Annotated in this window: 112 protein-coding genes, 1 tRNA gene, 1 pseudogene and 1 other annotated feature (1 of these 115 running past the window's edge); of the genes and pseudogenes, 90 read left to right on the top strand and 24 right to left on the bottom strand. The window is 48.7% G+C overall.

Annotated features, from left to right (window positions below; translation table 11 throughout):
• From CHK_RS04135 to deoC (CHK_RS04115), 5 genes are all read left to right on the top strand, one after another.
• Positions 1-868, top strand: partial view of an O-acetylhomoserine aminocarboxypropyltransferase/cysteine synthase family protein gene (locus tag CHK_RS04135; RefSeq protein WP_046442762.1) — the 3' portion only. 392 nt of this gene lie to the left of the window's left edge; only the last 868 of its 1260 coding nucleotides appear in the window; the start codon falls outside the window, past its left edge; its stop codon occupies positions 866-868.
• 136 nt (positions 869-1004) lie between these two features.
• On the top strand, positions 1005-2189 hold the full coding sequence (locus tag CHK_RS04130; protein WP_046442761.1) for an ROK family transcriptional regulator: 1185 nt from the start codon (positions 1005-1007) through the stop codon (positions 2187-2189).
• 187 nt (positions 2190-2376) lie between these two features.
• Positions 2377-3345, top strand: a complete 969-nt coding sequence (locus tag CHK_RS15560) for a uroporphyrinogen decarboxylase family protein (protein WP_052740291.1) — start codon at positions 2377-2379, stop codon at positions 3343-3345.
• A gap of 19 nt (positions 3346-3364) precedes the next feature.
• Positions 3365-4330, top strand: a complete 966-nt coding sequence (locus CHK_RS04120) for an ROK family protein (RefSeq protein ID WP_052740289.1) — start codon at positions 3365-3367, stop codon at positions 4328-4330.
• A gap of 21 nt (positions 4331-4351) precedes the next feature.
• On the top strand, positions 4352-5134 hold the full coding sequence (gene deoC / locus CHK_RS04115; RefSeq protein ID WP_082103379.1) for a deoxyribose-phosphate aldolase: 783 nt from the start codon (positions 4352-4354) through the stop codon (positions 5132-5134).
• Positions 5135-5198: 64 nt separating this feature from the next.
• Here deoC (CHK_RS04115) and deoC (CHK_RS04110) read toward each other — a convergent pair whose 3' ends face one another.
• Complete coding sequence (gene deoC / locus CHK_RS04110) at positions 5199-5903, bottom strand: deoxyribose-phosphate aldolase (protein ID WP_052740287.1); 705 nt, start codon at positions 5901-5903, stop codon at positions 5199-5201.
• Between the two features lie 138 nt (positions 5904-6041).
• Here deoC (CHK_RS04110) and CHK_RS04105 point away from each other — a divergent pair, with 138 nt between their 5' ends.
• Entirely contained in the window at positions 6042-6446 is a 405-nt protein-coding gene (locus CHK_RS04105) for a PaaI family thioesterase (RefSeq protein ID WP_046442759.1), read from the top strand.
• Between the two features lie 129 nt (positions 6447-6575).
• On the opposite strand, the gene CHK_RS04100 is transcribed toward CHK_RS04105, so the two are convergent.
• The gene (locus tag CHK_RS04100) at positions 6576-7784 is read right to left on the bottom strand and encodes an OFA family MFS transporter (protein ID WP_046442758.1); all 1209 of its coding nucleotides are present in this window, start codon (positions 7782-7784) and stop codon (positions 6576-6578) included.
• 223 nt (positions 7785-8007) lie between these two features.
• Between CHK_RS04100 and araD the strand changes: the two genes are divergently transcribed.
• The 21 genes and pseudogenes from araD (at position 8008) to CHK_RS04000 (ending at position 28005) form a co-directional block, all read left to right on the top strand.
• Complete coding sequence (araD, locus tag CHK_RS04095) at positions 8008-8685, top strand: L-ribulose-5-phosphate 4-epimerase AraD (RefSeq protein ID WP_046442757.1); 678 nt, start codon at positions 8008-8010, stop codon at positions 8683-8685.
• Complete coding sequence (locus CHK_RS04090) at positions 8675-9661, top strand: helix-turn-helix transcriptional regulator (RefSeq protein ID WP_046442756.1); 987 nt, start codon at positions 8675-8677, stop codon at positions 9659-9661. Before araD ends, CHK_RS04090 begins: the two co-directional genes overlap by 11 nt.
• Before the next feature lie 26 nt (positions 9662-9687).
• Positions 9688-10875, top strand: a complete 1188-nt coding sequence (gene nadE, locus CHK_RS15555; RefSeq protein WP_052740285.1) for an NAD(+) synthase — start codon at positions 9688-9690, stop codon at positions 10873-10875.
• 12 nt (positions 10876-10887) lie between these two features.
• Positions 10888-12264 (top strand): GTP pyrophosphokinase, encoded by a 1377-nt coding sequence (locus tag CHK_RS04080; protein ID WP_046442755.1) that lies wholly within the window; start codon positions 10888-10890, stop codon positions 12262-12264.
• A gap of 75 nt (positions 12265-12339) precedes the next feature.
• Complete coding sequence (gene thrS / locus CHK_RS04075; protein WP_046442754.1) at positions 12340-14277, top strand: threonine--tRNA ligase; 1938 nt, start codon at positions 12340-12342, stop codon at positions 14275-14277.
• 128 nt (positions 14278-14405) lie between these two features.
• Positions 14406-14524 (top strand) — a sequence feature (ribosomal protein L20 leader region).
• A 110-nt stretch (positions 14525-14634) separates the two neighbouring features.
• Positions 14635-15180: a translation initiation factor IF-3 gene (gene infC / locus CHK_RS04070; RefSeq protein WP_046442844.1), complete on the top strand. Its 546-nt coding sequence runs from the start codon at positions 14635-14637 to the stop codon at positions 15178-15180.
• A 58-nt stretch (positions 15181-15238) separates the two neighbouring features.
• On the top strand, positions 15239-15436 hold the full coding sequence (gene rpmI / locus CHK_RS04065) for a 50S ribosomal protein L35 (protein ID WP_046442753.1): 198 nt from the start codon (positions 15239-15241) through the stop codon (positions 15434-15436).
• Between the two features lie 27 nt (positions 15437-15463).
• Positions 15464-15823, top strand: coding sequence for a 50S ribosomal protein L20 (gene rplT / locus CHK_RS04060; protein ID WP_046442752.1), 360 nt, complete (start codon positions 15464-15466; stop codon positions 15821-15823).
• A 105-nt stretch (positions 15824-15928) separates the two neighbouring features.
• The gene (locus CHK_RS04055; RefSeq protein ID WP_046442751.1) at positions 15929-16687 is read left to right on the top strand and encodes a TrmH family RNA methyltransferase; all 759 of its coding nucleotides are present in this window, start codon (positions 15929-15931) and stop codon (positions 16685-16687) included.
• Positions 16688-16713: 26 nt separating this feature from the next.
• Complete coding sequence (gene pheS / locus CHK_RS04050; protein WP_046442750.1) at positions 16714-17730, top strand: phenylalanine--tRNA ligase subunit alpha; 1017 nt, start codon at positions 16714-16716, stop codon at positions 17728-17730.
• A 15-nt stretch (positions 17731-17745) separates the two neighbouring features.
• A complete protein-coding gene (gene pheT, locus CHK_RS04045; protein WP_046442749.1) occupies positions 17746-20115 on the top strand; it encodes a phenylalanine--tRNA ligase subunit beta in 2370 nt (789 codons plus the stop codon).
• 64 nt (positions 20116-20179) lie between these two features.
• Complete coding sequence (locus CHK_RS04040) at positions 20180-20503, top strand: cell division protein ZapA (protein ID WP_052740282.1); 324 nt, start codon at positions 20180-20182, stop codon at positions 20501-20503.
• 264 nt (positions 20504-20767) lie between these two features.
• Positions 20768-21193 carry a rhodanese-like domain-containing protein gene (locus CHK_RS04035; RefSeq protein ID WP_046442748.1) on the top strand — a complete coding sequence of 142 codons (426 nt, stop codon included), beginning with the start codon at positions 20768-20770 and terminating at the stop codon, positions 21191-21193.
• A 20-nt stretch (positions 21194-21213) separates the two neighbouring features.
• Positions 21214-22365 carry a TlpA family protein disulfide reductase gene (locus CHK_RS16035; RefSeq protein WP_235843841.1) on the top strand — a complete coding sequence of 384 codons (1152 nt, stop codon included), beginning with the start codon at positions 21214-21216 and terminating at the stop codon, positions 22363-22365.
• Complete coding sequence (locus tag CHK_RS04025) at positions 22362-22520, top strand: CD1871A family CXXC motif-containing protein (protein ID WP_046442747.1); 159 nt, start codon at positions 22362-22364, stop codon at positions 22518-22520. The genes CHK_RS16035 and CHK_RS04025 overlap by 4 nt, the downstream gene beginning before the upstream one ends.
• On the top strand, positions 22513-23409 hold the full coding sequence (locus CHK_RS04020; RefSeq protein ID WP_046442746.1) for a 4Fe-4S binding protein: 897 nt from the start codon (positions 22513-22515) through the stop codon (positions 23407-23409). Before CHK_RS04025 ends, CHK_RS04020 begins: the two co-directional genes overlap by 8 nt.
• Positions 23339-24291, top strand: a pseudogene (locus tag CHK_RS17140) (FAD-dependent oxidoreductase); the annotation flags it as partial. The gene CHK_RS04020 and the pseudogene CHK_RS17140, both read left to right, overlap by 71 nt.
• A 24-nt stretch (positions 24292-24315) precedes the next feature.
• Entirely contained in the window at positions 24316-24774 is a 459-nt protein-coding gene (locus CHK_RS17135) for a hypothetical protein (protein WP_330564920.1), read from the top strand.
• A gap of 64 nt (positions 24775-24838) precedes the next feature.
• Entirely contained in the window at positions 24839-25285 is a 447-nt protein-coding gene (locus CHK_RS04010) for an RrF2 family transcriptional regulator (protein ID WP_046442745.1), read from the top strand.
• A gap of 274 nt (positions 25286-25559) precedes the next feature.
• Positions 25560-26990, top strand: a complete 1431-nt coding sequence (locus CHK_RS15550) for a response regulator transcription factor (RefSeq protein ID WP_160295588.1) — start codon at positions 25560-25562, stop codon at positions 26988-26990.
• A 4-nt stretch (positions 26991-26994) separates the two neighbouring features.
• Positions 26995-28005, top strand: coding sequence for an alcohol dehydrogenase catalytic domain-containing protein (locus CHK_RS04000; protein ID WP_046442744.1), 1011 nt, complete (start codon positions 26995-26997; stop codon positions 28003-28005).
• 47 nt (positions 28006-28052) lie between these two features.
• Here CHK_RS04000 and CHK_RS03995 read toward each other — a convergent pair whose 3' ends face one another.
• From CHK_RS03995 to CHK_RS03970, 6 genes are all read right to left on the bottom strand, one after another.
• Positions 28053-29090, bottom strand: coding sequence for a zinc-dependent alcohol dehydrogenase (locus tag CHK_RS03995; protein ID WP_046442743.1), 1038 nt, complete (start codon positions 29088-29090; stop codon positions 28053-28055).
• 37 nt (positions 29091-29127) lie between these two features.
• Positions 29128-30087 (bottom strand): transketolase family protein, encoded by a 960-nt coding sequence (locus CHK_RS03990; RefSeq protein WP_046442742.1) that lies wholly within the window; start codon positions 30085-30087, stop codon positions 29128-29130.
• The gene (locus tag CHK_RS03985; RefSeq protein WP_046442741.1) at positions 30087-30944 is read right to left on the bottom strand and encodes a transketolase; all 858 of its coding nucleotides are present in this window, start codon (positions 30942-30944) and stop codon (positions 30087-30089) included. Before CHK_RS03985 ends, CHK_RS03990 begins: the two co-directional genes overlap by 1 nt.
• Positions 30945-31222: 278 nt before the next feature.
• The gene (locus CHK_RS03980; RefSeq protein ID WP_052740275.1) at positions 31223-32596 is read right to left on the bottom strand and encodes a sensor histidine kinase; all 1374 of its coding nucleotides are present in this window, start codon (positions 32594-32596) and stop codon (positions 31223-31225) included.
• Positions 32597-32607: 11 nt separating this feature from the next.
• Positions 32608-34218: a response regulator transcription factor gene (locus CHK_RS03975; protein ID WP_046442740.1), complete on the bottom strand. Its 1611-nt coding sequence runs from the start codon at positions 34216-34218 to the stop codon at positions 32608-32610.
• Positions 34219-34228: 10 nt separating this feature from the next.
• Positions 34229-35704, bottom strand: a complete 1476-nt coding sequence (locus CHK_RS03970) for an ATP-binding cassette domain-containing protein (protein ID WP_046442739.1) — start codon at positions 35702-35704, stop codon at positions 34229-34231.
• A gap of 446 nt (positions 35705-36150) precedes the next feature.
• Between CHK_RS03970 and CHK_RS03960 the strand changes: the two genes are divergently transcribed.
• The 5 genes from CHK_RS03960 (at position 36151) to melA (ending at position 42439) form a co-directional block, all read left to right on the top strand.
• Entirely contained in the window at positions 36151-37299 is a 1149-nt protein-coding gene (locus tag CHK_RS03960) for a substrate-binding domain-containing protein (protein WP_046442737.1), read from the top strand.
• A gap of 64 nt (positions 37300-37363) precedes the next feature.
• Positions 37364-38857, top strand: a complete 1494-nt coding sequence (locus CHK_RS03955; protein WP_046442736.1) for a sugar ABC transporter ATP-binding protein — start codon at positions 37364-37366, stop codon at positions 38855-38857.
• Between the two features lies 1 nt (position 38858).
• Positions 38859-39839, top strand: coding sequence for an ABC transporter permease (locus CHK_RS03950; protein ID WP_046442735.1), 981 nt, complete (start codon positions 38859-38861; stop codon positions 39837-39839).
• A 14-nt stretch (positions 39840-39853) separates the two neighbouring features.
• Positions 39854-40921, top strand: a complete 1068-nt coding sequence (locus CHK_RS03945; protein WP_046442734.1) for a zinc-binding dehydrogenase — start codon at positions 39854-39856, stop codon at positions 40919-40921.
• A 180-nt stretch (positions 40922-41101) separates the two neighbouring features.
• Complete coding sequence (gene melA, locus CHK_RS03940) at positions 41102-42439, top strand: alpha-galactosidase (RefSeq protein WP_046442839.1); 1338 nt, start codon at positions 41102-41104, stop codon at positions 42437-42439.
• Between the two features lie 62 nt (positions 42440-42501).
• Here melA and CHK_RS03935 read toward each other — a convergent pair whose 3' ends face one another.
• Positions 42502-43503 carry a 2-dehydro-3-deoxygalactonokinase gene (locus CHK_RS03935; RefSeq protein WP_046442733.1) on the bottom strand — a complete coding sequence of 334 codons (1002 nt, stop codon included), beginning with the start codon at positions 43501-43503 and terminating at the stop codon, positions 42502-42504.
• A gap of 230 nt (positions 43504-43733) precedes the next feature.
• On the opposite strand from CHK_RS03935, the gene CHK_RS16560 reads away from it, so the two are divergent.
• Positions 43734-43871: a hypothetical protein gene (locus CHK_RS16560; RefSeq protein ID WP_160295587.1), complete on the top strand. Its 138-nt coding sequence runs from the start codon at positions 43734-43736 to the stop codon at positions 43869-43871.
• Here the strand turns inward: CHK_RS16560 and CHK_RS03930 are convergent.
• Genes CHK_RS03930 through CHK_RS16555 form a run of 3 tightly spaced genes read right to left on the bottom strand, consistent with a single transcriptional unit; the run spans position 43868 to position 45954 of the window.
• A complete protein-coding gene (locus CHK_RS03930) occupies positions 43868-44425 on the bottom strand; it encodes an accessory gene regulator ArgB-like protein (RefSeq protein ID WP_046442732.1) in 558 nt (185 codons plus the stop codon). The genes CHK_RS16560 and CHK_RS03930 overlap by 4 nt on opposite strands.
• Positions 44426-44435: 10 nt before the next feature.
• Complete coding sequence (locus tag CHK_RS03925; protein ID WP_046442731.1) at positions 44436-45149, bottom strand: LytR/AlgR family response regulator transcription factor; 714 nt, start codon at positions 45147-45149, stop codon at positions 44436-44438.
• On the bottom strand, positions 45139-45954 hold the full coding sequence (locus CHK_RS16555; RefSeq protein WP_160295586.1) for a sensor histidine kinase: 816 nt from the start codon (positions 45952-45954) through the stop codon (positions 45139-45141). The genes CHK_RS03925 and CHK_RS16555 overlap by 11 nt, the downstream gene beginning before the upstream one ends.
• A gap of 669 nt (positions 45955-46623) precedes the next feature.
• Between CHK_RS16555 and CHK_RS16030 the strand changes: the two genes are divergently transcribed.
• From CHK_RS16030 to CHK_RS03915, 3 genes are all read left to right on the top strand, one after another.
• Positions 46624-46770, top strand: coding sequence for a cyclic lactone autoinducer peptide (locus CHK_RS16030; protein ID WP_082103376.1), 147 nt, complete (start codon positions 46624-46626; stop codon positions 46768-46770).
• 87 nt (positions 46771-46857) lie between these two features.
• Positions 46858-47004, top strand: a complete 147-nt coding sequence (locus CHK_RS16025) for a cyclic lactone autoinducer peptide (RefSeq protein ID WP_082103375.1) — start codon at positions 46858-46860, stop codon at positions 47002-47004.
• A gap of 327 nt (positions 47005-47331) precedes the next feature.
• A complete protein-coding gene (locus tag CHK_RS03915) occupies positions 47332-48180 on the top strand; it encodes an AraC family transcriptional regulator (protein ID WP_046442838.1) in 849 nt (282 codons plus the stop codon).
• A gap of 39 nt (positions 48181-48219) precedes the next feature.
• Here the strand turns inward: CHK_RS03915 and CHK_RS03910 are convergent, their stop codons facing one another.
• Positions 48220-49185, bottom strand: a complete 966-nt coding sequence (locus CHK_RS03910) for a DUF6179 domain-containing protein (protein ID WP_052740273.1) — start codon at positions 49183-49185, stop codon at positions 48220-48222.
• Positions 49182-49643, bottom strand: coding sequence for a DUF6323 family protein (locus CHK_RS03905; protein WP_046442836.1), 462 nt, complete (start codon positions 49641-49643; stop codon positions 49182-49184). The genes CHK_RS03910 and CHK_RS03905 overlap by 4 nt, the downstream gene beginning before the upstream one ends.
• A gap of 256 nt (positions 49644-49899) precedes the next feature.
• Here CHK_RS03905 and azlC point away from each other — a divergent pair, with 256 nt between their 5' ends.
• From azlC to CHK_RS03825, 16 genes are all read left to right on the top strand, one after another.
• Entirely contained in the window at positions 49900-50610 is a 711-nt protein-coding gene (azlC, locus tag CHK_RS03900; RefSeq protein WP_046442729.1) for an azaleucine resistance protein AzlC, read from the top strand.
• Positions 50607-50936, top strand: coding sequence for a branched-chain amino acid transporter permease (locus tag CHK_RS03895; protein ID WP_046442728.1), 330 nt, complete (start codon positions 50607-50609; stop codon positions 50934-50936). The genes azlC and CHK_RS03895 overlap by 4 nt, the downstream gene beginning before the upstream one ends.
• Before the next feature lie 195 nt (positions 50937-51131).
• The gene (locus tag CHK_RS03890) at positions 51132-51917 is read left to right on the top strand and encodes a DeoR/GlpR family DNA-binding transcription regulator (protein WP_046442727.1); all 786 of its coding nucleotides are present in this window, start codon (positions 51132-51134) and stop codon (positions 51915-51917) included.
• Positions 51918-52415: 498 nt separating this feature from the next.
• Positions 52416-53135: a triose-phosphate isomerase gene (locus tag CHK_RS03885; protein ID WP_046442726.1), complete on the top strand. Its 720-nt coding sequence runs from the start codon at positions 52416-52418 to the stop codon at positions 53133-53135.
• A gap of 4 nt (positions 53136-53139) precedes the next feature.
• Positions 53140-53745, top strand: a complete 606-nt coding sequence (locus tag CHK_RS03880; RefSeq protein WP_046442725.1) for a KpsF/GutQ family sugar-phosphate isomerase — start codon at positions 53140-53142, stop codon at positions 53743-53745.
• A 27-nt stretch (positions 53746-53772) separates the two neighbouring features.
• Positions 53773-54270, top strand: coding sequence for a secondary thiamine-phosphate synthase enzyme YjbQ (locus CHK_RS03875; protein WP_046442724.1), 498 nt, complete (start codon positions 53773-53775; stop codon positions 54268-54270).
• Positions 54271-54273: 3 nt separating this feature from the next.
• On the top strand, positions 54274-55725 hold the full coding sequence (locus CHK_RS03870; RefSeq protein WP_046442723.1) for a xylulokinase: 1452 nt from the start codon (positions 54274-54276) through the stop codon (positions 55723-55725).
• 5 nt (positions 55726-55730) lie between these two features.
• Positions 55731-56525, top strand: a complete 795-nt coding sequence (locus tag CHK_RS03865; protein WP_046442722.1) for a creatininase family protein — start codon at positions 55731-55733, stop codon at positions 56523-56525.
• A gap of 71 nt (positions 56526-56596) precedes the next feature.
• Positions 56597-57658, top strand: coding sequence for a sugar ABC transporter substrate-binding protein (locus tag CHK_RS03860; RefSeq protein ID WP_046442721.1), 1062 nt, complete (start codon positions 56597-56599; stop codon positions 57656-57658).
• Positions 57659-57815: 157 nt separating this feature from the next.
• Complete coding sequence (locus tag CHK_RS03855; RefSeq protein WP_046442720.1) at positions 57816-59315, top strand: sugar ABC transporter ATP-binding protein; 1500 nt, start codon at positions 57816-57818, stop codon at positions 59313-59315.
• A gap of 13 nt (positions 59316-59328) precedes the next feature.
• Complete coding sequence (locus CHK_RS03850) at positions 59329-60333, top strand: ABC transporter permease (protein WP_046442719.1); 1005 nt, start codon at positions 59329-59331, stop codon at positions 60331-60333.
• Positions 60330-61280, top strand: coding sequence for an ABC transporter permease (locus CHK_RS03845; RefSeq protein WP_052740270.1), 951 nt, complete (start codon positions 60330-60332; stop codon positions 61278-61280). The genes CHK_RS03850 and CHK_RS03845 overlap by 4 nt, the downstream gene beginning before the upstream one ends.
• Before the next feature lie 11 nt (positions 61281-61291).
• The gene (locus CHK_RS03840) at positions 61292-62740 is read left to right on the top strand and encodes a 6-phosphogluconolactonase (RefSeq protein ID WP_046442718.1); all 1449 of its coding nucleotides are present in this window, start codon (positions 61292-61294) and stop codon (positions 62738-62740) included.
• Positions 62741-62757: 17 nt separating this feature from the next.
• Positions 62758-63195, top strand: coding sequence for a hypothetical protein (locus CHK_RS03835; protein ID WP_046442717.1), 438 nt, complete (start codon positions 62758-62760; stop codon positions 63193-63195).
• Positions 63192-63641 carry a hypothetical protein gene (locus CHK_RS03830; RefSeq protein ID WP_046442716.1) on the top strand — a complete coding sequence of 150 codons (450 nt, stop codon included), beginning with the start codon at positions 63192-63194 and terminating at the stop codon, positions 63639-63641. The genes CHK_RS03835 and CHK_RS03830 overlap by 4 nt, the downstream gene beginning before the upstream one ends.
• Positions 63642-63653: 12 nt before the next feature.
• Positions 63654-64823 (top strand): N-acetylglucosamine-6-phosphate deacetylase, encoded by a 1170-nt coding sequence (locus CHK_RS03825; RefSeq protein ID WP_046442715.1) that lies wholly within the window; start codon positions 63654-63656, stop codon positions 64821-64823.
• A 73-nt stretch (positions 64824-64896) separates the two neighbouring features.
• Here the strand turns inward: CHK_RS03825 and CHK_RS03820 are convergent, their stop codons facing one another.
• From CHK_RS03820 to CHK_RS03800, 5 genes are all read right to left on the bottom strand, one after another.
• Positions 64897-66177 carry an MFS transporter gene (locus tag CHK_RS03820; RefSeq protein ID WP_046442714.1) on the bottom strand — a complete coding sequence of 427 codons (1281 nt, stop codon included), beginning with the start codon at positions 66175-66177 and terminating at the stop codon, positions 64897-64899.
• A gap of 208 nt (positions 66178-66385) precedes the next feature.
• A complete protein-coding gene (locus CHK_RS03815) occupies positions 66386-66874 on the bottom strand; it encodes a MarR family transcriptional regulator (protein ID WP_046442713.1) in 489 nt (162 codons plus the stop codon).
• A 99-nt stretch (positions 66875-66973) separates the two neighbouring features.
• Positions 66974-67990, bottom strand: coding sequence for an NAD(+)/NADH kinase (locus CHK_RS03810; RefSeq protein ID WP_082103374.1), 1017 nt, complete (start codon positions 67988-67990; stop codon positions 66974-66976).
• Between the two features lie 134 nt (positions 67991-68124).
• Entirely contained in the window at positions 68125-69300 is a 1176-nt protein-coding gene (locus tag CHK_RS03805; RefSeq protein ID WP_046442711.1) for an MFS transporter, read from the bottom strand.
• A gap of 295 nt (positions 69301-69595) precedes the next feature.
• Positions 69596-70033, bottom strand: a complete 438-nt coding sequence (locus tag CHK_RS03800; RefSeq protein WP_235843842.1) for an Rrf2 family transcriptional regulator — start codon at positions 70031-70033, stop codon at positions 69596-69598.
• A 149-nt stretch (positions 70034-70182) separates the two neighbouring features.
• Between CHK_RS03800 and CHK_RS03795 the strand changes: the two genes are divergently transcribed.
• The 3 genes from CHK_RS03795 to CHK_RS03785 all read left to right on the top strand — a co-directional run bounded on the left by CHK_RS03795 (position 70183) and on the right by CHK_RS03785 (position 72958).
• A complete protein-coding gene (locus CHK_RS03795) occupies positions 70183-70710 on the top strand; it encodes a nitroreductase family protein (protein WP_046442709.1) in 528 nt (175 codons plus the stop codon).
• A gap of 237 nt (positions 70711-70947) precedes the next feature.
• A complete protein-coding gene (locus CHK_RS03790; protein ID WP_046442708.1) occupies positions 70948-72408 on the top strand; it encodes a DNA-3-methyladenine glycosylase 2 family protein in 1461 nt (486 codons plus the stop codon).
• 10 nt (positions 72409-72418) lie between these two features.
• Entirely contained in the window at positions 72419-72958 is a 540-nt protein-coding gene (locus CHK_RS03785) for a methylated-DNA--[protein]-cysteine S-methyltransferase (RefSeq protein WP_046442707.1), read from the top strand.
• 116 nt (positions 72959-73074) lie between these two features.
• Here the strand turns inward: CHK_RS03785 and CHK_RS03780 are convergent, their stop codons facing one another.
• Both CHK_RS03780 and CHK_RS03775 read right to left on the bottom strand, forming a co-directional pair.
• Complete coding sequence (locus tag CHK_RS03780; RefSeq protein ID WP_131924873.1) at positions 73075-73662, bottom strand: hypothetical protein; 588 nt, start codon at positions 73660-73662, stop codon at positions 73075-73077.
• The gene (locus tag CHK_RS03775; protein ID WP_046442705.1) at positions 73605-74531 is read right to left on the bottom strand and encodes a hypothetical protein; all 927 of its coding nucleotides are present in this window, start codon (positions 74529-74531) and stop codon (positions 73605-73607) included. Before CHK_RS03775 ends, CHK_RS03780 begins: the two co-directional genes overlap by 58 nt.
• 170 nt (positions 74532-74701) lie before the next feature.
• Here CHK_RS03775 and CHK_RS03770 point away from each other — a divergent pair, with 170 nt between their 5' ends.
• Entirely contained in the window at positions 74702-75025 is a 324-nt protein-coding gene (locus tag CHK_RS03770; protein WP_046442704.1) for a helix-turn-helix domain-containing protein, read from the top strand.
• A 582-nt stretch (positions 75026-75607) separates the two neighbouring features.
• A complete protein-coding gene (locus CHK_RS03765; RefSeq protein WP_131925062.1) occupies positions 75608-76027 on the top strand; it encodes a helix-turn-helix domain-containing protein in 420 nt (139 codons plus the stop codon).
• A gap of 27 nt (positions 76028-76054) precedes the next feature.
• On the opposite strand, the gene CHK_RS03760 is transcribed toward CHK_RS03765, so the two are convergent.
• Entirely contained in the window at positions 76055-77386 is a 1332-nt protein-coding gene (locus CHK_RS03760) for a relaxase/mobilization nuclease domain-containing protein (RefSeq protein ID WP_046442702.1), read from the bottom strand.
• Positions 77347-77679 (bottom strand): plasmid mobilization protein, encoded by a 333-nt coding sequence (locus CHK_RS03755; RefSeq protein ID WP_046442701.1) that lies wholly within the window; start codon positions 77677-77679, stop codon positions 77347-77349. The genes CHK_RS03760 and CHK_RS03755 overlap by 40 nt, the downstream gene beginning before the upstream one ends.
• Positions 77680-78278: 599 nt before the next feature.
• Here CHK_RS03755 and CHK_RS03750 point away from each other — a divergent pair.
• The 4 genes from CHK_RS03750 to CHK_RS03735 all read left to right on the top strand — a co-directional run bounded on the left by CHK_RS03750 (position 78279) and on the right by CHK_RS03735 (position 80809).
• The gene (locus CHK_RS03750) at positions 78279-78644 is read left to right on the top strand and encodes an RNA polymerase sigma factor (protein WP_052740268.1); all 366 of its coding nucleotides are present in this window, start codon (positions 78279-78281) and stop codon (positions 78642-78644) included.
• Positions 78645-78651: 7 nt separating this feature from the next.
• A complete protein-coding gene (locus CHK_RS03745; protein ID WP_046442699.1) occupies positions 78652-78885 on the top strand; it encodes a helix-turn-helix domain-containing protein in 234 nt (77 codons plus the stop codon).
• Positions 78886-79292: 407 nt separating this feature from the next.
• Positions 79293-79526: a DNA-binding protein gene (locus CHK_RS03740; protein ID WP_046442698.1), complete on the top strand. Its 234-nt coding sequence runs from the start codon at positions 79293-79295 to the stop codon at positions 79524-79526.
• A 2-nt stretch (positions 79527-79528) separates the two neighbouring features.
• Entirely contained in the window at positions 79529-80809 is a 1281-nt protein-coding gene (locus CHK_RS03735; RefSeq protein ID WP_046442697.1) for a site-specific integrase, read from the top strand.
• A gap of 215 nt (positions 80810-81024) precedes the next feature.
• On the opposite strand, the gene CHK_RS03730 is transcribed toward CHK_RS03735, so the two are convergent.
• Positions 81025-81115: transfer RNA gene (locus tag CHK_RS03730), tRNA-Ser, on the bottom strand.
• A 223-nt stretch (positions 81116-81338) separates the two neighbouring features.
• Here CHK_RS03730 and CHK_RS03725 point away from each other — a divergent pair.
• From CHK_RS03725 to CHK_RS15540, 29 genes are all read left to right on the top strand, one after another.
• Entirely contained in the window at positions 81339-81755 is a 417-nt protein-coding gene (locus tag CHK_RS03725) for a hypothetical protein (RefSeq protein WP_046442696.1), read from the top strand.
• Positions 81730-82191, top strand: coding sequence for a tRNA adenosine(34) deaminase TadA (tadA, locus tag CHK_RS03720; RefSeq protein ID WP_046442695.1), 462 nt, complete (start codon positions 81730-81732; stop codon positions 82189-82191). Before CHK_RS03725 ends, tadA begins: the two co-directional genes overlap by 26 nt.
• Positions 82192-82206: 15 nt before the next feature.
• Complete coding sequence (locus tag CHK_RS17130) at positions 82207-82401, top strand: DUF6485 family protein (protein WP_046442694.1); 195 nt, start codon at positions 82207-82209, stop codon at positions 82399-82401.
• On the top strand, positions 82401-82910 hold the full coding sequence (locus CHK_RS03710; RefSeq protein ID WP_046442693.1) for a GNAT family N-acetyltransferase: 510 nt from the start codon (positions 82401-82403) through the stop codon (positions 82908-82910). The genes CHK_RS17130 and CHK_RS03710 overlap by 1 nt, the downstream gene beginning before the upstream one ends.
• A gap of 4 nt (positions 82911-82914) precedes the next feature.
• On the top strand, positions 82915-83709 hold the full coding sequence (gene purR, locus CHK_RS03705; RefSeq protein ID WP_046442692.1) for a pur operon repressor: 795 nt from the start codon (positions 82915-82917) through the stop codon (positions 83707-83709).
• A gap of 136 nt (positions 83710-83845) precedes the next feature.
• Positions 83846-84142, top strand: a complete 297-nt coding sequence (gene spoVG / locus CHK_RS03700) for a septation regulator SpoVG (RefSeq protein ID WP_046442691.1) — start codon at positions 83846-83848, stop codon at positions 84140-84142.
• 127 nt (positions 84143-84269) lie between these two features.
• Entirely contained in the window at positions 84270-85634 is a 1365-nt protein-coding gene (glmU, locus tag CHK_RS03695; RefSeq protein WP_046442690.1) for a bifunctional UDP-N-acetylglucosamine diphosphorylase/glucosamine-1-phosphate N-acetyltransferase GlmU, read from the top strand.
• Positions 85609-86190: an aminoacyl-tRNA hydrolase gene (pth, locus tag CHK_RS03690; protein ID WP_235811560.1), complete on the top strand. Its 582-nt coding sequence runs from the start codon at positions 85609-85611 to the stop codon at positions 86188-86190. Before glmU ends, pth begins: the two co-directional genes overlap by 26 nt.
• 35 nt (positions 86191-86225) lie before the next feature.
• Positions 86226-89621 carry a transcription-repair coupling factor gene (gene mfd, locus CHK_RS03685; RefSeq protein ID WP_046442688.1) on the top strand — a complete coding sequence of 1132 codons (3396 nt, stop codon included), beginning with the start codon at positions 86226-86228 and terminating at the stop codon, positions 89619-89621.
• 112 nt (positions 89622-89733) lie between these two features.
• Positions 89734-90963 (top strand): peptidylprolyl isomerase, encoded by a 1230-nt coding sequence (locus CHK_RS03680; RefSeq protein ID WP_046442687.1) that lies wholly within the window; start codon positions 89734-89736, stop codon positions 90961-90963.
• Between the two features lie 170 nt (positions 90964-91133).
• Positions 91134-91478 (top strand): PadR family transcriptional regulator, encoded by a 345-nt coding sequence (locus CHK_RS03675; protein WP_046442686.1) that lies wholly within the window; start codon positions 91134-91136, stop codon positions 91476-91478.
• Positions 91465-92751 (top strand): permease prefix domain 1-containing protein, encoded by a 1287-nt coding sequence (locus tag CHK_RS15545; RefSeq protein WP_052740266.1) that lies wholly within the window; start codon positions 91465-91467, stop codon positions 92749-92751. The genes CHK_RS03675 and CHK_RS15545 overlap by 14 nt, the downstream gene beginning before the upstream one ends.
• 167 nt (positions 92752-92918) lie before the next feature.
• A complete protein-coding gene (locus CHK_RS03665; RefSeq protein ID WP_046442685.1) occupies positions 92919-93194 on the top strand; it encodes a zinc ribbon domain-containing protein in 276 nt (91 codons plus the stop codon).
• Between the two features lie 301 nt (positions 93195-93495).
• Positions 93496-95115, top strand: a complete 1620-nt coding sequence (locus tag CHK_RS03660; protein ID WP_046442684.1) for a putative polysaccharide biosynthesis protein — start codon at positions 93496-93498, stop codon at positions 95113-95115.
• 1 nt (position 95116) lies between these two features.
• Positions 95117-96529: a nucleoside triphosphate pyrophosphohydrolase gene (mazG, locus tag CHK_RS03655; RefSeq protein WP_046442683.1), complete on the top strand. Its 1413-nt coding sequence runs from the start codon at positions 95117-95119 to the stop codon at positions 96527-96529.
• Between the two features lie 107 nt (positions 96530-96636).
• The gene (locus CHK_RS03650; RefSeq protein ID WP_268872440.1) at positions 96637-96930 is read left to right on the top strand and encodes an HU family DNA-binding protein; all 294 of its coding nucleotides are present in this window, start codon (positions 96637-96639) and stop codon (positions 96928-96930) included.
• A 280-nt stretch (positions 96931-97210) separates the two neighbouring features.
• Complete coding sequence (locus tag CHK_RS03645) at positions 97211-97453, top strand: RNA-binding S4 domain-containing protein (protein WP_046442681.1); 243 nt, start codon at positions 97211-97213, stop codon at positions 97451-97453.
• Positions 97454-97455: 2 nt separating this feature from the next.
• Positions 97456-98625: a bifunctional 2-C-methyl-D-erythritol 4-phosphate cytidylyltransferase/2-C-methyl-D-erythritol 2,4-cyclodiphosphate synthase gene (locus CHK_RS03640; RefSeq protein WP_046442680.1), complete on the top strand. Its 1170-nt coding sequence runs from the start codon at positions 97456-97458 to the stop codon at positions 98623-98625.
• Between the two features lie 15 nt (positions 98626-98640).
• Positions 98641-99846: a hypothetical protein gene (locus tag CHK_RS03635; RefSeq protein WP_046442679.1), complete on the top strand. Its 1206-nt coding sequence runs from the start codon at positions 98641-98643 to the stop codon at positions 99844-99846.
• 35 nt (positions 99847-99881) lie between these two features.
• Positions 99882-101222, top strand: a complete 1341-nt coding sequence (radA, locus tag CHK_RS03630) for a DNA repair protein RadA (protein ID WP_235811562.1) — start codon at positions 99882-99884, stop codon at positions 101220-101222.
• Between the two features lie 113 nt (positions 101223-101335).
• A complete protein-coding gene (locus tag CHK_RS03625; protein WP_046442677.1) occupies positions 101336-102433 on the top strand; it encodes a PIN/TRAM domain-containing protein in 1098 nt (365 codons plus the stop codon).
• Between the two features lie 351 nt (positions 102434-102784).
• Complete coding sequence (gene rpoB / locus CHK_RS03620) at positions 102785-106570, top strand: DNA-directed RNA polymerase subunit beta (RefSeq protein WP_046442676.1); 3786 nt, start codon at positions 102785-102787, stop codon at positions 106568-106570.
• Between the two features lie 61 nt (positions 106571-106631).
• On the top strand, positions 106632-110201 hold the full coding sequence (gene rpoC, locus CHK_RS03615; RefSeq protein ID WP_046442675.1) for a DNA-directed RNA polymerase subunit beta': 3570 nt from the start codon (positions 106632-106634) through the stop codon (positions 110199-110201).
• Between the two features lie 109 nt (positions 110202-110310).
• Positions 110311-111102, top strand: a complete 792-nt coding sequence (locus CHK_RS03610) for a hypothetical protein (RefSeq protein WP_131925059.1) — start codon at positions 110311-110313, stop codon at positions 111100-111102.
• Positions 111103-111152: 50 nt separating this feature from the next.
• Entirely contained in the window at positions 111153-111401 is a 249-nt protein-coding gene (locus CHK_RS03605) for a ribosomal L7Ae/L30e/S12e/Gadd45 family protein (protein ID WP_046442673.1), read from the top strand.
• A gap of 72 nt (positions 111402-111473) precedes the next feature.
• A complete protein-coding gene (gene rpsL, locus CHK_RS03600; RefSeq protein WP_046442672.1) occupies positions 111474-111848 on the top strand; it encodes a 30S ribosomal protein S12 in 375 nt (124 codons plus the stop codon).
• Positions 111849-112026: 178 nt separating this feature from the next.
• Complete coding sequence (gene rpsG, locus CHK_RS03595; RefSeq protein WP_046442671.1) at positions 112027-112497, top strand: 30S ribosomal protein S7; 471 nt, start codon at positions 112027-112029, stop codon at positions 112495-112497.
• Positions 112498-112860: 363 nt separating this feature from the next.
• Complete coding sequence (gene fusA / locus CHK_RS03590) at positions 112861-114939, top strand: elongation factor G (RefSeq protein WP_046442670.1); 2079 nt, start codon at positions 112861-112863, stop codon at positions 114937-114939.
• An 81-nt stretch (positions 114940-115020) separates the two neighbouring features.
• Positions 115021-115343: GTP-binding protein (locus CHK_RS15540; RefSeq protein ID WP_082103371.1), on the top strand; the 323-nt coding region annotated here is incomplete at its 3' end.

The raw sequence follows: 115343 nt of genomic DNA, 5'->3' as shown, positions 1-115343 counted from the left end.
GCCGGACGAAGAGCTTGAAAAGGCGTTCCGCCCCAATACGAAGCTCGTATTCGGTGAAACGATCGCCAATCCGGCGATTTCGGTTTTCGATATCGAACGGTTTGCAAACCTTGCGCATAAGCACGGCGTGCCGCTTATTGTAGACAATACGTTTGCCACGCCGATCCTGTGCAGGCCGTTTGAATTCGGGGCGGATATTGTGACGCATTCCACCTCAAAATATATGGACGGACACGCCGTGCAGCTTGGCGGCGTGATCATAGACAGCGGAAATTTTGACTGGAAGGATTACCCAGGCCTTACACAGCCGGACGACAGCTATCACGGGGTAGTCTATACGGAAACGTTTGGCAAGCTCGCATACATCATGAAAGCGCGCGTGCAGCTGATGCGCGATATCGGCGCAAGCCCAACGGCCCATGCGGCGTTTCTCCTAAACCTCGGACTGGAGACGCTTGCGCTCCGTATGGAGCGGCATACGCAGAATGCGCAAAAGGTAGCGAAATTCCTGAGCACGCAGGATGCTGTGGAGTCTGTGAACTATCCGGGGCTCAAAGGCGACAAATATTACGATCTGGCGCAGAAATACCTGCCGCAGGGCGCCAGCGGAGTCGTGTCCTTTTCGCTTAAGGGAGGAAGGGATGCTGCCATAAAGTTTATGGACAGCCTCACGATGGCCTCTAATGTAGTCCATGTTGCAACGGTAAAAACATGCGTGCTGCATCCTGCGAGCGAAACGCACAGGCAGCTTACGGACGAACAGCTTGTGGCTGCGGGAATTACGCCGGGCATGATACGCTACTCTGTCGGTATCGAGAATATCGAGGATATCCTTGACGACCTCAAACGGGGTTTTGCACAAATCTAAAGTTCAGGAAAAGCCGTGTGGAGATTGAACGCACGGCTTTTTTATTCATAAAAGCACTTAAAAAATAAGATTTATAAAAGTGGTTGACAAATTCGTCCTGTCCGCATTATACTTTTGTAAACAGGAGGGTGGCGTTATGGCACAGGAAATCAACAACAGCAGGATGTTAAAAAAGGCAAACAGGCATCTTGTGCTGTGTACGCTGCGCGATAGCGATGCGCTTTCCGTAGAGGAGCTGGTGCAGCGCACCAGGCTGAGCAGGCCAACGGTGCTGAAGCTGCTCGGAGAGCTGGTGGAGGAAGGAATCGCCCAAAAAACCGGCTTGGGAGAATCCATGGGCGGAAGGCAGCCGATGCTGTATGCTTTGGATTTAAACCGGTATTTTGCGGTAGGGGTGGATTTTGAATTTCCACCGATCCGCGTCGTTTTTTCCGACCTTAAAGGTAATATCGTTTTTTCAAAACGCTGGGAGCAATCCTATGCGGATTCAATGGAGGATGTTTCACACGCCATTCTTTCTGCAATCCACGAGGGACTTGAAAGCCTTGGAATCAGCGCAGGCAACGTGATTGGCGCAGGAATCGGCATCCCGGGGCTGGTAGACATCACAGAAAATAAGCCGATCAGCGTTGCGCGGATGCCTGGGGCAAAGGATATCGAAATCAGCAGCCTCATCGAACGGGACCTTGGAATCAAGACCTTTATCCGCAATGACGCACACCTGCTTGCTCTTGCAGACAGGAGCGCCTTTGTGGGCGTGAATAAAAATATGCTGTATGTAGCATTTCGTACGGGTATTGGTATGGCAGTATACCAGAAAGGCGCGCTGTATGAGGGTGAGTGCGGAAATTCAGGATACCTTGGGCACACGACCTTTGATAAAGACGGCGCGTTATGCACGTGCGGCAAGCGCGGATGCCTGGAGCTCTACTGCTCCAAGGTGACCATGTGCGGGCAGTATGCCGGGAAAACAGGGAAGAAAGAAGAATTCCGTGTGATCCTTGCGGAAGCCGCGGATGGAAAAGAACCCGCAAGGCAGATCGTACAGGAGGCGGCCCGGTGTTTTGGAATCGCGATTGCAAACGCGGTGAAGCTCTTTGATATTTCGCTTGTTGTGCTGGGAGACCTGCCGTATGTAGAAAATGATTTATTTCTCAGGACAATAAACAATGTAGTAAACGACTATGTTCCATACAGCAGGAATGGTAAAATCACCGTCCGGCGGGGAACGGTTGAGGAAGAAGCCTACGCCCTTGGGGGAAGTATTTTTGTTCTCGATCAATTCTTTAAAACGCCCAAGCTGAGGCTGAATGTGCAATAGATGGAAATGCGGCAAATTTTGTGCTTTCGGTGCAGCAATATTTTTTTGCCAAGATATAAAACAACATTTACAAAAGTAGTTTAAATCGAGTGGACGCCATAAAATAACAGGAAGGAAAAAAACAGATTTACCGGGACAGACGCTGATAGCGCGCGGACAGAAGCAAGTATATATGGGAGGGGAAAGCATGGATAGGAGAGAAACCGTGAAAAGGGCAATTCATTTTGGAACGCCGGACAGGATACCGGTCTTTTTGTTCAGCGGAAACGCCTGCGATACGGATATCGTGCAGGTGGTGCTTGAACGATGGGATGCCGGCGAAAGCGGACGGGAAACCGAATGGGGATTTTTGTGGCAGAAGAGCGAGCAGGATACCAGTTCAATGGGCGTACCACAGGAGTACCTTCTGAAGGATTGGGACAATTACGAGAATTATGTGAACAATATTGCGCCTGATCCCTACGATAAGGAACGCTTTGAAGCGGTGCGCAAAATTGAGAAAGGCGACCGTTACCTGATGGGCAGCCTCTATCTTTCAGGGTTTACGGTCATGAGCTTCCTGCGCAGGTTCGAGCTGCTGATGATCGACATGTACGATATGCCCGAGCGGGTGGAACAGCTTGCGGATATTGTGTTTGGTTTTGAAAACGAGATCATCAGGCAAATGCCGGAGTATGGATTTGACGGGGTATCGCTTTTTGACGATTGGGGAATGCAGCAGTCTATGATGATTTCGCCGGAGTTATGGCGCAAATACTTCAAGAAGCGTTATGCAGATCAATTCGCGCTCGTGCATAGCCTTGGAATGGATGTATTTTTCCACACCTGCGGATATGTCGCCCCAATCATTGAAGACCTGATCGAGGCAGGCGTTGATATTCTGAATTTGGGACAGGCGGATATCAACGATATGAATATGCTCAAAGAAAAGTACAACGGCAGGCTTTGCTTCTGCCAGCCGATCAACTATCAGACCACAGGCATCAGCGGAACGAAGGAAGAGATTTACGCTGAAGCGCGGGAGATAAAGGAAACGTTTGCGTGTAAAAAGGGCGGGCTTATTGCAGAACTGTTTGATTATGAAGAAATGGGGTGGCAGCCCGAAAACCCGCGCAATACAGAATACCAGATCAGGGCATTTGAAGAAATACGATAGGAGCATGGAGGGACAGGGAATGGACGTCTATTATTTGGGCGTAGAGATTGGCGGAACCAAACAGCAAATTGCCATAGGAAAGGCAGACGGGACGATTGTGGAGTTAGTCTGTGAAAAGGTTGCGCTCACAAAAGGCGCGCTTTCCATCCGTGAATGGCTTTTGGAAAAAGTGCCGGTGGTTACAGGGAAATACACAACGAATCATTCGCGTATCGCTGCCGCCTGTATTGGCTTTGGCGGCCCGATTGAGACAGGGACGGGAAAAGTGCTGATCTCTGTGCAGGTGGAGGGCTGGAAAGATTTTGAGCTGAAAACATGGTTCCAGGAACAATTTGGAGTGGATACATACGTTTTAAACGATACCGTGGCAGGCGGTTATGGCGAACTGGTTCTGGGAGCAGGCCGCGCTTCACAGAACTTCTTTTATACAAATATTGGCACAGGAATCGGCGGCGCATTTTTCATTGGCAGGAAATATTATGACGGTGCAGGCTGCGGTGCTGCCTATATGGGAAATACCTATATACCGGATCCATTCGCGCAGCGTGCCGGACAGGCAACCCGGCTCGAAAACATATGCTCAGGCGCAGCCATCGAAAGCCGGCTGCGGCAGCCGGGATATGTGGATGGCAGTTCGCTCCTCATGGAGCTTTGCGGCGGGGATGAAAAAATGCTCAGCTGCCGTATGCTTGGGGAAGCGGCAAAGCAGGGAGATGCGTTTGCACTTGGTGAAATTGACCTGTTTGCACGTTCCTACGCCATTGGCCTTGGAAATATGATGACGTCTGTCAGCCCGGATCTCGTCGCGATAGGCGGCGGCGTGGCAAACCTGGGGGAAATAATACTCGAACCTGTCAGGAAATATGTAAATGAAGTTGCGTTTATTTCAGTGCGGGGAAGATGCGAAATCGTACAGAGTGAATTGGCTGACCATGTCGTGATTGCAGGCGCAATCCTGTATGCGGCAGGCTGCAGCAAATTATAAAACAAGAAAGCGAGAAAAGAAATGGAAGGATTACAGAAACTGATCGAACAGGAAATACAACGGGTTGAGGAAGCGGAAAAGCAGCCCGCGAAAGAATACGAAGTCACGCTTCCTTTGGGGAAATATTGCGACCACACGGTGCTAAGGGCATATACGCCTGCTGATATCGTAAAGAAATTCTGCGCGGAGGCAAAAGAGTATGGCGCAGCGTCCGTATGCGTCAACCCAATCCAGGTTAAGCTGGTACATAGCGAGCTCGCGGGGACGGATATTAAGACGTGCTGTGTTATAGGCTTTCCCTTAGGGGCGAATACGCCTGCGGTAAAGGCATACGAGGCTGCCGAAGCCGTAAAGGACGGCGCGCAGGAGGTAGACATGGTGATTAACGTGGGCGCACTGCGCGACAAAAACTACGATCTGGTATTTGACGATATCAAAGGCGTGGTTGACGCGGCAAAAGGAAAGGCGCACGTGAAGGTAATTATTGAGACCTGTTATCTGACCAAAGAGGAAAAAATAGCGGCCTGCGTGCTTGCAAAAAAAGCGGGCGCGGATTACGTAAAAACGTCGAGCGGCATGGGAACAGGCGGCGCGACGCTGGAGGATGTACGGCTGATGAAGCTTACCGTTGGCGAAGATATGCTCGTCAAGGCCTCCACCGGCATCGATACGAAGGAAGATGTGATCGCCTTTGTAAAGGCGGGCGCAGTCCGTATGGGAACGAGTAAGCTGGTGCAGATTGTGACGGGAGATCCGTCGGCCTATAGCGCTTCAAAGGATAACCAGCCGCCCAAATTCGACTGAACGATTACGCAAAAAGCCGGCAACTGATTGCCGGCTTTTGTTTTTGTTATAAAAAATGAAAGACCTATTTAATATAATCCATCAGGCTTTCGCGTCCGATTCGTTTATCCAGATCGCGCAAAAGAGGCTCTGCGCTGTTTGCGCCAAGGCCAAAACGCTCTGCGCCCGCATCGATCATTTCAAGCATGGTATCTATATCGCGGATACCGCCGGAGGCCTTCACCCGGATGCTTTCGCCAACGGCGTCCTTCATAATGCGCACCATTTCAACCGTGGTTGCCTTGCCCTGGAAGCCCGTGCTGCTTTTTACCCATGCCGCACCGGACGCCGCGACGATTTCCGATGCCTTTGCAATCTGCACGTCGTCAAGCAATGCTGTTTCAATAATAACCTTAACAGGGATTTTTACCGCTTCGCACACGGCTGAAATATCCTGTTTTACATAATTTTTGTTGCCCGACAGGAATGCGCCGATATTCATTACCATATCGATTTCCTGGGCGCCCATAAGCTCGAGCTGCTTTGCCTCGTATACCTTTGTGGACGTAAGCTCGCCGCCGTATGGAAACCCTGTTACAGTGCCGTGAATGATATCCTCATAGCCAATCGTATTTTTGATGGTGTAAACAAGGTAGCAGGGCAATGTGATTGTGGATGCGCAGTGATAGGTTTTTGCGATATCACATACGCGGTCGATGTCTGAAAGACGCTCGCCAGCCGCCACCGCGCTGATGTCGATCATGCCGGGAAGTGTTTCTAATGGAAACATAGCGTGGATCCTCCGAATGTATTTTGAAAACAGTATTATCTTAAACCGAGATCGTTCGAGTGTCAATTAAAAAATGGAAGAAATTTGATAAAATTCGTTGTATAATGGAAAAAGCAAAGAAAGCGGGGCGAAGATGAAATGGATATTGACAAGGTTAAGGAGTTTTTTCAAAAAGACAGGTTTGTGCATGCCAATGGGATTGATATCGTAAGCGCAGGCGAAGGGACGTGCGAATGCGCGGCGGTGATTGCAGAAAGCCACCTGAACGCAGGAAACGTCGTGCAGGGCGGTATGATTTTTACGATTGCGGATTTTGCGTTTGCCGTTGCCTCAAACTGCAAGCATCCCAACGTAGTGTCGATGAACAACAACATCACGTATGTGCGCCCGCCCAAGGGGAAAACGCTGATAGCGCGTGCAAAAGAAATATCCGCCACACGAAAAACGTGCCTTTACGAGGTAGAGCTTACGGACGAGCTCGGCACGCAGGTTGCATTTATGACCGCCACGGGGTATATCAAGGGCGGAAGCATCGGACTGTAACAGAATAAGATATCCTGCAATGGATTTGCCGAAATTTCCAGTGAAAAAGCAAGGTTTTATGTAAGTGAATGTGGAACAAATCAAAAGAGACCGTCCGCTGTTTGGACGGTCTCTTCTGTATGTCATGCGTTATGCTTTTGCTTTTTCAGGATGGTCCTTTTTGAGGGCCGCCGTCACGATTATGCCGATGACACACGCCGCGCCCGGAATGATAAACGTCCATGCCGAGGGAATACCGTCCACGCTGACGATTTTGGCGATTGCGGGGAACAACAGGCCGGAGATCGCAAAACCGATCATCACAAGGCCGTAGTTCACACCGTTGTTTTTGATGCCGAAGTAATCCGCCGTCACCGCCGGGAATACGCCCGCGCTGCCGCCAAACGCAAATGCGATGAAAGCAATCAGCACGATAAACAGATAGCTTTGCGCAAATGTCAGCATCAATACGCATACGAGCGTAATGATGTAGAGCAGGAACAGCACGTTACGCCTGCCGATACGGTCGGAAAGCCATGGCGCGATAAGCCTGCCGGCAGCCGAAGCGATTCCAGTCACCATAACGCCTGCAAGGGCTGCGGCTTCAGTGAGGTTGCGCAGCTCGCCCAAGGACTTTAAGAGCGGATTGATGATAAAGTACGCCGGAGTCAGCAGGATCATGCCAAACAGGATCAGGTAATATGGCTTTGCACGGAGCACCTCGAGCGGCGTAAACTGCTTTTGTGTGGAAAGGTCTGGAAGCTGCAGTGCAAAGCTGTCCATATATTTCTGGGATGGATTTTTTACAAACCAACCGAAAATCAGGATGATTACAAGGAAGATGATGGATAATGTCAGGAAGGTTTGCGATACGCCGACATTCTTTAGCAGGGTATTGACGATCGGGGTGAATACCACCGTGGAAGCGCCGAATGTGCACACGATTACGCCTGTAGCAAAGCCCTTTTTATCCATGAACCATTTTTGAGCGCATGATATGGTGGAGGTGTAAGCCGCGCCCACGCCAAAGCCCGCCATACCGCCGTAAAAGAGGTAAATCAGCCACGGCATATCCTGCGGCACGAGCGACGACAGGAAAATGCCGGCGCAGAACATAAGCCCACCCAAAAATACGACCAGCCGCGGCCCCTTTTTGTCGTTAAGGCGTCCGCCGACTACGATGCCCAGCACAAAGGTCGCCAGCATGATTGAAAAAGTCACGGATGCGTTATCCGCACTCCACGAGTAATACTCCATAACAGCAGGCTGGAAAATACTCCAGATATAAATGATACCGATGCACAGCTGAATAATTGCTCCGGAAACGAGGGGCATTACCTTGTTTTCTCTTTTCTCCATGGGATAATCTCTCCTGAAATGAAATGATTTCCGCACAGGGTGCGATGAAGCCCCGCAGCCGCACGGTATGGTACGCATTCATAGTACATGATTTGTGTGCAAAAATCAACGCAATGCTTGTGAAAAATGCGAGCAGGATGTAGAATAAGAGTAAGCTTAAGCAGGGTTTGCCCGCTTTGGCGGTATCGACATTACGGTGATTGCGAAAAAGAGGGAACATAGAATGCTGGAAGGATTGAAAATAGAGGTATACAAGGCAAATCAGGAGCTCGCGAAGCAGGGGCTTGTTACGCTGCGGTGGGGAAATATCTCCGCGCGGGACGAACGAACGGGCTATATCGTCATCAAACCGAGCCGCAGGGCGTGCGTAGAGATCAAGCCGGACGACCTGATTGTGTGCGATATGGAAGGAAAGATTATCGAAGGGCTGCACGCCCCGTCCTCAGACCTGTTTACGCATCTGGAAATTTATAAAGCGTTTGCAGATGTGAAAAGCGTGGCGCATACGCATTCCAAGTGGGCGACGGTGTTTGCGCAGGCAGGTAAAAGCATCCCAAACCTTGGAACGACGCACGCGGATTATTTTAAATACGATATTCCCGTTACGCGTACCATGCGTCCGGAAGAAATCGCGCGGGATTACGAAAAAAACACAGGCAAAATCATAGCGGAGGCGTTTACGCTCAAAAATCCGCTTGCAACTCCCGCCGTACTTGTGAAGAACCACGGCCCGTTCATGTGGGGAGCGAGCATTATGGATACCGTCGATAATGCGGTGGCGCTTGAATATGTCGCGGAAATGGCTTTTTACACTCTGCGCCTTAATACGGACGCGGAAATGAACAAATATTTGATCGATAAGCACACCTTAAGAAAGATGGGCGGGAAAAATGGGCAATAAATCCACTTCTACGGAGAGGCAGCTTTTTATTTTGTCGTTGCTTTCACAGCGGAAAAGCGGATACACGGTAAACGAAATTATAGACAGCTTAAAGCGCATGGCGGATATCGACGCAACGCGCCGTATGGTTGCGCGCGATATGGATTACATTTCGCAGAATTTCTTTGTGTATGAGGAAGAGCTTGACGGAAAGATTGTTTACAAGGCGGATAAATATGCGCTTTCGGATATGGACTTTTCGATGGCGGAAATCATCTCGCTTCATTTCACACGCGAGGTGCTGAAGTCTTACCAATCGCTTGGCATGGCAAAGGACGCGCTTAAAATCGTGCAGCGTATCCTTGCGAAAATGCCGGAGCTTTCGCGCTCGGCGACACAGAATATCGAAAAAATGATCAAGATCGTGCCGGAAATCACCGCAGAAGAGGAAACGGACGAGGATATCCTCGAAACGGTGCAGGAGGCAGTGCAAACGTCGCGCGGCCTTAAGCTGCGTTACCATACCTTTTCGACAGACGAGACGATGGAACGCGTATTCGATCCCTATGTACTTGAAATAAGGGAAGGTTGCTGGCACACGATCGGCCACTGCCATTTACGCAATGCGGTAAGAGACCTTCGCGTGTCGCGTATCGAGGATGCGGAGCTTACGGACAGGGAGTTTGAAGTGCCGCAGCGGTTTTACGAGGAATACCGCAAAACGCGTTTTGATAAGCTTGCGGGGGAAAACGCACAGGAAATCCGTGTGAAGTTTACCGGAGCAGCGGCAAAGCTGGTGAAGGAATACCACGCGCACAAAGCGGATAAGCTTGAAGACGCGGAGGAAGGGCTTCTTTTTTATAAGAAGGCAGCCATCACCCCAGACCTTGTAGGATGGATTCTTTCGTTCGGCGCGCAGGCAAAGGTGCTTTCGCCGGAATCGCTCAAAGACGAGCTGAAAGAGGAAGTAAGGGCTATGAGCGGGATGTATCTGTAAGCAGGCAATACAGGAGGGAAAACGGAATGATAAAGCAGAGAGTGGTTCTAAATGACATTTCTCCGGATTTCAAGCGGGACAACAGGACTCAGGAAGAATATATCGCAGCGAAAAAATCACAAACGGTTGATTTTATAAAGCGTTACCTCAAAAGCTCGGGCGCACGGGGCGTAGTGCTCGGCGTGTCCGGCGGGGTAGACAGCTTTTTATGCGCGTCGCTGTGTGCGCAGGCGTGCGAAGAAGAGGGAAAGCAAATGTATATCGTCCTGCTGCCAAACGGCGTGCAGTCTGATTTTGCCGACGCGCAGGAGTGCGCGCAGAAAATCATGGAAAACAGCCCGGGCGTCATGTGCGATACGGTTTCCATTGCGGGCGGTTACGAAGGGGCGGTAAGCGACCTTTCGGGCGCGCAGGGCTTTCATCGCGACGCTTATACGTTGGGGAACCTGCAGCCGCGCCTGCGTATGATGTACCAGTATGCGCTTGCAAAGGGAATGCTTGTGGCGGGGACGGACCACGCGACAGAAGCAATCACCGGCTTCTATACCAAATATGGCGACGGGGGAAGCGATTTCAATCCATTGCAGGAGCTGGTAAAAGACGATATCTACGCGATGTCGAAAACCTACGGCGCGCCGAAGGCAGTAATGGAAAAACAGCCTGCCGCAGGGCTTGGGATATCCCAAACGGACGAGGAAGAGCTGGGCATCCGTTACGCGGATATCTGCGCCTACCTGAAAGGGAACGTGATCGCAAAGGAACCGATGGAAAAACTGGAAGCGGCATACGACCGTTCCATGCACAAACGGTCAATGGCGGCCTCCTTAAAGGACGAATATACAAAGAAAGCGCAGGTTACGCGCATCCATATCGGCAATGTCGGGGATGGGCGCGTCCTCAAAAGCACGATTTGCGATATCAACGCCCATCCGGAGCAGAATGTATTATATGTGACAGGCGAACCGCTCCATGAGGCGTTTTATAACGAAATCAAAAAAACGGTCAATACGCCTGTGGCCCGTTATAACGTATTTCAACCGAAAGGAGAAAGTGGCGTAAACAGTGCGTTTGGCGATTTGCTGGACAATGCCGCAGATCATGTGGTGGTGTCAGGCGAAGTAGGGGAAACGTTGCAGCGCATTATGCTCAGCCTGATGAACAGCAGGCGGGAAGTGGTTCTGCTGAAAGATTGCCTTACAAAAGTCAAAAAATAATGAGGGGATAGTATGGACATTTTTAAATATGTGGATGAAGTAGTTGATTACTATGAGGAAATCCAGTATAAATATAAAAATATTGCTCACGATCTGAAGCACATGATGGAGGAGCTGATCGTTAAAAATTCAGAGTATACGCTCAATATTTCCTATCGTGTCAAGGAATCGGAGAGCGTGCGGGAAAAGCTCGTAAGAAACAGCTACTACCGCCTGCATACCACCAAGGAAGAGATCGTGGCAAATATACAGGATATCATCGGCCTGCGGATTGAATGCAAGTTCAACGACGACGAGCAGTATGTGTATTCGTTGATGCTGAAGCTCTTTGACAAAACGGACGACCAGATATTTTATTACAATGAGAAGTTTCCAAAAATGCGCTTTAAGCTCAATGAAAAGCAGCCGGTTAAGCAGAAAAACGGATTTGATATCTATAAAATCGATGCGCGCTACGAGGACCACAAGGGCGAAGCGGATGAGATACGCGTTAATTTTGAGGTTCAGGTCAAGTCCATGATCAATATGTTCTGGGGAGAGATCGAGCACCGCATCATTTATAAGAACCCGTCTTACTTCATGGTAGAGCAGCAGGTGGTGGAAAGCCTTGTATCCATCAAGGAAAACCTGAACCTTGTCGACCACCAGCTTCACGACCTTTATAAGCGGTATAAGCGCGACGACAGCTCAAAGCTCCACTACCGCAAAGAAAATATTGAAAATATTATCTCCAAGCTGATTCACGATACCATCGCGCGGAAAATGAAAAACGACCTTGGGTTCGTCGTGCAGTTCAAGGACAGCTGCGACAGCATTGTGGAATATATTTTTATTGTGAACAATGCCGCGCAAATGGAGGATTATGGCCGTGTAATGACGGAGATGTTCTACATTACCGGAACCATGGCGGGTGAAGAAATGAATTTTCGCGAAGCGCTTGAGCTGGAACGCGAATTTAATACCGGGGATCCGTTTATCGATACGGTGGGCGTTACAATCCAAAAGCTGATGAACGTAGATTTCAACTGGCATCTTTACTGCATGATTCTCTTTGAACTGGAACGCGGCAGCAGGATCGATGCGCTCGAAACCTTTATCCGTTACTACAAGGGAAGGCTTACCGCCAATGCGGAGCTGCACAGGCTCGACGAGGTATTCCCCGCGGAAACGGCGCAAAAAATCAGGACGGACCTCATCAACGAAATGGGTTATGTGTTCCGCCGCAACGTGGACATTGCGCTGCTGCAAAACGAAGGCATCTGCGAGTTGACAAAGGCGCTCAAAAAGACGGTGGCAAATATCATCAAAGACAATCCGGACTGGAACAAGGAAAAAAGCATCTATTTCCTGTATCTGAACAACAGCGTAAACCTCGAGTCGCGGAATTAAGAAAAATTGACAAGGTAAGTCCTGCGGGCTTATTATGGTAAGACAAGATATTTTAGAAAAAGAGGACGAAACAAGATGAAAATCAAACTGGCTGACGGCAGCGTCAAAGAATTTAAGGATGGGATGACTGCTCTTGAGATCGCAAAAGAGCTGAATCAGAAACTGGGCAAGAATGCGCTTGCGGCAAAGATCGACGGCACGGTCACGGAGTTGTGGACAACACCTGCGGATGGCGCAACGCTTGAAATCCTTACATTCGACGACGAGGATGGCAAAAAGGCAGTTTGGCATACGGCTTCACATGTGCTGGCGCAGGCGGTTAAGCGTTTGTATCCGGATGCGAAGCTTGCAATCGGGCCTGCGACAGACAGCGGCTTTTATTATGATTTCGATACCGAGAAGCCCTTTACAAACGAGGATCTTGCTAAAATCGAAAAGGAAATGAAAAAAATCGTAGCGGAAAATATTCCGCTTACAAAGTATACCCTTCCTCGCGCAGAAGCCATCGAAAAGATGAAAGAGGCGGGCGAGCCGTACAAGGTAGAGCTCATTGAGGATTTACCTGAGGACGCGGTTCTGAGCTTTTACGAGCAGGGAGGTTTTACCGACCTGTGCGCCGGGCCTCACGTGATGAGCACAGGCAAGGTGAAGGTGCCAAAGCTTATGCGGACGGCGGGCGCGTATTGGCGCGGCAATGAAAACAATAAAATGCTGCACCGTATCTATGGCACGGCGTTTCCAACGCAGCAGGAGCTTGACGCGTATCTCAAGCAGCTCAGGGAAGCGGAAGAGCGCGACCACAACAAGCTGGGGCGCGAGCTGCATTACTTTACTACGAATCCCGCGGTTGGGCAGGGCTTGCCATTGCTGATGCCCAAAGGCGCAAAGACAATACAGCTGTTGCAGCGTTTTGTCGAGGATGAAGAGGAACGCCGGGGATATGTGCTGACCAAAACGCCTTACATGGCTAAGAGCGATCTTTATAAGATATCAGGCCACTGGGATCATTATAAGGACGGTATGTTTATCTTGGGCGACGAGGAAAAGGACGACGAGGTGCTTGCGCTGAGGCCCATGACCTGCCCGTTCCAGTATATGATCTATAATGCGGAGCATCATTCCTATAAGGATTTGCCGATCCGCTATGGCGAAACCTCTACGCTGTTCCGTAACGAAGCGTCGGGAGAGATGCACGGTCTCATCCGTGTGCGTCAGTTTACGCTCTCGGAGGGGCATATTATCTGTACGCCCGAGCAGCTTGAGGATGAATTTATGGGAGTCCTCGACCTCATTAAATACAATATGAAGGTTCTTGGCATCGAGAACGACGTATATTACCGTTTTTCCAAGTGGGATCCGAACGACAGGGACAAATACATTGGAGACGCGCAGGAATGGGAACGCGTGCAGGATGCGATGCGCGTGATTCTCGACCATACAGGGCTTGAATATAAGGAAGCGGATGGTGAAGCGGCCTTCTACGGCCCTAAGCTCGATATCCAGTTCAGGAACGTATTCGGTAAAGAGGATACTCTCTTTACGGTGCAGATCGATTTTGCACTTGCCGAGCGTTTCGGTATGACCTATATAGACCGCGACGGACAGAAAAAGATGCCTTATATTATCCACCGTTCGTCAATCGGCTGCTACGAGCGTACGCTTGCCATGATGATAGAAAAATATGCGGGCGCGCTGCCAATGTGGATGATGAGCGAGGAAGTCCGCCTGATGAACATTACAGAAGATGCGGCGGCGTACTGCCACGAATATGCAAAACGCCTCCAGGCTGCGGGCCTGCGCGTTACGGTGGACGACAGGCAGGAAAAAATCGGCTATAAAATCCGCGAGGCGAGAAATGAACGTATCCCCTATATGCTCGTTGCGGGCGAAAAGGAGATCGCGGACGGAACGTTTGCCGTCAGAAGACGCGGCGAAGGCGAGATCGGTAATATGTCCCAGGATGAATTTTTAGAGCTTGCGGTTTCGCAGGATAGGGACAAAGTGATTTTCTGACGGGAAGCTCGCCTTAAAACCGGATGTAGGTACGGCGCTTAGTTTGCTTTGCAACAGAAGGAAATAGCGGAGTAGCGGGGCAAATAGCGCTTGACACGCCTGCTGGGGCTGTGTTATGATTACAAAGTAAAACAAAGCAGAGGCTTACCCGCTTCTCACCTGCCGCCAAAGGCTCAGCAGGTTAAATACAAACAATCGTTTGGTTATTATTGCGGGTAGCGTATGCTGCCCGCTTTTTTTATAAAACGGGATAGAAGACGAATGAAAAGGGTTCTCCAAAAGCGCGGCCGGGCCAAAGCAATATGCAGGCATACAAGGGCCGGCGTATGGGGAAAGTGGGAAAATTGCCCGAACGGGATGAAGGCATTTTCTGGCGACAAGGAGGGAAATACAATCGCAAACGAACCGTTCATCAATGAACAAATCAGAGAACCGGAAGTTAGAGTGGTAGGAGAAGAAGGCGAACAGCTTGGAATCATGTCTTCGCAGGAAGCGCAAAAGATGGCTGACGAAGCGGGGCTTGATCTCGTTAATATTTCTCCGAAGGCAAAGCCGCCCGTCTGCAAAATTATGGACTACGGCAAATACCGCTTTGAACAAAATAAACGGCAGAAGGAAGCAAAGAAAAACCAGAAGATCGTTACGTTAAAAGAAATGCGCCTTTCCGCCACCATAGACAAACACGATATGGAAGTTAAGGCCAAAAACGTCAGAAAGTTTTTGGAAGCGGGAGATAAAGTTAAAATCTCCATCCGTTTCCGCGGCCGTCAGCTTTCCCATACAGACCAGGGCAGGCTCGTCATGAATATGTTCCTTGAAATGCTTGACGACTGTGCAGCGGTCGAAAAAAATGCCAAGATGGAAGGAAGAAGTATGTTCATGATACTTGTTCCCAAAGCGTAAGGCAATTTTAGTTTGGTTTCAAAGAGAAAAGTTTTTATATCGAAGGAGGGCGTAAAGAATGCCTAAGATGAAGACACACAGAGGCGCGGCAAAAAGATTCAGCGTCACAAAATCAGGAAAAGTAAAAAGAGCGAAAGCTTACAAAAGCCACATTTTGAATAAGAAAACCTCCAAGCGGAAGAGGAATCTGCGCAAAGGTACTTATATCAGCGCAGCAGAGCAGAAGAACATTAAAGTTCTGATTCCGTATAAGTAAGAAGAAAGAAAACAGGAGGTAACAAAAATGGCTAGAGTAAAAAGAGCGGTAAGCTCGCATAAAAAACGCAGAAGAGTTTTTAAACTCGCAAAAGGTTATTTCGGAGCAAAATCCAAGCAATATAAATCTGCCAAACAGGCAGTGATGAAATCAATGAATTATGCCTACACAGGCAGAAAGCTCAAAAAGCGCGATATGCGCCGCCTGTGGATTGTGCGTATCAACGCAGAAGCGCGGCAGAACGGTATCAGCTATTCGCAGTTTATGAACGGTCTCAAACAAAACGGGATCGATCTGAACAGAAAAGTACTGGCTGATATGGCGGTCAATGATAAACCTGGATTCAAACAGCTTGCGGAAACAGCAAAGAAAAAGGTTCAGGCATAAGCAGTAAAAATGACGGTTAGGGGATAGGCTGGTACTATCCCCTTTTTTATGCACGGCAGGGAGGCCTGAGGTAAACTGGCGCAGTCAACGAGGCGGTGAAGCTGAATGAAGGAAATTAAAAGCCATTCCAACGAATATATTAAGATGCTCAAGTCCTTAAAACGAAAAAAAGGAAGGGATGATCAGGGCAAATACATTGTTGAAGGCAGCAAGACCATTGAGGAGGCAGTCCGGTACGGGCAGGAAATCGAGTGCATCCTTGTCTCCGACAAAAATAGCATTACAGCGGGCTTTGCACGCCATAAAGGAATTGACCTGATAGCTGTACCATATGAAATAATACAGCAAATTGCAGACACAAAATCACCACCAAAGGAGATTGCCTGCCTCAAAAAGCAGGAAAACCTTCCGGATTATGATGGGAATTTTTATGTAGCGATGGACGATATCAATGATCCTAAAAATCTTGGCACGATTATTCGTACGGCAGACGCCGCGGGGGCGGATGGCGTTTTTATTTCCAGAAACAGCGCTGACCTGTACGGCCCAAAGGCGCAGCGCGCAGCAATGGGCAGTACGTTCCATCTGCCCATAGAGGTGTGCGATCTTATGGAGGCGCTTTCACGGTTACGCGAAACGGGAGTGAAGGTAATTTCCGGGTGCCTGGAGGGAAGCAGCGAGCTTCCGGCGCAGATCGGACGGGCGTGCGTTGTCATCGGCAACGAGGCGCGCGGCATTTCTGCGCAGGTCAGGGAAGCGTCGGACGATTTGTATAAAATTGAAATTTACGGGCGGGCGGAAAGCTTGAATGCAAGCGTTGCCGCGGGTATAATGTTATATGATGTAAGAAAAAATTTAATTTAAGTTTCAATAGATGAAAGGAAAAGAGAATGGTAAGCGAGCAAATAGTAAGCGATGCGCTTGCGGAAATCGGCAGTGCGCAAACAAGTACGCAGCTAAGCGATATCCGTGTCAAGTATCTTGGCAAAAAAGGCGGAATCACCATGCTGATGAAGCAGATGGGCGGCCTTGCCCCGGATGAGCGCCCCGCATTTGGGCAGGCGGTTAACGCGGCAAGAAAGAGTGTGGAGGATGCGCTCCTGCGTGCGGCACAGGAGATCGCACGGCAGGAAAGCGAGCAGAAATTAAAAGCGGAGCGCATCGATATCACGCTTCCAGGCCGGGCGCAAAAGCCGGGCGCGCTGCACCCGCTCACGCAGGTCTATCACGAGGTAAGGGACATTTTCCTCTCTATGGGCTTTGATGTAACCGAAGGACCGGAGGTAGAGCTCGACGAATACAATTTCGAGCTTTTGAATATCCCCAAAAATCACCCGGCGCGCGATATGCAGGATACGTTTTATGTCAGCGAGGATGTGGTTCTAAGGACGCATACGTCGCCAGTGCAGGTACGCACAATGCTTACCCAAAAACCGCCAATCCGCATGGTATGCCCGGGACGTGTGTTCCGTACGGACGATGTGGATGCAACGCATTCGCCTGTATTTATGCAGATGGAAGGGCTTGTCATTGGAAAGAACATTCGCTTTTCCGATTTAAAGGGAACGATCAATACGTTTATCCGCAACTTTTATGGGGAAAACGTCAAAACAAAATTTCGTCCGGGCTTTTTCCCGTTCACAGAGCCGTCCGCCGAGGTGGACGTTACGTGTACGGTATGCGGCGGCAAGGGCTGCGGCGCATGCAAGGGTGCGGGCATGATCGAAGTGCTTGGCTGCGGCCTTGTGAACCCTGTGGTACTTGAAAATTGCGGAATCGATCCCACGGAATATTCCGGATTTGCGTTCGGAATGGGTATCGACCGTCTTGCAAATACCAAATACGGCATCACGGATATCCGCCTGCTGTATGAAAACGACGCGCGTTTCCTGCGCCAGTTCGTATAAGGGAGGGCAAAAGAAATGTTGGCACCATATAGATGGATCTGCGATTATGCAGATGTAAAATCAGACGTACAGACTCTGGCGGATAAGATGGTCATGACCGGAAACGGTGTGGAGGAAATCGTCCTGCTGGGGGAAGATATTGTAAATGTTGTTGTGGGAAAGATCGAGAAGATCACGAAGCATCCTGACGCGGATAAGCTGCAAATTTGTATGATCGACGTAGGAGACGAAGAGCTCCTGCAGATCGTAACGGGCGCGGACAACGTATTTGAAGGGGCGTATATCCCGGTTGCAAAAGCGCCGTCCATGCTTCCGGCGGGACCGATCAAAAAAGGCAGGCTACGCGGCGTGGAATCGTTTGGAATGCTGTGCTCCGGCGGGGAACTGAACCTGAAAGAAGAGGATTATCCGGGTGCAGGCGTAGATGGCATCATGATCTTGCAGGGGGAACCACAGGTTGGAATGGACGTTCGCGAGCTTTTGAACCTAAAGGGCGCGGTAATCGATTTCGAGGTGGGTGCAAACCGGCCTGATTGCCTGTCCATCATCGGTACGGCGCGTGAAGCGGCTGCCGCGGACGAGGTGAGTTTTCATTTGCCTGAGATAAAGTATGAACAGAGCGCCCGGAAAACAGAAGATATGGTCAGCGTGGACGTACAGGCAAAGGACCTTTGCACACGTTATGTGGCAGCCGGCGTGACGGATGTGAAGATCGGGCCGTCGCCCGAGTGGATGCGTATCCGCCTGCGCGAGGCGGGAATACGTCCGATCAATAATATCGTTGACATCACGAATTTTGTGATGCTGGAAACAGGGCAGCCGATGCACGCGTTTGACGCGGCGCAGATCCGCGGCGGAAAAATCATCGTGCGCCGCGCCAGGAACGGCGAGAAGATGAAAACGCTCGACGACAAGGAACGTACGTTCACGGAAAATATGCTGCTCATTTGCGATAATGACGGGCCGATTGGCGTTGCGGGTGTGATGGGCGGACTGGATTCGGAAATCACAGAGCAGACGAAAACGGTTATTTTCGAATCGGCGAAGTTTATGTACGGTAATATCCGCCAGACCTCGCGCGGGCTTGGTCTCGCGACGGAAAGCTCTATGCGTTTTTCCAAGGGCGTGGATGTGGCAACCTCCATGTTTGCGATGCAGCGTGCGCTTACGCTGATAGACGAGCTTGGCGCGGGAACGGTTGCGCAGGGTATGATCGACGTTTTGAGCGAAGATCTGAAGCAAAAGGTCATCAAGGTGGGCGCAGGCAGGATCAACGCAAAGCTGGGGACGAACCTCTCCGCAAAAACCATGCAGCAGCTCCTGAACCGCGTGTTTATCCAGACGGGCCTCATCGGAGACGAACTGGTATGCACAGTGCCGACCTTCCGTTCGGATATTTACGGCGACGCAGATATTGCAGAGGAAGTTGCGCGTATGTACGGATATGATAATATCCCGGAGACAGACGCAAACATCGAGATGCGCCGCGGAAGGGTGTCGGAATTCGAAAGCAAAACGGACCTGCTGAGGGATTACCTCAGAGACAACGGATTTTTGGAATGTATTACCTATTCGTTTACCGGACCACAGGATTATGCAAAAATAGGTGTAGAGGTACCGCAAAGCGTCAAAATTATCAATCCGCTCGGTGACGATACTTCCCTTATGCGTACGACGCTCGTGCCGCATATGCTCGGCGTGGTAGCCATGAACCAGAACCGCAAAAACGACGATCTTCAGTTGTATGAAATATCCCGCGGGTATTTCCCGCAGGAGGGAGAAGCGTTGCCGAAGGAAGTACCGATCATGGTGCTTGCGCAAAGCGGTGGGAAGGATTTTTACGACCTGAAGGGAATCGTGGAAAACATTGTCGCGTTAACCTGTGGAAAGGATATACTTTGCAGGCGTGCACAGACGCCGTATCTGCATCCGGGCATTTCCGCAGATATTTATGTTGGAGATGAAAAAATAGGCGTTATGGGCAGCGTGCATCCCGATACGATGAAACTATTTGAGATGCCTCAGCCAGCGGTAATCGCGCAAATCGATCTTGAGAAGTTATTCGCGATCAGCAAGCCGGAGATCAAGTTTGTGCAGCTTCCCAAATATCCCGCAGCTACGCGCGATATTGCCGTAATTGTGGATGATGAGACGGGCGCGGGCGACATGATGCTTGTCATGAAAGACGCAGGGGGCAAACGGATTGAAAAAATCGAGTTGTTCGACGTGTTCAGCGGAGAGCAGATTGGCGCCGGCAGGAAAAGCGTAGCTTATGCAATTACGATGCGCAGCCCGGAGGGGACGCTCACCGATGAAGAAGTTGAAGCGGTGATGAAGAAAATATTAAAGGCACTGGAAAAGGATTTTGGCGCGCAGCTCCGTTAAAAGCGGTTGTGCAAAGAGCATCAATGTTGTATAATAAAAAAAATGGAGTAAGGCGGTGTGACGCATGGAAAAAATAAAAACAATAGTCAGTATCGGCGGAAAAGAATATACGATCTGCGGTACGGACAGCGCGGAATATATCCACAGGGTTGCACTTAAGGTGAACAGTAAACTGGACGAGATCAAAAAGGGAAATCCGGACCTGAATAATATGCAGCTTGCCATGCTTACTTCCATCAATATTGCTGATGAATATATGAAGCTGTTTGATCAGTTGGAGCTAGCCAAAAAGGAACTGGAAAAGGCGAAAAAGGATTTGGAAAAGTACGAAAAGCCATCGCCCTCTTCCGGCAATCAGGCGAACCGGAATAATCCTTATCATCGCTGAGCGGTTGGCAATCAGGCGGTTGGAATTGAAACAAAAGCAGGATGACTTTCATCCTGCTTTTTGCGTTTTTTTGTTATTTACAGAGACAATTAAACAGATAAAAAATACTTTATTGGCGTTTTGATTTGGTTATGATAATAGAGTATATTTTATGTCGAGCACAAAAATTTTACTTTTTTCATTCGGGACTTGACATAACAAACTGATATAATTATAATTACATTAAACTGATAAAATTAAGTTTACAGTTATGGAGGTTTCCAGATGAAAAGTAAATTCCTGTTTTTAATCCTTGCAGGCGCACTTATGACAACTGGTTTAGCAGCCTGTGCGCCATCTTCCAAAAAGGAGGAGTCGGAATCAATGCAGGCGGCAGGGGCATATCACAAAATATCAGCGGAAGAGGCGAAACAAAAAATAGAGGAAAACAGCGGCATGATCATTGTGGATGTACGAACCCCGGAAGAATATGCACAAGAACATATTGAAGGAGCAATCAACATTCCAAATGAGGAGATAACGGACAAGGAACCGGAACAACTACCAGACAAGGATGCACGGATACTGGTGTATTGCCGCTCCGGTGTTCGCAGCAAACAGGCTGCGGATAAGCTTGTGGTCATGGGTTATGGGAATGTTTACGACATGGGTGGCATCAATGACTGGCCTTATGAAACTGTAACAGAGTGAAAAACAGAATGGAGAAGGTAATGAGAAAACAGAAACGATGGATATTAGCAGCATTTTTGGTGGCAGGTATGGTTATGTTCACGGCCTGTGCGCCTTCCGCGCCAAAAGCGGAAGTGAAAACAGAAAGCGAAGCTTCGCCGCAAACGCCTGCGCAGGATTTGCAAGCGTCGTCAGCACCGCAGGTAACGGAGCTTTTCAATCAGTTCACGGCTGTGGATTCCAATGGAAATGATGTGACGCAGGATATTTTTTCCGGGCATAAGCTTACGATGGTTAATATATGGGCAACCTACTGCGGGCCATGCCTGAACGAAATGCCTGAGCTTGGCGAACTCAACAAGGAATATAAAGACAAAGGGTTTCAGGTTGTTGGAATGCCGATTGACGTCCTCAATCAGGATGGCAGTATTTCCCAGGAACAGGTAGACCTTGTCAATGAGATCGCAGAAAAAACAGGAGCGGATTATACGCATATTCTTCCGTCTCAGGATTTGATCGATGCGAAGCTGAAAAATGTCACGGCTGTCCCGGAAACCGTTTTTGTCGACGAAAACGGCAATCAGGTCGGGAAATCCTATATGGGCGCGCGTTCCAAGGAAAAATGGCAGGAGATTATAGACGGACTGCTTGCATCGATGCCGGATACAGATGACGCACAAGCTCCTCAAAAGGAGGATGCGCAGCAGGCTGCCGGGGTTAGCAGTAACATCAGCGGGGAAACTGCTATGATCAACGCACCGATTTTTTATGAGTTTACAACGACAGATATGGATGGAAATACCGTTACAGACCAGATACTGAACGAGGGCACGCAGCTCACGCTTGCGCTTGTATGGGATCCGGCCTGGGAAGGAAACGCACAGGCGCTGCAAAAAATGCAGGAATACCTGAAGGGCAGTACAGCGATCAATGGAATTGGATTTGTATTGAATGCAGACGGTAAGGAAACAGAAATAAAGGAAACCGCCAATCATGCGGGGGCGGATTTTCCGCAGTTGAAGCCCACGCAGGAGTTGGCCGGATATATCCTTGGTGATGAGCCGCTTGTACTGGCGATTGCACCGTGGGGTAGCGTAGTTGGCAAGCCGCTTGCAGCAGGCAGCGACGTAAAAGAGTGGAGCGCGTGGATCGACGACGCGCTTACGGACGTCAACAGCGGGTGCTGCGGATGAATACGAATACCACGGTAAAAACCGGCAACAAAATCTGGATATTGCTGGCAGCCGTTGGGGCCGTATTTATTGTGATTGGCGTTTTGCGTGGCGAAGCGTTTGTTGTACTGACCAAAGCGGTTAATATTTGCCTGGAGTGTATTGGAATTGGGTAAGCTGTTTATTTGGATTGGCAGCCATATCAGGCACGTCGTGCAGGTTGCCTTCACATTGGTGACAAACGGATATATGGCGGGCTTTACGAACGGGACGATTTACACTGGCGCATCCAAGGCCGTGTGCGTACCGGGATTGAATTGTTATTCCTGTCCCGGAGCGATAGGCTCATGCCCAATCGGAGCATTGCAGGCTGTCCTTGGCAGCAGGGATTTTAAATTTACATTCTATATTGCAGGCTTTTTGATATTTGTGGGCGCCCTTATTGGCAAACTGGTGTGCGGCTGGTTATGTCCGTTTGGACTTTTGCAGGATGCGATCCATAAAATACCCTTTGTCAAAAAATTACGCAAGCTGCCGGGGGACCGTTGGCTGAAATACCTGAAATACGGTATTTTAGTCGGGTTTGTGATTCTCCTGCCATTGCTTGTGACCGATATTATAGGTCAGGGACAGCCGTGGTTCTGCAAATACATCTGCCCTTCGGGAACGCTTATGGCGGGGATTCCACTCGTTGCGGCCGATCCGGGATTGCAGGATGCCGCCGGGGGATTGTTTGCTTGGAAAATCGGGATACTCGTGGTATTGGTGTTTTTGTCCATTGCCGTATACAGGCCATTCTGCCGGTATTTGTGCCCGCTTGGGGCGGTATACGGGTTATTCAACAAGGTTTCGCTGTATCGGCTGATCGTGGATGAGGAAAAGTGTACGAAATGCGGCGCATGCAAAAAGGCGTGCAAGCTCGACATTCCAGTATTCAAGCAGCCGAACAGTCCGGAATGTATTCGTTGCGGAGCGTGCAAAAAAGCCTGTCCAAATGGCGCGATCTGTTCTACGTTTGAGAAGTGGACAAGGGAAAGAAAGGGGATTACGAATGAAGAAATTTGACGCAATTATCATTGGATTTGGCAAAGGTGGAAAAACGCTGGCAGGAAAACTTGCCGCGCGGGGAGATACGGTCGCGATGATCGAGAGGTCGGATCGGATGTATGGAGGGACGTGCATCAATGTCGGTTGTATCCCTTCAAAATCACTGATCAAAAATGCGCGTTTCGCTGCGCTTAGCAAGGGGAGCACGTTTGAGGAAAAGGCGCAGTGGTATAAAAAGGCGATCGCGGAAAAACGCGAGCTTACCGCGATGCTGCGTAAAAAGAATTTTGACAAGCTGAACGACCTGCCAAATGTAATTGTTTTGACAGGGGAAGCAAGGTTCCTGTCCGCCACGCAGGTGGAAGTTGATGAGGGTGAGGGCGGTAACAAGCAGGTATTGGAAGGCGAAAAGATATTCATTAATACAGGTTCGAGCCGGTGTTTCCTCCCATTGAAGGACTTTCGGGCAATCCGTGCGTATATACCAGCGAGGGGATGATGGAGCTTGATATATTGCCGCGCAAACTGGCGATTATAGGCGGAGGCTACATCGGCACGGAATTTGCGTCTATGTACGCGGGCTTTGGCAGCAAGGTGACGGTGCTGCAGGACGGTAAAACGTATCTGCCGCGCGAGGACGAGGACGTATCGCAGGAAGTCAGAAAAATATTGGAGAACAAAGGCGTAGAGTTCCGGCTGGGTGCGCAAATCCATTCTGTGTCGCAAACCGCGCAGGGAGTGGCGCTGCATATGACGTGGAACGGAGAGGAAAGCGTGCTTGAAGCGGACGCAGTTCTTGTGGCAACTGGCCGGCAGCCGAATACGCGGGGATTGGCACTGGAGGCGGCAGGCGTGGAACAGACAGAACGCGGGGCGGTTAAAACCGACAAGTTCCTGTGCACGACAGCGCCGAACATATGGGCAATGGGAGACGTTGCGGGAGGTCTGCAATTCACCTATATTTCACTCGACGATTTTCGGATTGTGTGGTCGCAGGCAGGGGAAGGACCGCTTTATACGGCGAACGACCGGAAGAATGTTCCGAATAGCGTTTTTATCGATCCGCCGCTTTCAACGGTTGGATTAAGAGAAAAGGAAGCGCGTGCGCAGAATCGCAATATCCGCATCGCAAAGCTGCCGGCGGCGGCAGTGCCAAAGGCGCAGGTATTGAAGGAAACAGAGGGCTTTTTAAAAGCGGTGGTCGACGCGGATACGGATGAAATACTCGGTGCGTCGCTTATCTGTGCGGAGTCACATGAGGTCATCAATACGGTGAAGCTTGCGATCGATTCGGGACTTAAGGCGTCAGCTTTGCATCGGCAGGTCTTTACGCATCCGACGATGAGCGAAGCCCTGAACGACCTGTTTGCTCCCATAAAATAAAACTTGTATTTTTGAAACGAAACAATTATGATTACAGTAGAAAAAGCAACGGGAGAGGATGAATATGACAAGTGAATTTACCATTGCGGTGCATGCGCTTGTATTTCTCAATCATAAAAAGGAGAGCAAGAGCAGTGAAGAGCTTGCAAAAAATGTTTGCACCCATCCTGCCAGAATCAGGAAAGTAATGGCAAGATTGAAAAAGGCGGGCCTCGTGAAAACCAAAGAAGGGATCGACGGCGGGTATTCCTTTGATCTCGATCCGGGCTGCGTCACCCTGCGGGATATTTGCAATGCACTGGAGGTAAAGATTGTTTCCGCAACATGGAGATCGGGGAGCATGGACCTTGAGTGCCTGATTGCATCAGGAATGGCGGATGTGATGGATGAAATTTACGGAGGGCTCGACCATTTGTGCAGGGAGAGACTTTCGCACATTACGATTGAACAAATTGACAGGAAAATTTTCAGCGGTAGAAAAAATGAAAGCGTGGCGCGGGGAAAAGAATAGGTTTTTGTGTCAAAACAGATAAAAAACAGCTGTATCATTATATATAATACAGCTGTTTTTCCTTTTATAGAGCCGAAAATCTGGAGATGGGCTTAACCAGCTATCTGTAGATGAAAAGCCGGATAACCGGGAAAAATATCTTCAGGAAGGAAAAAATTTCACAATCCTGCAAAAAATGTTATAATAAAAACAGTAGAAATCATTTCATTTTTTCGGGACAGCAAACTAAATTGAGATAAGGAAGAGGGTTACCTTGCAGCATTCCGTTTTGTTCATGATGAGCGATTATGCAACTGGTGAACGCATCAAAAAACTGGTGGATTGGGAAGCGTTTGGATTCCGGAAGCCGGTAATTGAATATCATGCGGCTTTAGGATTGCGGCGGCTGATGAGCCTGGAGCCTGAGATCGTGATTCTGGACGTAAGATCGCCGCTTGTAGAGCTTGGACAGTTTATCGCGCTTATGCGCAAACAGGCGAAGGAGCTGTTTGTTATACTCTATGATGAGAAGGAAATGATTGCAGGCTGCCCGGCAGGTGCGGACGCAATTTTAAAGTCGGCATGCCTTACAGAAGCCGAATTGAGCAGCTTGCTTTTGAAGGCGTGCGCATCGCTTGAAAATGACGATAAAACAAAAAGCAGCGTGAAATCCGCAAAACCTTTGGAGGGAATTCAAACGCTGTTGCACGGACGGCCCGGGCTGTCGGGCTGGTCAGCACTTGAAACCCTTTTTGACCAGTGGGAAGGATTCGCCGTCCTTATGGTTGGCTGCGAAAACCCGGCAGAAGCGGGCTGCGTGGCGGACATTCTGGAACGTTTTTACGGGCCGAGGGCTGTCCTTTTGCCAGAAGGCCGGAAGCTCTGCATCATATCGGAAAGTGACGACGCAATGGAACTGGAACGGTTGTTGCGTGAAAAATGGCATAAGAGGTTTGTTTGCTGCTGTGGGTTTGCCTCAAATGTGGAAGAACTTCCCGTGGCGTTTCAGGAAACGCAAGCCTTGCTGCAAAACTGTATTTATTTTGGAATCGAGGGAATATTGGCAGACAGCGCTTATTTCAAAAAGCATGCGCAGGGCTTATCGGCGGATACGATTGACCTTGGGCTGCGCCGCCTGACAAGGAGTCTGGCAGTGGGGGATGAAAAAGCGGTGGAAGCGTGTGTAAATGATCTGTACTCGGCACTCAAAAACAGCCTGGACATGGAAAAACGCGATATGCTGCGTCAAAAGCTGGAGGACATTTTCACGCTTTTCAGTATGGGAAAAGGGAGCCCTGAAATGGAAACGCATGCCACGCTTCAGGAGGAGGCCTCCTGTGCTGCAAAGCGTTTTTGTTCACTGGCTGCGTCGCTTGATGGGAATGAGCAAAGATGGGCTGGCGTTGTCATTGATGCTGCGCTTTATATAGCAGCCCATTATTCACAGGATGTTTCGCTTGCAAAAACAGCCGGGCAGGTCGGGATTGCGCCCACCTATCTGAGTTTCCTGTTCCAAAGGGACCTTCATGTCAGCTATATTGCTTTCTTAACAAGGGTGCGTATCAGGAATGCAAAATATCTCCTGCGGGAAAGCGGGGAGACAGTCGGGGCGGTTGCGGAAATGGTGGGGATCAGGGACCAGAGGTATTTCAGCCGTATGTTTAAAAAACATACGGGTATGACGCCCACAGAATATAGAAACAGCGTATTGGGTGAAAGGGAGTGAGGATATGAGGCTTGTTCACTATGCTGCGCCAAGGAAGATCGAAATCATTACGGCAGAAAAGCCGCAGGTCAGCGGGCCGGACGATGTATTGGTCAGGATTGCATATGCGGGAATTTGTGATGATGATATCCCGCTTTACACCATGGATACGGTAAACTGGCCCTTGCCATCCGCAATCGCGGGACACGAGTTTTCCGGCACGGTGGAGGCGCTTGGTGAAAACGCCCGAAAAAACGGTTTTTGCGAAGGGGACCGCGTAAGCGGGCAGGCGTGGCTGTTTTGCGGGACCTGCCATTATTGTAAAGGCGGAATGGAAAACCATTGTATGAATATTAAATGCACGTCCGTCTTTGCAGATTATGCCCTGCTGCACCAAAAGCAGCTATGCAGGCTGCCTGATGAAGTTTCACTTGAGGGCGGCGCGCTTCTGGACCCGGTCACCTATTGCCTTTACAACAGTCTTTACCGTCAAAATTCCTCTGCGCCCAAGGTAATGATATTCGGTGTGAATACTATGTCGCTGATCATGCTGCAGCTTGCAAAAAAACAGGGAGCGGTATTGGTGGATATTGCGGAGAATGACACGGAAAAAGGCAGGCTCGCACTCAGGCTGGGGGCAGATCATGTGGTGCCGGCGGAGCCCGCACAAATCGCTGCGAATGCAATGGATTACACTTTGCAATATGGATATGATATGGTTTATGAAATGTCAAGAAACCCGGATCTTTTGCCTTGCGCCGCACAGATTTTGGCAAGGAGGGGAACGATCCTGTACTCCTATATGTATGACCTGACAACGACGAATGATTTGAGCCTGATGGAGCTGTATATGAAGGAAGCGGTATTGAGGCCGTTTTTTCTCGCGCCCTATATGCTGGAAGCCGCTGCGAGCGTCATGCGGACGCTTGATTTAAAGCCGTTGATCAGCCGGGTATATCCGCTTGAAGAGATTCGTGATGCGTTTTGTGCGCATCTCTCGCAAAAGAATATCAAGATATTGATTAAAATGGCGTAAGCACAAAAGCGGCGGGGCATTAACCCTGCCGCTTTTTAAGAAGCTGGTTATTTGGTGCAGTCAAAAACGATCTTAATATATTTGCCCGAAATTGCATCGTCATAAGCCTGCTGGTACTCATCCAGTGTATGGACACGCTGGATAAGCGGGCGCAGCTGCAGCCGCGGAAGCATCTGGACAGTGCGCGGGAAGCTGTAAGGAGACATCAGGCAGCCGTGAATTGTTTTTTCGCTGAGGTAGCATTCCCTGTACAGGTTCAGCGGAAGATTATAATCGGCTGCATACATGGCGGGATACACGATATGCCCACCTGCGGCTGTCATGGCAAGCGCCTGTTCGCATGCCCGGGGGTTACCGGAGGTTTCTACAATATTGTCAAAACCGCGGCCTTCCGTAATTTCCTGCGTTGCCGCAAGCAGATCATCGTGGACAGGATCAAGTGTGTGGTCGATGCCCACGGATTCTGCAAGCGCACGCTTTTCTGCAACGGGCTCCACAAGCGTGACAGACGATGCGCCTGAAATCCTTGCGATTTGTGAAACAAGCTGGCCGATTCCGCCCCCGCCGATTACGGCGACGCGGTTTCCGATGCGAATTTCAGATTTTTCCACCATACGCAGGGCAATCGCGCTTGGTTCGGTCAGGCAGGCGTCCATAAGGTCTACGTTTTGGGGAATTTTATAAACCTGTGATTCATGCCAGAGGACATACTCCGCCTGGCATGCGTTCCAGCCGTCAAGAAGTACAGGACAAAGGTTTTCCTGCCCGTTCCTGCAAAAAAAGCAGGTGCCGCAAAAACGTACAAAATTTCCGGTTACCTTGTCGCCTGCTTTGAGACCGCGCTTGGTGGCCTTTGATCCGAGTGCGGCCACATAGCCTGACATCTCATGCCCCATGCCGGTGGGGAGCGCGCTTTCCAATAGGCCGGCCAGAATATGGGGATCAGAGCCGCAGATCGCGGAATAAGCGATTTTGATCAAAACGTCTTCATCGCCAACCTTCGGTACCTCCCAGTCGAGCAGCTCCAGCGTTCCGTATTTATGCTCCGCGGGTATTCCGCGCTTTGTCATTGCCAATACTTTCATATTTTTACCTCCAATATCCTTTTGATTCCTTTGGATTTTACTGCAAAAGAAGCTGTTTCATGTTGTCATAAAGGCCTTGAACATCGTAGCCATTTTTGCCATACAGGTATTCCGTCGTTGCGATTGGGACAAAGTGATCGGGGCAGCCGAGCATTTTGAATTTGCAGCACAAGCCTGACTCCATTAGTACTGCCGCTACCTGATAGCCAAGACCGTTTTGGATATTTCCGTCCTGCGCGCAAACGATGCGGCCCGTTTTTGCCGCCGAAGCAACCGCTGCCTTATCGATGGGCTTGATTGTGTGCATATCTATTACACGGATATCCACGCTAAGATCGGCCTTCAGCTTTTTTGCGGCGTCCAGCGCAAGGTGGACAATGCTTCCGCTGCAGATAAAGGCGCCGTCGCCGCCATCCATCACAGTGATGGCCTTGCCGATCTCGTATTTATAATCCCTGTCATAGATTGCCGTTTGCGATTCCCGGCCCATACGGATGTAGATCGGCCCTTCCCATGTGAGCGAGGCTTCGAGTATCTTAGCGATCTGCAATGGATCGCCGGGCTCAACGACTGTCATATTGCCGATTGAGCACATGATGCCTACATCTTCCAGCGCACAGTGCGTCGCGCCCATTGTGCCTGCACTGTAGCCTGCATTATTACCAAGAAACCTTACAGGCAGGCCGTTATAACACACGTCTGTCCTGATTTGTTCGCACGCCCTCATAGACATAAAAGCTCCAAACGTGAAGCAGTAAGGCAGAAAGCCCTCCTTTGCCATGCCTGCTGAAAAGCTGACCATTTCCTGTTCAGCGATACCCACGTTAAATGTCCTTTCCGGATATGCGGCTGCAAAGCCCTGCATTCTGGACGAACGCATCAAATCAGCATTGATTGCTACGATTTTATCATTTTCAGCTCCAAGCCTTGTCATGGTATCGCCTGCAATATCTCTTGCCGCCATCAGGTCGTAATAGGTATATGCTTTTTCTGACATTATTGCCCACCCCATTTCTGTTCAAAAGCCGCAATAAGCTCCTGTTCCGCTTTTTTTCTGCTTTCACAATCGATTTTTCCGGCGTGCCACGCTGCGGAATTTTCCATAAAACCTACGCCCCGCCCCTTGATGGTGTCCGCTACGATCACAACCGGGACTTTGCTTTCCGGACCGGGAAGCTCGTCGAGCACGTCTATAAGCGCACCGATATCGTGACCGTCTGCTTCGATGGCATGCCAGCCATATAAGCGGAATTTATCAGCAAGATTCCCCATATCAAGAACGTCTTTGGATCTGCCGTCAAACGACATATGGTTGCAGTCAACAAACCCGACAATATTTCCAAGCTTATATTGGCGCGCGACCGCAACGGCCTCCCACATGGTTCCTTCGTTCAACTCGCCGTCGCCCATCACAACATAAACCCTGCTTTGCAAATTCCCCTTGAGGCGCAGGCCCTGCGCGATACCGGTTGCCACCGGAAGCCCATGGCCAAGCGAACCTGTGGAAACATCCACGTAAGGATTGAGCAGATTGCATGAGTGCATGGCAAAACGTCCGTTGTCTGTGCAATACTCCCTGTAGATTTCGTCGTAGGTATAACATCCCTTCATTGCCTGGCAAAAGGACGTTACCGCAGAAGCATGCCCCTTGGAAAGGATAAAACGGTCCCGTTCCTCCCAATGGGGGTTTTTAATGTCATAGCGGATGGCATATTGCCAGATTACAGTCATCAGATCCGCGACTGACAGATCCCCTCCCACATGGATCAGAGTCTGTTCACACAATTTTAAGAGCTTCAGCCGGATTTCCAGCGCGTCCTTATCCAGCTTTTTTACCAGTTTTTTGTCTGCCATAAAACCCTCCGTTTCTATCCGGTTTCTTTTGCTTCGCCTGCCGGATACGGCGATCCGGCAGGATTTATGCTTTCGTGTCGGAAAGGAAACAAGCCATTCGTGTAATTTTGGGGTACAATAAGAAATTTTGAATGCAGCTACATTGTAGCAAGCGTAAAATCCCGCAACAATGAGATAGATTTACGTATTACGAAAAAAGTATGTGGATTTTTAAATGTGAATAGTTAAAAAAATATCAAATAAAACATTATGTGGATTATTTTACGGAGTTTTCGTTATTATGGTTTGGAAGCGTCGATACGCGGAAGGGTGAGCTGTACGTCCGTACCCACGCCTTCCGTGCTGTAAAGATTGATTCCATAGTTTTTGCCAAACATCAGTTTGATTCTGGCGTTTACATTACAAAGGCCCACAGAAGCGCCTTTTTTTGAAGAAGTAATCTGCGTATGCCCTTCGGCGAGTACGGCGTTCAGCTCTTTGAGTTTACCCTCCTGAATGCCCAGCCCGTCGTCCTGTATATTGATAATAAGAAGGGATTCGGTGATGTAGGCGCTGATTGTAATGAGGCCCCGTCCGATTTTCATTTCAAGGCCGTGGTAAATCGCGTTTTCAACGATTGGCTGGATAATAAGCTTTGGAACCTGGCATAAAAGGGCATCTTCATCAACGTGATCCGCTTTTTCAAATTTGTTGTTGAAGCGCAGGTGTTGGATGTAAAGGTAATTATCCACATTATCGAGCTCTTCTCTCAAAGAAACGAGGGTGTTGTGATTGCTGATGCTGTAACGGAACAGCTTGGAGAGGGAACGTGTCATGATCTCGATATCCTTCATTCCGTATTCAATCGCCTGCCCGCGGATCGATTCGAGCGTATTATATAAAAAATGCGGATTGATCTGGCTTTGCAGGGCGTCCAGTTCGGCCTGCTTTTTTACAAGCTGTGCGTTTGATTCGCGCAGCATAAGCGTTTTCATATTGTCAAAAAGCATATTGAGGTCGGAAAACATGGGGGAGAAGGGATCGGACTTTTTCAGATGGTCAAACTGCAGGTCGGTTTCACCTTTTACAACGCCGTGCAATACGTTTTCGACTTTGGTAATCGGATCATATATTTTCTTTTTGATGACAAAAATAATGATGGCAAAAAGAACGAGGTAAAGGAAGCTCGCCCATAACAGAAGGGGACTTTCTTCGCTTTTTGGAGGATAAACACAATAAACGGTATAGCCGTTTGAAAGCCTTTGATAATAGGCGGTGTAACCGTCCGTATCTGATACTCCGCTAAGGCTGAAGGAAGAGGAGGTTAAGACGGACTCCGGTGTGGGGCCAGTGGAATAGACAAGCTTTCCCTGCTCGTCGCGGATGGCAAACACGGCTGAGGAATCCTGCAGGGGCGCGAGCTCATAGGTATCCGGATGCAATAAAAACAATTCCATCGTACCAAAGGCAAGATTGGCCTCATAATCACGCATTGCCTCTTCCTGGCGGGTTTGCAGTTTAAAAAAAACCGTGGTATAGATCACCGGGAAAATGATAAGCGCGGCAATACAGATTGAAAAAAGGGCAATCAGGCTCGCGCCTATTTTGTGGACGCGAAAAGTACGTGAATTTTTGAAGAGCATTTTTTTGAAACGGGAAAACATGGAAACCATAAGATGCCTTTCTAACAGTGCAGTTTTCTGAATTGTGATGGAGTGACGCCGATCATCCTTTTAAACAGCTTGCTGAAATATTTTGTGTCGTTATATCCTACCAGCCCGCAAATATCCGCAACGCGATAACGCGGATCGAGCAGGAACAGCTTTGCTTTTTCCATTCGCTTGAAGGAAAGGTAATCTGTGAAGTTGACTCCGGTTTCTTTTTTGAAAAGCTCGCACACATATTTGGGATTGAGGTACACACGCGCGGCAAGATCTTTGAGGCTGATATCTTCCTTATAATGCTCGTCAATATAGGCTTTCATAATTTCAACGACAGACGTGTTTTTTCCGCGGCCCGGGCTGTTTTGCATGGCTGCGCTGCCCAGAAGGTCTGCGAGATATTGCTTGAGCTGTGCAATGGAGTGCATGGATTCGATTTCCTGTTCGGCAATCTTTTTCGGATGATTCCTGCCGTAATCGATATTGATATTTGCAAGGCAGGAGTACAGCGCGTCAAGAAAAAGCTGCGCAAGCTGGAAGACGGTGCCAGGATGATTATGAACATTATTGCGGCTTAACTCCGCAAAGATTTCCTCTACGGTTTCCTGGGCGCTGTGGGACTGGGCGTGGTTTAAAAAGCGCGTCAGCAGGCTCCGGCTTCGCTCTGTAAATATCTCCGACGCGCAAAGCGGCTCGCTGTTTGATTCCGACAGGTCTATGATTTGCCCGGTTCCAAGGGATATCCTTGCCCTTACCGCGTTTTGTGCGGATAAAAAGGAGTGCGGAAGCTCCCGGAAGGAACAAACGATATCTCCTATGCCAAGGGTTACTTGGTAACGGGCAATGTGGGGAACGCGTTCGCAGCAAAAGTGAAAAACCTCTTCGGCAAGCATGCGAATCTGTTTTTCCATGGCGGACGCGTAATTTGTAATGCAAATAACGGACATATTGGTTCGTATGACGCATGCGTCAAAGCATATGGGCTTCATGTGCTCGTACCATTGCTCTGTAATGCTTTGCAGCACAATGTGGTTGAGATCAGAGGACGAAGTTCCCTTCTGATCCAGAATAATCTGGAAAACCTGAAAATTACCGCTTTCAAAGGCACTTCCAAATTCTTCGTTGAATTGACCGAGAGAGAACCCCGGCGCAAGCTTGGGGCTGGTAATCAGGTAATTATACATAAATTGCTCGCGGTATTGCCGCCGGCTCTTTTTCAGTTGTTCATCCAGCATCTGCTTTTGGTTGGAGGGATGGTCTGCCGCCAGCTCTGTTTTCAGTTTTTCCAGAAGCACGGAAAGGTCCTCCGGCTCCACAGGCTTGAGCAGATAACCGAGCACGCCGGAATCAATCGCGGTTTTGGCGTAGCCAAAATCGCTGTAGCCGCTGATGATCACAAATTTTGTCGTAAGTCCACAGGCTTTGGTTTCCTTGATCAACTCGAGGCCGTCAAGCCCCGGCATACGGATGTCTGTAAAAACGAGGTCCGGTTTCAGATCCTTAATTGCCTGGAGCGCGTCGTTTCCGTTATAGGCCTGTTTTACGACCGTATATCCAAAATCCTCCCATTTAATAATATTGCAGATAAGCTTGCATACCCATACTTCGTCGTCTACGATCATAGTCCTAATCATGTTCTTCCTCCTATTTTTGCATGAGGGCAATCATACTGCTTTGCAGTGCTTCTTTTTTGGAAAGCTCGCCTTTGATCTGCCCGTCGTAAATAATGATGAAACGGTCGCACAAATCCTGCGCTTCCTCCATGTTGTAGGTGGCGATCACAATGCTTACGCCGTCGGCGGCAAGCTTTTTGATGAAGCGCCGAAAGAATTGCTTTGTTTGCAGGTCGATATCGTTGATTGGCTCATACATCAGAAGAATACGAGGATGGTGGACCATACACTGTATGAGCTGTACCTTTTGCTGGATACTGCTGCTTAGCTGCCCAACGGGCTTTTGAAGGCAGCTAAGCGGAATACTCATTTTTTCCAAAAGCTCTTTGGCGTAATGCTTCTCGATGTGGGGCTTCAAAAAACCGAATTGCCCAAGCTTTTTTGCAGCGCACAGCGAAATGTTTTCAAGCACGGTAAGCTCGGAGACGAGGCTTGAATGAGAGCGGTCTGATGTGAAATATCCAATGCCGTATTTTTTAGCATCCGCAGGGTGACGGATTTGTATTGGAACCCCATCGAGCAGCATACTGCCGCTTTTTTTCCTGAGAAAACCATACAACAGCTCGAGCAAAACTGTTTTGTTGCCGCCTGCGGGACCGATAATTCCAAGTGTTTCGCCTTCGTTGACCACAAAATTGACATTTGCAATAAGACTGCTGCAAAGGTTTTGCACCTCGAAGACAGGATGCTTTTTAATCTTATGCTCCTGTGGAAGACGGATGCTGTCTTTGCCTGCCATGGCAGCAATGAGCGTATGCTCGTCCGGCTTTTTTTCGTTTGTGTCAAAAATTCCTGCGGCGACTCCGTCCCTCAGGACGAGGATACGGTCCGCAATGCTGAGTGCGTCCCTGATGCTGTCCGTAGCATAGAGGACAGATGATTTTTTTTGTTTGAGCAGGGAAATCACATAATTCATTTTTTGCCTGGTTATGTCGGAATAGCCAAGAGTTGCCTCATCCAGGATCAGCAGGCATGGATCGGCGCTGAGGGCGCCTGCAAGCTCAACGAGCGATTTTTCAGGGCCGCTCAGGTCTGCGGCGGGCGTATCGGGAGAACGGTAAAGGCCGACCATATGTTCGAGCCGCTTTGTCTGTTCAGAATTTTGCTGGCGTGGAATCATAAATTGCTGCTGCCTGAGCAAAAAAATATTTTCGGAAATCGATAACGCATCCACGATTTTGCCGTGTTTCTGCACAATGTGGACGCCAAGGGCCTGCGCATCCTCCGGCGAGTGGAAACAGACGGGCCTGCCCTGAAAAAAAATTTGTCCGGAATCCATATGCCATATGCCTCCAAGTATTTGTGCAAGGCAGCTTTTTCCTGCGCCGCTCGCACCCAGAACGACAAAGGTTTCCCCTTCGAAAATGTGGAAGGTCACATGGCTCAGGATAGATTTTTGGTGGATGCTTTTACAAATTGCGTCGGCACGCAAAAGTTCTTTTCTCAACAGGTTTTCCTTTCCGGTAACTGAAACATTGCGTCAATAAGGCGCGCACCCCTTAAAAAGCAGGGCGTTTGAAAATAAACAGCGTATCAAATCTGTTAAGAAAATTATACCTTGACCAGACATTGGAGCAGTAGGGAGACAAATTCCATATAGGGGGGAATAAATCCTGATTTTATAAATATTTTGCGGAATTTTGTCCGCCTTTGAATCAAAATAAGGAGGCAGGCGGCAAAAGATATGGAACTATTACCCTGAATTCTGACTTCAGGCGCCTTTTTTTCAGGAATTTTATCGAATACCATAATACTATCATCATTTCTTCACTCCGGCAGCAAAACAAATGCGTTTTACAGATTAAAAGTTTGAAATCAAAAACGGATTGCTATTTTGGATATCGATTTCTGTATGATACAGAATAAAATAAACATATTTCAGGAGGAAACAAAATGAAGAAGATTGCGATTGTATTGGTGGTTTTGTTCGCGCTGATGAGCGTAACGCTCGCAGGCTGCGGCGCGCCGGCGGCAGAGTCCGCCCCATCCGGCGCACAAACGTCCGCGCAGGCGTCTGAGGCTGCGTCCGTTGAGCCGGAAGCCTCGACCACCGGCGAAGAGACCGGAAAGACGGTTAAGGTGGGCGTTGCAATGAAGACGCTCGATAACCCGTACTTTATTGCATTGGCAGAAACCCTCGAAAACCTGTGCAAAGAAAAAGGCTGGGAAGTAACTGTACTCGATGCAAAAAACGATATCACGGAAGAGACAAAGAATATCGAGACATTTAACTCGCAGAACATGGATATCGTATTTTTGGATGCAATCGATACGCTTTCCTGCGCTCCGGCAGTAATGGCGGGGAAAGAAGCGGGAATCCCTACGATTGTCGTGGACAGCGGCATTGATCCGAGTGCGGGAGCCGCAACATCAATTAGCTCCGACAATCAAAACAACGGTATCGAGGTAGGAAAATACGCCGCAAAATATTTTGGAGACAAGCAGATTACGGCAGCACAGATCAGCGGTACGAAAGGCCATCCGACCGGATTGATCAGGCGCGCGGGCATTTATGCGGGCATTTTTGAAGCAAGGCTGGGCCTGAGTCCGGAGGACGCGTGGAACAGGGCGCTTGAATTTGAGCAGCAGCTTACGGATAACGGCAAAGCGAGCGACGAAGAGGCAAAGCTTGAAATTGTCGGACAGGGCTGGGGAAACTGGACGGCAGACGGAGGACTTCCGGCGATGGAAGACCTGTTGGTTGCAAACCCCAACATCAACGCAGTATTTGGAGAAAACGACAATATGCTGATTGGCGCGATGACGGCGCTTGAGAATGCCAATAAGCTTGATTCCGTTGCGATTTTTGCATCCGCAGACGGTCAAAAGGAAGCGTATGAAATGATCAAGGAAGGGACGGCCTACAAAGCCACAGGCGAAAACAACCCGGTGAAGGTTGCGGAGCAGGCAATGAATATCGCTTCGCAGATCATTGACGATGGAAAAGATCCCTATTCTTTCGAAGCGGAGATCTTTACAGATGCAAATTGTGTCAACCCGGAAAATGTCGACCAGTTCTACGATCCGGATTCCTTATTCTAAGAAGCAAAACCGCAGGCGGTCCTTTGGGGCCGCCTGCAAAAAACAAACAGAGGAGGGCAAAATCTTGCAAAGCGTTTATAAGGTCGAGATGGAAGGGATCACAAAGACGTTTGGCGGCGTATACGCCTTGAAAAACGCTTCGTTCCGTGTGAAGCCGGGCGAAATACACGCGCTTGTAGGGGAAAACGGGGCAGGAAAATCGACACTGATGAAAATATTATCCGGAGCGGTACAGATGGACAGCGGGACGATCCGCATCGACGGGCAGGCGTGCAACATAACATCTCCCAAAGTGAGCAAGGATCTTGGCGTAGCCGTTATTTATCAGGAGTTTATGCTTGCGCCGCATCTTACGGTGGCGGAAAACATTTTTATTGACAGGCTTTCAGGGAAAAAACCGGTGATCGACTGGCGAAATTTGAAAAAACAGGCGGGAGAGCTTCTGGATAAGCTGGGATTTGGCGATATCGACGCGGGTATGCCCGTTGCAGACCTGCCGGTGGCTTACCAGCAAATTGTGGAAATCTGCAAATCACTGGCAAAAAACGAAAAAATACTGGTGCTGGACGAACCGACGGCAGTACTCACCTTCAGCGAAATTGAAAAACTGTTTGGGCTCCTGCGTTCGTTGCGGGCCCAGGGGATTGGAATCGTATATATTTCCCACCGGCTCGATGAAATTTTTGAACTGTGCGACGCAGTGACCGTATTAAAGGACGGAATGCTGGTAAAGGAATTGAATATAAAGGACACCGATAAAAAGTCACTGATCAACCTGATGGTCGGAAGGGAGCTTTCGACATTGTTCCCGGAACGAAACGCAACAATCGGTGAAACGCTGCTTGAGGCAAAGCACATCTGCGCGGGCAGGATGGTGGACGACGTATCGTTTTCTGTGCGGCGCGGGGAGGTTCTTGGCTTCAGCGGACTTGTGGGCGCGGGCAGGACAGAGACGATGCGTGCGATTTTTGGAGCGGACAAAATGGAAAGCGGGCAGGTCGTATACCAGGGAAAAGAGGTGCTGCTGAAATCGCCCGTAGACGCAGTCGGCAGGAAGATCGGGCTTGTGCCGGAGGACCGGAAAAACCAGGGAGTGCTGATCGAGCAGTCCATCCGTGTGAATACAACGCTTACCTCGCTTGGGCGGGTGAGCAAGATGGGAATTATAAAGCATAAAAAGGATAAGGAATTCTCCAAAAAAATATTGGCGGAGCTTGCCACGAAATATGCCTCCGTGGAGGATAACGTCTCCAGCCTTTCCGGAGGAAACCAGCAGAAGATCGCGCTTGCAAAATGGCTGGCCGCGGACTGCCAGTGTATGATACTCGACGAACCGACGCGTGGGGTGGATGTAGGCGCAAAAGCGGAAATTTATAAGAACATCAATAAGCTTGCCGAGTCGGGAATGGCGATCATTATGATTTCTTCCGAAATGGAAGAGATCATCAATATGTGCGACCGCGTTATGATCATGCGGCAGGGAAAAATCGTCGGGGAGCTTGAAAAAAATGAGATGACAGAAAATAATTTGATCAAACTATCAATGGGGGTCAGATGAGATGGAAAAAGAACTGAATACGGGTTTCAAAAAGGGATTTTCCAGATTTATTGTAAAATACAACACTTATATTATGCTGGCGGGGCTTATTATCATCTGTATCAGCATATCGCCGGACTTTTTTACGGTAAACAATATTATCAACATCGGCAGGCAATACGCGGCGCTCACTGTAATCTCGATGGGAATGCTGCTTGTGATACTGACAGGAGGCATCGATCTTTCGGTCGGCTCGGTGATGGCTCTTGGCGGCGTGATCGTGGCGCTTTTCCTGAACAAGTTTAATGTCAGTACGCCGGGCGCGGTGGCAATCACCATACTTGTGGGCGCAGGGCTTGGAGCTTTTGCGGGGTTTCTGGTGGCAAAGGTCAAGATGGCGCCGTTTATTGTGACGCTGGCGGTGATGACCATTGCAAGGGGCGTGGCGTTTATGGTGTCAAACGGAACGCCGATTAAAATACCGGCGGGAACCATCGAAGCGCTGGGAACCGGCATGGTGTTCGGCGGACTGCCCACACTGGTGCTGATTGGGATCATAGCAGTCGTATTGTTCTGGTTCCTGCTCAAATATACGTCGTTCGGACGCCTTGTGGTGGCAATCGGCAGCAATGAAACAGCTGTGACGCTGGCGGGCATCCGCGTGAAATCGTATAAAGCGTCCGTGTATATTATTTCAGGGATTTGCGCTGCCGTTGCGGGCATACTGACGGCTTCAAGGACTGCGATGGGGTCTCCTGTCGTGGGGGATGGCTTTGAGCTTGACGCAATCGCTGCGTGCGTCATTGGCGGGGCGAGCCTGTCCGGCGGCGAGGGCTCGGCGGTAAAAACGCTGGTCGGCGTACTGATTCTGGCATTGATCGGAAATATTATGAACCTGCTGGCAGTGCCGTCCTATCCGCAGGATGTGATCAAGGGCTTTATAATCATTGCATCCGTGCTGCTACAGGTCGCAACGTCAAACAGGAAAAACCAGGGCGTTTAAAAAAGGGAGGTTTTATGATGGACAAAAAGATGAAGGCGCTGCGTGTGTATGCGCCGTATGATTACAGGGTGGAGGAAATAGACGTTCCACAAATCGGCGACAACGAAATTCTGGTAGAAATCCGTGGATGCGGTATCTGCGCCGGGGATGTAAAAACCTTGCATGGAGGGCAGCGCGTATGGGGCACATCCCCTGAAACAGCTTATATCGAAGCCCCTGCAACCGGCGGGCATGAATTTTATGGCGAGGTTGTGGATTTTGGGAAAAATGTTCAGGGAATCAAAAAAGGGCAGCTTCTTCTTGCGGAGCAGATACTGCCGTGCGGTGAGTGTAAATTTTGCCGCGAGGGAAACTATTGGATGTGCCAGCCCCACCATATTTACGGCTTTAAGGATGACGCGCAGGGGGGATTTGCGGAATATATGAAATATGCGGAAAAAAGCGTGCTGCATCCGCTGCCGGATGATTTTACAATTCAGCAGGCCGCGCTTGTCGAGCCGTTTGCATGTGCGATGCACGCCGTGGAACGGGGCGGAATCACGCATGAGGACGTGCTTGTTATCAGCGGGCTCGGGGCGATTGGCCTTGGCATGATAAACGCGGCAAAAAAGCTCGCGCCAAAGCTGATTATAGGGCTTGATCTAAAAAAGAGCAGGCTTGAAAAGGCAAAGGAATTTGGCGCGGATTATGTATTCAACCCGCTTGAGACGGATGTGATAAAAGAAATCCGAAAGCTGACGGACGGCTATGGCTGCGACGTGTATATCGAAGCGTCTGGCAGCGAGCCGAGCGTGCGGCAGGGGCTTGAAATGATACGGAATCTGGGACGGTATGTGCAGTTTGGCGTTTTCCCCACAGATATCACAATAGACTGGAATATCATTGGGGATACCAAGGAAATAGACGTCAGAGGATCGCATTTGAGCGGCCATTGCTATGACGCGGTGATCAAGGGCATTGCCGACGGCACAATACGCACGGACGGAGTCGTGACGCATATCTACAAGCTTGACGACTGGAAGGAAGCGTTTGAAACGGCGGAAAAAGATCCGAATGCAATCAAGGTTGTTTTACAGCCATAATTGTTTTCTTCACAAGGACTCTAAAGGATGATACCAAAAAGCCCCGGCAAGAGCAGCGGACTCTTTCGGGGCATTTTTGGGTAAAAGCCTTTCAAATAAAAAACAGGGGTGTTATGATAGAGGAAAGAATTTCTATTGGAAACAATCATCTGTTTTAACAAAAGAATATGGGAGGGAAATATGAAGAAAATCGTTGTGATCGGCGCGGGCAGCGCGATGTTTGCAAAAAAGCTCATTGGGGATTTGATGCTGTTTGACGATATGCAAATCGACAATATATCACTGGTTGACCTCAATACGGAAAAGCTTGAGGTGATGAAGCAGGTTGCAATTCAGCTTTGCCGCCAGGCCGGGAAAGAAGTGACGGTTGAGGCGGCGAGCGAACGCCGGGAAGTGCTTGCGGACGCTGATTTTGTAATCAACACGATCAACGTCGGAGGCCCCGGGCAGTATCGTAAAGACCTTGAAATTCCGGATCGATACGGGCTTGACCAGGTGATCGGCGATACCATCGGGCCGGGAGGTATGTTCCGCTTTTTGCGAGCGTATCCGCAGATTTACGCAATTTGCAAGGACATGGAGGAGCTGTGCCCGGATGCGTATTTCTTCAATTATACAAATCCTATGGCGCCGTTGTGTCTCGCGCTCAGCCGTACCACAAGCATTAAAATTTTCGGATTCTGCCATAACGTGCAAAGCACGGCGACACAGCTTGCGGATTATCTGCGCATTAAGGATATGTCGCGCATATCCTACTGGGCGGCGGGTATTAACCATATGGACTGGTTTTTGGAATTCAAGGTGGACGGCAAGGACGCTTACCCCGCACTGCGAGAAATTTCAAAAACATATGAGCAAATTGAATGCCTTGCGCAATACGAACAGGATTATAAATCTTATGGAGTAACGCTTTACGATTTCGTGCGGTTTGACGTTATGAGGCATTTTGGGTATTTTGTGTCGGAGTCTCCGCTGCACCTGTCGGAATATCTTCCTTATTTCAGGAAAAACGAAGAGGAGATTAAGCGTTTGCGCATTGACGACCGCTGGTGGCTTGCCCATGAGGAAGCGGCGGACGACTATTTCGAGGAACTGAAAGGCCTGCTTGACAAAGGTGAGGAGATACCGATGGAGAAAACCTTTGAATATGCACCTGAGATCATTCACGCGTATTATACAGGAAAGCCGTTCCGCGCGAACCTGAATGTGAAAAATACCGGGCTTATCACAAACCTGCCAAATGATTGCGTTGTAGAGGTGCCGTGCTATACGGACACCGAAGGCATCCATACCTGCTATGCGGGAGCGTTGCCGGACGCGCTTGCAGCCCTTAACCTGACAAATGTAAACGTTCATAAGCTGATGGCGGACGCGGTCGTCACAAAAGACATGAAATATATCTATGAGGCTGTGAAGCTTGATCCATTTACGGCGGCAAAGCTGACACTCGACCAGATTCATGCAATGGTGGATGAGCTTATGGCTGCGAATGAGGAATATATTGCCTACATGAAATAACCGGGATAAGCCTGGAACACAAAAAAACATCCCTGCCAGCAGGGATGTTTTTTGACATTTGATTAGTGGGCGGCGTTTTCTTCAATTTTGAGAAGTTCCAAAAAGCCGCTCAGCGCAAAGCTGTTTCCGTTGATATCTGTAATGAGCCTTACGGGCATGGAAGGAAGCGTATCCTTTAACAGGATTTGATAAGCCTCAATATACGGCTTGCCGCCGAATATCACGATTTCCTCCACATCAGTCCATTTTTTACTGATATGCTGGGCAAGAAGGTCTGTTACGGAACCGGTGATAATTCCGTTTAAGATCTGCGTGCGTTCAGCCTTGGAAAGGATGCCGAAGGTATTTGCGCCGTGCACGATTTGAACCGCGCGGCAAAAACCGTATTTACGCAGGTATTCACAGCCCTTACGCACAAATTGCTCCGTCATTGCAACGTCGCCGTGCTCCTGCTCGCCATACAGCATGGTATCGCGTGAGAGCGCATAGCGCAGCTCGCCGGTAAAAGAGGAAAGGATGTCGGTAAGCGCTCCGTCTTTCACATAACAAAACTGGGTGTGGGAGCTTGGCGCGACTACGACAAACGGCCCTTCAGGCGTATAATTGCTGGAAAGAAGCCCGACAATATCGATTTCTTCACCGCGAATGCTGCTGATGTATTCGATATTTTCCAGATCGACCACCGTGCCGTCAGGAACGTTTTTTACGCCGCGCAGCAGCCTGAGCTCGCGGTCAAAATAGCTTTCCTCATAAAACGTGACGGATTCGTCGTACATCTTTTGTGCGTTTACCGGCATCGTCATATGGGGGATCTCCGTGATTCCAAACGGGCTTGTGGCCATGCCGGAAATCCATACGCTTTCAATATCGCGTTCAAAAAGGCCGTTGCGGTCGATGAGGACGTCGTAAATTTCGCGCAGGCCGGCAAGCAGGATATCGTTACCGCCCGAAAGGGAGGAATCCTTGGTGCCCACGACCTTTGAAACGTAACCGGACGGTTTGCCGTCCCTTACCAGATAGCCCCTTGAGGTAGTTGTACCGCAGTTAATATAAATATAATTCATTTTGATACTCCTTGATAGAATAGCCGCAACTGAAACAAAAAATGATTACATTACGGCGGGAAGGGAAGGTCTGGACGCGTGTCATATCAGAATGATACGCCAACGCCTGCTTGTTTTTATTATACACATTTCAAGAGCGGGTGAAAAGGATATTTTTGCGGAAAATGAATTTTGATGCGCGGCAGGCTGCTTAATAAAACCCATGGGATTTTATCTGCCCTAAAATTTGATTGGAAAATTTACCGTATGTTTCTGCCGGGTATCTGAACAAAAGCCGCAAGCGTGAAAAAAATACGAAGCTGAGCGCAGCGGTTCAGACGTTTTTGCGCCTGAAGGAGCAGGTCGTGAAGGAACGGCCCGGATACTAATTCGTAATATGGCCAATCAAAGTCGATATCGTTGCTGAAAGGATACCGAGTACCGCAGCTGTGGCAAACTGCGCGGGTGTAAAAAAGAACAGAAAGGCCACCAGGCAGCTTTCAACCAGAATGATCGTCCGGGCCGTTTTTTTCATGTGCAGGATGCGCTGTTCTGATAAGGGATGGTTGACGTGGATGACAGGGGCAAACAGGAAAATGATGATAATACTTCCTGCGACACCTGCTGCGATGAACCAGTCAAACCCCACAAGGAAAGGGTTCAGTAACATACAGCCGATTCCAACGGAAAGGGAAAGGATTAAACAGCCAATGTGGTTTGGCGCGTGAAGTCCGCCGGAAGCGTGGCGAAGCGGCAAAAAGAAAACGATCCAGACCAGCGTAATCGGCAGCCGCCCCAATATAGCTCCGACGATCAAAATGATACCAAACGTGAGAACAGTATTGAGCAGGCACTCCATACTATACGCAAATATTTCTTTGTTTTCTTCATCCGCGCCTTTGGAAACCAGCCATTCGGCGAATTTGTTTGCAAATTTTTCCATGGTAACCTTCCTATCCAAAATATGCCAGATATTTGTTTTTGACTGCGTTAAAATATGTTTTGCTTATGGGAATCGTTGTAAAATCAGGCAGAGTAATCGAGACCGGGGAAATAGAATGAACGGCTTCGATATTTACGATAATCGACCTGTGGCAGCGTATAAATTCATCAGGCAAAGAAGTTTCGATATTTTTTAAGCGCTCCAGTTGTTTCTCAACTCCATAAATGGTATGGATCTCAGTATATTGCAAGGAGCTTGAAAAATAAAGGATATCATGATACTGGATTCGGGAGATACTGTTTTTACTCTTGCGGAAACAATAGATCGAGCTTTTCTTGCGTGATAAATCAACTGATATTTTATTCATACACTCTTCGATATCCGAATACATAGCGGGTTTGACCAAATATTGCATAGCGCTGACGCGATAGCCATCCCCTATATTTTCCCTTACGCTGGTTGCAAAAATAATAGGCACCTGCGGATTTTTTTCGCGGATATATTTTGCAAGGTCTATTCCGTTTACAGAGTTGGGAAGCATGATGTCAACAAAAATAACATCGAAAATTTCAGAAGCTTCCCATGCGAGTAAAAAGGCTTCGCCTGTAGCATAGCTTTTGATATCGATCAGATATTTATATGTTTCCGACCATTGCCGCAGGAGCCTGCCAAGACTATCGACAAAAGCCTGTTCGTCCTCTATAATCGCAATTTTAATTTTCATTGCTATCGGCGGCCCCCTTTATGGAAAAAAATAATGTAACCTCGAATTGGTCGTCAGTATATGAAATATTGTAGATTCCATCCGCATCATTTACAATTTGCCTGACGCGCTTAAGGCCGTAGCCATGACTGCCCTCCGGTTTGGTGGAAATAAGCTGGCTGTCCTTCATTTTGTAGCCGCCGGACGACTGATTGACAATATGGATCATGAGCATACCACGTTGGGGATAAATATCAATTTTGATATGCCGTTTTTCCGGATCAGGGATTTTGCTGCAGGCCTCGATTGCATTGTCCAAAAGATTTCCAAGCACTACGCACAGCTTGGTTTCGCTGATGGGAAGGCGCAGTATTTTTTGGGCATTCAAACGGACCTGAACGTTTTTCTCGCTTGCAATAAGCATTTTACTGGAAATAATTGCGTCGACTGCAGGATTTCCAGTGGCCACAAGCGATAGAATCGATTGAAAATCCTTCTTCACTTCACCGACATATTTCTTTAGCTGGTCAAAATCCTTATTTTCGATATAAATCTGCATTACCTCAAGGTAATTATGGAAATCGTGCCGCCACGCCCGCACCATTGCTTCGGTTCGTTTGTTGTTTTCATCCTCTAAATGGGCCCGCTCCAGCCGGGATTTTTCCCATAATGTTTCGCCGATTTTTTCAAACAGGAAAATAATGGAAACAATCATGGCAAGGATGGCGGCGCTGATTACCGTCAGAACAATCCGCTCCTGCGAGGAACGGTTAGAGCCGATGGAAAATGCGATTGCTTCGCCGGATGCAAAAATACCTAAAATCATGATGGCTACAATAAATATCTGGAAATAAAAAGGCAAACTGATGTGTTGGCTAACCCGTATCCGGGATAGTATCCAATTGATTGTAATAATAATCATGCAATATAGAATAGTAGTTCCAAAGCGAGACTCTGAGGGTAACAGGGTATCGCTGATATTGATACCTGACATCCATGTAAGAATCAAAGAGATCAGCAAATTAGCAGCAATTGCTACAAAGGAACCAATAACACCCCAAAAGAGACGGGCGCCTATGTTCCCTTTGAATAACAGAGCATAAAAAACTTTCAGCGAGGACATTACTATCATCGTGATTTGGTAATCAACTTCGAATAAATTCATGATACTTTGTAAGGCAACCAGGCAAAACAATACAATATAAATTTGATATTTTCTGGAACTGGAATAGGAGAGTCGCTTGGACAACAAAAAGAAAAGAAAATAATATTCGATGACATTGACAAATATTTCCCATATTCCCCAAAGAATAACCATGCTTTACCCCCATAAATTCATTGCGATCCTTTTCTATTATATACTGAAACCATTGAAACAGAAAACTTTTCATTCATTAAAATGATGGTTTCATTCATATTTTCACACAAAGATGAAAATATATGATATTTTATATTTAAATTGGGGAGCATATTCCCTTAGTAAAGGAGAACAGAAATGAAAAAGATGAACGAGTCAAACGTAAAAAAAGCTATTACAAAAATGACGGAAAAATCTCTTTTAAAGGTTGCGGATGCTTTCTCAGCGCTTGCTTGCTGTGGACCTTGGTATGAACCCAAAGTGCCGCAAAAGCTCAAAAAATAATATAGTTTCTATTTTTAGCAGGGCCGGATAATATCCCCTGTTTCAATTTAACGAAGAGGCGATATCCTGCTAAAAAAGGAGAACAAAATGAAAAAGATGAATGAATCAAACGTAAAAAAAGCCATTACCAAAATCACCGAAAAGTCTCTTTTGAAGGTTGCGGATGCGTTCTCGGCGCTTGCATGTCAAGGACCTTGGTATGAACCCAAAATGCCGCAAAAGCTTAAAAAGTAATTCAGTTTCTATTTCCTATAAGGCCGGGCGACACCCCCTACTGGTTTGTCTGGCCTTAATGGAAATAGTTTTTTATTATGGGGAGGAGCAAAAATAGCGATGGCTCTGCACACGGATGTTCAGGCAAATATATTGCGGCGTAAGGCCGTTATTTTTTTGCGTAAAATACGCCCTGCATTTCATCATTGCGGACTTTTGTGGTTGGCGCCGTATGCCGGCTGATGTTATACTTGACTGAGCAGCCGGGTATCCTCTCTGATTTGTGCAGGAAAAGAGAGGAGAACGTTTGAAAATATGGATATACTGGGAAATGAAGGAGCTGATATGATGGAATGGATTGAGCGGTTAAACCAGGCGATGGATTATATCGAAAAGCACATTACAGAGGAAATTGATTACGAACGGCTGGCACAGGTGGCCTGCTGCTCGACCTATCATTTCCAGCGGATGTTTGCATATATGGCTGATGTATCGCTTTCCGAATATATCCGCCGCAGACGGATGTCTCTTGCGGCGGAAGATTTGCAGGGCGGTGCAAAAAAGATCATCGATGTGGCATACAAATATGGCTATGCCTCGCCAACGGCGTTTAACCGTGCATTCCAAAGCGTTCATGGAGTCGCGCCCTCACGCGTGAGGGAAGAGGGGGTTTCCCTGCGTGCGTTTCCTCCAATCAGCTTTAAAATTACAGTCAAGGGAGCTGCGGAAATGAGTTACAGGATTGAGAACAAGGGAGCGTTTCGCATCATAGGGATTTCCCATCCGCTCGAAAAGGAGATTGAGAAAAATTTTGCCATTGTGCCGCAGATGTGGAAAAAAGCCTCAGAAGACGGGACAATCGGCAAACTTGCGGCAATGATGGATTCGGAGCCGATGGGATTGCTGGGAGTGAGCGCATGCAACGCAGAAGAGGAATGGAAATACTTTATTGCGGTTTCCAGTACAAAAGAAATTGACGATACGTTAGAGGAATACACGGTTCCTGCCTCCACATGGGCAATATTTACCGGCAGTGGAACAAACCTTTCCATACAGGAGCTTGAGCAGCGTATTGTGACAGAGTGGCTGCCGGGTTCAGGTTATGAATACGCAGACGCGCCGGATATCGAGGTCTATTTGAATGCTGATCCGCAAAACGCAAAATACGAAATGTGGGTTCCGGTGGTAAAAAAATAACCAGGAACATTTGGTTCGCGTTTATAAAAGCAACAGCGCTCACCCGGAACAAACAAAAATCTTATCCAGGGTGAGCGTTTCTATTGCGAAAAACACAGATGAGCTGACATGTAACAGGCTTTTTTTGATATAGCCGGCCAGAGATTCATCAGACAGTCCAAACTCCGTAAATAATACTCCACATGCGTCAAGCAGGAGCGTATCGATTTCTTCCCTGCTTTTGAGCAGCCATCCGGACTGTAATTTTATTACCTTGCTCCTCGGAACAAGAAGTCCGTAAAGGTCTGTATCTGTAAGAATACAACCAAGGGAAGAAGCAAGCACCTGGTCAAAGAGATTGATCACGAGGTGCTGATAGCCTGCGTGGAAGGCGGTCATGGCGCGGTGGATACGCTGAGGATCAAAGCGGCTGCAAAATTCATTTTCGTAAAGTGCGCGCCTCAGGTATTCGACAATAAATTCAATGCCGGCAAGATGAGTGACGGGATTGCTGAGTGGATAATCGGCGGTAATGTGGATTTCATGAGCGCTGTAGCTGACGTCGTAAAGCTGAAAGAATCCCTTGATGCCGTCTACCAGGGTGGAGGTATAAGTTTCGTTTGCCGTTCTGACAAGGGTTTTGAGAACGAGCGTATGAAGGTGCTTTGCCGTTCTGCGCTTTATTTCGATTTTTTTGCGTCCTGCACTGTATAGCTCATGAATACTGCTGGATTTCAGCAGTGCGATTGCAGGAGAAGGCTCTTTTGCTTTTAAAGATACGCCAATCGTGTACAGGATAGATTCTAAAATATTCTGTGCCAATTCTATTTTGATACTGCTGCTGTCGCCACTGGTATACAGCTTGCTTTTTTGCGCGAGGAATTCGACGCACCTGTTTTGGAATATGGATACATCCGCCTCTGTGAGCATACGGGTTCTGCAGCCTTCTGCAAGAAGGGATTGGACGTAAAATTCGCCGTCAAGATTGCAGGGATTGAGGGACGGTGAGCTTGCCATCTCTTTCATTTGGATTCCTCGTTTTGCATGGGAAGGCCGTACCGCAGGGCGACGGCCATTTTTTCAAGCTCGCGGTCCCGCAGCAGCTCGACCGAACCGTGGCAAACACTGTCAAAGGATTTTTTCATAAAATCAATCAGCTCATCGTCGCTGCACAGGTCAAGCGTCTCGTTTTTATAAAAATAGAAGCACTCGATCAGCTCGTGCATGGTTTGCGCGTAATTGTACTGACAAATATATGGCGAATCGCAAAATGCGAAAATCAGCTTTTCAACAACGCCTCCGCCAAACTCAATCCGTCCACAGGAATCCAGCGAGTGCGCACGAGCCGACACAAGCTCAAACACCTGGGTTTTGGTGAGCGTAAGACCGAATTTTTGTGTGAAATCGTTGCACTTCATCGTTTGCTCAACCGCTAGTCTTTGAGCAATGCCAGAATCAGACAGGTTTATCAAATGATTCATCATAAAAACCCTCCCTATACTTAATACCACGTCCCGGCAGGAATTGACAGACTTGAAATTTTTGCTGATTTGTGGTAATATAAACACATAAAAGCGGATGAATTTTATCATTCGTTTTTTTGTTTCGGAATGCAAATCGAAATCCTCGCGGCAGATAAATGTGGCAAAAGAGGGATGCGTGAAGCATGTACTGCTTTGAAAGAAGCGCTCCGTTTGATATAATATAATATAATAAAACCGGTTATGGAAAAAGGCGGTCATGGCAGGAAACAGTACCCTTAAAAAAGCATTCTATGCCGCATTCCCTCATACGATCCCCATTCTTGCGGGATTTTTATTTTTGGGGATTGCATACGGAATTTATATGAATATATCCGGCTTCAGCCCAATCTATCCAATTATCATGAGCGCGACAATTTTTGCGGGTTCTGTTGAATTTGTGGCAGTAGGGCTTTTATTGGCGGCGTTTGATCCATTGCGGGCGCTGCTATTGACGCTGGTGATCAATGCACGGCACCTGTTTTACGGTATTTCCATGCTGGATCGGTATAAAGGGACGGGACGCAAGAAAATCTATCTGATTTTTGGAATGTGCGACGAGTCGTTTTCGATCAACTATACCGCCGATATTCCGGTAGGCGTTGACAAAGGATGGTTTATGTTTTTTGTGACGCTGCTAAACCAGATATACTGGGTAATGGGCGCAACGCTTGGCGGCGTGTTCGGATCGTTTATTACGTTTGATACGAAGGGGCTTGAATTTGTAATGACAGCCCTTTTTGTCGTTATTTTCCTCGAACAATGGCTGAAGGAAAAGAAGCACTACAGCTCGCTGATCGGGCTGGGGCTGTCGCTTGCGTGCCTTCTCATATTCGGCGGGAGCAGTTTTATCATACCTTCCATGATCGCAATATTTGCCGTAATCACTGTGTTTAAAAATCCACTTGGGAAAGCGGGTGAGGGCGCATGAGCGTAACGCAGCAAATCATTACCATCGGAATGGTGGTGCTGGGCACGCTGATTACCCGGTTCCTGCCCTTCCTTGTATTTCCCGCGAGTAAACCAACGCCGAAGTTTATCCGGTATCTTGGAAAAGTATTGCCCGCGGCCGTGCTTGGGTTATTGGTCGTATACTGCCTGAAGGACGTCAGTATATTCGCGGGGAACCACGGCATTCCTGAAGCAATTTGCATTGCAGTGGTGGTCGGGCTTCATGTGTGGAAACGGCAAATGCTGCTATCCATTGCGGCGGGAACCATTTTGTATATGATTTTGGTACAGGCCGTATTTGTTTAAACGATACAGGAAAGCTTTTTGCAGCAGCAGGAGACTGTGGATGTACAGGCAACATTAAATTTCGTTTCCGTTTCGTTTTGCATTAAAAAGAAAAAATGTATTGACTTATCCGTGCCTTTTCAAGTAAAATCAAATCATAAAGGAGCGTGCTGTTTGCGCGCCAATGAGGGATAATGCAAAGGAGCGGGGGAACCTATGATTTCGGTCAGTGGAGACAAAAACCAGACAGTAAGGCGGAACGCAATTATGGATCTGCTGGAAAAGGATTCAAGGCTGCGTGTAACAGACCTGAGCGACGCGCTCAACGTTTCGGTTGTGACGGTTCGCAAGGACCTGAGCGAGCTTGAAAATGAAGGGCTGCTCAAACGGATACACGGAGGAGCGGTTATCAACAGGAAATCCCAATACAGTGAAAACTTTGCGGAGCGTAAAAGCCGCAAGGCGGAAGAGAAGAGACTGATTGCAAAGGCGGCAGCGGAGCTTGTCAGGGACGGCGAATCGCTCATTATCAACGTAGGCTCCACGTGTGCTTATATTTGTGAGGAGCTGAAGAATAAGAACAACCTGATTGTGATCACAAACGCCCTGCATATCGTAAACGAGCTTGCCTGCTGTGAACATATTACAACATTTTTTCTGGGCGGCAGATTTGACACGGATATGCAGATTACAGTCGGCGACGATGTGAGCGACCAATTATCCAAGTATAAAGCGGATAAACTGATTATGGGAATGGACGGCGTTGACATTCAGGCGGGCCTTACCTCCTATAATCATGTGGAAGACGCGATCATGAGGCAAATGATCGCCCAGGCCAAAGAAAAAATTCTTGTGGTGGACGATTCAAAGATTGGAAAGGTAACGTTTGCCCATATAGCCGCGTTAAATGATTTTGATATACTGGTAACCAATTACAATGAATCGAAGGCGGAAGAACTCGAAAAAATCCGCAGGTCGGGACTGCAGGTTATCGCAGTATAATTTTTTAGGCTTCAGGCCGGGGCATGCGGTATTGCATGCTCCCGGTTCCTGGGAGGAGGAGCCTGTTGCCGGGCTGCCATTTCATAGAAAACAAATCACAGATTTTGAAAACAGCTTGTTCCTATCGAGCTTCACAGCGTGTCGAATAACCTTCAAATAACAGTTTCCAAATAAAGTAATAAAACAAAAAAATTGATGACTCTGTACTTTTTGTAAAGAGAAATGGAATCCCTTTGACTTCTTTTTTTTACCAAAAATGATCATTTCGAAAAATTACAAGATTGCTTCATATTAAAAACAATGTTATTTTCCCTGAAAAAGAAAGAAAAAGCGATAAAAAGAAATTAAAATAGCAAATAAAATAAGCAAAAAGAAAATATTTAATGGAAAAATCAGAAAAAACGTAAATATAATATTGACAAACGTAAATAATATGTGCTATTCTCTAGAAAAAAAGAAATTAGAAACAAATTTTAATAAAATCTTTTGGAGGATGCCATGAAACGAAACTTACGCATTCGCCCCCCATTTTTTGAAATTGGTCCGAAAAATTATCTTTATGGAGATCAGATCATTGATCTGGCACGGCTTGCAGACGAAGCATCGCAAAAATACGATGTAAGGGTTATTTTTACCACGCCCTATGCAAATATTGCGCGGGTATCAGAATGTACGAAGCAGCTGATCGTATTTGCTCCACATATGGATAATATCGAGGTAGGCCGCGGACTGGCGGCAGTGCTGCCGGAATCTTTGCGGGCTGCGGGAGCGCAGGGGGTTATGCTCAACCACGTTGAAAAACCGATGAGGATAGCAGAATTGTACGGGACGATTCGGCGCGCGCGGGAACTTGGAATGATGAGCATTGTCTGTGCGGACTCGATTCCGGAAACAAAAGCAGTTGCATTGCTTGAGCCGGACATGATGGTGACAGAGCCTGCGGAGCTTATTGCCACTGCGTGCGCGGCGGACGTATCTTATGTCCGCACATCGGTGGATACGATTATGAACATTGATCCCAATATTGGAATATTGGTGGGCGGCGGCATCAACAGCGGCCAGGATGTTTACAATGTGATCGCCGCAGGCGCGGACGCAACGGGTTCATCCAGTGCGATTGCAACGGCGCGCAATCCGCGGGCAATGATCGAAGAGATGCTGAGCGCGGCGCGGGACGCGTGGAATGAAAGATGCGGCGGCGTCATGATGGAGGGATAACGATATGGCAAAATACGATGTGTCCGTTGAGAAGATACTAAAAATCGAATGCAGGGCGGTCAGTGGGCTCATAACGTCGCTTGACCGCGAAATAACAGACAGGGTGATCGATCTTTTGCTCCGTGTAAAGCCGGAAGGGCATAAGGTGATAACGGCGGGCTGCGGAACCTCGGGAACCGTTGCGCGCAGGGTAGCGCATACGCTCAGCGTTGTGGAAGTGCCCGCATTCTATTGCTCGCCGGCAAATTCGATCCACGGCGGCATGGGAGCGATTCAAAAGGGCGACGTAGTGGTGCTGTTCTCCAAGGGAGGAAATACGCCGGAAATATTAAACTACATTCCCTGCTGCAAAGAAAAAGGCGCAAAGATCATCGGCGTATCGCAAAACGACGATTCCGTGCTGGCAAAGGAATCAGATATTTATTTTAAGATCGAGGTCGGGGAGGAATCGGATAAATTCAATATGTGCGCGTCGGCAAGCTGCACGGCGACCATAGCGGCATGGGATGCGGTTGCGTTTACCATCATGGATGTCAGCGGTTATACGAAGAAAGATTTATTGCTTACGCATCCCGGCGGAAAGGTCGGCGAGATGCTTCGCAGCCATTAAATATACATTCAGGACGGAGGATACAAAATGAAGGTTTACAACGAAAAATTTGAAGTGCAGTCGGACAGGAGACCAACGTTTGACGATGTTACAACGACGGTGCGCGAGATTCTCAGGCGCTCGGAAATTCAAAACGGAACGGTACTCGTTTATACGGGGCATACCACTTGCAGCGTGCAGATACAGGAATTTTCGGACGGGCAAACCTACTGGGGTACTGAGCTTATTATGCAGGATCTTGCCAACGTACTGGCAAAAATCATTCCTACCTGTACTGCTGAGGGCCAGTATATGCACCCTTGCCCCAGGCACATTGAGCTTGCGGGAAAAGACAGGAACGAACAGCCCGCGTGGTCGCTTAACACGGATGCGCATCTGCGGTCTGTGGTCATGGGGCGTTCGGTTACGATGCCTGTGATAGACGGCGAGTTGCAGCTTGGCGAATTTGGATGTATCTATTTTGGCGATTGGGATCAGGTGCGGGCAAGAAAACGCACGGTGATCGTACAAGTGATGGGGGAGTAAAAAATGAGTCTTGTACTGGGTATTGACCTTGGGACAAGCGGATGCCGCAGCGCAGTATTTGACGACAGGCTCAATATGCTCTGTTCGGCCCGTACAGAGTATCCGTTGTCAATCCTTGGCGGCAGCCGGATTGAGCAGGATGCAGGCGTGTGGTGGGATTCGGTCCGGCAGACAGTGAGGGAGGCTACGGCGCTTCTTGGGAAAAAGAGCGCAGCTATCAGAAGTATTGGCGTGAGCTCTCAGGGCATATCCATCGTACCCGTTGGGAAAGACGGAAAGGTGCTGTGCGGGGCAATCAGCTGGCTTGACGGCAGGGCGGCGTGTGAAACCGACGAGATCATCAAGCGCTATGGCGCGCGGGATATCTTTCAAAGGACAGGGAAACGGATTTCCCCGATCTACACCCTGCCAAAGCTGATGTGGATCAAAAAGAACGAACCGCGGGTTTTTGAAAAAACAGAGCGCTTCTTAATGCCCGTGGACTTTATCCAATACCGTCTTTGCGGAAACTGCGTCACAGACCATACGATGGCAGCCGGAACCATGATGTACGATATTCACGGTCAAGCGTGGATGGAAGACCTGCTGGGTGAAAACGGTATCGGTGCAGGATTGCTTCCGGATATTGCGTGGGCGGGCAGCGTTGCCGGAACGCTCCTGCCCGAAACAGCCAAAGAGCTGGGACTTGGAACGGACGTCATCGTAGCGGTTGGGGCGCAGGACCAGAAGTGCGCGGCCTACGGCGGAGGAGCATCCGAACGGGTTGTAACGGTATCGCTGGGAACGGGCAGCTGCATCACAAAGCTTTCAGAAGTGCCTGTATTGGATGATGAAATGCGGATTCCCGTATTTTCTTACCTGTATCAAGGTTGCTGGGACATGGAGGGGGTTGTAAATACCGCGGGCTCCGCGCTTGAATGGTTCCGGAAAAAGTTTGCGCCCAACATGGATTATGAAGAGCTAAGCGGCATGGCGGCCCATGCGGAAACAGGCGGATTGAATTTCTATCCTTATTTATCCGGGGGAGCCTCCCCGCACTGGGGAGAAGGCGCGGGCGTATTTACAGGACTGACGCTCCAGAGCGGGATACCGGAATGCGTACGTGCGCTTCTGGAGGGAATTGCATACCACATCAAAGCAAATACGGATGTTATGGACAAGGCGGGGCAGGCCGCCGATACGCTGCGCGTATTTGGCGGCGGATCAAAGAGCGACCTGTGGTGCAGGCTGATCGCGGATATTACAGGTAAATGCGTGGTGCGGCTGGAATCGTGCGAAACAGCCCTTGCCGGGGCGGCAAGGCTTGCTTTCAAAAGCCTTGGGATGGAAACGAAGCCGCTTGCGCCGGAACGGGAGTTCCTGCCGCAGCCGTGTGAAGTGGAAAAGTACAAGGAACGATACATTGATTACGAAACAACGAGAAAACGCTGTTTTGACATGAGAGAAACGGAGTGAATAAAATGTCGTTTTATTTTCAGGAAAAGACGTGGCCGGAGCTAAAGGAATATGTCGACCGGGATGCGCTCATTATCCTTCCGGTGGGGGAAGTGGAAGAGCATTCGCTTTATTTACCGGTGGATTGCGACGCGAGGATCGCCGAATACCTGTGCGCGCAGATTGCCGACGAAATACAGGACGAAATTCCCGTATTGGTGATGCCTGCTGTTTGGTCGGGCTACACGCCAAAGGCGGTGGCAAAATGGCCGGGTGCAATGCGCCTGCGTCCGCAGGTGTTTGCGGATATGATCCACGATATATGTGCATCGATAGCGGAAATGGGTTTTTCCAGGCTGTTGATGCTCGATTGCCACGGGCAGCATGGGCCCATGCTCAATATGGCCACAAAGCTGATTGCCGACGAGTATGGATATTATTATACAGTGGCTTCGCCGGTGGCGTTTTCCGCGGCAGAGTTTAACCGGATCAGGAAATCCCCGCGCGGCGGCTGCAGCCATTCCGGGGAATGGGAAGCGTCGCTTATAATGCTGATCAGCCCGGAGCTTGTAAAGGAAGAAAAGTTCTGCAACGACGATCTGCTGAAGCATCATTCGGATTTTGTAGCGGGAGACGCCTGCTTTGGCGGACAAAAGGTAGTATGGTCAACCTTTGGGATACAGCAGCCCAAATATGGAGCCTGCGGAGATCCCACACAGGCGAGCGCGCAGACCGGGCAGGTTATTGTGGATGCAATCAGGAAAAATTTCAAACGCTTTTTGAAGGAATACTATTTTCATGAAACTATTCTGCCGGAATAAAATCCGGTAATGGGAATGAACTTAAAATCAATTTTCGGAAGAACCGAAACAGAAAATATTGGAGGTGCAAAATGAAAAAGACAAAGGGATTGGCTTTGGCAACAGCGATTATTATGGCTGCTATGGTATTACTCAGCGCGTGCGCCGCTCCGGCAACGCCGTCTGAGGCGGCTTCGACAGAGGCGGCTTCGGCAGCAGCGTCAACAGCGGCTCCCGCGGATAATGGCGGCGGGGAAACCGGCGGATCGGCTAAGACGGTCGGTATCGCAATTTACTCGATGGACGCAGATTCCTGCGTAGCGCTCGTAAAAGAGGCTCAGGCAGTCGCCGACGAGCTCGGCTGGAAGGTAACGCTGCTGGACGCTCAGGGCGATCCGTCCACGCAGGCGGACCAGATGGCGAACCTGATTTCACAGAAGGTAGACGCGATTATCCTGAATCCCACGGATACCACGTCACTGCTCCCCTCAATTCAGGCGGCAAAGGAAGCGGGGATTCCCGTTGTGGGCGTTGGAATGGAAATGGACAAGGAATGTATGGACCAGCTCCTGTTCTTTGCGGGTGTTGACGATTACAGCCTTGCGTTCACCGGCTGCGAATGGATTGCAGAAAATTATAAGGACAAAGGCGCGCAGGTAGCGCTCATTACAGGCGCGGCAGGAACAGATCCGACCAATAAAACCATTCAGGCGTTCCAGGATGCGACAAAGGATACGGATATCAATTACGCAGGAGATTTTGCAGGTGATTTTGACAGCGCGAAGGCAATGTCCATCACAGAAGACCTTATGACGAAATATCCTGAACTGTCCGTTATTTACTGCCAGGATCACGTCATGGCGCTGGGCGCTGCTTCGGCAGTGCAGGATGCGGGCAAAGCGGAGCAAATCGCGATTGTCGGCGCGTGCGGCATACCGGATTACCTGCAATATGTCAAGGATGGTTCCGTCACCTGCTTTGGGTACGTACTTCTGTATCAGTGCGGCGGATTTGCAATGAGGCAGCTTTCCGATTACTTTAACGATCCAGGGGCTGAGTTTGCTCCAAAGTATTACGCAGCGCCGGTTGTTGTGACCGCGCAAAATGTTGACCAGGCAGATTCGATTGAATTTGATTTCGTAGCGGCAAAATAAGGCGTTTAAACTCTGACTCAGACTCAAACCACGAAAAACAAAACATATCTTTTCTTCCCGTGCAAAGCAGAAAAGAGCGGCAGGCCGTTCTTTTCTGCCGCCGGGGAACTACACTTTAATCAGTAAAACTTAATTTAGGGATAAGGGAGGAAGCGTCATGGAACAGGAAGTTATATTATCGTTGCGTAATATAACCAAGACTTTCCCCGGTGTAAAAGCGTTGGATGATATCTCTGTTGATTTTTTCAAAGGCGAAGTACATTCCATTGCGGGCGAAAACGGAGCGGGAAAATCCACGCTCATGAAAATATTGACAGGCGTTTATTCGCTCGAGCAGGGTGAAATATGGCTTAATGGGATCAAAGAAAAAATTCGGAACCCGCTGGACGCCATCAAAAAAGGGCTAAGCATTATTTTTCAGGAATTCAACCTCATAGACGCGCTGAGCATCACGGAAAATATTTTTATAGACAGGCTCTCAAAATCGAAGGGGATGTGGATCGACTGGAAGGAGGCCAACCGAAAAGCTGCCGAATTTATGAAAGAGGTTGGTTATGACATTGATACAACCACCCTCATAAAAGACCTGAGCGTGGCGGAAAAACAAATGGTGGAAATTGCTAAGGCGATCTCCTATGGTTCCAAAATCATCATTATGGACGAGCCGTCGGCGACGCTCACGTCGAGGGAGGTCGAAAGCCTGATCAGGATCGTGAACGGATTGCGCGAGAAGGGCGTGACCGTAATTTACATTTCACATAAGCTCGAGGAAGTGCTTGAAATCAGCGACCGCGTATCGGTGATGCGCGACGGAAAGCTGATCAGTACAAAGAACGTTGAAAACGTAACCCGCGAGGGAATCATTGTGGATATGGTCGGAAGGACGATCGGACAGGAATTCCCCGTCCGCGAGCAGCCGGTGCTGGCTTCGGAAAACATTCTGGAAGTGAAAGACCTGCGGCGTGACGGCGTTTTTGAGGATATCAGCTTTACGCTGCAAAAAGGTCAGGTGCTTGGACTTGCGGGGCTTGTAGGCGCGGGGCGAACGGAAATTGTGCGGGCAATCTTCGGCGCGGATAAGCTTGACGGGGGAGAGATTTTTCTCGGCGGCAAAAAAGTCAACATTACAAGGCCGGAGGACAGTATCAAAAACCGGATCGCGCTCCTGACGGAGGACCGGAAATCACAGGGGCTGTTATTGCAGTTTCCAATTTCCAAAAATATATCGCTCGCAAACCTTGGTAAGGTGACGCACCGCGGTATGGTCAGCCGCAAGCAGGAGAAGGATGTGGCGGAGGAATATGTGGAACTGCTTTCCATCAAAACTCCTTCAACCGAGCAAAGGGCGATCAACCTGTCAGGCGGGAACCAGCAGAAGGTAGTCATTGCAAAGTGGCTGTTTGCGGACAGCGATATCATCATACTGGACGAACCGACGCGGGGCATCGATATTGGCGCCAAGCATGAAATATACTTGCTGATCAACCGGCTTGTGCAGGAAGGGAAATCGATCATATTCATTTCCTCAGAGCTGCCGGAGCTTCTGGCGATGAGCGACAGGATTATTGTTGTAAACGAGGGCAGGATCAAGGGAAGCCTTGAGCGCAAGGAAGATATCACTGCCGAAAACGTTATGCAGCTTATTCTAAAAAACTGAAGGGGGTGGCACTATGAATCAGATGAAAAGTCTTGAAAATCGAAAATTATCGTTTAAGAATCTCCTTTCAGAGGTTCCTGAATATGCCTGCGTTGTGGTGCTCGTCATCGTACTGATCGTCGCGGGATGCGTTTCGCCGGTGTTTTTTACGGATACGAACATCCAAAACGTACTGAAGCAGGGCGCGGTACTTGCCGTGCTTTCCATTGGAATGGGATACGTATTGATTTCAGGCTGCATTGACCTGAGCGTGGGAATCAATATGGCGGTATGCGCGCTGGTTTCCGTTGTGATGCAGCAATATGTGGGCGATGCGGGCGCGATTATACTGGCGTTGCTTGTGGGAATAGGGATCAGCTCCTTTAATATGCTGATCATTTATATCACAAAAGCGCGGGCAATCGAGATCATGATGATCACGTTTGGACTTAAAATGGCATACCGGGGGCTTGCACAGGCAGTAACAGGAAACGCTACCTTCCGGGAAAACACGACCGATTTTTTCCGCAGCCTGGGAAAGGGAATGACCTTTGACGTCATACCCAACATCGTTATTATTATGGCGGTTGTGGCGGTTATTCTGGGCGTCGTACTGGGAAAGACGAAATTTGGCAGGCAGGTCACGAGCGTTGGTATCAATCCGGAAGCAAGCAGGCTTGCGGGAATCAGTATCACAAAAACCCGCCTCAAGTGCTTTATGATTTCCGGCCTGTGCGCGGGCATCGCAGGTATTCTCCTTGCGTCGCGCACGATGGCGATACAGGCGCTTTCGGGCGACGACTATGAAATGATGGCAATGAGCGGGCTCGTAATCGGCGGTTTCGCGGTATTCGGCGGTTATGGCAGCGTGTGGAGGGCAGTACTCGGCGTATATGTATATACGATCATCAACAACGTACTGAACCTTGTGGGCGCGGGCGCTTACGAACAAATACTGGCGCAGGGTGTGATCCTTGTCCTTGCAGTGTGGCTCGACGTATATATTCGCGTAAAAAGGGCAGGAGGTAAATCGAGATGAACAGCAGCAAAGCATTGGGATTTGTAAAAGAACAAAAATCGTTTGTCATTCTGGTGATCGTTATCATATTTGCCGCATGCGCCTCTTCTATGTTTTTCACGATCGACAATCTGCAAAACCTGTTTCTGCAAATATCGATCCAGGGGATCATCAGCTTTGGCATGACGTTTACGCTCATCGCGGGCGAGTTTGATATGTCGGTTGGTTCAAACCTGACGCTGTGCGGAATATTGTTTGCACAGCTGCTCTCGTACATGAGCTTTGGTTTGGCGATTATCGTGGTCTTACTGTTTGCGGCAGTGCTGGGGCTTATAAACGGCATTCTGGTCGCGAAGCTGGGCGTATGTTCGTTCATCGGCACACTGGGCACGATGTATGCCTATAAAGGGCTTGCACTGATGCTCAGCCAGGGGCAGCCGGTTCCCGCGCGCACCGAGGAGGTGTTGCAGGTCAGCAATATGCAGATCGGCGGGTTCTCGATTTTTCCTGTGATCTTCATTATCGTGGGGTTAATCAGCGCATATGTGCTGACGCGCACGCAGTTTGGGCGAAACATCTACGCGGTTGGCGGGAACGCCGAGGTTGCGAACAATTCAGGAATCAGCGTGGTGTTTTATAAAACGATGTCCTTTGTGATTGTGGGCGTAACCGCAGGGCTTGCGGGTATCCTGCTTACAATGAGGCTGCAGTCCGCAACGCCGATTGCGGGAGACAGCCTGAACCTGATCGTAATTTCCAGCATTATCATCGGCGGTACCAGCCCTGCGGGCGGAGTGGGGAGCATACCAAAAAGCTTTATCGGCCTTATGATCATCGGCGTGCTCACAAACCTGTTAAGCCTTATCGGCCTTTCCGGATATTACCAGCAGGTAATACAGGGGGCGATGACGGTTGCGATCATCGGCGCGACAAGCTTTGCAAACTATCGCAAGGTAAGCGCGATATAAGGAGTGAATATATGACGATCCGTGATTATATCGTATCGTACAACGAAACGTTCCGCTATGTGGAGGAACGTTTTGGAAGCGGCGCTCTGGAAAATTTGTTTTCCCGGATTTCCGATCAATGGTGCGTGCACCTGAATGAATGCGTGGAGCGCAGCGGGATCGAGGGATGTATGGAATATTGGGGCGGAGAAGACGGAGGAGGAACGCTTGAACGTGAAAAAGCCTCGTGCAGGATATGGATGGAAAACGGCGTTTTTATGATTGAGATGAACGAATGCCCGTCCGTCGCAGAGCTTCGGGCGCGCGGATGCGAGCCGTACGCAGGGAACATAACCTATTGCGACCATTGCCGCGCGCTTTATGCGCCGGTTTTGAACCGGTATGGCCTGACGTTTGACGTAGAAATAGAGTATGGAATGGATGGATCATGCGCCGGTAAATGCCTGACGACGGTGCAAAAAATAAAGCAATACAAATTGGAGGGAAGAAGAATGAGCAATTTTTGCAGGGAATTTACATTCGAGCCGCATCCCGGGATTCCGTTTCGTGATGTGGCGGTTTTGGACGAATGCAGGAAAAAGGGAAGGGAGGATTATCTGGCGCTCAACCAGACGCGCCCAAACTGGAAGCTGGAGATCGTGGATGACGACTTTATCTCGTATGCGTGGCTCACAGATATGTTCAAACGGATCAGGGACAGCGACGAAAAGGATGAGAAATGCGTGATGATTCTTCCAAACCCTGCGGCTATTTATAAGCGGGTTGCGTATATGCTCAACGAATGCAATATCAGCTGCCGCAATCTGGTGGTGTTTACGATGGACGAATGGGCGGATCAGGATGGACGGATTGCGCCGGAAAGCTATCCTGCGGGATTCACAAATGCGTTTTTCCGTTTTTTTATGAATGAGCTGAGGGAAGAATTGCGTCCTGATATCAAAAATATCCATTATCCGACAAACGAAAACATCGAAGTGTATTCTAAAATGATCGAGGACGAGGGAGAAGCGGATATCGCCTATTCTGCATGCGGATGGTCGGGGCACAGTGCGTTTATCGATGCGGTAAAGCAGTTTGGCGTGGATGGCGACCAGGTGATACCCACGGACGAATGGTTGAAACTTGGCGCGCGGATAGCCGACCTGCATATTTTAACGCAGGCGCAAAATTCGCTGCACGCAAGCTTTGGGCTTGCGGGGGACCTCGCATTTGTACCGCCGCGCGCGGCGACCATCGGCCCGCGCGATTTTGTGAATTGCAGGGAGGTTTTTGAATTCCATAACTTCCTGATTGGCAATACGGATATCAGCTGGGAAAAAATGATGTCGCGCCTGGTTTGCTTTGGACCGGTTACGCCGCTTGTGCCTGATTCGCTGATTCAGGTATGCAGGGCGAACGTTTATATTTCAAATTTGTTCGCAGAGAAGATCGATTATGACACAGAGCGGCAATACCGCTGAAACAAGGGGGATAAAAAATGGCTGCAATCAGGGAATGGTATAGCGGATACAGCATCATTTACAACTGGTTTGAGGATAACTATGGAAAGCAGGCTCTGGAGGAATATTGGCACTATATCGCAAAGGCGGTGTATACGGGGCTCGCAAAGCAATTCCGCGAGGGTGGGTTGCCCTATATCCGCGATTATTTCAGAGAGATTATCGAGGAAGACGAAGGAAAGGTGCGTTTTGAAGAGGACGGGAACAAGTTGACCGTCGAGGTGCTCGAAATGCCGGATCACATCTGGCAGAAGGAATATCTGGAAATTGGCGGTATGCCGCGTGAAAACTACTACCGCTCCTACGAAGTGATTTACGGGGACGTCGCGGCGATGGCGGAGCTTGGTTTTGAATTGCTGAAATATGACGCGGACGGCAGGCTGAAATTTCAATTTACAAAGGAGGATGCGGCATGACGATCAGGGATTATATTGCGGCATACAACATGACCTTTGGATATGTGGAAGAAAAATTCGGAACGGAAGCGCTTGCGGATTTATTTCGTGAGATATCCGACGAGTACTGCGCGCATCTTGACGAATGTATCCGCGACTATGGCGTGGAAGGCTGCATGAAATACTGGGGAGGGGATACAGGCACGCTGTCCCGAGAAAAGATCGATTTCAAAACATGGATGGAGGACGGCGTATTCCACGGGCAGATTCGCAACTGTACATCGGTAGCAGACGTGCGCAGCAGGGGACAGGAGCCTCATGTCGGCGCGCTTACCTATTGCGACCACTGCGATGCACTCTATGGGCATGTAGCTGAAAAATATGGAATCGAGCTGCATTTTCTGCCGGAGTACAATGAGGATGGGACGTGCGCGGGAAACTGCACATGGTACGCAAAGGAAAAATAACGGAGGAATATCATGAAAGCGATTGTAAATACGACGGTCGTTTTGGAGGATGGGCTTATTTATGACGGCGCCGTCCTGTTTGACGAAAACGGGATACTGGAAGCCGGAACGGGGAAAGACGTCTGTATTCCGGAGGACGCGCAGGTGTTTGACGCAGGTGGGAATTATACTGCGCCGGGCTTTATCGACGTACACTGCCATGGCGGGAACAACAAGTTTTTCTATGAAGATCCGCAAACGGCGTGCAGGGAATTTCTGGCACATGGCACCACGAGCGTTTTGCCGGCATTGTACCAAAGCCTTGACCTTGAGCAATTCAAGCATGCGATAGACCTGATACGCGACGCACAAAAATCGGGCGGCGCAGGAAAAATCATCGACGGGCTGTATATGGAGGGGCCGTTCATGAATCCCAAATACGGTTCCGAAGCAAACGATGTCAAATGGCATGGTGCGATTGACACTGCGGTCATGCAGGAGCTGGTGGATTATGCGGGTAAGGATGTGCGCGTATGGTGCGTTGCGCCGGAACGTGATGACATCGAAACGTTTGTCAGGTATGCGCTGCGTGTAAATCCTGGGGTTGTGTTTTCTATGGGGCACTCGGAATGTAAGCCATATATGGCGTACCGGCTCAAAAAGTATGGACTGAAAAATCAGACGCATCACTGCAATGCAACCGCCGTGGTTAATCCGATCATTCCAAGCAATGTTGGCATCAGGGACGTCGGGCCGGATGAGGCATGCCTGTATGACGACGATATGTATGCGGAGCTGATCTGCGACTCGCGCGGAATCCATGTAAAGCCGCATATGCTGCGTATGGTGGTCAAGATCAAAGGGCTGGAGAAAATTATTCTTGTAACCGATCATTATCCGTTGGACTGTGCGGATCCGGAGGGGCCGATAATGGGCGGTACAAAAGCGCCGGACCTTGGTTACGATAAGCAGGGATGGGTATGCGGAAGCAGGATGACGATGGACGTGGCGTGCAGGAATATGATGATGCACACAGGCTACGGCATTTGCCATGTGATCAAATTTGCAACCGCAAATCCCGCTAAGATGCTGGGTATGTTTGATACGGTTGGAAGCATCGACACGGGCAAGAAAGCGAACCTTGTGATTATGGATGACAAAATCGGTATTAAAAAAGTGTTTTTTGAAGGAGCGGAGGCCTGAGGATAATCGGCCTGCTCCTATGCAAAAAAGCTCGGTTGCTTCATAAGGACGGGAAAAGACCAGAGGGCGGCGGTTAGCAGTCCTTGGTCTTTCTGTTTTCAAGCAAAGGATCGATTCCATTGAAAATACGGCGGGTAACAACGCTGATTCCAATCACGATTACCGCGGCAATATAAAATGGAAGATATATATTATTTCCGATATTCTCAAAAACATTACCGTAGATTAGCTGACCGAGGGGATTCATGCACATACAGATGCAAATAAAGCACGACGTTACTTTTCCGATCAAATCCGCAGGGGTTAAAATCTGCAAATATGACAGTACCTGAATCTGGAATACAGTTGATAACGCCACCAACAGGCCGCTGCCGACCAGCAATACAACATAGACAGCCATTGGATTTTTTAACGTTTGCAGCCCAATCCCGGCCAAAAGGACAGACAACGCGCAGCCAATCAGCAGGAACGGGCCTGCCTTTGCTTTCAATTTTTTAGAACATACTCCCGCAAGCAGTCCGCCCAATACCGCGCTGGCGGCGATGACTCCCTGTGCGTATCCATACAGCCGGTTGGCGGTATCCCCGGCAAATCCCAGGCGCTGCGTAACCAGGACGGGAACTGCAATCAGGATTAATGCGGTCAGGAAAAGATTCAAAGAAGCATAAACCAACGATATTTTCCACAGTACAGGTTGTTCCCGGAGCATAAAGTGAAAGCTTTTTTTCAGATCGCCAATGGCTATTGCGAATATATTGCCTTTTTCCTGCTTTTTCTCAAATGGCATATGGATAAAGATTTCCATGATTGCGGATACAAAAAAGCAGCCGATGCTTACATACAGAATAGGAGACAGGCCAAAAACAGAAAACAGGATGCCGCCAAAAACCGGCCCCAGCATACTGGCGAGAGAGTTGATCAGATTGATGATCGAATTGCCCTGCATCAAATGTTCTGGACTGACCAAAACAGGTATGCTTGCCTGTACTGCGGGCTGGTAAGCACCCTGTATGCCATACAATGCGACGATTGTGATTGCCACAAGCGGTACAATATCCATTTTGCCCTCCAACAGGCAAAACAGGAAAATCAGAATTGACGTTCCAAAATCCAGTAGCACCATAATATTTTTCTTATGAAAGCGGTCGGCGATGATCCCGCCGATTGGAAATAAAACGAGCATAGGGATGAAAGCGGATGCTGAAATGGTTCCAAACAGGGCGGACGAGCCGGTAAGGTTCAATAAATAGAGCGGAAGGGCGTACCTCAAAATTTGATTGCCAAATATGGAAATGATCTGGCCCATTGTAACAAGCGTAAAATCCCTTGAAAAAATCGCTTTTTCCTGTTTCATAGATGGTATCCTCCGAAAGTATATTGAGTCTTGGGACTCAAAAGCTACGGTAACATATTTTTGTGTCCTTGTCAACAAAAAATGAAGGCAATAAAAAAACAGCCTGCTTTTGGAAGCGGGCCGCTTAACATTTTTACATCGAAAACACTGGGTTTATTGAGGCTAAAACCGCCTGTGTTTTACGTGCAGGCCAAAAGGAGCGCTATGGTTACAGCCTGTCGCAGTAGCCTGATGTAATATCAACGCCCAATTTCTTGATTTGTTCATCCAAATGCCTGTTGTAGTTTTCTGCAAAGCGAAGTATACTGTCAAATTGCTGTGTGGTCATCTGTTCAAATACTTTTTTATCCCTTTCCCGGGATTCTTTGTGCAGCTGGTTATGAATTTCATTTACCGTTTTTCCATGGCTGGTAAGCTTGAAATAGATTTCTTTCCTGTTATCAGGCCTTTGATAGCTTTCAATCAATCCCTTTTTTATGAGTTTCTTTGTTAATTTGCTGATGGCGCTTCTTGTCATATAAAAGGCCTCCGCAAGCTTTGTTACGTTGGGATCCTCATTTTTGCCAATATATTCGATGCAATGCACTTCGGAAGGCGTATATTCCTTCAGCGCAGCCTTCATCCTGAATTCATCCAGCCACATTCGTTTGCTGAACAAGTCCCAAAGGCCGGCTAAAACCTGCTCTGATTTATCCATGGTCTTTCCTCCCTTTTATTGTGATAGTAACAACAGTATATTGCTTTTTTGTTTCCGTTTCAATAATATTGGCTGTATTGGATTTGCCCACAGGGCCGTTTATTTCGAAGCGCGCAAATAACCAAGATCCACCACCCTTTGAAGCGCTTGCGCTACGTCTACCTTGCGAGGCCCATTGCGCGTTATCTTCATTGTAATGGTGTCTTCCGGACAAAAAGTTATTTCACGTTCGCCGTCAAGCGCAACCGTGCCAAAATAGCCGGGCTTTAGCCGAAGCTCTTCGTCTGGCTTCAGCGTGCGGACTTGCTGCAAGCCAAACCGTACGAGTACGCCGACAGAGATGGCGGCGACATAATCCCTGCGCTGCCAGTCAAGCGCCGCATATACGCCGTAATCGTCTTCCGGCAATACGATGTTAGAAGAGCCGATCAGGGCGGAGAAGCCGATATTGGCCGGATGCGACTGCGTTACGAGGATTGCGTCGATATCTCCCTCGTCGGTAATAGCGCGCGCGCCGATACAGTTTTTTCTTGAAACAACCGCGTCAATCAGCCCAATGTCGGTTTGACCGTCGGAAACGCTTACCTCGATCAGTTTTCCGCGGGGAATATCATCTTTTTTCAGTACGTTGTCGGCCAATGCTGCGGCTGCGATTGCCACGACGGTACCTTCGATGAACTGGGGATAAACATTATTTGTACCCGTAGATACAGGAATCAGCGGTATGTCTCCTATCGTTTTTGCTGCGGCGCGGCTTGTGCCGTCCCCGCCAAGCACAATAATAACGTCCGCCTTCAATTCATGCGCCATATAATCCACAAAATCGGAGGTGTCCTGTGCGTCGCCCGATACATAGAGGTCAGGGATGGTAACCCTGTCCTGAATCTCTTTCTGGTTCATGCCGTCCAGCGCGTGATATCCCAAATGGTTATCATCCGGCATAATGTAAATATGATGGTCTCCAAGCTCGTAAATTCCGGACAGTATCCGCTTCACGATGCTGATTTTTTCCTGATTGTTGAAGGTGGTCGCATACGACACGATGCGCCTGATATCTTTTCCGGAGTTTGGATTTGCAACAATTCCAATCGTTCCCATATGATTCACCGCTTTCATTCGATTGCCACAGCATTAAGCATAAGGCGGTTTTTCAAACCGCCGGCTTCTTTATCCTAGCACTATCATACTGGAAAAACAAGACGGTTAAGGCGTTTTGACGGAATCAAGTGAAAAAGCTGCCGCACATTGATTCACGCTTTGCCGGGGGCTGTTTTTGCCTTTGGATAAATCCTGTTTACCATAAATACCATCAGCACAAGTAACGCTCCCAGGTAAAAGGGAAGCGCACCGTAGCCAGTCCGTTCGGCAAGCAAGCCGAACAGCGGGGGCATGAAGGTTGTACCGACATAAGCTGAAGCCATTTGTATACCCATAAGCGCCTGTGAATTGATTTTACCGAAGGTGTTTGGCGTTTCATGAAGAAGGCTGGGGAAAATGGGCGCGCAGCCAAGGCCGATAAACAGAAGCCCGACTACCGCCGCGAGAGCGGGTAAGGGAAGGAGCAATACGATAATTCCTATGCCGATTAAAAGCTGGCCCAGGCGGATCAACTGCTTTTGCGACAGCTTCATGGATAAAAAACCAGACAGGATGCGGCCGAGCGTAATACCGATAAAATACAGGGATATCCATCCCGCTGCAACGTCCTCAGCAATCCCCCTGACCGTAACCAGATAGCTGCTGCCCCAAAGCGTTACGGTTGCCTCGACAGAGCAATAGCAGAAAAAGGCGAGCAGCGTGGGTTTTGCTTTGGGCAGGCGTATTGCCGTGGGCAAGGCGATCGATGTTTTTTGATCCGCCTCTTCCGGTTTTGAAGGAGACCTGGCTTTTTTCCAGAGCGGCAGGGAAAAAATAAGGATAGCGACAAGGCCGAACTGAAGAAAACTGATGACGCGATAGGCCGTATTCCATGTGCCGGACTGTATTAAGACCGATGAAATGATGAGGGGGCCGATGATGGTGCCTATGCCCCAGAAAGCATGGAGCCAATTCATATGGGCGGCCTTGTAGTGCAGGGCAACAAAATTGTTTAATGCCGCGTCGATGGAGCCCGCGCCAAGGCCTAACGGTACAGCCCATAAGCAAACGGCGATAAAGCTGCCTGAAAATGAAATCCCCAAAAGGGCGACAGCCGTCATCGCTACGCAAATCAGCGTAATATAAGATGTGCCAAGCTTGCGGATCAGGCGGTCGCTCAACAGGCTGGAAACGATAGTGCCTCCCGCAATGATCATCGAAATGATCCCGGCGCTTGCGATATCTACGCCAAAGCCGCCGTACATTGCGGGCCACGCGCTGCCAAGCAGCGAATCCGGAAGGCCAAGGCTGATAAAAGCCAAATAGATGATAACCAGCAGTACAACCATTCCCCAAGCTCCTTTGATACCTTAATAATATATTTTAGCATGGAGAGCTATGGAAAAGCCAGAAGTTGCATGAATAAAATTCAACCTGACAAAATTGCTTTATATGTCTGTATAAAGTTACCATCCAATGGGCCCTTAATATTTGTTACAGGTTCAATGTTGTGGATAACAGGCAAATACCAGAAGAAATGCCGTTATGGTTACGATGAGCTTTTTCATTGATATCCGCATATAAATACCGTCCGCCTTAAACTGAGTACACGTTGAAATTGTCTCGAAAAACCAGACGCCGCAATTATGTCCCCGCAGTCTCCTTGTTTAATTCAGCCCATTCCGTTGCTAATTGGAACAATGAAACGCCGGACATTTCTTTTGACAAGGCTTCGACTGCATCCTCTAAATGCGGGCTCAGGATTTCTTTGAAAAAACGGCCAATTTGGCATCCGTCGGAGATTTTAGGATGAAATTTAAATAAATCGTCAACATTGTGCTTTTCTACCGCCGTATAAATATCCCATAGCGATATCTCCTTTGGATCCTTCGATAATGTCGTAACGCCCTGACCGGTTGACACTTTAATGATACCGGCGTCTTTCAGTTTCTTATATAGCTGCCTGATTAGCACGGGATTAGCGCCCGTGCTCTGTGAAATAATATCGCTTGTAATTTTTTGATTGCCGGAAATCAACATCAATAACAACATTTGAATTGAAACCGTAAAGTTGCTGCTCATTCTCATATTCGATACCTCTATTGTTATTCTAATAGACTTTTGGTTACAAATCAACTGTAGCCATTGACACTACAATTAAAATACAATATAATTATTTGTAGTTATTAACACTACAAATAAACAAATAGTCGCAAAGGAAGGAAAAAATCATGAAAAAAGAAGCGTTGGAAGTTTTAAAAAACAGAAGGAGTATTCGTAAATTCAAGCCGGAGCAGATAACGGCAGAGGAGCTCGGTGTAGTTTTGGAGGCGGGGACTTATGCGCCTACGGCTGGTGGTCAACAGCAACCTATCATCGTTGCCGTTCAAAATAAGGAATACGTGGAAGAACTGGATAAAATAAATGGGAAAATTATGAATGGGAATGAAGAAACGCATCCCTATTATGGCGCGCCAACCATAATACTCGTTTTGGCTCCCACCGATGGGATCGCTCCGGTGGAAGATGGAAGTTTGGTTGCGGGCAATTTATTGAATGCCGCCTATTCGGCGGGCCTGGGCGGTTGCTGGATTCATAGGACAAAAGAAATGCTTGAAACGCCGGAAGGACAAGCGTTGCTTAAAAAGTGGAAGCTTCCTGCAAATATGATGGGCGTCGCTTCAATCGCTTTGGGATATGCGGACTGTGAGCAGCCAGAGGCCGCTGAGCGTAAAAAGGACTATATTCGAGTAGTTTAGCCGCTGGTTCGGGCGGAAGAATACGACAGCGCTTTATACCTGCGGGTTTGCCCTGGCGAACCCGTATGTGTTCGCGCACATTTATTGTATGCAAAGAAACGTCCTTAAGGACGTTTTTTTGCGCCGGGGCTATTAAATTTAAACTATATAGAAAAAACATAAAACCATGTCCGAAAATGGCCGGATTTTTAAAACGGCTATGATATAATGAAACTATAAAGCAGAGGAGGCAGGCAAATGCTTGGGAACAAAAACGGCTTATACAATGCGTTTATGGCAAAAGATACGCGGTTTGACGGACGTTTCTTTGTGGGAATATCGTCAACAGGTATTTACTGCCGCCCGGTTTGCCGAGCGAAACGGCCTAAAATAGAAAACTGTACGTTTTATTCCACCGCGGCAGAAGCGGAGCAGGCCGGTTACCGTCCCTGCCTTTTATGCAGGCCGGAGCTCGCGCCGGGTACTTCCGTAACGGATGCGTCCGCTGTGCTCGTCCATAAAGCTGCGCGGTTATTGGAAGAAAACTGTGGGAGCAGACAAAGCGTGGGGGAGCTTGCGGCGAAGCTTGGGTGTACGGATCGTCACCTGCGAAGGGTGTTTACAGAAGAATATCACGTATCTCCTGTGCAATATCTCCAAACGTGCAGGCTGCTATTGGCAAAAAATCTGCTGACAGATACGGATTTATCGGTTCTCGATGTGGCAATGGCTGCCGGATTTGGAAGCTTGCGGCGCTTTAACGACCTATTCAAAAAACGTTATCATCTTTCGCCCGGCGCCCTGCGAAAGCAAAGGGCGAAAGAAAAACAAAGAAATGACAATATTACGCTGGCTTTGGGCTACCGCCCCCCTTACCGTTGGGAACAAATTCTGGGTTTTCTGGCAGACCGCGCAATTACAGGTGTAGAAACGGTAAGCAATAATGAATATATGCGTACAGTGTGCCTGACCGGCGCAAAGGGAAAGCATGTTTACGGCTGGATAAAGGTAGGCCATAAACCCAAAAAGAATGTATTGACCGTCACTGTAAGCGAAACGCTGCTGCGGGCGTTGCCTCAGGTTCTGGCACGGGTACGCAGGCTTTTTGACCTGTATTGCGATCCGGATGCGGTCTATGGAACGCTTTCCTCTATGAACGAACTCCGGCCCGGCCTTTGCACTTTGGGAACAAGGCTGCCCGGCTGCTTTGATTCTTTTGAAATGGCTGTGAGAGCTGTTTTAGGGCAGCAGATCACTGTCAAAGCGGCTGGCACCTTAGCTGCCCGGCTGGTGCAGGCGTTTGGCACGCATGTAGAGACGGGGATAGATGGTTTGACGCATATTTTCCCGTCGGCGGAAGACATCCTTGCGCCTGGAGACGACATTGAAAGCCGTTTGGGCGAATTGGGCGTTACATCCGCACGGTCAAGAACGATTTTTGATCTTGCACGCGCACTTCAAAAGAAAGACATTGACCTTGACCTGTGTGCAAACCCGGAAGAGGAAATAAAAAAACTGATGGCAATAAAAGGAATCGGGAACTGGACAGCGCAGTATATTGCCATGCGCGCTTTGGGATGGCCCGACGCTTTTCTGGAAACAGACGCGGGCGTAAAAAAAGCGTTCGCGCCATATACGCCGAAAGAATTATTACAGATGGCGGAAGCGTGGCGGCCTTGGCGCAGCTATGCAACGGTCAACCTTTGGAATACGCTTTGAGGAGGAAAAAATGTATTATTCAACCACTTACTCTTCGCCAATATGCAAAATTACGCTTGCGTGTGACGGAAAGAATCTTGTTGGACTGTGGATGGAAGGACAAAAATATTTTGGGAATACGGTTCCTGAAAAAATGACAGAAAAAGATGATCTCCCGGTGTTTATTGAAACGAAAAAGTGGCTGGACAGATACTTCGCAGGTGAAAAGCCGGCTATCTATGAGTTGCCGTTGAAACCAATCGGCGGCGGGTTCCGGCAGGAGGTTTGGAGCATCTTATGTGATATTCCCTATGGCGAAGTCACCACTTATGGCGCGATTGCCAACAAAATAGCCGTCAGGACAAGTAAAAAGAGTATGTCCAGCCAGGCAGTTGGAGGCGCGGTGGGGCATAATCCCATATCTATTATCATTCCCTGTCATCGTGTTGTAGGATCAAATGGCAGCCTGACGGGGTACGCCGGTGGAGTGGAAACCAAAATTAAATTGCTTGAACATGAAGGGGTGGATACGTCACGTCTCTTTGTCCCCCAAAAAGGGACGGCGCTTTAGCAGGCGTTAAAACTGTATTGGTAGTTAAGATTGCCTGACCACTGGGTTCCAGTCTAACGGGCTACAGGTTTCCGCAGGGAGTAATTATATCGCTGGAAATGAGCAAATCTAAATGACTATTTACCCAGATCGGTTATATATCCTGAGAAAGCTAAAGGTTCTTTCTGCGCCGCCTGTATAAACTCAAAAGTTGGCATGTTTGGCATACCCGTATAGCCGATAATGAATTGCTTACACGCACTGACAAGCCCCTTTGCACATTTCCTGTATATTTCATCGCGGGTTTGGCACGGCTCTTGATCGGCTGTAATGCACCAATCTGTAGCAGCATACGCCTTTTGCCAAAATTCTTTTTCCGGACAGGGTAACGAACTGATAAAGCTTGGATAAGGAAGAACGCCGATTAAACTCAGGTAATGTTTATTGCGAAGCTCCATTGCGATCTCAAAGGCTAAAGTATTTCCAAAGCCTAAAAACGGCAAGGCGAATGTTTGGCGGCCATTCAAAATCTCATTTTCGATTTTATCAACGGCTTGCTCTCGGATGATCTCCTTTTTGTTGTCCGCGATCTCGCAAAACCATAATCCACATATTTTATGCTTGCTTTTGCTCAACACGGCTTTTTCATATTCATACATCTTTTTTCTCACTTTCTGCTGATTTCTATTTGAGCCGCAAAAATAGCCTGTTTCAAAATCTTCCAATATTGATCTGCTTCAATTTTCGCGGCTTTTACCTTTTCCCGCCCGCCGTTATCCGATAAAATGCGGTCGTTCAAAAGATCGTCCTTCCTTTTCCAATTCCAATAATGCTGATTGATCGCGTTGTCATTTAGCTTGAGGATGCTTTCAAGCAAATCATATTCTTCATATAGTTTGTTGGTCTCCAAAGCATATTGTTTTAGCAATTTATCACACGCTTCTTTTGTATGGGGGCGTAAAAGGGTTTGCATTGTCTTTAGATACGCCTGTTCCTCCAAATATTCGATTCTCTTTTTCTGTTCCAGATATTCACGCCCAATATCGCTTTTTGCAAAGATTGCCTTTCGTAAATTACGTGCTGCGCGCGGTTCCCGCGCATGTTCAATCGTAAATTCCATAGCAACGGGGTTCAGAAAATGTATCTCTTTACCTGCCTTTTCCGCATATTTGTAATATTCAGATTCCCGGTCTTTGTCCATGAGCAGGAGAATATCGGAGTTGTCTATGACCGATTTATACAGCATTTCAGAAATAGCGGGATCGTTTGTCGCTTTTTGCCTGATATAGACCACTTCGTCGACAAGGAGCTTGACGGCTTTTGACTCATGGTAATTTTTCCCCACATAGTCCTTGCAGGGTGAAAACAGGTATAACTTGGGTACGTCATCTAAAGTATTGGCCACAACCTGCGGGAAATATAGATTTGTTTCGGCGTTATCCATAAGGGTGTAGCTTCTTACGCCAATGTCATATAGGTATAGAGCTTCCAGACGAAAGGCGTTTACCGTATTCCTGAAAAAAGAATGATTGTGCTGATAGTCCCCGTCAATTAAATTATCAATAAAGGAACAGCCTGTCCTTTCCAATGTCATGTTACAACCTCCTTTAAGCATAATATTTTTCATATTTTAAAGAACGTAAATTATAAATATTCAAAACGTTGCAAAAATCAATTTTAAATTTGCGAATTTTCATAATAGATCAATTAAAATCGAATATACGAGCTGTGCAATCACCTATAATAGAATAAAGGTGGTTAGATATGAATTTCGATTATATCAATGAACGTATCGCGCGTTTAAGAATTAATAAAGATGTATCGCAAAGGGAAATGAGTTTGGATCTGGGTCAAAGCATTGGTTACATTAACCGCATTGAAAACAAAAAGGCTCTGCCGTCTATTCCTATGCTACATTATATTTGTGAATATTTTGGTATCACGCTAAAAGATTTTTTCGATGACGGGATTGAATATCCCGTTTTGCTAAATGAACTGATTGAAGAAGAAAAAGACTTGGATGAACAAAATATCTTGACCTTGCTTAGTCTTGCCAAGCAGCTTAATGCACGAAAATCAAAAAAATAACAGAGCATGAATTTTTGCGGATTTTCAGTCCGCTTTTTTGTATGCTTTTTTCAATGTGCGGCGTGTTTCGTAGGGCACCAAGTTTCAGCAGATAAAACGACTTTGCAACGGGGGCTTGAAAGAAAAATCTCGTTCAAGATTTCGCTCTTTGATTTATAGAACTGACTGACGCGCCCTACCAACACACCTAAGCTTATTTCTTTTTTCAATGTACGTGGCGCACCCGGGGGAACGGATATAGGCTCTCTTATATCCCGTTCCCCGTGCGCCCGGTACATCCCCTACATGTACCACTAAATTTATCAACAAAACTGCATTAAATTTTGTTGATAACCCCGCAATTTAATCCCATGATCGCGCAATCGGGTGTAGACTGAAAATATAGGGCTGGGGATTTGGATTATGGTTGTGTATGGGTACACAATAGCCTACACCGATTGCGTGGTAGCATAAAAGAGACTTTTATTTAGTATAACAATATCAGCTAGAAAAGGCAATATACAGTTCTATTTTTTACTAAATACATTAATAACAGAATCATGTATAGCGTTGATAGTATTTATTAAAATCTATAATATTCTTATGAGTGATGAAAACGAAAAATATATTAGGGAGTTTGTGGCTAATCGAGTTAATGAACTTCTCGCTGAAAACAAAATAAAGAATAAGAAAACATTGAGTCATCTAATTGGACATGGTGAAAATTTTGTTTCAACCTTAACAAATAAAAAGCATAATCCAATGCTTGCAAGTGTATATGATTTTTGTGATTATTTTGGAATGACACTTGAAGATTTTTTCCATGAAGATGATAGTAAAGATAAAATCATTCGACAATTAAATCATTTATTGACGGAAAAACTAAATGTAGATGATTTGACATTGTTGTTTAATTTTGTTGATACGCTGGATAAAAAATCATTAAGGGCACTTTTGGAGACATATTCAACTTATCATGCTGTGCGAATTGAAAAGGAAAGTAAAAAAACAAAAATAGTATAGTAAAGCGCGGTTCCCCGCGCTTTTATTTTACCTCTCTTTTTCTATGTGCCGTTCGGGGCCGTGCGGCTCCAAAAGACTATTCACATTGGCCTGTATGGTTTCAAGCTCACGGACTTTCTTTTTTTGTGTCCTGTAAGATCGGTACAGGCTGTCTTTCCTATTCTGCAACTTCTCATACTCCCGGTTCAGATCGGCAGCGGAAACCCGACCTGTCACGCCGAGATCGGCAAGGCCCTTTTTTGCCGCATTAAATAAAATCAAGCTGCTTTCATGCTCCGCATAGAAGCGATCTTTATTTTTAGTGGCCCGGTACTTGTCATAGATCGGTTTCATGCGGCGGTAATTCTCTAAATGTTTCATGGTAAGCAGAACGTCCGACGCTCTCCGCTCAACAGCTTTCAGATCGGCGGTAGTCTTTTCAAGTTTCGCGGTCGTGTCCGTGACAATTTGGTTAAGCTGCTCCCGGTTGGTTATGTTATGCGCTGATAAGTAATTCACGGCCTTTGCTGTCTTTTTGAGGTTAAAGACTTTCGCCCAACGTTTATAGCCCTCATTTTGCTGGGCCTTTATGCTATTCTGTATATCAATGACAAGGTTTACACCCTTGTCGTCGCGCTGGGGCTTGCGTGATGCGCCGCCCGCGATACGTTCCCTTATACGCATTTCAGTGTAATCGTCGTGACCCCGTGTGAATTTGTCTTGTCCCGGCGCACGGAATTTAAGCACCCGTGCCGTGCAGGATATTTCATAACCCGCCGCTTTGATTTCCTGCAAAAATTCCTCAAACGTTTTTACCCGTGGAATCGTATCATCAATCAATTTATATAATTTTGCTTTCCAGCCCCGCCCCTCACGGGCGGCGTGGTACTCCTTGCCGCTTTTACTCTTGGGATTGCGCCCCTCTGTTTTGATAACAGACAGGCCATGCTCACGACAAAGATCGTCGCTTAACCGTCGAATTTGAGCAAGGGTGCGTTTGTTGGAAACATATTTGTGATGATCGGCAAAATTGGTCGCACAAAACATGATATGATTGTTGACGCAACGGCTATCCGTATGCGTTGCGATCACATATTCATATTTACCCTTTAGCACCTTTTCGGCCCACTCCTGACCGAGTTTATGCGCTTCCTCCGGGGTCACTTCACCGGGGGCGAAGCTCTGTATCATGTGATGGGCGAGGTTATCCCCTTTGTTCATGCCTTGCGAAATGGTGTAGAGAAATTCCACGTCTGCCGTTTCCGGGGTACAACCGTAAGAGGACACAAGCCGTCCACAGTCCGTCTTTTCAGGTTTTGTGATATAGTCAAGTGCTTTCCTTAACGTTGACTTAATAGGGTGTATCTCACAGTATGCCAAACCTCTTTCATCAACTCCTTTATATCCTGTATGTCATGGGCGTACAAATTACCCATAGCGTTAGCGCGGGCTGTGATCTGATTGATATTGCGGCCTATACCGCCAATCTCCCGCGCAAGCTCTTTGATCGGCGCGTGATCTATTTGTATCACATAGCCGTCAATCAGCATTTTGCGGGCGTATGCGCTGTAATTGTTTGCGCTCCCGGCAAGCTCCATTTTCTTTTGTATCGTTTCCCGCTCTTTCTCCGTCACATAGACGATCAGCGGGATTTTCCTTTTACGATCTGCCACCTTTTCGCTCCTTTCTTTTCGGGGGTTTGGGGATTCTCCCCAACAAGCATTTTGCACCTGTACCAGCTTTGCGGGACAGGTGCAAAATTCGGAAGTGTTAATACACTTCCTATGCTTGCTAAGAAACCTTTCCTATAACTATCACAATTCAAATCTCTAAAAAGGAACCAAAAATACAAATTTCATTAAAATTTAAAAAATGATATAATATAGTCAGAAAAACAATGCGGCAAAGCCATTTTCAGAACTCACACGGAAAGCGGGGAACGTATTAAAATGGTATCGCGTTTATGTGTCCAATGTGGTTTGTTTTGATTTATTGGGGTAGCACTCCACAAGAAGAAAGTCAATAATTTTCAACCTGACAAAGCAGTAAAAAGGCGTTTGTATATGATACAATCGTCTTTTTTTTGTGTTTTCAAAAAATTTTTTCAACTTTTTTTCAAAAATGGTTCCTTTTTGCGTTTTCAGATTGTGCTAGTAAGTGAAAGGGGATATTTCACCGCCCTTGCGGACGCGAGAAAGGGGGTGATCTTCTGAACCCTCAATCCAGCGACAAGGCGCGGATTCAAGGCCAGTTTGATAGTTATTGTAAAAAAGTGATTCGGAACGAAGCGCGTAACTATTATCTTGAAAAGAAAAGAAAGCGCGACCACGAAACATCTTTAGAAATGCTATCCGAACAGGAACTTGAACAGCTTGCGGCTTTAACGGCTTATGATGAATATGCGCTTGATGAATATGTGTTTTCCGTTTTGGGAAATGAAATCAAGATAACCGATGAAGAGATAGCCGCCGCACTGAACGCCTTGCCAGAGGACAAGCGCAACATTATTTTGTTGTTCTATTTCCTCGATCTGACCGACCGGGAAATCGGGAAGCTGTTAAGCCTTATGCGCCGCACGGTCACGAAGCGCAGGGCAAGCACACTGGAAAAACTCAAAAAGATTATGGAAAGGAAGTGAAAATGTAATGGGAAAAGTTGATTGCAGCCTGATTCCATATTCTATTATTGAGGCGGCGACGGCGGGTGATGTTGACGCGATTAACGCCGTATTAACGCACTATAAGGGGTATGTTTCTTCTCTTGCTTTTCAACAGGTATATGACGAAAACGGACTACCTTATTTTTGCGTAAATGAAGAAGTCAAACGCAGGCTTGAAACAAAACTGATAACCCAGATTCTCAAATTTAAGGCCGCTTAACTCTATGCTCGTGACCGGGCGCGTGTCTCCCCTTTCCACGCTTCCCGGTCGCGGGCTTTTGTTTGCCACTCTGCAAGATCGCATTTATATAAAGTGCAATCTTATAGGCTGACATTCAGCAGTACATTGAAAATTTCATAAAGCAATAAGATACATTCGGTATGCTGGGAGCCAGCCGAAAAGGTGCGCGACGATATGAGCGGTCACACCTTGCCGGGAACAAGCCCTGCCAGCTTGTGCGACGATCAGCAGACCGTAATAATGATACTCCCGCCTTGAACGCTTTACAGCATTGGGCGGCTGCATGAGAACCATGCAGGGGGGCGACATAACCCCGTGGAGCTGCCCGGCCCGCAGCCGTCCGATTTGCTTAGATTTTTTAATCTATCAAAAGGAGATGTTGCTATTTGGCAAAAAAAGAAGATACTACAAAGCCTGCAATGCTTCCCATGCTAAAGACCCCGGAACTTATGAGCCGTGTTAGCGGCATTGGAGAAAATAAATTGCGTGATCTTATGGATAATGGCGAGTTGGAATACTTGCAAAACGGAAACCGTCGATTGCTGACTGACCGGGCCATTTGGGATTACTACGAGCGAAACAAAGTTTCGGTTAAGCAACGGCAAAGAAAGGACGGTTAAGCATGGCAGTATCAGCACGAAAAGTCAAAAATCGAAAAAATGCTGACGGAATTTTAACAGGAAAACCGGGGACGGTATATGACGTTTATATTAAGTATGTAAGCAATGGTGAACGTAAAACATATGGAAAACGAGGATTTGCGACAAAGACACAGGCCGAAAAACATGAAGCCGAAATGAAAGTAAAGCTTAGCAAGCCATCCTATACACCATTATTAACATCGAACGGAAAACAAACAGTTAAAGAGTATATGGAAGATTGGGTTGAAAAACACGGAAAAGCCAATTTGCGCCCCAGCACATTATACGGTTATCGTGGATATATAAAGAATCATATAGTACCGTATATTGGAAATGTTCCGCTTAATCAAGTAACGGGAGCCATGCTGGATGATCTCTTTAGTAAACTTTATGCAAAGGGCCTTTCACATAGTTCTGTCCGTTATACACAACGCATTTTAAGTGTCGCAATGGAACACGCGAGGAAATACCGATATATTGAGTTCAACCCTGCACGCGATATTATTACTAAATTTGGCAAGCAAGGGAAAACGCCAGACCCATATACTATTGAACAAATGCAACACCTTATGGCAAATACATATGGTACTGAATGGGAAATGTCCGTAATGCTTGGTGGTATGTATGGGCTTAGGCGTAGCGAGATATTAGGGTTGCGCTGGTGCAATGTTGACCTTGAAAATAAGACGTTTAGTGTGATTGAACAACTACCCTTTAAAGTCCCGCCAAAAACCAAAATTATTAAGGATTTTGCACCCCCAAAATCGCATGGTAGGATTTTACCAATTACGGAAGCGACAATGCCATACTTTTTACGACAGTTTGAGAATCAACAGAAACAAAAAAAGTTGTTACAAAGTGCTGGAAAGGAATATTACGATAATGATTTAGTCGTAAGCAGACCAGACGGTGCGCCGATGCGAGCAGGTAGAATATCAGAAAATTTTGCTCATATGTTGGAAAAGTACGATATGCCACATATTCGATTTCATGATCTTAGACATACGGCAGCAACTAATATGTATCAACTTACGGGTGATTTTTATTCGGTAGGTGAAATTTTAGGCCATACGTTAAAAGGTATTGGTATGTCATTAGGAATATCGTCAAACATGGAAGCTGTAACGGCGCAATATGTTGATGTGCGACTTGAAAGAAAACAAGTAGTATTAGACACTTATCATGATGCGTTACACAGTGAAAAAAACGAGCAAAAAGAAGAAAAGCCTAACACAAAAGCAAGCAAAAATATGGAGCTTTAAGGAATAGGATTACATATCATGATATAACTTTTTATATGTTACCGTGAGATTTGGGCAACAATTAGGCAACAAAAATGCAATCGCCTTGTATAATATGTATATTGTATTTGTGCTAAAAGATGAGATAGGGGGACGAATATGCGTAAGGAAACCTAGTTCTTGTAGAAGTGCAAAAAATAATAATCCCGCACAAACCTTTTGTTTATGCGGGATTTTGGCGGAGCGGGTGGGATTTGAACCCACGTACCCTTGCGGATAACGTGATTTCGAGTCACGCGCGTTACGGCCAGACTTCGCTACCGCTCCATACATCACTATTCAGTTATCGTGCATAACGGACATTATTTCGAGTGCGCCCCGTTATGACCACTTCGATACCTCTCCATAGGTTGTTATTGTATGCAGGAGATACTGCTTTCAAAAGCAAGCTTCCCGTGCGACGTGATTTATTTTACCAAAAAGCACATCTAATTGCAATATAATAATGAAATTCGTATAATAGTGAAAAAGGATTTTTTGGAGATTTGACTTGAAAAAATTTTGGCTGGTATTTTTTATCATACTACTAATCGTTGTTTGCGTTGCATGCGCGTCAAGCCCGGTGGACCAGTATGCAAATTTTATCGACGACCTTGATTTATTCACGCGTATGCAGACCGCGATTGGACAAATTGAGGAAGGCGGCATGTCGCTTTATGTGAAAACAGATATGAATACGCTGCAAAAAGATTTGCAAACGCTTCAGGCAAACGACAGCAATGTACTCGAAATACATGCGCATTTTTTAAACGCTGTCCAGGCGCTGCGTGATTGGACGGTTTATGAGGATGCAAACGATGCGGAAAAGGCACAGGCGGCGTATCAAGAAGCAAAAGAACAGTTTGACGCCGGCTTTTTGAAGTATACGGAGCTTGGCGAGGATGGAGGTGCTTCCGGTGGACGATGAATACTGGATGGAATATGCCATTGCCGAGGCAAGGCTTGCGGGGGAAATAGACGAGGTTCCCATTGGCGCTGTGATTGTGAAAGATGATGAAATCATCGCCCGCGCGCATAACATGAGGGAGACGCACAAGGATCCGATGGCGCACGCTGAAATAAAGGCGATTGGGGAAGCGGCACGTTTTCTGGGCGGCTGGCGGCTACTTGACTGTACGCTTTATGTCACCCTTGAGCCATGTCCAATGTGCGCAGGGGCGGTCATCAATGCGCGTATTCCCCGGGTTGTATTTGGGGCTTACGATAAAAAAGCGGGGGCGTTTGGGACGCTGTACGATCTGGCTGAGGGAAAGCTGAATCACAAACCGCAGGTTGCCGGCGGGGTGCTGGAAGCGGAATGCGCCGCTTTACTGAGCGGATATTTTAAGCGAAAAAGAAAATAAGGGAGTGTTTAAGGTATGGAATGTAAAAAGGAAAGCAATAAAGGGATGTGTACGTGTTCATTCAACTGTTCACGTATGGGGGTATGCTGCGATTGCGTGAAGCATCACAGGGACAAAGGACAGATACCCGGTTGTTTTTTCTCGAAAGAGGGAGAGGCAACGGGGGACCGCAGCATTGAAGCGTTTATTGCGGATTGGAATGCAAGGTAATGGCAAAAGCAAAGCTTAAGCGTATCAGAAAGGAATATGAATTCCTCGCGGTGGCAGACCTCGCCCATCGTATCTGGCGCGAGCATTATGCAGGTGTGATCAGCGGGGAGCAAATCGAATATATGCTGGAAAAATTCCAGACGGTTCCTGCAATCAAAGCTGCGGAGGCGGAAGGGTGCGAGTATTATCTTGTGCGTAAGCTTGGCGTAAATATTGGATATTTGGCATTGCAGCCATGCTATCCGCCGGGCAAAATGTTTATCAGCAAGCTATACCTGTTACGGGAATACCGCGGGAAGGGGTACTCCAGGGATATCCTTAGCGAGGTTGCGGACATGGCGCGCTCGCTGCGCCTGAAAAGCATATGGCTTACCGTCGCCAAAAACAACCTGTCTTCTATTGCGGCGTATGAGCACCTTGGTTTTCATGAGGCGGATACGATCTGCAAGGAGATTGGCGGGGGCTTTGTGATGGACGACTATATTATGGAAAAAACGCTGGAGGGATAGCGCTATGGCAAACAAAAAACAGAGGATAGCCGTGATGTGCGCACTCCTTGCAAAGAATCCAAATAAGCTGTATTCCCTGAATTATTTCCAGGAAATGCTTGGCGCGGCAAAATCGAGCCTTTCAGAGGACGCCGCAGTGATCAAACAGGTTTTTGTAGAAGCGGGCATCGGGCGCGTGGAAACTGTGGCGGGAGTGCATGGGGGAATCCGCTACGTCCCGCAGATACCGGAAAACGCGCGTGTGCTGCTTTTGAAGGAGCTGACCGAAAAGATGGCGGATACGTCGCGCATCCTGCCGGGCGGCTATATGTATATTGCCGATCTTTTCTGCACGCCTTACTACGTGGATGGAATGGCGCAGGTTATGGCGGAATGGTTCATGGATAAAAAAGCGGACTTTATCGTCACGGTGGAAACAAAGGGGATACCGCTTGCAATGAGCGTTGCGCGTATTTTGAACCTGCCGCTCGCGATTGCGCGCAGGGAAAGCAAGCTGACGGACGGATCGGTATTTTCGATCAATTACCTGTCCGGATCGTCGCGCAGGCTGCAAACAATGTCACTTTCAAAACGAATGATCAAAGAGGGTGCGAAAGCGCTTGTGATCGATGATTTTATTGCAGGGGGCGGCACGATCAAAGCCATTTGCGATATGCTTTCCGAGTTTGATATCGAGGTGGTGGGCACCGGCGCGGCCATTGTAAACAAATACCCGCAAAAGAAACGGATTACAGGCTATAAGGCAATTTTCGAGCTGGAGGAACTGAGCGAGACAAAGATTGAAATTTCCGCATATTGAAGAGGTTTTTTGAACATATTGCAATTCTAAAAAAAATGTGCTAAATTAAAAGTTAATATAAGGGGTTTTGGATGAAAAGTTTTGCGTGCTACGCAAAGGCAAACTAAGCTATCGACAAAAGGTGGAGGATTGAAAAATGGAGATCACAGATATTCGCATCAGGAAGATTGACGGTACTGGTAAGATGAAAGCGATTGTCTCGGTGACGTTTGATGATATGTTCGTGATTCACGACATGAAGATCATCGAAGGCGCGAGCGGCCTTTTTATTGCTATGCCAAGCAGGAAAACGCCGAGCGGTGAGTATAAGGATATTGCTCATCCAATTAACTCGGATACCCGTGAGATGATCCAGCAAATTATTTTGAAGGAATATGAAAATATGCCTGAGGAAGAGGAAATGGGTTCGCATCTGTCTGCAAGCGAATTTTAGGCTGGTGAAAGCAAGGCCCTTCCCATATTGGAGGGGCCTTTTTTCGTGCTGGATTTTTTTGCATAAACAGCCGGGATTGTGTATAATGTTTGGGTATGATTTTGATAAAAACGACGGGAGATAGATTATGGACAAGTGTATTGCTGTGATTCTTGCTGCGGGCGAAGGAACACGGATGAAATCGAAAACGCCGAAGGTACTGCATCGCGCCGCGGGATTATCTATGCTGGAATGGGTTGTGCGCGCGGCGCGCGGCGCGGATACTGGAAAATGCGTCGTGGTATGTGGACGCGGCAGGAATGAAATTGAAAACCAGTTTGGCGATACGGTCAGCTATGTTGAACAGGCGGAGCGCAAGGGCAGCGGGCACGCGGTGATGTGCGCGGAAAAAGAGCTCGTGGGGTTTGACGGGTATACGCTGATCATCGCGGGGGATATGCCGCTTTTGCGGGAAGAGACAATCGCGGCACTTGTGAATGCGGCAAAGGAAGGAAATTATGCCTGCACAATGCTTACGGCAAAGCTTGATAATCCCTTTGGTTACGGCAGGATACTGCGAAACGAGCTTGGCGACGTAACGGCAATCGTGGAGGAAAAGGATGCGACGGAAGAGCAGCGGATGGTTACCGAAGTGAATGCGTCCTGCTATTGCGTGTGCACGCCGTTGCTGCTGGAATGCCTGAAAGAGATCAAACCTGCAAACGCGCAGGGCGAATACTATCTGACGGATATTGTTTCCATTCTGAATGGAAAAGGAGAAAAGGTGGGAGCGTATATCGCGGACGACGCACGCGAATGTATGGGGGTAAACGACAGGGTGCAGCTTGCGCAGGTGTCGGAGATACTGCGCGCGCGAATATTGGAGCGGCACATGAAAAACGGAGTGACGATTATCGATCCAAAAAACACCTACATCGATGCGGATTGCACGATTGGGCAGGATACGGTGATCTACCCCAACGTAACACTGGAAAAAGGAACTGTGATTGGCGAAAACGTTACGCTGTATCCGGGCTCGCGCATTGAAAACAGCAGCATTGCAGACGGTACGACAGTGCAGAACTCCGTCGTTCTGGACGCGCAGATCGGACGGGAAACGACGGTAGGGCCAAACGCCTATGTGCGTCCAAACTCCATGATTGGCGACCATTGCAGGATCGGCGACTTTGTGGAGATCAAGAACGCGAACATTGGAAACGGTACGAAGGTTTCGCACCTGACCTATATCGGGGACGCTGATTTTGGCGAAGGAATCAACGTTGGATGCGGCGTTGTGGTGGTCAATTACGACGGTAAGAATAAGTTTCGCACATCGGTTGGAGACAATGCCTTTATTGGCTGCAATACAAATCTCATTTCTCCGGTTCGTGTCGGAAACGACGTATATATTGCGGCTGGATCGACCATTACGGACGATATACCGGAGGGTGCGTTTGCAATCGCGCGGTCGCGCCAGACGGTTAAAAATGGCTGGAAGGACAAGAGAAAATAAGATGTACTATATTGCCGGACTTGGAAATCCCGGGCTGAAATATAAAAGGACAAGGCACAACGCGGGGTTTCAGACAATCGAAATTTTAGAGAAGCGTCATCACATCAAGCTGAAGGCGACAAAATTTGACGCGCTTGCAGGGCAGGGGATGATCGGCAATGAAAAGGTCATGCTCATCAAACCAACCACGTTTATGAACAACAGCGGTTATGCGGTGGATGGAATCCTGCAATATTATAATGCGGAGCTGAGCAGGCTGATTGTGCTTTATGACGATATAGACATCCCGTTTGGGGCGCTTCGTATCCGCGAAAAAGGCAGCGCGGGCACGCATAACGGAATGCGTTCGATTATAGGGTATACCGGCAGCGGTGATTTTCCGCGGATACGTATCGGCATTGGAAAGCCGGAGAATAATCTGATCGGGCATGTATTGGGGAAATTTGAAAAAGAAAAACGTGAGGACGCGCAGCAGATGTTTGAACGGGCCGCCGACGCATGCGAATGTATTGTGCTGGAAGGCGTTAGCGCGGCGCAGGCGAGGTTTAATAAATAGGGAGTATAGATTAAGATTCGGAAAGGGGAGATAAATTGAACCATACGGTAAGTCCGCTGATCGAAAAAAGCGGCGCGTTTCAGGATGTTTTGAATTGTATCCGGGGAGGGCAGCTGCCTTGCTCGGTTTTTGGCGTTACGCCCCACGCAAAGGCATATTTTGCAGATGCGGTAGCACACGCAGCGCAAAAACAGGTGCTGTGTATTACGTCCACAGAGCAGGCGGCGCGGGAAAACGCTGCGGCAGCGGGCGTGCTTTTTCCTGACAATGAGCTGACGCTGCGCAATGCAGAAGCAAAGGGGCGCGAGGAGGAACTTGTGCGCGTGGGCGTAATGAAAAATGCGGCCCACACCAAAGAGCCGGTGTTTTTGTCGATCAATGCGTTTTTAGGACGGGTAGTGCCCCGGCAGCATTTTAAAGATGCTTGCCTGATGCTTTCGTCAGGGAAAAGCTATGACGGGGAAACTCTCTTAAGCACGCTTGCACAAAATGGCTATGAGCGGGTGGGAACGGTATATTCGCGCGGCGAGTTTGCGCGGCGCGGGGAGATACTGGATATTTATCCGTCCGACAGCAGGCTGCCGATCCGTATCACTTTTTTTGACGACGAAATTGAAACGATCAGGACTTTTGACAGCGAAACGCAGAAATCGGTGGGAAAACCGATGAAGGAATATCTGTTTCCGCCTGCGCGCGAGGTCGTGCTCTCAGAGGACGCAAAGGATAAACTGTTTACGTATCTGAAAAAACAGGATAACCAGGCGCTCGCGGAAAAGATCATGACGGAAGTGGAGGCGTACGGCAATTTTGACAATGCGGATACCTTTTTGCCGGTGATGTTCGAGCCTGCGTTTATTTCTGACTATTTCCCCGGCTGCATTTTGCTTTTTGACGATTTTGACCGTATTTACAGCGAGGCAAAACGTATCCTCGTGGAGTTTGCGGATATGCACGCAAACCTGATGAAAGAAAACGAGGCCTTTGGCGCGCAGGGCGAAAGCATGGGGGATATCAGAACGCTCATCAAAAAGCGCGAAGCGGATATCATCGATATGGCGGCGGGAAAAAATGCGCGGCTCAAAACCGTCTGCGAGGCGGATATGGATATGCACGCGGCAGTGGAATACCGCGGGCATATGGAGAATTTTTCGCGCAGCATCAAAGAACGCAGGGAACATGGCTATACGGTGCGTATTTTTGCGGGAGGCAAGGCGCAGGCGCTTTCTGGGGCGCTCGGCGAATTTGACGTGATTGCGCCGGTGGAGAAAACACCGCAGGCTCCTGTCAGCATCAGCGAAGAATATGTTTCCTATGGATTCGAGATACCCTCCGCAAAGACGATTGTATTCGGGGCAAACGACGTATATGGCAGGCTGAAAAAAACGGTCTCCAAAAAACACGCGCGTAAAGCGGAGGATGATATTTTCAGCGATCTTTCGCCCGGCGATTATGTGGTGCACGATATCCATGGAAAAGGAAAGTACCTTGGCCTGAAAACCCTCGAGGCAGGCGGTAACGTCGCGGAATACATGGAGCTCGAGTACCGCGGGGGCGATAAGCTTTACATCCCTACGGCGCAGATTGACCGCGTGCAGAAGTATATCGGCAGCGAGGATGCGCCGCCGCAGCTTTCGAAGCTTGGCGGCAAGGAGTGGGAGACTGCGAAAACGAAAGCGCGCGAATCCGCCCTTAAGCTGGCGTTTGATCTTGTGGATCTTTATGCGCAGCGTTTCGAAACCAAAGGGCACGCGTTTTCAGAGGATACGGTCTGGCAGAAACAGTTTGAAGACGCTTTTGAATATGAAGAAACAGAAGGACAGCTTGAAAGCGTAGAGCAGATCAAAAAGGATATGGAATCTCCCAAGGTGATGGACAGGCTGCTTTTGGGAGACGTTGGCTACGGCAAGACGGAGGTCGCGATGCGCGCGGCCATGAAAGCCGTAATGGACGGCAAGCAGGTCGCCGTACTTGTACCGACTACGCTGCTTGCGCGCCAGCACCTCAAAACGTTCCGGGAACGATTCCGGGATTTTCCGGTTACGGTCGCGGGGATATCGCGTTTTTCAAAATCCCACCATAAGCAGGTGCTTGAAGATTTGCGGCGGGGAAAAATCGATATCATCATCGGTACGCACCGGTTGCTTTCAAACGATGTGGTTTTCAATAACCTTGGATTGCTGATCGTGGATGAGGAACAGCGCTTTGGCGTGTCCCATAAAGAAAAAATCAAGCTTTTGAAGCAGAGTGTGGACGTACTCACGCTTTCCGCCACGCCCATTCCGCGCACGCTGGAAATGTCGCTGGTGGGAATCAGGGACATGAGCACGCTCGATACGCCGCCCTCCATGCGCAAGCAGCCGTATTCTTACGTAATGCGCTATTCGGACGGCCTGCTGCGCGATGCGGTCATGCGGGAGATAAACCGCGGAGGGCAGGTTTACTTTGTGTGCAGGCAGATACGCGAAATGGATCAGCTGATCGCGGACGTCAAACGAAACGTACCGGAGGCAAGGGTTGCCGCAGCGCACGGGCAGATGGGCGAAAAAGAAATGGAGCGCGTGATCGGCGGGTTTATCGACGGTGAATTTGATGTGCTCGTATGCACCACGATCATCGAAAACGGAATCGATATTCCTTCTGTGAATACGATCATCGTTTATGAGGCGGATAAGTTCGGGCTTTCGCAGCTTTACCAGTTAAAAGGGCGGGTAGGGCGCTCGGACCAGAACGCCTACGCCTATTTTACCTATCTTGGCGATGGAACGATGAAGGAAGATGCCGCAAAACGGATGGCGGCGATTCGTGAGTTTACGCAGCTTGGCAGCGGGTTCAAGATCGCAATGCGCGATTTGCAGATACGCGGTGCGGGAAACCTTCTGGGACCGGAACAAAGCGGGCATATGGCCACTGTCGGATATGCGATGTATTGTAAAATTATGCGGGAGGCCGTGGCTACGGCAAAGGGCAAGCCTGTGGCTGCGGAATTTGAGACGGCTGTAGAGCTCAATGTGCCGGCTTACATACCGGACAGTTATATCAGCAACCAAACCGACAAAATGGATCTTTACAAGCTGATTTCAAAAATCAAAACGCTTGCGGATGCAAAAGCGATCGCCAAGGAAATTACGGACCGCTATGGCAAGATACCAAAAGAGGTAAATAACCTGATCATCACTGCAGCAATCAGGAGCTACGCAGCCGCTGCGGGAATGGGCAGCGTGATCAAAAAGCCCGGCGGCATCGAGCTCAAATATTCTGAGACGGTGCAGCCGAATGTAAAAAAAGTGTTAAAACTTGTAGGCGGATATGGAAAAAATGTTATACTGAGACCGTCGACGCCGCCGGTAATTGTGTACCAGACGCCAAACGGGTTCGACGCCAAAGCGTTTATGGAATTTTTGAGTGGGTTGAGGCTGCACAAAAAACGCTGATACAAGGCGCTCATGTAACAGATTTGTGGATTGCAAAACGTGCGGTGTTCTTGTATAATATATCCATTGTGGATTTTGGCCGGAAGGCCGGGAGGAGAGGAACAATACAAATATGAGTATATTGAAGAAAATCATGGTTACGGGAGTGAGCGTTGTTTTATGCGCCGCACTTTTCGTATCATGCTCTATGGTATCGGTCAACACAGATAAAGACCGTGCGCAGGTTGTGGCGAACGTCAACGGTACGGATGTGACGAAAGCACAGGTGATGGATCTTGTGGATATGCAGCTCAGCATGATCTATGGGATGACCAAGGAACAGTTTATTTCCCAGTATGGCGAGGAGCAATGGAAGAAGTTCAAGGAATCAACGCTCGATATGGTTATCCGCACGGAGCTTACCATCCAGCAGGCGCAAAAGGACGGCTTTTATGATGATTCCGACGAAAACAAGGCCAAGGTGAAGGCGGATATCGAACAGAAGATCGAAGAACGCAGGCAGCAGGTGCAGGAGCAGGCCGACAAAGACGATACGGTCACCGATAAGGAAGCCTATGTAAACGAGCAGATGGAGCAATACCTGAAAGGGTACGGTTATGACGATATTGATCAGGCTGTGATCGATACGATCAAAACCGATGCGGTGAACGCTGAGAACGATAAGATCAAAGCTGAAGTGAGCTATACGGAGGACGAGGCGAAAGCCTATTACGACGAGCAGCTGACAGAGCAGCAGGCGAAGATCGACGAGGATGCGTCAAATTATGCGTCCTACTCTTCAGGAATATCGGTCTACCGTCCGCAGGGATCGCGTTTTATCAAGAACCTGCTGATCGGTTTGCCGGAGGACGCGCAGTCGCAAATTTCCAACCTCAGGAAGAGCGGGGATGACGAAGGCGCGGATAAGCTCCTGAATGAAGAACTGGCGAAGATCAAATCACAGGCGGACGGTGCGCTTGCACGGGCGAAGGCAGGCGAGGATTTTGATGCGCTGATCGAAGAGCTTGGCACAGATTCCGGTATGAAGCAGGAACCCGCAAAAACGCAGGGTTATGTGGTATATGAAGGCTCCAATTACGTGGAAGCGTTTGAGAAAGCGGCAATGGCACTGCCGGCTGCAGGGGCAATATCAGAGCTTGTACCGACGGATTACGGTTATCACATCCTGCAGTACGTAGGAGATGCGGGCGGCGCGGTTCCGTTTGATGAAATCAAAGACACCATCATGGAAAAGAAGCTGACCGAAGTGCAAAATAAGCATCAGGAAGATAAGTTCCTCGAGTGGGAGGAAGCGTCCGACATCAAGAAATATACAGACAGGCTTTCCACATTTGAAGGATAAGCAATAACAGGAAAACCAATGAAGAGGCTGTCCCGGAAAGAAAACCCGGGACAGCCTCTTTTTATTTTGAGAGGTCTGGTTGGCAGCGATGATCATTACAGCTTGACATAGTATCGACTGTCGATATATAATCAATATATCGATGACCGATATAAAAGGAGGATTGAAAGATGCCTGTAGACAGAAGTTTACTGACAGGAAGCACCGCGATGCTTGTTTTGAAATTACTGGAAAGTAAGGATATGTACGGGTATGAAATGATCGAGCAGCTGGGAGAGAGGTCGCAAAATGTATTTTCCCTCAAGGCAGGAACCTTGTATCCGTTGCTGCACGACCTTGAAGTAAAGGGTATGGTGGAATCTTATGACTGCGATGGTCATGGACGGGTTCGCAAGTACTATAAACTCACAAACGACGGGCGCAGGCTGCTGGAAAACAAAAAAAAAGAGTGGCATGAGTTTTCTTCCGCAGTAACGGGCGTGTTGAAGGGCGGTGCGCATTGTGAACAAACCTGATCGCATTACAAATTACGTAGATACCGTTTGCGGGCAAATCCGCTGGAAAAAGGCCCGTCCGGTGGTTGGGGACGAGCTTGAGACGCATATCCTGGATCAACGGGACGCATTTATTCGCGGCGGGAAAGACGTGGATACGGCGACAACCGACGCGATTGCCGAAATGGGCGACGCAGTGACTGTTGGAACGATGCTCGACCGATCCTACCGCCCGCATCTGGACTGGAAAATCCTTGGATGTATGCTGGCAATCGTGCTTTGCAGCTGCCTGCTGTCGGCGTTGCTTTGGCGATCGGGATACTACTATACGGATATGATCGCGCCGTATTTTGGTATGGTGGGATTTTATGTGGCGCTGGCGTTGCCCTTTTGCCTGATAGACTTTACCTGCTATGCGAAAATACCCCGGATACTGTTTTTCGCTTTGGCAGCCTGCCTTGCTTTGAGCGGTGCGGGAGTAATGATATTTTGGCGGACAGAAGCGCTTGCAATGGCTTTTTTGCCGTTTGCAAGCCTGTTGATGCTGTTCCACATGCGCGGCGGCGGTTACCGCAAATTTTTGCGCTGCTGCCTGTTGTTTGTGGTGCTGCCCTGCGTCGGCTGCTTTCTTTTCCTCTATTTCAGGTATTATGGATATGCGTACGACTCATGGAGGATATGGGCGGTGACCGAAAATTTTATCGTGTTCGTTTTGAGCAGCATTGCGATGATGACGATTTGCGTATGCTGCGGGTTCTTTGGCGTGAACAGGAGAAAAGCACTGCTTACGCTTATTATCCCTACGGCGGTATTTGTGGCGTTGTTTCTGGTTTATTCTAATCTGGTACAGCAGTATGACAGTACCCAGGGATATAGCCCCATGGATTCTGCGCGGGAAATGCTGCGAAATACCGTATGGCTTGGCCAAGGGAACGAGGTGACCGATTCTTTTACTGAAAATGACGTGACACGGCTGATTTACCGAGTTGGCTGGCTGCCGTTTTTCGCGATGCTGGCTGCGGTGGCCGGTTTTTACGCTTATTTATTGAAGCAGTGTATCCGCCAGAGAAGTATGCTGGGACGCTCTCTTTCCCTGATGGGATGGGCGGCGCTATTAATCCCAACGGCGCTTGGGGTGTTGAACGCGGTCGGCCTGATGCCGAACGCCTTTGACGTGATACCGTTTTTCAGCACGGATACCAGCCTTTATGCCTGCATTGTGCTTGGGCTTATGTGCAGTATCTTCCGCAATGGGGAAATAGTACGCGATTACAGGATAAAGGCGGTTGCCTGACCGGCCCGCATATGAATATGACAAAGATTGTTTTCAATATGGCTTGGCATTGTTGCGCCGTCAGGAATGGAACCTGACCAGGTATTACATGTTTGACGAAAAATGATTGCGGGTATCTTTGAAATATCGTATGATTGTATCAAATTGTAATAAAAGGAGAACGGACGATGGATCAGGTTGTTTTTTGCCAAAGCTGCGGTATGCCGCTCGAAAGCGACGATGTAAAGGGAACGGAAAAAGATGGAAGTAAATCGGAGTGCTATTGTAGTTATTGTTACCAGAACGGCGGTTTTACGCAGGACATAACAATGGATGAGATGATAGAAATCAATCTAAACTATCTTGACGAATGGAATAAAGGCGCGGAGCAAAAAGTGACGGTTGAGCAGGCGCGTGAACAGCTCAGGCAGTTTTTGCCCACGCTTAAAAGATGGCAGCCGTAAGGATGTAAGAAAAAAGCTTGACATTGCCGCCCGCTGCGGCGTAAAAGGGATGCCGGCGCATCCCTTTTTTTGTTGCGAAAAAGCGGAATTGACAGCATCGTGGCAGCATATGGCGCGCTTGCAAATGGAACGGGAAACAGCTATAATCTTATTGCAGTTTGCCAAAATGGTTGCGTAGCAGGCATTTATTGGAAACTGCTATGCAGCGAACCTTTACGGCGGCGCAGCCATGCGGCTCTATAAGTTAATATGCTGTAAAAAGTACAGGACAATGAAAAACTCACTGGAGAGCGGGCGGCACATGACACAAACGCAAAAAAATTTTGTAAAAGGGGCGGCGATCCTTGGAGCGGCCGGATTGATCGTAAAGATTATCGGTGTTTTTTTCAGGATACCGCTTACCAATATCATCGGTACGGAGGGGCTTGGCTACTACCAGCTTGCGTATCCGATTTATACGCTGTTTGTGACAATTTCAACGGCTGGCCTGCCGGCTGCAATATCCAAGCTGATTTCCGAGCGGGTGGCGAAGGGAGACTACGCCGGGGCGCATTATACTTTTCAGGTTGCGCGGCGTTTGTTTGTTGCGCTGGGAATAATAATGGCGGTGCTCATGTTTATCCTTTCGCCCATGATTGCCGAACTCCAGAAAACCGCGCCTGCTGTTTATTCGCTTATGGCGATTTCTCCGGCGTTGTTCTTTATTTCGGTATTATCGGCTTACAGAGGCTACTTCCAGGGCCTTCAATATATGGTGCCAACTGCTGTATCACAGTTGGTAGAACAGTTTGGAAAGCTCACCGTTGGGCTGATTTTGGCATATGCTTTGGTGAGCATAACAGGCAGGCCGGAGCTGGGCGCGATGGGCGCCCTTATCGGTGTGGCGATCGAAGAAGCTGCGGCGCTCGTATATATCATGGCCGTTTACCGGAAGAAAAAAGGGGAGATTTTGTCAAAGGCCGCAGGGCTTGATCCCAGGGGGGCCTCCAGGGAATGGAAACCCATCCTGAAACGGGTGCTGAAGTTTGCGATACCAGTGACGCTCGGCGCATGCGTCATGCCGATCGTCATGGCGCTCGATTCGGTAATCGTTTCACGTGTTTTGCAGGATATCGGCTATGCGCAAAAAACTGCAACCGCAATGTATGGCGTGCTTACCGGAGTGGTAAACCCGCTTATTAATCTACCGGCGGTACTGTCGCTTGCGCTTGCAATGAGCCTTGTACCGGCGATCTCCCAGTCGCAGTCCGAGGGCGACGGCAGGGAAGTGAAGGGAAAATCCTCCTTTGGCTTGAAGCTTGCGGTTTTGGTAGGACTTCCCGCGACGACAGGCTTTCTTATTCTGGGACAGCCGATTATTCAAATGCTGTATCATAACGTACAGGGAAGCGAGCTTGTGATGGCGACAGGCCTGCTGCAACTGCTTGCGACAGGGGTGTTGTTCCTGACGCTGCTTCAGACGATGACTGGCGTGCTGCAGGGGCTTGGGAAACCGATGCTTCCCGTTTACAGCCTGATTGTGGGGGCTGTAGTCAAGGTGGTCGTGACGATCACGCTGATGCGTATTCCGCAGGTAGGCATCTATGGTGCGGCGGTCGGCACGATTGCATGTTACGCCGTTGCAGCAGTGATGAATATTGTTTTTGTTGTACGGGGAACCGGTTTCCGCCTGGATTTTATGGGGCATATTGGAAAGCCGGTGTTTGCAACGGCGGTGATGGGCGCATGCGCCTGTCTGGTTTATTTTCTCATAGGCGCAACATCCAATACGGCAGGCGTACTTTTGAGCGTTTTTGCGGGCCTTGTTGTTTACATATTGACGCTGCTCTTTACAAAAGGGCTTACAAGAGAAGAACTGAAGCTCGTTCCGGGCGGTGGAAAAATAGAAAAAATTATGATCAGGATAAAGGCGTGGAAATAATATGATTACGATAATTGAGTTGGTTGGAGAATTTGATATGCTGCCGCTTCGTGCGGTGCGGAAAATTGAACAGGCGGACCAGGTGATCCTGCAAAGCGGGCAGGCGGAGTGCGCGCAGGAGCTGGGGACACACTGCGGTAACGTCAGTACGCTTGACGACCTGTATGAAAACGCGGAGGATTTTGATTCGCTGTACGAGGAAGGCGCGCAAAGGATTGAGCAGGCGGCGCAGGGGAAGAATATTGTATTTGGTATTTTGGGCGACGCGGGTACAAACGGTTTTCTGGAAAGATTAAGGAAAATGGGCGCTGAGCTGGAGTTTGTTGCGGAAGGGTGCGCCGTAGCGGCTGCGCTGTGCGCGGCGCGTAATTTGTTTGAGATCGGCGAATATGAGGTGCTGGAGGCCAGGAACCTTGAGGGAGCCATATTTGACACCTGCAAGGCGCTGGTGATAACAGGCATCGACAACAGGAATACCGCAGAGGCGGTAAAGCTTGCGTTCGCCGACTATTACGCGGAGGATACGCAGGGGCTTTTGTATGCAAACGGCAGCTCGCAGGCCGTGAAATTATACGATCTTGACAGGCCGCTTGAAATTGGCAGCGGCGGGGTGTTTATCTTGCCTCCAACTGTGTTATATAAGAAAGAACGCTACGGGCTTTACGACCTTGTACGCATCATGAAGGTGCTTCGCGGTGAAAACGGATGCCCGTGGGACCGGGAACAAACGCATGAAAGCCTGCGGCAGTATCTGCTTGAGGAAGCATACGAAACGGTGGACGCGATTGATGCGGAGGATATCAACGCGCTTTACGACGAACTGGGGGATGTGTTCCTTCAGGTGGTGTTCCATGCAGAGGTGGCGCGCCAGTGCGGGGAATTTGACATCGACGACGTGGCAAGCGCTGTATGCGCAAAAATGATACGCCGCCACCCGCATATTTTTGGAGACGTGCAGGCGGATACGGCAAAGGAAGTGCTCGTAAACTGGGAAGCGATTAAAAAGGAAGAAAAGCAGGCGAAGGATTTTGCGGAAGTTCTGCGGGATGTCCCGCGCTCTATGGGTGCGATGATGCGCGCATACAAGCTCCAGAAAAAGGCTTCCGCAATCGGCTTTGACTGGGACGATCCCATGAAGGCTTTCTTGAAGGTGGAGGAAGAGCTTGCAGAGTGGAAGGCAGAGCTTTGCGGCGGCGACCAGAAGCGCATTGAGGAGGAAGCGGGAGATTTATTGTTTTCAATCGTGAATGTCCTGCGCCTCAAAAAAGCGAATCCGGAGATATGCCTTTCCAAAACCTGCGAAAAGTTTATTGAGCGGCTTTCACTGATGGAAAAGAATTCCGGGACAGGGTTTTCCGGACTTACCCTGGACCAGTTGAACGAGCTATGGGAAAAAGCCAAGAAAAAAGCGTAAAAAAGGCTTAAAACAATGAAAAAATAGGTTGATTTATGGGTTGGATTGTATTATAATCATTTCAGTGTCAAACCGCCGGGCAAGGCTCCCTGCGGAAATTATTAATAATTTTTAAGGAGGGTAAAGTTTTGAATAAGACTGAACTCGTAGCTGCAATCGCGGCAAAAGCTGGTATCTCGAAGAAAGATGCAGATGCTGCATTGAGCGCATTTGCAGATAGCATTATTGACGAAATTAAAAAGGGTGGAAAAGTGCAGATCGTTGGCTTTGGTACATTCGAAGCAAGAAAGCGTGCTGCAAGAACGGGTATCAACCCGCAGACGAAACAGCAGATCAAGATCGCTGCTTCCACAGTTCCGGCTTTCAAGGCTGGCAAGGCGTTCAAAGACGCTGTGAAATAAGCGGTTTTACTAAAAAAGCAAAGACAGCATCCGTACTTTACGGATGCTTTTTTTGTTGTACGGGAATGCAGGCAAATTGATATCGCCAGAAACAGATTGGTTTCGTATGCGCGTATCCGCGCGCAGCAAAACAACATTGAGCAGGGCGAGTGCCATAGGATGCGAGTGCTTTTTTGTGCATGGAAATCATTACAAACGAGTCAGGTTTAAGAACGAGATTGAATCTTTGTATGAAAAAATGTATAATATATTCATCTATGTAATGATGAGGTAACTAAGATTGAGACTGGATAAATATTTAAAAGTATCGCGGCTTATCAAGCGCCGCACGGTGGCACAGTCGGCCTGTGAGGGTGCGCGCGTGCTGGTAAACGGGAAAGCTCAAAAAAGCAGTTATGCGGTAAAAATCGGTGATGAGATCACGATCGAATTTGGTTCGAAGCCGCTTCAGGTGCGCGTGCTTGCGCTTACGGAAACGACCAAAAAACAGGAAGCCGAGGGAATGTACGAGGTGATCGGTTAAGGATGAAACTATGTGCGATCATACTTGCGGCGGGAAGCGGAAGCCGTATGAAGATGGACACCAACAAGGTGTTCATTAAATTTGAGGAACAAAGCGCGGTTGTACGGTGCCTCAAGACATTTGAAGCGACGGGACTGTTTTCAGATATTATAGTGGTTTGCCGCGCAGAAGAGCGCGCTGTGATGGAGCGCAAAGCAGCCAAATATTTAAAGGACAGCAAATATATTTTCTGCGTGGGCGGAAGCGAGCGCCAGTATTCGGTGAGTAATGCGCTTAAGCATGTGCCGGAGGATACGGATATCGTTATGGTGCACGACGCGGCGCGTTGCTTTGTTACGGAGCGCATCATCAGGGATTGCGCCGCAAGCGCGATCCGTTGCGGATCGGGCGTTGCGGGTATTGGGGCGACGGATACGATCAAACGTGCAAAGGACGGCGTGATCATAGAGACGATCCCTCGCGGGGAGCTGGCTATTATCCAGACGCCGCAGGCGTTTGCGAGGGAGTTGATTGTCCGCGCCTACAGGAAAGCGGAGGAAGACGGGTTTCTTGGCACGGATGACGCCTCGCTCGTGGAGCGCATCACCAAAAGTGTTCATATCGTTAAAGGCTCTCCGGACAACATCAAGCTTACGACGCGTACGGACCTTGAAAAAGGGCAGGACATCGCTGCCCGCCAGCAAAACTCGGATATCCGTATCGGAAACGGTTTTGATATGCACGCGTTTGGCGAAGGCCGCAGGCTTGTTCTGGGCGGGGTGGAGATACCGTATGAGTACGGGCTTGTGGGGCATTCCGACGCAGACGTTCTTGTTCACGCGATTATGGACGCGCTTTTGGGCGCGGCGCGTATGGGCGATATCGGCGGGCTTTTTCCCGATACTGATCCCAGATATAAAGATATCTATTCCATTGAGCTGCTTGGCGAGGTAGGCGCAATGCTCAGAAAATATGGTTACCGTGTTGTGAATGTGGACAGCACGCTCATCATGCAGAAACCGAAGATAATGACTTATCGTGAGCAGATGATCGAAAACATTGCGAAAGCGCTTTCGATCTCGCGCACCTATGTCAATGTCAAGGCAAGCACGACGGAGTTTCTCGGCGCTGTGGGGCGCGGAGAGGGAGCCGCCGCGCAGGCGGCGTGCATCCTCCAGAAACAGGATGTATAACAAAGGAAAGGTAGTATGAACAAACATAAAGGGATGACAACGGTAAGGAGGCCGATGAGGCTTTCGCAGGTCAAAAAAAACGAACGGCTGCGCAAAGTGCGGATTGCGCTTCTCATCGCGGCGGTTGCGGCGGGGGTGCTCGCCATTATCCTGTTCGTTTTTCCGCTGATCGAGGACCTTGCGCGGGGCGTGGATCCCACGCTGCGTTATCAACCTAAGGTAGAGGCGAATTTTACGCAGCCGGACGCCGAGCCTACCAAAGAAGAACTGAAAATAAATGAGATTTATTTAAGCGACCGCAGCGAAAACGGTCAGAATATCATGATGAAAAACGAGCCGTACATTGACGGCAACCGCATCATTTTCACGACGCAGATCGCAACCGGCGCGGCCCGTTCCCTTGACGGCGTTGTGATTTACGATACGCAGACGGAAGAGGCGACGATTCTGCCAAACGTACAAAAAGCGTTTGACGATCTCAGGACGCCGGTTATTTCAGGAAATATCGCCGTATGGGTGGATAGCGCATCGGCAGGCGGAGGACGCATTGTCGGATATAATCTGGAGACGAACGAGCAGTTTACAATCAAGGATTACGCATACGCCGCGCCGCGGCTTGCGATCAACGGCGATACGCTTGCATTTATGCAGTGGGCGGGAGATAAGACGCAGCGCCTTTATGTATACAATGTAAATACGCGCGAGGCGGCGACGGTTAAGCTGTATGAAAACGTAGTTGGGAACGGAAACAGTGATGTGGATATTTCCGCAAGCGATATGGTTTGGGCGGAGCGGGACGCCAAGAAGGATCCGGTAGAAAGCGTTTTGAAACGCATTGTGTTCGAAAACGGTGTGGGAAAATACGATAATTACGATTTGGGAAAAACGGTGTATGGGCCAAAGACGAACGGAAAAGATATTGTGTTTGCAACGACAGAGGACGTGCTGAGCGGCAGTTTGATGCTTTCCGTTGCGGGCGGCGAGCCTGTGAAAATAACGGATAATGCGCTTAATTACGATATTGGCGATAACTTTGTGGTATATACCAAGGCGGATGGGATATATATCACCTATACCGACATGCAGGGAACGGAGCAGATTACGAGCGATATCTCAAGGAACCTGCTTGCCAGTGCAAATGGAACCGGAATCTGCTTTTATGATACGACGGATAATGCGGATGTGCTTGACGAGGTCGTAAAATATACGTACATCGAATAGCAAACACGCGGTAGAGGAGAGAACCTGTGGCAAAAATGAAAACACAGTATGTGTGCAGCGAGTGCGGCTATATGAGCGCCAAATGGGCGGGGCAATGCCAGGGCTGCGGCAACTGGAATACGCTGATAGAGGAAGTCGTGGAAACCGCGCCCGCCGGCAGGCAAAGGTCTGCGGCCGCACCGGCGCGCATTGTGACCTTTGACAAAATACCGGCTGAATCCGAAAAACGGTTTCTGACAGGGATCGATGAATTTGACCGCGTGCTCGGCGGCGGCGTTGTTCCGGGCGGGGTGACGCTTGCGGGCGGAGAGCCGGGCATCGGTAAATCTACGCTTTTTTTACAGGTGGCGAAAAAACTGACGGCCTACGGCAACGCGCTTTATGTTTCAGGAGAGGAATCGCCTTCGCAGATCAAAATGCGTGCTCAGCGGCTGGGCATTGCCGACAATATTTATATGATGGCGGAGACCGAAGTGGGAAGCATTCTTGCGGGTGTGGAGCAACTTGCGCCAAAATTTATGATCGTTGACTCCATCCAGACGCTTTACGATGCGAACCTTTCTTCTGCACCGGGCAGCGTGGCCCAGGTGCGGGGGTGTGCGTCGCGCATTGCACAGGCCGCGAAGAAAATGGGCATGGCGGTGTTTATTATCGGCCATGTAACCAAGGAGGGGGCGCTTGCAGGGCCGCGCGTACTGGAACACCTTGTGGATACGGTGCTGTATTTCGAAGGAGAGCGCACCTCGAACCTGCGGATTCTGCGCGCCGTCAAAAACCGTTTTGGCTCCACCGACGAAATCGGCGTATTTGAAATGCGCGATATGGGCATGATGGAGGTGAAAAATCCGACAATGCTTTTCGAGGCGGATTTTGGGCAGGATCTTGATGGGGTGTCGATTTTCGCGGCAACGCAGGGAACGAGGCCCATGCTCCTTGAAATCCAGGCCCTGTGCTCGCATACCCAGCTCAATATTCCAAGGCGGCTGTGCTCTGGAATCGATGCGAACAGGCTCTATATGATCTGCGCTGTTTTGGAAAAGAAAATCGGTTTAAAGTTGTATAACGAGGATATCTTTGTAAATGTCGCAGGGGGGATCAAGGTGCGCGAGCACGCTGCGGACCTGTCCATGGCAATTTCGGTTGTGTCGTCCCTGAGGAGCCTGAGCGTGCCGCGGGACACGGCCTTCATTGGAGAAATTGGGCTTTCAGGCGAAATACGCCATGTGGCTCAGCTTTCCAAGCGTATATCCGAATGCGCAAAGATGGGCGTGAGCCGCGTATTCGTGCCAAAGCAGAGTATTGAAAAAGGAATGAATGCCAAAATAAAGATAGAGGGGGTAAGTACGCTTTCTGACGTATTGGCAAAAGCCTTTTAATAATCTTAATACCATGTTCATATAAAGTACATATTTTTAGAGTATGCTAACATTAGAAAAATAACCTGCTTGCAGGTTCATATGGATCATATTGCTTGGAAGGAGGAATGTGAATGTTTTATAAAATGATGAGATTGTTCATCAGTGTTCTTGGCTTCTTCGTGGGGCCGGGGCTCGTGCTTCTGGGCGTAACGCTCTACAATTATTTTGCGGAGGCAGAGCTTTGGAGTTCGTTTCAAACATGGGTGCCGTTTGTAATTTATATCGCGAGTGGAATCATTTCCGGAATTATTTTTTTATTTTTATCCCGCAAACTGGCAAAAGCGTTTGACAAAAACACGAAGCAAATAGAATCACGGCTTGCGTCTACTCCCTCGGCAACGCTGCTAGCGGGAACCCTTGGACTGATACTCGGGCTCGTGGTGGCTGCGCTGGTATCGATTATCGTAGGGCTGATACCGATTGCATGGATATCGATACCGGTTACGATATTTGTCTACCTGATCTTTGGATCGATCGGTTTGTCGATTGGCGTAAAGCGCAGGGGGGATCTTGCAAACTTTATGCACCTGCGTAAAACAGGAAAAAATGCAGAGTCTAAAAAAGAAGGGAAGTATGTTTCCCCAAAAATACTGGATACGAGCGTAATTATCGACGGCCGAATCCTGGACATCTGCAAGACGGGGATGTTTGAGGGGGAAATCGTTGTTCCGGAATTTGTACTGGGGGAATTGCAGAGGATTGCAGATTCGGGCGATTCGATGAAGCGCACGCGTGGCAGGCGCGGCCTTGACATCCTCAACAGCATGCAAAAGGAGCTCAAGATCCCGGTGAAAATAACGGATGCGGACTTTGAAGACGTACCGGAAGTGGATATCAAGCTTTTAAAGCTTGCAAAGGAACTTGGCGGCAAGGTCGTGACAAACGACTATAACCTGAATAAGGTGGCGGCGGTGCAGGATGTGCCGGTATTCAATATCAACGAGCTTGCAAACGCCGTAAAGCCGATCCTGATGGCAGGTGAGGAAATGCGCGTGACAATCGTTAAGGACGGTAAGGAAGCAAATCAGGGAATTGCTTATCTGGACGACGGAACGATGATCGTTGTAGAGGGCGGCAAGGGCAAGATCGACCAGACGATGCAGGTGGTGGTGACGAGCGTATTGCAGACCGCCGCTGGACGTATGATCTTTGCGAAAATAAAAGTTTAGAAACAGGCTGAAAACTGGGGCGCTGCGGTATGCCCCGGTTTTTGTTTCAGAAAATGCGTTTGTTTGAGGCGGCGTTGCACAGGAATGATCAGGAGGATGGACGAGTCTTTTGCTTTGCAGCCCAGAGAAAATATTTGTAAAAGGTTATGAAAAAAGAGGTTGACATCTTGATTTTCTTATGATAATATAGTAAACTGCATTAGCATAGTAGTACTGTGGAAAGTTGCCGCTATCGGCTGGTGAAAAAAACGCATGGGAGTGCGCTTTTTGCGCGTTTTTTGGAAAAAGCCGTCTACAGGTATTTATAACAGTTGTACGTAATCAATTTAAATATAGGAGTTGTTGTTGAGTATGCATGAAGTTAAGTTTGGAACAAATAAGAGAATGAGCTTTTCGAAGATCAAAGAAGTTCTAGACATGCCGGACTTAATCGAAATCCAAAAAAACTCTTACGAACGTTTTTTGAAGGAGGGTCTTGGAGAAGTGCTCAAAGACATTTCCCCTATTATAGACTATTCTGAGAACCTCGTACTGGAGTTTGTCGATTATCACATTTCTGAAACGCCGAAATATGATGTGGAAGAATGCAAGGAACGCGATGTAAACTATGCCGCTTCTTTAAAGGTTCAGGTCCGTTTGCTCAATAAGGAGACGGGCGAGGTAAAAGAGCAGGAAGTTTTCATGGGCGATTTTCCGCTTATGACGGAAAAGGGCACCTTTATTATTAATGGCGCGGAGCGCGTCATCGTTTCCCAGCTCGTGAGGAGCCCGGGCGTATACTATGGGGACGCAAAGGACAAAACCGGAAAAGATTTGTATAGCTCCACCGTGATTCCAAACCGCGGCGCGTGGCTTGAATATGAAACGGATTCCAACGATTGTATGTATATCCGTGTTGACCGCACGAGGAAGCTTCCCGTGACGGTGTTTTTGCGTGCGATGGGCCTTTCGACGGATACGGACCTGCGGAATTTTTTTGGGGACGATATTAATATCGAAGCGACGCTTAAAAAGGACAACACCTCCACCAAGGAGGAAGGGCTTGTCGAAATTTACAAGCGCCTGCGTCCGGGCGAGCCGCCCACAGTGGAAAGCGCGAATATTTTAATCGGTTCGCTGTTTTTCGATAACAAGCGTTACGACCTTGCACGTGTCGGACGTTACAAATTCAATAAAAAGCTTGCGATTTCCCAGCGCATTGTAAACCAGGTTGCCGCAGGCAACGTGATCAATGAAGACACCGGGGAGCTTCTTGTTGCCGCCGGTGATGTGATCACGGAAAAAATTGCCTTGGAGATCGAAAACGCGGGACTTTCGTATGTTGATCTTTCAATAGGCGAAGAGATTGCGCGCGTACACGGCAACCGCTTTGTAGACGCGAAGAAGTACCTGAGCTTTGATCCCAAATCAGTTGGCCTCAACGAAAAAGTATATTATCCTGCACTCAAGGAAATCCTTGACGAGTGCGGATCGGATACCAAGAAGCTGAAAGAAGAACTCAGCGCGAATGTTTCCGTGCTGATTCCGCGGCATATCATCATTGACGATATGTTCGCTTCTGTGAGCTATTTCCTTGGCCTGAAGCATGGGCTTGGCCTTACGGATGACATCGACCACCTTGGAAACAGGAGACTGCGGAGCGTGGGCGAACTGCTGCAAAACCAGATCAGGGTTGGCCTTACAAGGCTTGAAAGAGTCGTGCGTGAAAGAATGTCCATCCAGGATATGGACGTTGCAACGCCTTCCAACCTGATCAACATCAGGCCGGTAACGGCTTCGATCAAAGAATTCTTCGGTTCATCGCAGCTTTCGCAGTTCATGGACCAGACAAACCCGCTTGCAGAGCTTACGCACAAAAGAAGATTGTCGGCGCTTGGGCCGGGCGGCCTGAACCGTGATCGCGCAAGCTTTGACGTGCGCGACGTGCATCACTCGCATTATGGACGTATGTGCCCGATTGAGACGCCTGAAGGGCCGAACATCGGCCTTATCGGTTCTCTTTCCACATATGCCAGGATAAACGAATATGGCTTTATTGAAACGCCTTTTCGCATGATCGACAAGAAAAAGGGCGCTGTAACGGATAAGGTCCGTTATATGACTGCGGACCAGGAGGAAGACCTCATCGTGGCGCAGGCAAACGAGCCGCTCGGCGACGACGGCGTGTTTGAGCATGAGCGCGTTATGTGCCGCGTGCGCGACCAGATTGTCGAAGTGTCGAGGAACGAGGTAGACCTGATGGACGTTTCCCCGAAGCAGCTTGTTTCGGTGGCGACGTCGCTTATTCCGTTCCTGGAAAATGACGACGCAAACCGTGCGCTGATGGGCTCCAACATGCAGAGGCAGGCAGTGCCGCTGCTAATCCCGGAGGCTCCTGTGGTCGGCACCGGTATGGAATATAAGGCAGCATACGATTCCGGCGTACTTTCGATTGCCAAGAAGAGCGGGGTTGTGAAGAGCGTCGACGCAAAAAATATCGTAATCAGCAATGACGACGGAACGGAATCGGAATTCCATCTGATCAAGTTTGCACGTTCCAACCAGGGCACCTGTATCAATCAGCTCCCAATCGTTTATGAAGGACAGAAAATTGAAGCCGGACAGGTTCTGGCGGACGGACCGTCCACTGCGAACGGAGAGCTTGGCCTTGGAAAGAACCTGCTCATTGGCTTTATGACATGGGAAGGTTACAACTACGAGGACGCTATGCTGATTTCAGAGCGTCTCGTGAAGGACGATGTGCTTACCTCAATCCACGTTGCGGAATATGAGGCGGAAGCCCGCGATACCAAGCTTGGGCCGGAGGAAATCACCCGCGATATTCCAAACGTTGGTGAGGACGCCCTGAAGGATCTTGACTCGCGCGGCATTATCCGCATTGGCGCGGAGGTGAGAAGCGGCGATATTCTGGTCGGCAAGGTGACGCCCAAGGGCGAAACCGAGCTTACGGCGGAAGAGCGCCTGCTGCGCGCGATTTTTGGCGAGAAGGCGCGGGAGGTTCGCGATACCTCGTTGAGGGTGCCGCACGGCGAAGGCGGTGTGGTCGTCGATGTAAAAATATTCACGCGTGAGAACAAGGACGAGCTCACGGCGGGAGTCAATAAACTGGTGCGCGTTTACATCGCGCAGAAAAGAAAAATATCCGTGGGCGACAAAATGGCCGGACGCCACGGTAATAAGGGTGTTATTTCCCGTATTCTTCCAATGGAGGATATGCCGTTCCTGCCGGACGGAAGGCCGCTTGATATTGTTTTGAACCCTCTGGGCGTTCCTTCCCGTATGAATATCGGGCAGGTGCTGGAGGTTCACCTTGGCATGGCGGCGAAGGCGCTGGGCTTTAACGTGGCAACGCCGGTATTCGACGGCGCTACGGAGGAGGATATCGAGCAGCTTTTAGAACAGAGCGGATTATCGCCTGACGGAAAAACAGTGCTTTACGACGGCCGCAGCGGCGAGCCGTTCGAAAACCGTGTTACCGTCGGTTACATGTATATCCTGAAACTGCATCATCTGGTTGACGACAAGATTCATGCACGTTCCACAGGCCCTTACTCTCTCGTTACGCAGCAGCCTCTGGGCGGTAAAGCACAATTTGGCGGACAGCGTTTTGGGGAAATGGAAGTTTGGGCGCTTGAAGCGTATGGCGCGTCAAATACATTGCAGGAAATCCTGACGGTAAAATCGGATGATGTTGTGGGGCGTGTTAAGACGTACGAAGCAATCGTGAAAGGCGAGAATATCCCGGAGCCGGGCGTTCCGGAATCGTTCAAGGTGCTCATTAAGGAAATGCAGAGCCTTGGCCTTGACATCAAGGTCCTTTCGGAAGACCGCGGGGAAATCGCGATCAAGGAAGCGGACGAGGACGATGGAATGGCGATCGACATCAACATTGCCGGAGCGGAAGACCTGCCGGAGGGCGAGGAAGAATTCGATGCGGGCGATATGGTCATCGAGGATATCGACGATCTTTCCATCGACGAGCTTGACCTGCCGGATATCGACCTCCTTGAAGATGAGGAGATTGATTTTGACGACGACTTTGCAGACGATGTGATTTCTGATATGGACGACGACATAGAGATTACGGAAGACCTGAACATCGACACGGATGTGCTCGATGACGACGACGATCTGTAAGCGCAGGGTACTTGGTAGAAATAGAAAATTTTTGACATAGTAGAGAGGAGAGGAGTTTACTTTGTTTGAACTCAACACTTTTGATTCGATTCAGATAGGTCTGGCGTCTCCGGAGAAAATTCGCGAGTGGTCTAGGGGAGAGGTTAAAAAGCCTGAAACCATTAACTACCGCACATTGAAACCGGAAAAGGACGGACTTTTCTGTGAACGCATTTTCGGGCCGACAAAGGACTGGGAATGTCACTGCGGAAGATATAAAAGAATCCGTTATAAGGGTATCGTTTGCGAAAAGTGCGGCGTTGAAGTAACGCGCGCTAAGGTGCGCCGCGAGCGTATGGGCCACATTGAGCTGGCTGCTCCGGTTTCGCATATCTGGTATTTTAAGGGGATTCCTTCCCGTATGGGACTGCTCCTTGATATGTCGCCGAGGTCACTGGAAAAGGTGCTTTATTTTGCGGCTTTTGTGGTGACGGATCCGGGCGAAACGCCCCTTGAGTATAAGCAGCTTTTGACAGACAAGGAATACCGCGAAGCGCAGGCAAAGTTCGGCGAGGAAGCATTCTCTGCCGGAATGGGCGCGGAAGCGGTCAAGATACTGTTAAAGAACGTTGACCTTGACGCGTCCGCAAAGGAACTGCGTGAGGAACTGAAAACTTCAACGGGACAGAAACGCATCCGCGCAATCAAGCGCCTTGAGGTGGTGGAGGCATTCCGCCAGTCCGGGAATAAACCGGAATGGATTATTATGGATGTCGTGCCGGTAATTCCGCCCGAGCTTCGGCCTATGGTACAGCTTGACGGCGGACGTTTTGCCACGTCTGACCTCAACGACCTGTACCGCCGCGTGATCAACCGCAACAACCGCCTGAACAGGCTGCTGCAGCTTCGTGCGCCGGATATCATCGTAAGGAACGAAAAACGTATGTTGCAGGAAGCGGTGGACGCGCTCATCGATAACGGCAGGCGCGGGCGTCCGGTAACTGGCCCGGGCAACCGTCCGTTAAAGTCCCTTTCCGATATGCTGCGTGGTAAGCAGGGACGTTTCCGCCAGAACCTTCTGGGAAAACGTGTCGACTATTCCGGACGTAGCGTTATCGTGGTAGGGCCGGAACTGAAGATGTACCAGTGCGGGCTTCCCAAGGAAATGGCGCTTGAGCTCTTTAAGCCCTTCGTCATGAAAAAGCTTGTGGAAGAAGGCTTTGCCCATAACATTAAATCTGCAAAGCGTATGGTAGAGAAGGTGCGCCCGGAGGTTTGGGACGTGCTGGAAGAGGTAATCAAGGGACATCCTGTTCTCTTAAACCGTGCTCCTACGCTGCACAGGCTTGGCATCCAGGCGTTTGAGCCGGTGCTTGTAGAGGGACGCGCAATCAAGCTGCATCCGCTCGCTTGTACGGCCTACAATGCCGACTTTGACGGCGACCAAATGGCTGTGCACGTACCGCTTTCCGTAGAAGCGCAAAGCGAAGCAAGGTTCCTGATGCTCGCGGCAAACAATATTTTGAAGCCGCAGGATGGAAAACCGGTTGTTTCGCCGACGCAGGATATGGTCATCGGATCGTATTACCTGACAATCCACAGGGAAGGCGCAAAGGGCGAAGGAAGCATTTTTGCTTCGCCGGACGAGGCGATCCTTGCGTACAACACAGGCAATATCGACCTGCAGGCAATGGTTAAAATCCGTGTCACCAAAGAGGTGAACGGGGAAATGAAGACGGGCATTATCGAGACGACCACGGGCCGTGTGATTTTCAATCAGGCGATTCCGCAGGATCTTGGGTATATGGACCGCAGCCTGCCTGAAAACGAACTGAAATTTGAGGTTGACCAGCTGATCGACAAGAAACAGCTCGGCAAACTGGTAGACCTTTGCTTTGCGAAGCTTGGGCCGACAAAAACATCGCATGTTCTGGATGCGATCAAAAAGCAGGGCTTCCACTATTCGACGATCGGCGCGATTACGGTCAGCGTATCTGACATCAAGATCCCGCCGGCCAAGAAACAGCTGATCCAGGAAGCAGAGGACCGCGTACTGACAATCGAAAAGCAGTACAAGCGCGGCCTGCTGACCGAAAAAGAGAAAAAAGACAATGCCGTTAAGGTTTGGGAAGAAACCACCAATAAGGTAACGGACGCTCTGATGAAGAGCCTCGATAAATTCAATCCAATCTACATGATGGCAAATTCCGGTGCGCGTGGTTCCACGAACCAGATCAGGCAGCTGGCCGGTATGCGCGGACTGATGGCCGATCCGAATGGTGAGATCATCGAGATTCCGATCAGGGCAAACTTCCGTGAGGGCCTTACCGTTCTGGAGTACTTTATTTCCTCGCACGGCGCGAGAAAAGGTCTTGCGGATACGGCGCTCCGTACAGCCGACTCGGGTTACCTTACGCGCAGGCTCGTAGATGTATCGCATAATGTGATCATCCGCGAAATCGACTGCTTTGAGAACCTTGGAGAACAGGTGCAGGGCGTGCCGATCAGGAAACTGACCAACACGAACGGCAAAGAGGTTATTGAGCCGCTCGAAGACAGGATCAGGGGACGTTATACGTCTCAGGATGTGATCGATTCTGACGGAAACGTAATCATTAAGGCGAACGAACTGATTACAAGCGAGATTGCGTCTCAGATTGTAAAGGCAGGCATCGAAGAAGTATATATCCGTACCGTGTTTACGTGCAAAAGCGAGCACGGTGTGTGCGCAAAGTGCTACGGCGCGAATATGGCGACGGGCAACAAAGTGGATATCGGCGAAGCGGTAGGCGTTATCGCGGCGCAGTCCATCGGCGAGCCTGGTACGCAGCTTACCATGAGGACGTTCCATACGGGCGGCGTCGCCGGCGGCGATATCACACAGGGCCTTCCCCGTGTAGAAGAGCTGTTTGAGGCAAGAAAGCCGCGCGGACTTGCGGTCATCTCTGAAATCGCCGGAACAGTTGCGATCAACGACACGCGTAAAAAGCGCGAGATCACGGTTGCCAATGACGCCGGAGAAGCAAAAACATATTTGATCCCTTATGGTTCGCGCGTTACCGTGACGGATGGACAGGTGATCGAAGCGGGCGACGAGCTGACGGAAGGCTCGATTAACCCGAATGACATCCTGAAAATCAAGGGCGTCAAGGGCGTTCAGGAGTATCTGCTCAAGGAAGTACAGATGGTGTACCGGATGCAGGGCGTTGAGATTTCCGACAAGCATCTGGAGATCATCGTTCGCCAGATGCTCAAGAAGTGTAAGATTGAGGATGCGGGAGATACCAGTATGCTTCCGGGCGAACTGGTGGATATCTTCCAGTTTGATAAGGAAAACGAGCAAATGATCCGCGAGGGCAAAGAGCCGGCAACGGCTTCGCGCGTACTCCTTGGAATCACGAAGGCTTCGCTTTCCACAAACAGCTTCCTTTCGGCAGCGTCCTTCCAGGAAACGACAAGGGTGCTCACCGAGGCGGCGATCAAAGGAAAAGTGGATCCGCTGCTGGGGCTTAAGGAGAACATCATTATCGGTAAGCTGATTCCTGCCGGAACAGGCATGAAGCGGTATAAAAATATCGATGTGATCTCAAATGTGGTAAACGACGACATCGCATCGCAGATCGATGTGGATATCACAGATACGGAAATATAAAGAAATGTTGTGAAAATGGTGGGCGGAGGTTATACTTACCTCTGCCCGTTATTTTATCAGGGCGCAAACAGCGCCCGTCTCAAAAGGGGTTTAGGAATTAATGAGCAATATGAACCAAACGGGTCAGGGCAGCGACCCGAAGAAAATGTGCCCGATCGCGGACAGCGAGCTGTGCGAGTGGCTGGGGAGAAACGGCTGCTATCAGTGCTATATCAGTACGCTGAAAACGCCGGAGGCAAAGGAGAAGGCGCTTTCCAACTGGAAAACCACGTTATCCTACCTTCCAAACAACATTGACGAGCTCCATTCCACCGGTAAATGCCAGTTTTGCAAAAGCGAAGAGCCTGAGGAAATGGATGGATATGCGACGTTTGAAATTGCGCATTCGGAGCCGTACGCGGAAAAAGGCCTGATTTTTGGGCTTGGGAAAAAGGTGCGTACGCCTGTCGGATCGCTCCTCACAATGCAGGTGAGTATTGGCAAAGAATGCAGGAAGGCATTCCGCAGGATTGATTTTATGCAAATGGGGATTCTGATCCTGTTTGTGATTGCGGGATTTGTTTTGCTGATGATCCCGCAGATCAGCGGGCCGCTTGCAAACTGGTTTGTTTTCATGCCGTATCTGCTTGTGATACTGATGGGGCTTGCCGGATATTTCCTTGGAAAGAACATGGCTGCCGCATATGAAAAGAAAATAGCGAAAAAGGTCAGGATAGACCTGCGGGAAATTAAGCTGATCAAGCAGATGCTGGACCGTGGCTGGTTCTTTTTCCAGACGACGAACGGAATGCCGCGTGTGTTTTTCTCCAAGAAAAAGACGTACGAATGTTTGAAACCGCAGCGTAATCTCGAAATCGAGGAAGATGAGGACGAGGAAACGCTTGACAATATGAACATTTAAGTGATATTATATTTAGGCGCGCTTTTTGCGTTTTTTTGAGGTGTGTAATCATGTATGATGAACTGAAAAACGCTGAAAACAAGGTGGTTGGGCTAAAACAACTGCTGCGCGGACTTGATGCGGACGATGTTTCGGCGGTGTATATCGCAGACGACGCGGAGGAGCATATCAAGGAGCGTATCCTTGAGGCCATCGGCGAGCAAGACATCCATGTGGTGTATGTGGAATCGATGCGCGAGCTTGGAAGGCAGTGCGGAATTGAAGTTTCAGCGGCCTGCGCGGCTATCATCAAAAATTAATTCTCTTCATGGGTTGCGGAGAATTTGAGCCATAACAATTAGAATTGATAAGGAAGAAAGGAAGGTGCGTGTATGCCTACCATTAACCAACTGGTAAAAAAAGGCAGAAAATCCCAGGTTTCGAAATCGAATTCGCCTATTTTAAAACAGTGTCCTCAGAAGAGAGGCGTGTGTTTGGCGGTTAGGACGATGACTCCTAAGAAACCTAACTCTGCTTTGCGTAAAATTGCAAGGGTTCGCCTTGTAAATGGCATGGAAGGTACGGCTTACATTCCGGGAATCGGTCACAACCTGCAGGAACATAGCGTTGTCCTCATCAGAGGCGGCAGGGTAAAAGACTTGCCTGGTGTAAGATATCATATAGTACGCGGGGCGCTTGATACGGCCGGCGTTGCAGACAGAAAACAATCGCGTTCGTGCTACGGTGCGAAAATGCCCAAGAAATAAGATATCGCCCTGATTAGTGGCGTATCTTTCCTGCGTATGCCGCAGAGCATAGCGGGATTTTCCTGGACCGGCTGCGAAAATGCTGATTTTGCAGTTGGGAGTTTTCTGGAAATGGGCGGGGATTTTCCCGTTCGTGTGGAATGGTAAATGATTCTTTTAATATAAGGAGGGCTTTTCAATGCCTAGACGTGGTGGAGTTCCAAAGCGTGAGGTAATAGCGGATCCGATGTACAACAGCACGGTGCTGACGAAGCTGATCAACCAGATCATGGTTGATGGCAAGCGTGGTACATCCCAGAGAATTTGCTATGACGCTTTTGAAATAATCAAAGAAAAAACAGGCAAGGATGCGATTGAAGTATTCAATGCCTGCATGGAAAACATAATGCCTGTACTCGAAGTTAAGGCAAGGCGTGTGGGTGGTGCGACCTACCAGGTTCCGATGGAGGTTCGTCCGGAGCGCCGTCAGACACTGGCAATCCGTTGGCTGGCACTGTTCTCAAACAAACGCAGTGAGCGCACGATGAGGGAACGTCTCGCGGCGGAAATCATGGATGCTGCAAACAATACGGGCGCAAGCGTTAAGAAGAAAGAAGATATGCACAAGATGGCGGAAGCAAACAAGGCGTTTGCACACTATCGCTGGTAAGGAAGCGTATCTTAAAATTTCATGAAATGGTCAGGAAGCGGTTTTAGGAGCGTATTTTGCTCTTAAAACCGTTAGTGCCGTTAAACAGAGACCTTATGAAGGCATAAGAACGAGGTCAGGGCCGCGGCCTTTGCCCGGAAGGGACAGAACAGGATTGGTGTGCTGTGGCAAGCGAACACACGGCAGCGTGTGTCATGGAAAACGCGGTATTGTTGCCGTTTGTTTCACTGTGAATTTGGTGTAAACAGACGGTAAACATTTTATGAAATTGCAGTATTTTTCATCGTAATAAGGTAAAATAGTACTGTTAGGGTAAAATAAAAATGTTTTTATAAATTTTTATCAGAATGGAAAGGAGAAACAATGGCTGGAAAATTTCCACTTGAAAAGGTAAGAAATATTGGTATTATGGCGCATATCGACGCCGGTAAAACCACTGCCACCGAACGTATCCTGTTTTATACGGGCAGGACATATAAGATCGGCGATACACATGACGGTAATGCGGTCATGGACTGGATGGAACAGGAACAGGAAAGAGGTATCACGATCACTTCTGCTGCTACAACGACGCAGTGGGAGGGCCACCAGATCAATATCATCGATACGCCCGGACACGTTGACTTCACGGTAGAAGTTGAACGTTCGCTGCGCGTGCTTGATGGTGCTGTTGCGGTTTTTTGCGCGAAAGGCGGCGTAGAGCCACAGTCTGAAACCGTTTGGAGACAGGCGGAGGGCTATGGCGTACCGCGTATGGCGTTTGTCAATAAAATGGATATCATGGGTGCTGACTTCTACAATGTTGTCGACATGATCAGGGAGAGACTTGGCGCAAATCCTGTGCCGCTTCAGCTGCCGATTGGCGTGGAAGACACTTTCTCGGGTATCGTTGACCTCGTTGAGATGAAGGCGGTCGTATATCCGGAAGATGATCCGACAGGTACGAAATTCGACGTGGTGGATATCCCGGACGACATGAAAGACATGGCGGACGAATACCGTGAAAAGCTGATTGAAGCAGTAGCGGATCACGACGAATCCATTATGGAAAAATATTTTGCGGGCGAAGAAATCTCAAAGGATGAAATCATCAAAGTGCTGCGCAAAGGTACAATCGCAGGTTCGATTATTCCGGTATGCTGCGGCAGCGCTTACAGGAACAAAGGCGTTCAGCCTTTGCTCGATAAAATCGTAGAGCTTATGCCATCCCCGCTCGACGTTCCCCCAATCAAGGGAATCAAGCCGGGCACGGATGAAGAAATCGAGCGTCCGGCGGACACAAACGGTCCGTTCGCAGCGCTTGCGTTCAAAATTATGGCAGATCCGTTTGTTGGTAAGCTTGCGTTCTTCCGCGTCTATTCCGGTAAGGTGAGAAGCGGTTCTTACGTGCTCAATTCCACAAAAGGAAAGCGCGAGAGAATCGGACGTATCCTGCGTATGCACGCAAACCACAGGGAAGAAGTAGACGAGGTCGAAGCTGGCGATATCGCAGCGGCAGTCGGCTTCAAAGATGTTGGAACAGGCGATACGCTGTGCGACGACAAACAGCAGATTATTCTTGAGAACATGGTGTTCCCGGATCCGGTTATCCAGGTTGCTATCGAGCCCAAGACCAAAGCGGGACAGGAAAAAATGTCCGTAGCGCTGCAAAAGCTGGCAGAAGAAGATCCGACGTTCCGTGCTTATACGGACGAGGAGACGGGCCAGACGATTATCGCAGGTATGGGCGAACTGCATCTGGAGATCATCGTAGACCGTATGCTTCGTGAATTTAAGGTGGAAGCTTCGGTTGGTAAGCCTCAGGTTTCCTACCGCGAGACCATGACAAAGCCGGTCGACGTGGAAGGCAAGTATGTCCGCCAGTCGGGTGGTAAGGGCCAGTATGGTCATTGTAAAATCCACGTGGAGCCTTTGGAGCCGGGCAGCGGTTATATTTTTGAAAGTAAAATCGTTGGCGGATCGATTCCGAAGGAATATATCCCGTCCATCGACAACGGTATTCAGGAAGCTGCAAAGAGCGGCCTGATCGGCGGATTCGAGGTTATGGACTTTAAGGTAACGCTGGTCGACGGTTCTTACCACGAGGTTGACTCTTCTGAAATGGCGTTTAAGATCGCAGGTTCCATGGCGATCAAGGAAGCGTTCGCAAAGGGCGGCAGCATCCTGCTTGAGCCGATGATGAAGGTTGAAGTCGTTGTACCTGAGGAATACCTCGGCGACGTTATGGGTAACGTAAACTCGCGTCGTGGACGTATCGAAGGTACGGAAGCACGCGGCGGCGGACAGATCATCCGCGCGATGGTGCCTCTTTCAGAAATGTTTGGCTATGCAACGGACCTTCGTTCCAGGACGCAGGGCCGCGGACAGTTCACAATGCAGTTTGACCATTATGAACCGGTTCCGAAGAGCATGGTGGAAAAAATCACCGGAGAAAAGAAATAAGCCTGAATGCGTCGCGAAATGAACGCGCAGGCAAAAGAAACAGTATAGCGAAAAGTAACAAGTAATAAGGAGAAAAAAGTAATGGCAAAGGGTAAGTTTGAGAGAAACAAGCCGCACGTAAACATTGGAACAATCGGACACGTAGACCATGGAAAAACAACGCTGACGGCAGCGATCACAACGGTGCTTGCAAAGTCGGGAAAAGCGGAAGCGACCAAGTATGACGAAATCGACAAAGCGCCGGAAGAAAAAGAGCGTGGAATCACGATCAATACAGCGCACGTGGAGTACGAGACAGATACGCGCCATTACGCGCACGTAGACTGCCCGGGACACGCGGACTATGTAAAGAACATGATCACGGGAGCGGCGCAGATGGACGGAGCGATCCTGGTGGTATCGGC

It is taken from the genome of Christensenella hongkongensis (genome assembly GCF_000981035.1).
Lineage (GTDB): Bacteria > Bacillota > Clostridia > Christensenellales > Christensenellaceae > Christensenella > Christensenella hongkongensis.
The sequence above is the reverse complement of the archived record's forward strand: the minus strand, read 5'-3'. Positions and strand labels throughout refer to the sequence as shown.

Excerpts from the sequence above, each read along its gene's own strand:
- pheS (WP_046442750.1), top strand. The coding sequence starts at position 16,714 with ATGGTAAGCGAGCAAATAGTAAGCGATGCGCTTGCGGAAATCGGCAGT.
- CHK_RS03930 (WP_046442732.1), bottom strand. The coding sequence starts at position 44,425 with ATGGAAAAATTTGCAAACAAATTCGCCGAATGGCTGGTTTCCAAAGGC.
- pth (WP_235811560.1), top strand. The coding sequence starts at position 85,609 with ATGGCTGGAAGGACAAGAGAAAATAAGATGTACTATATTGCCGGACTT.
- araD (WP_046442757.1), top strand. The coding sequence starts at position 8,008 with ATGCTGGAAGGATTGAAAATAGAGGTATACAAGGCAAATCAGGAGCTC.
- rpsG (WP_046442671.1), top strand. The coding sequence starts at position 112,027 with ATGCCTAGACGTGGTGGAGTTCCAAAGCGTGAGGTAATAGCGGATCCG.
- CHK_RS03805 (WP_046442711.1), bottom strand. The coding sequence starts at position 69,300 with ATGGTTGTACTGCTGGTTATCATCTATTTGGCTTTTATCAGCCTTGGC.
- nadE (WP_052740285.1), top strand. The coding sequence starts at position 9,688 with ATGATAAAGCAGAGAGTGGTTCTAAATGACATTTCTCCGGATTTCAAG.
- CHK_RS04055 (WP_046442751.1), top strand. The coding sequence starts at position 15,929 with ATGAAGGAAATTAAAAGCCATTCCAACGAATATATTAAGATGCTCAAG.
- CHK_RS03640 (WP_046442680.1), top strand. The coding sequence starts at position 97,456 with ATGAAACTATGTGCGATCATACTTGCGGCGGGAAGCGGAAGCCGTATG.
- spoVG (WP_046442691.1), top strand. The coding sequence starts at position 83,846 with ATGGAGATCACAGATATTCGCATCAGGAAGATTGACGGTACTGGTAAG.
- rpsL (WP_046442672.1), top strand. The coding sequence starts at position 111,474 with ATGCCTACCATTAACCAACTGGTAAAAAAAGGCAGAAAATCCCAGGTT.
- azlC (WP_046442729.1), top strand. The coding sequence starts at position 49,900 with ATGGCAGGAAACAGTACCCTTAAAAAAGCATTCTATGCCGCATTCCCT.
- pheT (WP_046442749.1), top strand. The coding sequence starts at position 17,746 with ATGTTGGCACCATATAGATGGATCTGCGATTATGCAGATGTAAAATCA.
- CHK_RS03635 (WP_046442679.1), top strand. The coding sequence starts at position 98,641 with ATGAACAAACATAAAGGGATGACAACGGTAAGGAGGCCGATGAGGCTT.
- CHK_RS04035 (WP_046442748.1), top strand. The coding sequence starts at position 20,768 with ATGAAAAGTAAATTCCTGTTTTTAATCCTTGCAGGCGCACTTATGACA.
- CHK_RS04010 (WP_046442745.1), top strand. The coding sequence starts at position 24,839 with ATGACAAGTGAATTTACCATTGCGGTGCATGCGCTTGTATTTCTCAAT.
- CHK_RS03860 (WP_046442721.1), top strand. The coding sequence starts at position 56,597 with ATGAAAAAGACAAAGGGATTGGCTTTGGCAACAGCGATTATTATGGCT.
- CHK_RS03910 (WP_052740273.1), bottom strand. The coding sequence starts at position 49,185 with ATGAAAGAGATGGCAAGCTCACCGTCCCTCAATCCCTGCAATCTTGAC.
- CHK_RS03915 (WP_046442838.1), top strand. The coding sequence starts at position 47,332 with ATGGAATGGATTGAGCGGTTAAACCAGGCGATGGATTATATCGAAAAG.
- CHK_RS03765 (WP_131925062.1), top strand. The coding sequence starts at position 75,608 with ATGAGTGATGAAAACGAAAAATATATTAGGGAGTTTGTGGCTAATCGA.
- CHK_RS03935 (WP_046442733.1), bottom strand. The coding sequence starts at position 43,503 with ATGAATTATATTTATATTAACTGCGGTACAACTACCTCAAGGGGCTAT.
- CHK_RS03660 (WP_046442684.1), top strand. The coding sequence starts at position 93,496 with ATGACACAAACGCAAAAAAATTTTGTAAAAGGGGCGGCGATCCTTGGA.
- CHK_RS03680 (WP_046442687.1), top strand. The coding sequence starts at position 89,734 with ATGAGTATATTGAAGAAAATCATGGTTACGGGAGTGAGCGTTGTTTTA.
- CHK_RS03790 (WP_046442708.1), top strand. The coding sequence starts at position 70,948 with ATGCTTGGGAACAAAAACGGCTTATACAATGCGTTTATGGCAAAAGAT.
- CHK_RS04040 (WP_052740282.1), top strand. The coding sequence starts at position 20,180 with ATGGAAAAAATAAAAACAATAGTCAGTATCGGCGGAAAAGAATATACG.
- CHK_RS03850 (WP_046442719.1), top strand. The coding sequence starts at position 59,329 with ATGAATCAGATGAAAAGTCTTGAAAATCGAAAATTATCGTTTAAGAAT.
- CHK_RS04025 (WP_046442747.1), top strand. The coding sequence starts at position 22,362 with ATGAATACGAATACCACGGTAAAAACCGGCAACAAAATCTGGATATTG.
- CHK_RS15550 (WP_160295588.1), top strand. The coding sequence starts at position 25,560 with ATGATGAGCGATTATGCAACTGGTGAACGCATCAAAAAACTGGTGGAT.
- CHK_RS03870 (WP_046442723.1), top strand. The coding sequence starts at position 54,274 with ATGAGTCTTGTACTGGGTATTGACCTTGGGACAAGCGGATGCCGCAGC.
- CHK_RS16555 (WP_160295586.1), bottom strand. The coding sequence starts at position 45,954 with ATGATTTTAGGTATTTTTGCATCCGGCGAAGCAATCGCATTTTCCATC.
- tadA (WP_046442695.1), top strand. The coding sequence starts at position 81,730 with ATGGAGGTGCTTCCGGTGGACGATGAATACTGGATGGAATATGCCATT.
- CHK_RS03625 (WP_046442677.1), top strand. The coding sequence starts at position 101,336 with ATGTTTTATAAAATGATGAGATTGTTCATCAGTGTTCTTGGCTTCTTC.
- CHK_RS03895 (WP_046442728.1), top strand. The coding sequence starts at position 50,607 with ATGAGCGTAACGCAGCAAATCATTACCATCGGAATGGTGGTGCTGGGC.
- CHK_RS03610 (WP_131925059.1), top strand. The coding sequence starts at position 110,311 with ATGAACCAAACGGGTCAGGGCAGCGACCCGAAGAAAATGTGCCCGATC.
- CHK_RS04000 (WP_046442744.1), top strand. The coding sequence starts at position 26,995 with ATGAGGCTTGTTCACTATGCTGCGCCAAGGAAGATCGAAATCATTACG.
- CHK_RS04090 (WP_046442756.1), top strand. The coding sequence starts at position 8,675 with ATGGGCAATAAATCCACTTCTACGGAGAGGCAGCTTTTTATTTTGTCG.
- CHK_RS16030 (WP_082103376.1), top strand. The coding sequence starts at position 46,624 with ATGAAAAAGATGAACGAGTCAAACGTAAAAAAAGCTATTACAAAAATG.
- rpmI (WP_046442753.1), top strand. The coding sequence starts at position 15,239 with ATGCCTAAGATGAAGACACACAGAGGCGCGGCAAAAAGATTCAGCGTC.
- CHK_RS03665 (WP_046442685.1), top strand. The coding sequence starts at position 92,919 with ATGGATCAGGTTGTTTTTTGCCAAAGCTGCGGTATGCCGCTCGAAAGC.
- CHK_RS17130 (WP_046442694.1), top strand. The coding sequence starts at position 82,207 with ATGGAATGTAAAAAGGAAAGCAATAAAGGGATGTGTACGTGTTCATTC.
- CHK_RS04080 (WP_046442755.1), top strand. The coding sequence starts at position 10,888 with ATGGACATTTTTAAATATGTGGATGAAGTAGTTGATTACTATGAGGAA.
- CHK_RS03865 (WP_046442722.1), top strand. The coding sequence starts at position 55,731 with ATGTCGTTTTATTTTCAGGAAAAGACGTGGCCGGAGCTAAAGGAATAT.
- rpoB (WP_046442676.1), top strand. The coding sequence starts at position 102,785 with ATGCATGAAGTTAAGTTTGGAACAAATAAGAGAATGAGCTTTTCGAAG.
- CHK_RS04105 (WP_046442759.1), top strand. The coding sequence starts at position 6,042 with ATGGATATTGACAAGGTTAAGGAGTTTTTTCAAAAAGACAGGTTTGTG.
- CHK_RS03825 (WP_046442715.1), top strand. The coding sequence starts at position 63,654 with ATGAAAGCGATTGTAAATACGACGGTCGTTTTGGAGGATGGGCTTATT.
- CHK_RS04130 (WP_046442761.1), top strand. The coding sequence starts at position 1,005 with ATGGCACAGGAAATCAACAACAGCAGGATGTTAAAAAAGGCAAACAGG.
- CHK_RS03995 (WP_046442743.1), bottom strand. The coding sequence starts at position 29,090 with ATGAAAGTATTGGCAATGACAAAGCGCGGAATACCCGCGGAGCATAAA.
- CHK_RS03810 (WP_082103374.1), bottom strand. The coding sequence starts at position 67,990 with ATGAAAGCGGTGAATCATATGGGAACGATTGGAATTGTTGCAAATCCA.
- CHK_RS03990 (WP_046442742.1), bottom strand. The coding sequence starts at position 30,087 with ATGTCAGAAAAAGCATATACCTATTACGACCTGATGGCGGCAAGAGAT.
- CHK_RS03735 (WP_046442697.1), top strand. The coding sequence starts at position 79,529 with ATGGCAGTATCAGCACGAAAAGTCAAAAATCGAAAAAATGCTGACGGA.
- CHK_RS03960 (WP_046442737.1), top strand. The coding sequence starts at position 36,151 with ATGAAGAAGATTGCGATTGTATTGGTGGTTTTGTTCGCGCTGATGAGC.
- CHK_RS03800 (WP_235843842.1), bottom strand. The coding sequence starts at position 70,033 with ATGAGCAGCAACTTTACGGTTTCAATTCAAATGTTGTTATTGATGTTG.
- CHK_RS03950 (WP_046442735.1), top strand. The coding sequence starts at position 38,859 with ATGGAAAAAGAACTGAATACGGGTTTCAAAAAGGGATTTTCCAGATTT.
- CHK_RS03795 (WP_046442709.1), top strand. The coding sequence starts at position 70,183 with ATGAAAAAAGAAGCGTTGGAAGTTTTAAAAAACAGAAGGAGTATTCGT.
- CHK_RS16035 (WP_235843841.1), top strand. The coding sequence starts at position 21,214 with ATGAGAAAACAGAAACGATGGATATTAGCAGCATTTTTGGTGGCAGGT.
- CHK_RS03855 (WP_046442720.1), top strand. The coding sequence starts at position 57,816 with ATGGAACAGGAAGTTATATTATCGTTGCGTAATATAACCAAGACTTTC.
- CHK_RS03885 (WP_046442726.1), top strand. The coding sequence starts at position 52,416 with ATGAAACGAAACTTACGCATTCGCCCCCCATTTTTTGAAATTGGTCCG.
- CHK_RS03830 (WP_046442716.1), top strand. The coding sequence starts at position 63,192 with ATGACGATCAGGGATTATATTGCGGCATACAACATGACCTTTGGATAT.
- CHK_RS17135 (WP_330564920.1), top strand. The coding sequence starts at position 24,316 with ATGGGAGACGTTGCGGGAGGTCTGCAATTCACCTATATTTCACTCGAC.
- CHK_RS03875 (WP_046442724.1), top strand. The coding sequence starts at position 53,773 with ATGAAGGTTTACAACGAAAAATTTGAAGTGCAGTCGGACAGGAGACCA.
- CHK_RS03975 (WP_046442740.1), bottom strand. The coding sequence starts at position 34,218 with ATGATTAGGACTATGATCGTAGACGACGAAGTATGGGTATGCAAGCTT.
- CHK_RS03925 (WP_046442731.1), bottom strand. The coding sequence starts at position 45,149 with ATGAAAATTAAAATTGCGATTATAGAGGACGAACAGGCTTTTGTCGAT.
- CHK_RS03745 (WP_046442699.1), top strand. The coding sequence starts at position 78,652 with ATGGGAAAAGTTGATTGCAGCCTGATTCCATATTCTATTATTGAGGCG.
- fusA (WP_046442670.1), top strand. The coding sequence starts at position 112,861 with ATGGCTGGAAAATTTCCACTTGAAAAGGTAAGAAATATTGGTATTATG.
- melA (WP_046442839.1), top strand. The coding sequence starts at position 41,102 with ATGAAGAAAATCGTTGTGATCGGCGCGGGCAGCGCGATGTTTGCAAAA.
- CHK_RS03985 (WP_046442741.1), bottom strand. The coding sequence starts at position 30,944 with ATGGCAGACAAAAAACTGGTAAAAAAGCTGGATAAGGACGCGCTGGAA.
- CHK_RS03785 (WP_046442707.1), top strand. The coding sequence starts at position 72,419 with ATGTATTATTCAACCACTTACTCTTCGCCAATATGCAAAATTACGCTT.
- CHK_RS03820 (WP_046442714.1), bottom strand. The coding sequence starts at position 66,177 with ATGAAACAGGAAAAAGCGATTTTTTCAAGGGATTTTACGCTTGTTACA.
- deoC (WP_082103379.1), top strand. The coding sequence starts at position 4,352 with ATGGAAGGATTACAGAAACTGATCGAACAGGAAATACAACGGGTTGAG.
- CHK_RS03835 (WP_046442717.1), top strand. The coding sequence starts at position 62,758 with ATGGCTGCAATCAGGGAATGGTATAGCGGATACAGCATCATTTACAAC.
- CHK_RS03710 (WP_046442693.1), top strand. The coding sequence starts at position 82,401 with ATGGCAAAAGCAAAGCTTAAGCGTATCAGAAAGGAATATGAATTCCTC.
- CHK_RS04100 (WP_046442758.1), bottom strand. The coding sequence starts at position 7,784 with ATGGAGAAAAGAGAAAACAAGGTAATGCCCCTCGTTTCCGGAGCAATT.
- CHK_RS03775 (WP_046442705.1), bottom strand. The coding sequence starts at position 74,531 with ATGACATTGGAAAGGACAGGCTGTTCCTTTATTGATAATTTAATTGAC.
- radA (WP_235811562.1), top strand. The coding sequence starts at position 99,882 with ATGAAAACACAGTATGTGTGCAGCGAGTGCGGCTATATGAGCGCCAAA.
- glmU (WP_046442690.1), top strand. The coding sequence starts at position 84,270 with ATGGACAAGTGTATTGCTGTGATTCTTGCTGCGGGCGAAGGAACACGG.
- thrS (WP_046442754.1), top strand. The coding sequence starts at position 12,340 with ATGAAAATCAAACTGGCTGACGGCAGCGTCAAAGAATTTAAGGATGGG.
- CHK_RS04120 (WP_052740289.1), top strand. The coding sequence starts at position 3,365 with ATGGACGTCTATTATTTGGGCGTAGAGATTGGCGGAACCAAACAGCAA.
- mazG (WP_046442683.1), top strand. The coding sequence starts at position 95,117 with ATGATTACGATAATTGAGTTGGTTGGAGAATTTGATATGCTGCCGCTT.
- CHK_RS16025 (WP_082103375.1), top strand. The coding sequence starts at position 46,858 with ATGAAAAAGATGAATGAATCAAACGTAAAAAAAGCCATTACCAAAATC.
- CHK_RS03675 (WP_046442686.1), top strand. The coding sequence starts at position 91,134 with ATGCCTGTAGACAGAAGTTTACTGACAGGAAGCACCGCGATGCTTGTT.
- CHK_RS03890 (WP_046442727.1), top strand. The coding sequence starts at position 51,132 with ATGATTTCGGTCAGTGGAGACAAAAACCAGACAGTAAGGCGGAACGCA.
- CHK_RS03845 (WP_052740270.1), top strand. The coding sequence starts at position 60,330 with ATGAACAGCAGCAAAGCATTGGGATTTGTAAAAGAACAAAAATCGTTT.
- CHK_RS03905 (WP_046442836.1), bottom strand. The coding sequence starts at position 49,643 with ATGATGAATCATTTGATAAACCTGTCTGATTCTGGCATTGCTCAAAGA.
- CHK_RS03770 (WP_046442704.1), top strand. The coding sequence starts at position 74,702 with ATGAATTTCGATTATATCAATGAACGTATCGCGCGTTTAAGAATTAAT.
- infC (WP_046442844.1), top strand. The coding sequence starts at position 14,635 with ATGAAGGCATTTTCTGGCGACAAGGAGGGAAATACAATCGCAAACGAA.
- deoC (WP_052740287.1), bottom strand. The coding sequence starts at position 5,903 with ATGTTTCCATTAGAAACACTTCCCGGCATGATCGACATCAGCGCGGTG.
- CHK_RS15560 (WP_052740291.1), top strand. The coding sequence starts at position 2,377 with ATGGATAGGAGAGAAACCGTGAAAAGGGCAATTCATTTTGGAACGCCG.
- CHK_RS03945 (WP_046442734.1), top strand. The coding sequence starts at position 39,854 with ATGATGGACAAAAAGATGAAGGCGCTGCGTGTGTATGCGCCGTATGAT.
- CHK_RS03880 (WP_046442725.1), top strand. The coding sequence starts at position 53,140 with ATGGCAAAATACGATGTGTCCGTTGAGAAGATACTAAAAATCGAATGC.
- CHK_RS03980 (WP_052740275.1), bottom strand. The coding sequence starts at position 32,596 with ATGGTTTCCATGTTTTCCCGTTTCAAAAAAATGCTCTTCAAAAATTCA.
- CHK_RS03840 (WP_046442718.1), top strand. The coding sequence starts at position 61,292 with ATGACGATCCGTGATTATATCGTATCGTACAACGAAACGTTCCGCTAT.
- CHK_RS03605 (WP_046442673.1), top strand. The coding sequence starts at position 111,153 with ATGTATGATGAACTGAAAAACGCTGAAAACAAGGTGGTTGGGCTAAAA.
- CHK_RS03815 (WP_046442713.1), bottom strand. The coding sequence starts at position 66,874 with ATGGATAAATCAGAGCAGGTTTTAGCCGGCCTTTGGGACTTGTTCAGC.
- purR (WP_046442692.1), top strand. The coding sequence starts at position 82,915 with ATGGCAAACAAAAAACAGAGGATAGCCGTGATGTGCGCACTCCTTGCA.
- rplT (WP_046442752.1), top strand. The coding sequence starts at position 15,464 with ATGGCTAGAGTAAAAAGAGCGGTAAGCTCGCATAAAAAACGCAGAAGA.